This is a genomic window from Pseudomonas corrugata (genome assembly GCF_050920615.1).
Taxonomy (GTDB): domain Bacteria; phylum Pseudomonadota; class Gammaproteobacteria; order Pseudomonadales; family Pseudomonadaceae; genus Aquipseudomonas; species Aquipseudomonas corrugata.
Window position 1 is genome coordinate 6,120,282 of the sequence record NZ_CP130434.1, and the last position, 115,343, is coordinate 6,235,624.

The following is a 115,343-nucleotide window of genomic DNA, read 5'->3' on the forward strand; positions in this document are numbered from 1 at the left end:
ATTTTCGGTCACTGGGCAGCCCTGCTGGGCCAATGCGACGAGCCAGGACTCTTTGCCCTCGATACCGGTTGCGTGTGGGGCGAAGCACTGACACTGATGAACATTGATACCGGCGAACGACTGCGTTGCGACTGCGACGAACAAGGTCACGTCAATCCCCATCAACACCCGACCATTGCGTCATCGCCGACCGGCACCGCCGTCTGATCGGCGCCTGGCCTGCTACAGGAGCCCTCCCATGACTGAATTCAAACGTATTCCCCCGGCCCAAGCCCAGGCCCTGCGGGAGCAAGGCGCGGTCGTCGTCGACATCCGCGATCCCGCCACTTTTTCCGCCCTTCATATCAGTGGCTCCAAGCACCTGGATAACCACTCCCTGCATGATTTCATTACCAAGGCCGATCTTGACGCCCCGGTCGTGGTCGTTTGCTACCACGGTAATTCCAGTCAGAGCGCAGCCGCCTATCTGGTCGGCCAAGGCTTCACCGACGTCTATAGCCTGGATGGCGGGTTTGAGCTCTGGCGCACGACTTATCCGTCAGAAACGGCGCAAGGCTCTCACGAATAATTTTTTATCCCGCCCCAAACCCGCGTGAACCGCGGGCTTGAGCTATAGCAGACGAACGGTCTGCCATAACTTATTACGCATTCCACCTGTGCCTCTCCGATTCCGAACTATTCTTAGCCTCAGGCCATCCAAAACAGGGGAGAGCCGGTACACCGGCGCGCGGATCATCGGGAGTCAGCTTTCCAGGGACCTTCATCCTGGAAGCATTCTGGGGGGATAAACGGCAGCTGGATTCCCAGCGGCTGACCAGCAACGACTGATTGATCCGACACCGGCTCCACGTATCGAGCGAGGTGACGTCATGAGCATTTTTAGCCACTTCCAGCAACGTTTCGAGTCCACGCGGCAGGAGGAATACTCGCTGCAGGAATACCTCGAACTCTGCAAGCAGGACCGTAGTGCCTACGCATCGGCTGCAGAACGCCTGTTGCTGGCAATCGGAGAACCCGAACTGCTGGATACCTCGACCAACTCGAGGCTTTCGCGGATTTTTTCCAACAAGGTGATTCGCCGCTATCCGGCTTTTGAAGACTTCCACGGAATGGAAGAATGCATCGACCAGATCGTGTCCTATTTCCGTCACGCAGCCCAAGGCCTGGAAGAGAAAAAGCAAATCCTTTATCTGCTTGGCCCGGTGGGTGGCGGTAAATCGTCCCTGGCCGAAAAACTCAAGCAGTTGATCGAGAAGGTGCCCTTCTACGCGATCAAGGGCTCGCCGGTGTTCGAATCGCCCCTGGGGCTGTTCAACGCCACCGAGGATGGCGCGATCCTCGAGGAAGACTTCGGCATTCCACGCCGCTACCTCAATACCATCATGTCGCCATGGGCCACCAAGCGCCTGGCCGAGTTCGGCGGCGACATCAGCCAGTTCAAGGTGGTCAAGCTCTACCCTTCGATCCTGAATCAGATCGGGGTGGCCAAGACCGAACCCGGTGACGAGAACAACCAGGACATTTCGGCCCTGGTGGGCAAGGTCGATATCCGCAAGCTGGAAGAATTCCCACAGAACGATGCCGATGCCTACAGCTACTCCGGCGCACTGTGCAGGGCCAACCAGGGCCTGATGGAATTCGTCGAGATGTTCAAGGCGCCCATCAAAGTGTTGCACCCCTTGCTGACCGCTACCCAGGAAGGCAACTACAACAGCACCGAGGGCCTGGGGGCGATTCCGTTCAACGGCATCCTGCTGGCTCACTCCAACGAGTCGGAATGGCACACCTTCCGCAACAACAAGAACAACGAAGCGTTCATCGACCGGATCTACATCGTCAAGGTGCCTTACTGCCTGCGAGTCACCGATGAGGTGAAAATCTACGACAAGCTGCTGTTCAATAGCTCACTGGCCAAGGCTCATTGCGCCCCCGACACCCTGAAGATGCTGGCACAGTTCACCGTGCTGTCGCGCCTCAAGGAGCCGGAGAACTCCAACATCTATTCGAAGATGCGGGTGTACGACGGTGAAAACCTCAAGGACACCGATCCGAAGGCCAAGTCGATCCAGGAATACCGCGACAACGCGGGGGTCGATGAGGGCATGAACGGCCTGTCCACACGTTTCGCGTTCAAGATCCTGTCCAAGGTCTTCAACTTCGACCCCCACGAAATCGCCGCCAACCCCGTTCACCTGCTGTACGTGCTGGAACAGCAGATCGAGCAGGAACAGTTCCAGGCGGAAACCCGCGAGCGGTACCTGCGCTTCCTCAAGGAATACCTGGCCCCGCGCTATATCGAGTTCATTGGCAAGGAGATCCAGACTGCGTATCTGGAGTCCTACAGCGAATATGGCCAGAACATCTTCGACCGCTACGTGCTGTATGCGGATTTCTGGATTCAGGATCAGGAATACCGTGATCCGGAAACCGGGGAAATTCTCAACCGCGTAGCGCTCAACGAGGAGCTGGAAAAAATCGAAAAACCCGCAGGCATCAGCAATCCGAAGGATTTCCGCAACGAAATCGTCAACTTCGTGTTGCGGGCGCGGGCCAACAATAATGGCAAGAACCCCACTTGGCTCAGCTACGAAAAGCTGCGGGTGGTCATCGAGAAGAAAATGTTCTCCAACACCGAAGACCTGTTGCCGGTCATCAGCTTCAATGCCAAGGCCAGCAAGGAGGACCAGCAAAAACACAACGACTTCGTTACACGCATGGTCGAACGTGGCTACACCGACAAACAGGTACGACTGCTTTCCGAGTGGTATCTGCGGGTCCGGAAATCGCAATAAAACAGCTTCAAGCTGCAAGCTGCAAGGAACAAGCGCGTTAGCCCTGGCAACCGGGTAACTGCTTCTACTTGAAGCTTGTGGCTCATCACTTGAAGCTGCCCGGAGGGCCCTATGAGCTATGTGATCGACCGACGCCTCAATGGCAAGAACAAGAGCACGGTGAACCGTCAGCGATTCCTGCGGCGTTATCGTGACCACATAAAGAAGGCCGTGGAAGAAGCGGTCAGCCGCCGTTCCATCACCGACATGGAACATGGCGAACAGATCAGTATTCCCGGCCGCGACATCGACGAACCGGTGCTTCACCATGGTCGCGGTGGCAAACAGACCGTCGTGCACCCCGGCAACAAGGAATTCACCAGCGGCGAGCACATCCCCCGACCGCCGGGTGGCGGCGGCGGGAGAGGGCCCGGCAAAGCCGGCAACTCCGGCGAAGGCATGGACGAGTTCGTGTTCCAGATCACCCAGGAGGAATTCCTGGAGTTCATGTTCGAGGACCTGGAACTGCCAAACCTGGTCAAACGCAACCTGACCGGCACCGACACCTTCAAGACCGTGCGCGCCGGCATCAGCAATGAAGGCAACCCGTCCCGCATCAACATCATCCGCACGCTTCGCTCGGCACATGCCCGGCGCATCGCCCTGTCGGGCAGCAGTCGGGCGAAACTGCGCGAAGCCAAGGAAGAGCTGACCCGCCTGAAATGCGAAGAACCCGACAACTTCGGAGACATTCAAGACCTGGAAGCGGAAATAGAGAAACTCAGCGCCCGGATCCACCGGGTGCCGTTCCTCGATACCTTCGATCTTAAATACAACCTGTTGGTCAAACAGCCAAACCCCAGCTCCAAGGCAGTGATGTTCTGCCTGATGGACGTGTCAGGCTCCATGACCCAGGCCACCAAGGATATCGCCAAGCGATTCTTCATCCTGCTGTATCTGTTCCTCAAGCGGAATTACGACAAGATCGACGTGGTGTTCATCCGCCACCACACCAGTGCCAGGGAAGTGGATGAAGAGGAGTTCTTCTACTCCAGGGAAACCGGCGGCACCATCGTCTCCAGCGCCCTGAAACTGATGCAGGAAATCATGGCCGAACGTTATCCGGCCAACGAGTGGAATATCTACGCAGCCCAGGCTTCCGACGGAGACAACTGGAACGACGACTCACCGATCTGCCGTGACATCCTCATCAATCAAATCATGCCGTTCGTGCAGTACTACACCTATGTAGAGATCACGCCCCGGGAACACCAAGCCCTTTGGTATGAATATGAACGCATCGCCGAAGCTTTTTCCGACACGTTTGCGCAACAGCAACTGGTCTCGGCCGGGGATATCTACCCGGTCTTCCGTGAACTCTTCCAGCGCAGGTTAGTGACATGACCGCCAAAAAAGAGCAGAAGCGCCAACCTATCTCCACCGGCTCCGAGTGGACGTTCGAGCTGATCCAGGCCTACGACCGCGAGATCAGCCGCATCGCGGACCGTTATGCCCTCGATACCTACCCCAACCAGATCGAGGTGATCACTGCAGAGCAGATGATGGATGCCTACGCGTCGGTCGGCATGCCGCTGGGTTATCACCACTGGTCCTATGGCAAGCACTTCCTCAGCACCGAAAAATCCTATACCCGCGGCCAGATGGGGCTGGCGTATGAGATCGTGATCAACTCCGACCCCTGCATCGCCTATCTGATGGAAGAAAACACCATTTGCATGCAGGCACTGGTGGTAGCGCATGCGTGCTATGGCCACAACAGTTTCTTCAAGGGCAATTACCTGTTCCGCACCTGGACCGATGCCAGTTCGATCATCGATTACCTGGTGTTCGCCAAGCAGTACATCATGCAATGTGAGGAGCGCCACGGCATTGATGCCGTGGAGGACCTTCTGGACTCCTGCCATGCCCTGATGAACTATGGAGTGGACCGCTACAAAAGGCCGTATCCGATTTCCGCCGAAGAAGAACGCCGGCGCCAGAAGGACCGTGAAGAACACCTGCAAAAGCAGATCAATGATTTGTGGCGCACCATTCCAAAAGGCGCCGACAAGTACAGCGAGAAAGATAACGCGCGGTTCCCCGCCGAACCCCAGGAAAACATTCTCTATTTCATCGAAAAGCACGCCCCGTTGCTGGAGCCATGGCAGCGGGAAATTGTGCGCATCGTGCGCAAGATTGCCCAGTATTTCTATCCACAACGCCAGACCCAGGTCATGAACGAGGGGTGGGCCACGTTCTGGCATTACACCTTGATGAACGACCTGTATGACGAAGGCCTGGTCACTGACGGCTTCATGATGGAGTTCCTGACATCCCACACGAGCGTGGTGTTCCAACCCGGATTCGACAGTCCCTATTACAGCGGCATCAACCCTTATGCACTGGGTTTCGCCATGTACCGCGACATACGACGCATGTGCGAAAACCCTACCGAAGAAGACCGTCGCTGGTTTCCGGAAATTGCCGGCTCGGATTGGTTATCCACGATCAAATTCGCCATGAGCAGCTTCAAAGATGAGAGTTTCATCCTGCAGTACCTCTCACCCAAGGTGATCCGTGACCTGAAACTGTTCAGCATTCTCGATGACGATCAGAAGGACGACCTGCTGGTGCCCGCCATCCACGATGAAAGCGGTTACCGCATCATCCGCGAAACCCTGGCAGCGCAGTACAACCTGGGCAATCGCGAGCCTAACGTACAGATCTACAGCATCGACCGCCGGGGAGATCGTTCGCTGACCTTGCGTCATCAGGCGCATGACCGCAAACCGCTGGGCGACTCTACGGATGAAGTGCTCAAACATCTGCATCGACTGTGGGGCTTCGATATTCATCTGGAAACCCTGCAGGGTGACCAAGTCATGAAAACCCACCATGTCCCCCCCAGAAACGAACAAACCGAAGGCGATTACGGCCGTCTGGACCTGGCCGTCATCCATCTTTGATCCCGTTTTCGCCTCCGTTGACCCGACGCAAAGGTTATCCTGTCGGATCAACGGAGGTTTTTTATGCAGATCTATAAAGTCGGCGGTGCCGTGCGCGATCGCCTGCTGGGCATTCCCGTCGTCGACGTCGACCGGGTCGTGGTCGGCGCCACGGCCGAGGAAATGATCGCCAAGGGGTTTCGCCCCGTGGGAGCCGATTTTCCGGTGTTTCTCGCCCCTGACACGGGCGAGGAGTACGCCCTCGCCCGCACGGAACGCAAAAGCGGCCGGGGCTACGGCGGCTTCGTGTTTCATGCCAGCCCTGAAGTGACTCTCGAGGAAGACCTGGTTCGCAGGGACCTGACGATCAACGCCATGGCGGAGGACGATCAGGGCAACCTCACCGATCCCTACCACGGCCAGCGTGACCTCGAAGCTCGCGTACTCCGCCATGTTTCTCCGGCGTTTGCCGAAGATCCGCTCCGGGTCCTGCGGGTTGCCCGCTTTGCCGCGCGCTATGCCTCACTGGGTTTCAAGGTGGCGGACGAAACCCTTGAGCTGATGCGCCAACTCAGCGATTCTGGCGAACTGGAAGCCTTGACCGCCGAGCGCAGTTGGAAGGAAATTTCCCGCGCCCTCATGGAAAACCAGCCACAGGTGTTTATCCAGGTCTTGCGCGACTGTGATGCCCTCAAAGCCCTCATGCCCGAGGTCGATGCACTATTCGGCGTACCACAGCCCGAAGCCCATCATCCGGAAATCGATACCGGCGCACATACCCTGAGCGTGCTGGAACAAGCCGCCCTGCACCAACAACCGCTAACGGTCCGCTGGGCCTGCCTGCTACATGATCTGGGCAAGGCCCTGACACCCGAACATGAATGGCCGCGACACATCGCCCATGAGCACAAAGGATTAAAACCGATCAGGGCAGTCAGCGAGCGCTTCAAAGTGCCACGCGACTGCCAGGAATTGGCGCTATTGGTTGGCCAATATCACACCCATGGCCATCGTGCGCTTGAATTGAAAGCGTCCACCTTGCTCGAATTACTACAGAGCTTTGATGTGTACCGCCGCCCCCATCGCTTCGAAGAGTTTATCGCGGCCTGCGAAATGGATGCCCGAGGCCGCAAGGGCTTGGAAAATCGAAGTTATCCACAGGCGGACTATCTGCGCGGCGCGGTAGCGGCGGCGCGGGGGGTGGCAGTGCAACCATTGCTGGAGAAAGGCTTTAAGGGGCCTGAACTGGGAGAGGCGATCAAACGCGAACGACTCAGGGCCCTGAAAACTTACAAGGAGGGGGCGAACTGACAGGGGTTGCGTGTCCGCTTGCACTTTCAGCGGACGGGGGACCGCCATCGCGAGCAGGCTCGCTCCCACACTAGTGTCCGTGCCGGATACCTATACCTGTGGGAGCGAGCCTGCTCGCGATGGCGTCAGGAAATTCGCAACAGGTCCGAAGACGTCAGCTGCTCGCCCCGCCATTCAAAAGCCACCGGCGCCAGGACCTGATCAATCTGCGATTCGTCCCACAACGTGGCAAAACTTTTGCCTTCGCCTGGGTGAACGCGATCCGGTGCAATCAACGACAATGGCCACAAGACAAAGGCATTTTTCAGGATTTCCGCCCGCGGTAGAACCAAGCCTTCGAAATTGCCGACCTGCTCGCCGTACAACAACACGTCGATGTCCAGCGGCAGCCCCTTGCGATCCGGCGCATAACGACCATTGTCCGCCTCGATGCACTTGAGACGGCGGTCCAGCTCCATCAGCGGCAGGTCTGTGAAGGCCGACACGACGAAATTGAAGAAAGGCCCGCTTTTGATGCCCACCGGCTGGCTCTCGAATACCGCCGAGCAGCGTATGTCCACCAGAAAGCCCGCAAGGGCTTCAAGCCCCGCGCGCAAGTGGGTTTCGCGCTCGATATTGCTGCCGAGCCCGAGAAAAACCTGTGTCAGCGACATCCGCGCTCGATCTCCACACCCACTCCGCTGGCCGCCGGAACCGCGCCAGGCTTGGTCACTTTCAGACGCAGCCAGGTAATCTTGAACTCGTCCATCAACTCTTGAGCCAGTCGCTCGGCGAAAGTCTCGACCAACTGGAACCGGGCCTGATCGGCGAACGCCTGGATGCGCGATGAGACACTGGCATAATCGAGCGCCAGATTCAGGTCATCGCCCGCGGCGGCCGGGCGGTTATCCCAAGCGAAACTCAGATCAAGCCGCAGACACTGTCGGATGTCTCGCTCCCAGTCGTAGGCACCGATTACCGTGTCGACTTCCAGGCCCTCGATAAACACTCTGTCCAAGCACTCTTCTCCGCAGCACGACAAGGGCGCAATGCGCCGTTAGAATCAGGGCATCCTCGCCCGGAATAGTTAGCATGTTTTGGTTACTGGCGATCCTCGCCTACCTGCTCGGCTCGCTGTCCTTTGCCATCGTGCTCAGCCGTCTGACGGGTCACCCCGATCCGCGCATGAGCGGCTCAGGCAATGCCGGTGCCACCAACATGTTGCGCCTGGCCGGACGCAAACTCGCCGTCCTGACCCTGCTCGGCGACCTTTGCAAAGGTCTTGTGCCGGTACTGATCGCCAGCCTCGCGGGGCTTTCCTTGCAGCAACAGGCCTGGATCGGCGTCTGTGCGGTCATTGGTCATCTTTTCCCGCTGTACTTCCGCTTTCGGGGCGGAAAAGGTGTCGCCACCGCCGCCGGAATGCTGCTGGGCCTGTATCCGCCCGCGGCACTGCTGGCCGTCTCGGCCTGGCTGCTGATGTTCTACCTGACCCGCACCAGCTCATTGGCCGCACTGATCGCCACCCCGCTGACCCTGCCGCTGCTGGCCTGGCAGGAACCCGAGGCCCTGCTGCCGATGACCGCCCTGGTCGCGCTGATCGTCTGGCGTCACCGGGGCAATCTACGCGACCTGTTCGCCGGGCGCGAACGGCATTTTTAAATACTTCACAACGGCGACAGCTGCTCCATGGGCCAGCGCGCCTGCACACTGATCGACAGGCTTTCGCGCTGGCCGGCCTGCAGCCGCTGACAGCCGGCAAAAGCGATCATCGCGCCGTTATCGGTGCAGAATTGCGGCCGGGCGTAGTAAACGTCGCCTTTCATGTCGCCAAGCATTTTTTCCAGCGACACCCGCAGGGCCTTGTTTGCACTCACTCCGCCGGCGATGACCAGCCGCTTGAGCCCGGCCTGTTTCAGAGCGCGCTTGCATTTGATGGTCAAAGTCTCCACCACGGCCTGCTGGAACGCCAGCGAGATGTCGCAACGGGCTTGCTCATGGTCGCCCCCGGCGCTGACGCACTGCTGCCAGGTGTTCAGGGCGAAGGTCTTCAAGCCACTGAAACTGAAATCCAGTCCCGGCCGGTCACACATTGGCCGAGGAAATACGAAACGTCCTTCGACCCCTTGGGTCGCTAGCCGTGCGATTTCCGGTCCACCCGGATAATTGAGGCCCATCATCTTTGCGGTTTTGTCGAAAGCTTCACCAGCCGCATCGTCCAGGCTTTCACCCATCAACTCGTATTGACCGATGCCGTCGACCCGGACCAGTTGTGTATGGCCTCCTGAAACCAACAAGGCGACGAACGGAAACTCCGGTGGCTGCGGCTCCAGCATGGGCGCCAGCAGGTGGCCTTCCATGTGATGCACACCCAGGGCCGGTATGCCCCAGGCAAAGGCCAGCGCCTGGGCACAAGAAGCCCCGACCAGCAACGCGCCCACCAGGCCCGGTCCGGCGGTATAGGCGACGGCATCGATTTCAGTCGGCACACAGCCGGCTTCGGCCAGAACCTGGCGGATCAGGGGCAGCATGCGCTTGACGTGATCGCGGGACGCAAGCTCGGGCACCACGCCGCCGTAGGCGCGGTGCAGGTCGATCTGACTGAACAGCGCATCGGCCAGCAGGCCGCGCTCACTGTCGTAGAGCGCGACGCCGGTTTCGTCGCAGGAAGTTTCTAATCCCAGTACTAGCATGGGTTTGCGCCTTGTGGAGGCTGAATTCGAAGGCGCGCATGATAGTCGCCACGTTGTGCCCCGACCAGCGGTTTTCGATCAGAGGCTTTGCATTCCTGGCGTTGAGGGGTTAACATCCGCAACCCTTAAAAACCGACGTCTTCAAGTGCTCTTTTGCCGCGAGGATGTTGACCCCGGTAATGAATGAAGGTAGCTCTGGATGCCAGCCGTCAAAGTAAAAGAGAACGAACCCTTCGACGTAGCTCTGCGTCGTTTCAAGCGCTCCTGCGAAAAAGCCGGTGTTCTGGCTGAAGTTCGTAGCCGCGAATTCTACGAGAAGCCGACTTCCGAGCGTAAGCGCAAAGCAGCAGCCGCTGTTAAGCGTCACGCCAAGAAAGTTCAGCGCGAACAGCGCCGCGCCGTACGCCTGTACTAATACACAGACGTTCGTAGCAAGCTTCTGCCAAGCCCGGCCTTCAAGCCGGGCTTATGGCATTTGCGGAATAACGCTTGATGCTTCACAGTCAAAGCCGCAGATGCGACTGAGACAACTGCTTTACCACGTCAGACCTGGCTCTTCTGCCAGCGGTGCACGTCTCTTCTGACGAGCCTTCCAAGGCTACTGACGAGCACACCCTGATTCCTCTAACGACGATCAGCCCATGGCACCTGCTTGCGTGCCCGCTCGATGAGCTATCCGAGGCCTGACCGGCCGTGACCGGATTCAGCGCAACATATTCAAACAGTCGAATACTGATGGTAATTAACGTCAGTGGATTATCGGCAGATACACTTCCCGACAGCAATGATGCAGACAACCCCGGTCGAGCCACCGCTTACAGTGTCTCATGACCAGGACCCGGTTACGCCTGCTGATTCCGGGCCCCTATTTCGCGCAGTGATGATGAGAACGCCATGGCCGGGCTGATTCCCCAGAGCTTTATTGACGACCTCCTGAACCGCACCGACATCGTCGATGTGGTCAGCTCTCGCCTGCAAATGAAAAAGGCCGGCAAGAACTACACGGCCTGCTGCCCATTCCACAAGGAAAAAACGCCATCCTTCAGCGTCAGCCCCGACAAGCAGTTCTATTACTGCTTTGGCTGTGGCGCTGGCGGCAATGCCCTCGGCTTCATCATGGACCACGACAACCTGGACTTCCCCCAGGCTGTCGAAGAACTGGCCAAAGCCGCCGGCATGGAAATTCCTCGTGAGGAAAGCGGTCGGGCACACAAGCCGCGCCAACCCACCGACTCGCCGCTCTATCCGCTGCTGACCGCGGCGGCTGATTTCTATCGCCAGGCTCTCAAAAGCCATCCGGCCCGCAAGGCCGCGGTGGATTATCTCAAGGGTCGCGGCCTGACCGGCGAAATTGCCCGGGACTTCGGTCTCGGCTTTGCCCCGCCCGGCTGGGACAATCTGTACAAGCACTTGAGCAGCGACACGCTGCAGCAGCGCGCCATGATCGATGCCGGCTTACTGATCGAAAATGCCGAAACCGGCAAGCGTTACGACCGCTTCCGCGACCGGGTAATGTTCCCGATCCGCGACACCCGCGGGCGTATCATTGCCTTCGGTGGCCGCGTATTGGGCGACGACAAGCCCAAGTACCTGAACTCGCCGGAAACACCGGTGTTCCATAAGGGCCAAGAGCTGTACGGCTTGTATGAGGCCCGCAAGAACAACCGCAACCTCGACGAGATCATCGTCGTCGAAGGTTACATGGACGTCATTGCCCTCGCCCAGCAAGGCCTGCGCAATGCCGTTGCGACGCTGGGCACCGCCACCAGCGAAGAGCACATGAAGCGACTTTTCCGTGTCGTGCCCAGCGTACTGTTCTGCTTCGACGGCGACCAGGCCGGCCGCAATGCCGCCTGGCGTGCGCTGGAAGCCACGCTGCCCTGCCTGCAGGATGGCCGACGGGCGCGCTTTCTGTTCCTGCCGGAAGGTGAGGACCCCGATACCCTGGTGCGCTCCGAAGGCACCGACGCGTTCCGCGCGCGGATCAATCAACATGCACAACCATTGGCCGATTATTTTTTCCAGCAGTTGACCGAAGAGGCCGATCCACGCTCGCTCGAAGGCAAGGCCCACATGGTCACCCTCGCGGCACCGCTGATCGACAAGGTACCCGGCGCCAACCTGCGCGCACTGATGCGCCAGCGCCTGACCGAAATCACCGGCCTCAACAGCGAAGCGGTCAACCAACTGGCTCACAGCGCTCCAGCGGAGGCGCCGCCGGCGTACGACCCGGGCATCGACTACGACGCAATGCCGGATTTCGCGGACTATCATCACCCTCAGCAGGACTATGCGCCGCAGCAAGAGTGGACACCGAAAAAAACCGGTAGCGGCGGCAAGAAATGGGACAGGAAACCCTGGGACAAGAACGGCAAGCGCGGCGATCGCGACCAACCACGTGCCCCACGCGTGCCGGTAGGCGTCGAAGCACCAACTCTGATTGCTCTTCGCACGCTCATTCATCACCCGCAGATGGCTAGCAAGGTCGAAACTGCTGATCATTTCGCAAATGAGAGCAATACCTATGCCCAGCTACTGGTGGCACTGGTCGAGGCCGTGCAGAAAAATCCTAAGCTAAGCTCCATTCAGCTCATGGCTCGCTGGCACGGAACCGATCAGGGGCGCCTGCTTAAGGCGTTAGCAGAAAAAGAGTGGTTGATTGCAAACGACAATCTTGAACAACAGTTTTTAGACACCATTACTAGGTTATCCGCGGGTCAACACGCACAGAACCTGGAAGACCTCATCAGGAAAGCAAGACAGCCGGGGCTGACCGCGGAGGACGCCAGCCAGATAGCGAATGAAATGCGTGAACTATTAAAACGCAATGTCTCCACATCAAACCCGACCTCAACTGGCGCGTGAGGTCACAGCTCAGGTATAATCCTCGGCTTGTTTTTTGCCCGCCAAGACCTTCAGTGGATAGGGTGTTATGTCCGGAAAAGCGCAACAGCAGTCTCGTATCAAAGAGTTGATCCTATTGGGTCGTGAGCAGGGCTACCTGACTTACGCGGAGGTCAACGACCACCTGCCGGAGGATATTTCAGATCCGGAACAGGTGGAAGACATCATCCGCATGATCAACGACATGGGGATCAACGTATTCGAGGTTGCGCCAGATAAGGATGCCCTTATGCTGGCCGACGCCGATACCGACGAGGCGGCCGCTGAAGAAGCAGCCGCAGCGCTGGCGGCTGTCGAGACCGACATTGGTCGCACCACCGACCCTGTGCGCATGTATATGCGTGAAATGGGTACGGTAGAGCTCCTCACGCGTGAAGGCGAAATCGAAATCGCCAAGCGTATTGAAGAAGGCATCCGTGAAGTGATGGGCGCAATCGCGCACTTCCCTGGCACGGTCGACCATATTCTCTCCGAATACACTCGCGTCACCACCGAAGGTGGCCGCCTGTCCGACGTCCTGAGTGGCTACATCGACCCGGACGACGGCACCACGCCGCCTGCCGCCGAAGTCCCGCCACCGATCGACGCCAAGGCCGAGAAGGCCGATGACGACAGCGATGACGACGACGCCGAAGCCAGCGATGACGAAGAAGAAGCCGAAAGCGGTCCTGATCCGGTCGTCGCCGCACAGCGTTTCGGCGCCGTGGCCGAGCAGATGGAAATCACCCGCAAGGCGCTGAAAAAGCACGGTCGCGACAACAAGCAAGCCATCGCCGAGCTGTTGGCCCTGGCCGAACTGTTCATGCCGATCAAGCTGGTGCCCAAGCAGTTCGAAGGCCTGGTCGAGCGTGTTCGCAGCGCCCTGGATCGTCTGCGTCAGCAAGAGCGCGCGATCATGCAACTGTGCGTTCGTGATGCCCGCATGCCACGTGCCGACTTCCTGCGTCAGTTCCCTGGTAACGAAGTCGACGAAAGCTGGACCGATGCACTGGCCAAAGGCAAGTCCAAATACGCGGAGGCCATCGCCCGCCTGCAACCGGATATCGTTCGTTGCCAGCAGAAGCTGAGCGCGCTGGAGACCGAAACCGGCCTGAGCATCGCCGAGATCAAGGACATCAACCGTCGCATGTCGATCGGTGAGGCCAAGGCCCGCCGCGCGAAGAAAGAGATGGTCGAAGCGAACTTGCGTCTGGTGATCTCCATTGCCAAGAAGTACACCAACCGCGGCCTGCAGTTCCTCGATCTGATCCAGGAAGGCAACATCGGCCTGATGAAAGCGGTGGACAAGTTCGAATACCGTCGCGGCTACAAGTTCTCGACCTATGCTACCTGGTGGATCCGCCAGGCGATCACCCGTTCGATCGCCGACCAGGCCCGCACCATCCGTATTCCGGTGCACATGATCGAGACCATCAACAAGCTCAACCGTATTTCCCGGCAGATGCTGCAGGAAATGGGTCGCGAACCGACTCCGGAAGAGCTGGGCGAACGCATGGAAATGCCTGAGGACAAGATCCGCAAGGTATTGAAGATCGCCAAAGAGCCGATTTCCATGGAAACACCTATCGGTGATGATGAAGATTCCCATCTGGGTGACTTCATCGAAGACTCCACCATGCAGTCGCCGATCGATGTCGCCACTGTCGAGAGTCTCAAGGAAGCGACTCGCGAAGTACTCTCCGGCCTCACAGCCCGTGAAGCCAAGGTACTGCGCATGCGTTTCGGCATCGATATGAATACCGACCATACCCTCGAGGAGGTCGGTAAGCAGTTTGACGTGACGCGCGAGCGGATTCGTCAGATCGAAGCCAAGGCGTTACGCAAACTGCGCCACCCGACACGAAGCGAGCATCTGCGCTCCTTCCTCGACGAGTGACCTTCAGAACCCCCGGCCCTGCCGGGGGTTCTTTCATATGCAGAAAAATCCCCTTCGCTACGCCCCCCGCCCCATTGCACGTCTACACTCGAAACATCCTTCCTATGCCATGACGAGACCGTGATGCCCAGACTGACGGCCCTGCTCTTGCTGTCACTGATGACCTGGACCGCAACGGCTGGCGCGTTGATGCTCACTGACGAAGAGCGCCGCTGGCTCAAGGACCACCCCGACCTGCGCCTGGGCGTCGATGCCTCATGGCCGCCGTTCGAATTTCGCGACGATCAAGGTCGTTATCAAGGCCTGGCCGCCGATTACGTTGAAATCATCCGCGAGCGACTGGCAGTCACGCTTACCCCCATTGAGCCCGCCAGCTGGACCGCCGTGCTGGAATCGGTCGCACAAGGCAAGATCGATCTGCTGCCGGGCATCATGTCCACCCCCGAACGGCAGAATTTCCTGGCCTTTACGCGCCCTTACCTCGACTTTCCGATCGTTATCCTGGCCCATCGAGGCGGAGCCCAGCCTCACAATCTCAAGGATCTGTACGGGTTGAAGATTGCGGTGGTGGAAAACTATGCCCCCCATGAGCTGCTACGCAGTCATCACCCCGACCTGAACCTGGTGGCGCTGCCCAACGTCAGTTCAACCCTGCAGGCCCTGGCAACCGATAAAGTGGATGCCGTGGTAGGCGACCTTGCTTCCAGCGTCTGGAGCCTTCGCCAGCTCAAGCTCGAAGGCCTTTACGTCAGCGGCGAGACGCCCTATCGCTATCAGTTGGCAATGGCCGTTCCCCGCGACAATCAAATACTGGTGAACATTCTGGACAAGGTCATCGCCGACATGAGCCCGGCCGAGATCGCTGAAATCCAGGAGAAATGGGTCGGCAATGTGCGCGACTACCGGCAGTTCTGGTCGGACGTGCTGCTTTATGGCCTGCCCGGACTGCTGCTCTTGATGGGCATCCTGGCAGCGGTGATTCGCATCAACCGCCGCCTAAGCTCGGAGATCGCCCGTCGAATCGACCTGGAACAGGAGCTACGCAGCAGTGAATATCACTATCGCGGACTGGTGGAGAGCCTCTCGGCGATTGCCTGGGAAGCCAAGGTCAGCGACTTCACCTACACCTATGTCTCGCCCCACGCCGAAGACTTGCTTGGCTATCCCCTCGCCCATTGGCTGATCCCGGGCTTCTGGCGCAACATCATTCATCCGGCGGACCTTATCCGTGCCCAAACCTATTGCGATCATGAAGTGCTCGCCGGACGCGATCATTGCATCGATTACCGAGTCATCACCGCCGATGGCCGCTGCCTGTGGGTTCGCGACATTGTCAGCCTGATCGAACACGGTCATGAGCCGGTAATGCGCGGGCTGATGATCGACATCAGTGAAGCCAAGCGCACCGAGGAAGCGCTGCGTCTTTCGGAGCAGAAATTCGCCTCGGTGTTCCGCCAGTGCCCGGACATTCTGGTGATCGCGCGTCTGTTGGACGGATGCTTGCTGGAAGTCAACAAAACCTTCGAAGAACAGATCGGCCTGAGCGCCGAGGAGGTGGTGGGCCAGACCGCGACCGAGCTGAATATCTGGGGCATCCAGGGCGTTGGCCCAAGCCTGCTGCAGCGTCTGCAGGCCGGGAGTATCCGCAACCTGGAGATGCCCTTTCGCCGCAGCAACGGCCAGGTGTTCACCGGGCTGATCTCCGCCGAGCCCTTCGACCTCGACACGACACCTGCGCTGGTCGTAGTGGTGCGCGACATCAGTCAACTCAAGGAAACCCAACAACAACTGCAAACCTCCGAAGAGAAGTTCGCCAAGGCGTTCCACGCTTCACCCGATGGTCTGCTGCTGTCCCGACAAAGCGACGGCCTGCTGATTGAAGTCAACGAGGGTTTCAGCCGCATCACTGGCTTCAACAGCGCCCTGTCGGTGGACCGCTCCACCCTGGACCTGGGGATCTGGGTCAACCTCAACGAGCGCAAGCAGATGCTCGATCTGCTGCAGCGTGACGGCTACGTCAAGGACTTCAGCTGCCATATCCGGCGCAACGACGGGCAGATACGGCTCTGCGAAGTATCCAGCCGTCCGCTGCCCATCGGCAATGAAGACTGCATGTTGACCATCGCCCGAGACATCACCGAACGCCATCTGATGCAGGAAAAACTGCAACAGGCCGCCACCGTGTTCGAAAGCACGGCCGAAGGCGTGCTGATCACCGATACGCAACAGCACATCAGCGCTGTGAACCGCGCCTTCAGCGAAATTACCGGCTATAGCGAAACCGAAGCCTTGGGCCATACGCCACGACTGCTGGCCTCCGGCTTGCACGACAGCGCGTTCTACGCCGCGATGTGGCACCAGTTGACGGCAGAGGGGCATTGGCAGGGGGAGATCTCCAATCGCCGCAAGAACGGCGAGCTATACCCCAGTTGGCTGACCATCAGCGCGGTACGCAATCGTGATCAGCAGGTCACCCATTTCGTCGCCGTCTTCGCCGATATCTCCAGCCTCAAACACGCCCAGGCCAAGCTCGACTACCAGGCTCACCACGACCCGCTCACTGGTCTGCCCAACCGCACGCTGTTCGAAAGCCGCTTGCTGACGGCCCTCAACAACCAGCAGGAAAACGGTGGGCAGGGCGCGGTGCTGTTCCTGGACCTTGACCGCTTCAAGCATATCAACGACAGCCTGGGACATCCGGTCGGCGACCTGCTGCTCAAGGGCATCGCCTTGCGCCTGCGGGAGCAACTGCGTGATATCGATACCGTGGCGCGGCTGGGAGGTGACGAGTTCATCATCCTGCTGCCGGGCCTGCAGCAGCCCAGCGATGCCGAGCACATAGCCCTGAAGCTGTTGAACTGTTTCGCCGCACCGTTCCAGGCCGGCGAACACGAGTTCTTCATCAGCGCCAGCATCGGCACCAGCCTCTACCCCCAGGATGGCTGCGACGTCGCCACACTGGTCAAGAACGCCGATGCGGCGATGTACCGCTCCAAGGCCAAGGGCCGCAACCGGGTGGAAAGCTACACCCGCGACCTCACCGCCCAGGCCAGTGAGCGCGTAGCCATGGAATACGAATTGCGCAGAGCGATTGAACGTAACGAGTTGTCCCTGTCTTTCCAACCGAAAATCAGCCTCGCCGATAACCGTCTGGTAGGCGCCGAAGCCTTGATTCGCTGGACCCACCCGACGTTTGGCGAGGTGCCACCGGAGCACTTCATTCCCCTGGCGGAAGAAAACGGCATGATCTTGCAGATCGGCGATTGGGTCCTGGAGCGCGCCTGCCGACAGCTGTACGAATGGAACAGCGCCTACGACAGCCTCGGTCCGCTGTCGGTCAACCTGGCCGGAGCGCAACTGCGTCAACCGAACCTGCTGGTACGCATCGAACAACTCCTGCGGGAGAACCACCTCAAGCCTGGATTACTGCAACTGGAAATTACCGAAAATTTCATCATGAGCCAGGCCGAAGAGGCCCTGACGGTGCTGCACCAACTCAAGAAACTGGGCGTGCAATTGGCCATCGACGACTTTGGCACGGGCTACTCCTCCCTGAGCTACCTCAAGCGCCTGCCGTTGGACATCCTCAAGATTGACCAATCCTTCGTCCGCGGCCTGCCCGACGATCCCCACGATGCAGCCATCGTACGCGCAATCATTGCCCTGGGTAGCAGCATGCAATTCACCATCATCGCCGAGGGCGTCGAAACCCTGGCCCAGCAGCAATTCCTGGCCGAAGAAGGCTGCGAACAGATCCAGGGCTACATCGTCAGCCTGCCCCTGAGCGCCGACGAATTCGCCGCGACGTTTCTGCGTATGACCGTATCGGATTTTTCGGATAGCACAGCTGAGAAACCGTCGTTATAATCCGCGGCCTACTGAGGGCCTATAGCTCAGTCGGTTAGAGCAGAGGACTCATAATCCTTTGGTCCACGGTTCGAGTCCGTGTGGGCCCACCAACTTGAAAGCCGCGCATTGCGCGGCTTTTCTGTTTCTGGATTTCAAGTTCCTCTTCGATAAGGACAGCATCGCTGCTCAAATGTAACCCGGCACAAGAGCATGCGCAGGAAACCCAACAACTATGGTTGATGGGAGAAGTTTTCGATCCTGACCTGACCATCCGGAAACGTGGCGATAATCTCCAATTCGCCGCCCATGGCACGGATGTAGTTACGCAACGTGCTGATGTACATGTCCGTGCGACGCTCCATTTTCGAGACTGCCGCCTGGTTGATATGCAGCGCCTTGGCCAAGGCTTCCTGGCTCAGTTCCTGCGCCTGACGTAACTCGTGCAGTGGCATTTCCGCCCGTAACTTCTGATACAGCGCTTGCGTGCGGACCTGAGAATCTGGCGAACGACGTGCCACCAGATCGGCAAATTTCTTAGCCATTGTCAAACTCCTCTTTCTTCAATACTTCCAAATGCTCGTCATAAAGACGCTCGGCCAAAGGCACGTACTCGTGATACCAGCGATCCTGGCCGGTCTTGCCTCCGCCGATCAGAAGAATGGCGCAGCGACGCGGGTCGAAGGCATAGAGCACACGATAAGGTCTTCCTCCATGCTGCACCCGTAGCTCCCGAAGGTTGCCATGACGCGAACCTTTAATATCGCTGGTATGAGGAAAGCCCAAGAAAGGCCCGGCATCACCCAGCAACATTACCGAGGCCTGCACAGAATCCTGCTCACTCTCACCGAGACGGTTCCACCAAATCTCAAACTCATCTGTGTATTCAACATCCCATTTCATTCAAATATGCCACCCAGGATATATAACCTCAAGGGAATAATCCTAGACACTCCAACCGCCGTCCTGCCATCTGGGTCGCATCGCGAATTGTTAACGAGGATTTCGCAGCGGTCCTCTCTTGCTCCCCTGGCGCAGCAGAAGTAATACTCCGCGAGCTGGGAATGATGAAAACCATCCGCGCCAAGTCCGTCACCCAAAAAACCATCACGAGACGCCAATCATCGCCACCCCCACCCTCCCCCGACTGTTCCTAGAGCTGTTCTGGCAACTCGGCATCCTGCTGGTGCCGGCCTTTTTCGTCACGGTGCTGCCACCCCCGCTGGCCTTGCTGACGGTGCTGTTCTTCGGCCTGTTGATGGGCATCGCGGCGCGCCTGGGCTTTTTATCGGTGGGACGGGGTTGTGCCCGGTTGATGATCGGCGCCGTATTTGGCCTGGGTTTCAGCCTGGGCAGGGCGCTGCCCGAGTGGTGGGGGATTCTGGTGGCAATCGTCGCCATCATCGGCGGGCTCGCCTGTGTCAGCAAATGGGAGCGACGTCTCGGCCTGGTGTCGCCCCCTGTCAAAGGACCCAGTGCCTGGGGCGGATCCGAGCCACAACTGACCCCTGAAGGTGAGCCGATCCGGACGTTCAACCACGGCGAAATCGCCATGGGCGGGCCGACCTATTGCGACTATCTGTTTCCCGATGGGGTGCTCCTGCAAGGCCTTGGTTCCTCAGCGGTGTTTTCCAGCGATGGGCGTTATTTCGCCGCGCCGGTGCCGTCCCGGCAGAGCTGGGGGCTGCTCGTTCTCGACCGTCATCAACGCCGGGTCTACCGCTGCGACAACAGTGAGTTCTGGGAGCTGGACACGCTGGACCTCAACAGCCTGAGCGGTCGCTACAGTCCATTAGTGGACAACAGTGTTCGCCAGACTCGGATCGATGAACTGCTGCAAACCGCCGACGCCGCCGATCTGGTGCCCGTTGCCGACCTTTGGCTGGAACCTGACGGGTATCCGGACAATGTCGCGCACACCTTCGAGCGGCGCTCCGCTGACGGACAACAATGCCTGGTAGGTGACATTGTCTTGCCTCCGGCTTTTCGCGATCTGCCCCAGCCTGTGCAACCATTGCGTTCACCGCGCTATGCCGTCAGCGTCAATGGACAACCGTCCGGCCTGCTGATGGCCGCCGATACCGCGCTGGTATGGAGCACCGATCAGCGCGCACTGGTGTGTCTGGCCCAGGAAGAAGCCGGACATCCGAGCGGTGACCGCTACTGGTTGTGGCAGGTTGACCAGGGCTGGCGTGCCCTGCCTTCGCCGTGGGTGAAGCGTGATGCCGAGCCCTCTTTCTACTGGCATGACGTGTCGAACCTCGACGAGCACCATGTGTATATCGAGTCGTACCTCGACTACCCGCGCCCGTCCCTTGGCCGGTATGGTTACCGCCTCGACAGCATCCACAGCGACACCGACATACAGGTGGGCCATGACGCCCAGGGTCGGGTGCAGGTCGCCGAGTTTCAATTGACCCGGATGAGCATTGCCATGCCGCTGGACAGCCAGGGCCGGCGAGGTGAGTCGTTTATAGCGACACAGCCGATGCTGGGCGGTATCTGTGCTCGCTTGATCTGGCTTTGCGACAACACTGAGGGTCTGGGGGCTTACCGCTGTCAAATCGGTGACTGGCAGTTGCCGGGACGTTGGCTGCTGGATCATCGGGTTTCCGACTGCGGTCGTTATCTGGCCCTGTTGCCTTTTGCAGACTCGATGACTGTCGCGACTCATGCCGCCGTTGTCGATGTGGAGGCGCGGTGCGTGCTGGAGGGGCCCTTCATGTGGGTGGCCCGCTTGCTCGATTTCCGTGATGGCTTGCTGAGCCTGGCGGCGATCGCCGGTCGGCTGGACCAGGACCTGAACAGCAGCGCGCTGCAACGCTTCAATATGCCTGCGCCGACGATCGGCAGCGATCCTTCGTTCTTTCATCCCGACGAGCAATCCCGGCTGTTCTACACCACCGTGGCGTTGCAGGTGAGCGATTCGCAGTTACGCAGCGTTGCTCCTTGGCGCCTGGTGGATCGACCGCAAGCGGCCATCGCCGAGGGCGATTTCATCCAGCCCTCGCCCACTCATGGAGATGCCGCGTGGCTGTTTGGCAGCGAGACGGAATATGCCGACAGCTGGGTCCGTGCGAATACGCCGCGGCTCGGTGTCCATCTGCTGACCGCATCCGGTTGCGCATTGAGTGACCTTGCGCCCTCGATGATCTGGTCACCAGACGGTCGCTATCTCGCGCTGACCCGCATGGCCACCGATGTGACAGAGCTTTGTGGAAGCTATCGCGGCTGGCAATTGCTGCTACTCGATGTTCAAGCGCACACGTTACGGGTGCATTCGCAATGGTTGGGCAACCGTCCGCTGTTTGAAGGTTTCGACGACCAGCAGGTGCTCATACGCTGTTTTGAACGGGATTGGGAAGCGGAGGACGATGAGGACCCTGGTTCTATCCAGTCATTGCCATTGGCGCTGTTGCTGCGACTGCCCGTTGAACAGCTGGTCTGCCAGGACGGTTTCTGGCTCGGGGCCTCGCAGTTACATCTGGCGCCGTACTGGCAAGCGTTGGCGTTACCTGCCATCCACTATTTCGAACACAAGAGCCTGTAACATGCCCCATCATCGATGCCCGCGCCGGAGCCCAACTTGTCTGACACACGCCCTCCCGTCCTTGACGAAATCGATCGCCAGCTGATCGCCGCCTTGCAAATCAATGCCCGGGAAAGCGTCGCCATGCTCGCCCGGCAACTGGGCATCGCCCGGACTACCGTAACCTCCCGGCTGGCCAGGCTGGAAAAGACCAAGGTGATTACCGGCTATGGCGTGCGCCTTGGACAGCGGGTGATCGATGGCGGCCTGCAGGCTTACGTCGGCATCAAGGTCCAACCGCGCTCCGGCAAGGATGTGCTACGGCGCTTGAGCGCCATGGCCCAGGTCCAGCAGTTATGCGCGGTCAGTGGCGAGTTCGATTATGTGGCCTGGCTGCGCACGGATTCGCCGGAACAGCTGGATCAGTTGCTGGACCAGATCGGCAGCGTGGACGGCGTGGAAAAGACCACCACCTCCATCATCCTCAGCAGCAAGATTGATCGGGGGCAGCCGGTCTAGGGCTGTGCCACCCGAATCAATGTGGGAGCGAGCCTGCTCGCGATATCTTCAGTCCAGCCACCATCTACCTGGGCTGACAAACCGCTATCGCGAGCAGGCTCGCTCCCACAAGGAAGTGCGCTTCGTCATTACGACTTTTAAACGCATCAAAATGACGTTTAATAATTCATAACGACGACACATTGCGTCTTATTAACGTGTTTAACCCGCTCTAGAATGGCCGGCATCTTTCCTATACTCAGACGCGAGCAAGCGTCGAGTCGCCCCTCAAGGTCAGCCATGAACAAGCACAATCGCCACCCAGCAGACGGTAAGAAGCCCATCACCATTTTCGGGCCGGACTTTCCTTTCGCCTTTGACGACTGGATCGAGCATCCGGCCGGCTTGGGCAGTATTCCGGCTGACAACCTCGGAGCCGAGGTGGCAATCGTCGGGGCCGGGATCTCTGGCCTGGTGGCGGCGTACGAACTGATGAAGCTGGGCCTCAAGCCGGTGGTCTACGAGGCTTCGAAAATGGGCGGGCGGCTGCGTTCGCAGGCGTTCAATGGTACCGAAGGGATTGTCGCCGAGTTGGGGGGGATGCGCTTTCCGGTGTCGTCCACGGCGTTCTACCACTATGTCGACAAGCTGGGGCTGGAAACCAAGCCGTTTCCCAACCCGTTGACCCCGGCTTCCGGCAGCACCGTCATCGACCTCGAGGGCCAGACTTACTACGCGCAGAAATTGGCGGACCTTCCCGCGTTGTTCCAGGAAGTGGCCGACGCCTGGGCCGATGCGCTGGAGGACGGCTCGCGCTTCAGCGAGATCCAGCAAGCGATTCGCGCCCGTGACGTGTCGCGCCTCAAGGAGTTGTGGAACACTTTGGTGCCGCTGTGGGACGACCGCACCTTCTATGATTTCGTCGCCACCTCCAAGGCATTCGCCAAGCTCTCGTTCCAGCATCGTGAAGTATTCGGCCAGGTCGGTTTCGGCACCGGCGGCTGGGATTCGGACTTCCCCAACTCGATGCTGGAAATCTTCCGCGTGGTGATGACCAACTGCGATGATCACCAGCACCTGGTGGTGGGCGGCGTGGAACAGGTGCCCCACGGTATCTGGAAACACGTGCCGGAGCGCTGTGCGCATTGGCCAAAGGGCACCAGCCTGAGTTCGCTGCACCTGGGCGCGCCCCGCAGCGGTGTGAAGCGCATCGCTCGCGCAGAAGATGGCCGGTTCAGCGTGACGGACGTCTGGGGCGACACCCGGGAATATGCCGCGGTACTGGTCACTTGCCAGAGCTGGCTGCTGACCACCCAGATCGAATGTGAAGAGGCGCTGTTTTCGCAGAAGATGTGGATGGCCCTGGACCGCACCCGCTACATGCAATCATCGAAGACCTTTGTCATGGTCGACCGCCCGTTCTGGAAGGACAAGGACCCGGAAACCGGCCGCGACCTGATGAGCATGACCCTCACCGACCGCCTCACGCGCGGCACCTACCTGTTCGACAACGGCGATGACAAGCCAGGCGTCATCTGCCTGTCTTACTCCTGGATGAGTGATGCGCTGAAAATGCTGCCTCATCCCGTGGAAAAGCGCGTGAAGCTGGCTCTCGATGCCCTGAAGAAAATCTACCCCAAGGTGGACATCGCCGCCCGGATCATCGGCGATCCGATCACCGTTTCCTGGGAAGCCGACCCGCACTTCCTCGGCGCCTTCAAGGGCGCCTTGCCGGGTCACTATCGTTACAACCAGCGTATGTACGCGCATTTCATGCAAGACGACATGCCGGCTGAACAACGCGGGATCTTTATTGCTGGCGATGACGTCTCATGGACACCCGCCTGGGTTGAAGGCGCGGTACAGACCTCACTCAATGCCGTGTGGGGAATCATGAAGCACTTCGGCGGTGAAACTCACGCCGAGAACCCGGGTCCAGGTGATGTATTCAACGAGATCGGTCCGATCGCACTGCCTGAATGAAACGGCCCGAATAAAAGGAGTTGTCGATGCGCGTAGCCCTTTATCAATGCCCACCGCTGCCACTGGATCCGGTCGCCAACCTGCAGCGCCTGCATCAGGTGGCGCTGGAGGCCAGGGGCGCCGATGTGCTGGTGCTGCCGGAGATGTTCATGACCGGCTACAACATCGGCGTCGACGCGGTGAATGTATTGGCCGAGGTCTACAATGGCGAATGGGCGCAGCAGATCGGTCGCATTGCCAAGGCCTCCGGCCTGGCGATTCTCTATGGCTACCCTGAGCGCAGCGAGAACGGGCAGATCTACAACTCGGTCCAACTGATCGACGCCCAGGGCGAGCGCCTGGCCAACTATCGCAAGAGCCACCTGTTCGGTGACCTCGATCATGCGATGTTCAGCGCGGGCGATGATTCACTGCCGATCGTTAGCCTCAACGGCTGGAAGCTCGGTTTCCTGATCTGCTACGACCTGGAGTTCCCGGAGAACGCTCGACGCCTGGCCCTGGCCGGCGCCGAATTGATCCTGGTACCGACCGCCAACATGCTGCCCTACGAGTTCATCGCCGACATTACGGTGCGCGCCCGGGCTATCGAGAACCAGTGTTTCGTGGCCTACGCCAATTACTGCGGCCATGAAGGTGAATTGCAGTATTGCGGCCAAAGCAGCATTGCCGCACCGGATGGCAGCCGTCCCGCCCTTGCGGGGCTGGATGAAGCCTTGATCGTGGGGGAGCTGGACCGTCAATTGATGGAAAACTCCCGCGCAGCCTACAACTACTTGCATGACCGCCGTCCTGAGCTTTACGGCGACCTGCACAAGCACTGATTGAGAACATCCTGCAATCCGCTAGCATGAGCGCATCTCTGCCTTGGAAGCGCTCATGCCGGCCCCCGACTCCCTCCGCCCCTCCACTGAAACCCTGGTCAATGGCCTGAAGGTGACATTGCGTCATGCAGCCGGTCTCAAACGCAGCGCGGCCGTGCTGCGGGTAGCCGCCGGCAGCCATGATGCGCCATTGGCCTGGCCGGGCATGGCGCACTTCCTTGAGCACCTTTTCTTCCTCGGTACTGAGCGTTTTCCTGCGGGAGAACATTTGATGGCCTACGTGCAACGGCATGGCGGCCAGGTCAACGCACGCACCAGCGAACGCACCACGGACTTTTTCATCGAGCTGCCGCCTGCCGCCTTCGCCGGCGGACTGGACCGGTTGCAGGACATGCTTGTCCATCCGCGCCTGGACGAAGCCGACCAGTTGCGGGAACGAGAAGTGTTGCAGGCGGAGTTCATCGCCTGGTCCCAGGACCCGGCGGCCCAGCGCCAGATTTCCCTGCTGGAAGGCCTCTCGATGGTCCACCCGCTGCGGGGTTTTCACGCCGGCAACCGTGACAGCCTGGCCGTGTCGCAGCCTGAATTCCAGACGGCACTGCAGGACTTTTATCGACGGTTCTACCACAACGGCCAAATGACCCTGAGCCTGGTTGGCCCGCAAAGCCTCGATGAGTTGAGCGCTCTGGCAGAATCATTCGGCAACGACCTGCCCGCCGGCGACGTAGCTGCCCGGCAGTCACCACCGAAACTGATGGAATCGGCCGATACCGGTTATCAACAGCTCAGCGACCGTCGCCTCGATCTGCTATTCGCCTTCGAAGACCTGCCCAGCGCTTCACCCCAAGCTTTGGATTTTCTTTGCACCTGGCTGAACACCGGCAAACCGGGCGGCTTGCTGGCCACGTTGCGCCAACGTGGTCTGGCTGACAGCCTCAACGCCACGCCGTTGTATGAATTTGACGGACAGGCGCTGCTGCACATCGAACTCAAGCTCGACGAGCCTCAACGGCACGACGAAATACAGCCGTTGCTGCGCGACTGGTTGGGATTTTTTGCCGCCCAGGATGACTGGGCATCCTTGCGCAAGGCGTTGACTGCCCTGCTCCATTGCCGGCAGGAGACCGCATCGGCGCTGCAATTGGCGCGCTCGGACAGTGAAAGACGGGGACTCCCCCTGTCGGAGAACGATCTTGTGAGGCTCAGAGAAATCCTCAGGCAGTTGCACCCTGCGACTCACATCACTGAAGAATGGCAACTACCCGCGCCCAACCCGTTCCTGCAAACGGCCATCGAGCCACCCCGCGCCGGTCTGATACGCGGTCAGACAAGCGCCCACCGCGGTTTACGGACCTTCGCCCAGGACCGCTCCCGGGGGCGACGCGACCGCTCACCCATGCAATTCAGACAGGGACTGACGGATCACTTCCGTGAAGGCGTGGTGTACCTGCGCTGGCGACTGGCAGCTCAAGCGCCCCACGATCTTCAATCCAGGCTGGAACAGCACCTGCAGGAATTGCGAGAGGAGGCCCGGCAGGCCGGTGTTGAAGTCACCATGGAGATCTCCGGAAACCAAAGCCTGCTGAAGCTGATCGGTTTGCAGGCACCGATACCGCTGGTGCTCGAACAGGTCCTGACAAAGTTGGGGGAGCCGCTGCCCAACGCTGTAGACGAAACCCCGCTGATGCCGATTCGACATTTGTTGCAGGCGCTGGCGGATCACTGTCGACCGTCGTCTCCACCAGAAACCAGGCCACGGCCCGACAGCGACCAAAGCCTGTGGGCGACCGCCGAATGGGACGGCTTGGCCATCGGCCTTTCTGAAACAGCCCAGGGCGCCATGGGGCCTGCCCTGGCCAGGGTCCCCGGCATTGCCGCCCAGCCAGTCGAGCCGGCGCCGCTCTTGGCGCAGCGTATCTGGCACAGGTTGCCGACCCAGGGCGACGAGCAGGCCGTGTTGCTGTTTTGCCCGACACCCACCCTGGCGTTGCCCAACGAAGCCGCCTGGCGGTTACTGGCACAGCTGTGTCAGACGCCGTTCTACCAACGCCTGCGGGTCGAGTTGCAGCTGGGCTACGCGGTGTTCAGCGGATTGAGGCAGATCGATGGGCAAACCGGTCTGCTGTTCGGTGTCCAGTCGCCCAGCGCCTCGGCGACTGAATTGATCACGCACATGGAACAGTTCCTGGAAGCGCTACCGCAACTGATCCGGCAGATCGACGATTCGACCTTGTTCGGCCAACAACGGGCACTCGCCTCCCAGTTCCACAGCGACACCCTGCCCTGCGCCCAAGCGGCCGAACTGCTTTGGCAGGGTAAACTGGCCGGCCGCCCGTCGGATTACCTTGAGCAACTTTACGATGCGGTCGCCGGACTGAATCGCGAGCAATTGCTCGATGCCGCCCAACGCCTGATCGACGCCGAAGGTGGCCGGTATTGCCTGAGCAACGGTGTCTGCCCGGATGAACATTGGCACATAGCGGAATGATCATTACAGCGTCTGCAATGAGCTTTCTCGGAGAATCGAGGCGTGGAATTTTGTTTAATTTAGTAACATAGCAGCCTAAGCATCTGAACATCTCCGAACGGAGGTGGACTATATGTATAGATCTGAACCGTCCCACCCCAACCAAAGGAGTATTTCCATGTCCTGGTCCAAACCCGCATATATCGACCTGCGTATCGGTTTCGAAGTCACCATGTACTTCGCCAGCCGTTAATTGCTGCGGTCGGTTGAACGCGCAGCAAACGCCTCGGTCATCCGGGGCGTTTTTTATTTCGGTTATCAGATGGAGCGGCCATGTTCGTCCAGATTCTAGGTTCCGCCGCTGGCGGCGGTTTTCCTCAATGGAACTGCAATTGCGCCAATTGCGCAGGTTTTCGCAACGGCAGCCTGCGGGCCCTGGCGCGCACCCAGTCGTCCATCGCGATTTCCGATGACGGAGTGAGCTGGGTGTTGTGCAACGCCTCTCCGGACATCCGCGCCCAACTCCAGGGCTTCGCGCCGATGCAGCCTGGTCGGGCCCTGCGGGACACCGGCATCGGCGCGATCATCCTGATGGACAGCCAGATCGACCACACCACAGGCCTGCTCAGCCTGCGGGAAGGCTGCCCGCATCAAGTCTGGTGCACCGACATGGTCCATGAAGACCTGAGCAGCGGTTTTCCCCTGTTCAACATGCTGACCCACTGGAACGGTGGGCTGAGCTGGAACCGCATCGAGCTCGACCAAAGCTTCACCGTGCCGGCCTGTCCGAACCTGCGCTTCACCCCGCTGCCCCTGCGCAGCGCCGCACCGCCCTATTCGCCACACCGCTTCGACCCGCACCCAGGGGACAACATCGGCTTGATCGTCGAAGACCTGTGTACCGGGGGCAAGCTGTTCTACGCGCCAGGCCTGGGCAAGTTGGACGAAGCACTGTTGGAGATCATGGCTGGCAGCGATTGCCTGTTGGTGGATGGCACGATGTGGGACGACGATGAGATGCAGCGTCGCGGCGTCGGCACCCGTACCGGGCGGGAAATGGGCCACCTGGCGCAGAACGGTCCCGGCGGCATGCTCGAAGTGCTGGAGCAACTGCCCGGACCGCGTAAGGTCCTTATCCACATCAACAATACCAATCCGATTCTTGATGAAGATTCACCAGAGCGGGCCGAACTTGTACGCCGAAAGATTGAAGTGGCCTACGACGGAATGAGTATTGAGTTGTAGCAAGGGCGGGACGATTGTGGGAGTGAGCGTGCGCTGTGTCAGCCTGGTTGTGCTGGCCGGGCTGGCCCCATCGCGAGCAGGCTCGCTCCCACAGTAGTCCGAGTGCGCCACAGAACCCATGTGGGAGCGAGCCTGCTCGCGATGAGGCCAGCCCAGACGCCACAGAACCCACGGTTATTCCCCGGAGAACCGCAATGACTGATACCCCCCTTTCCCCCGCCGAGTTCGAAGCGGCCCTGCGTGCCAAAGGCGCGTATTACCACATACATCACCCCTATCATGTGGCGATGTATGAGGGCCGTGCCACTCGCGAGCAAATCCAGGGCTGGGTCGCGAACCGCTTTTACTATCAGGTGAACATTCCGCTGAAGGATGCCGCGATCCTGGCCAACTGCCCGGATCGAGAGGTTCGCCGCGAGTGGATACAGCGCCTGCTCGACCACGACGGCGCCCCCGGTGAAGACGGTGGTATCGAGGCCTGGCTGCGGCTGGGCCAGGCCGTGGGACTGGACCCCGATCAATTGCGCTCCCAGGAACTGGTGCTGCCAGGGGTGCGATTCGCTGTGGATGCTTACGTCAACTTCGCCCGCCGGGCCAGTTGGCAGGAGGCCGCCAGTAGCTCGCTGACCGAGCTGTTCGCCCCGCAGATCCACCAGTCCCGCCTGGACAGCTGGCCGCAGCATTATCCGTGGATCGACCCGGCCGGCTATGAGTACTTCCGTACGCGCCTGGGCCAAGCCCGCCGTGACGTGGAGCATGGCCTGGCGATTACCTTGCAGCACTACACCACCCGCGCAGGCCAGGAGCGCATGCTGGAGATCCTCCAGTTCAAACTGGACATCCTCTGGAGCATGCTCGACGCGATGAGCATGGCCTACGAATTGAACCGCCCGCCCTATCACAGCGTGACCGGCCAACGGGTGTGGCACAAAGGAATCCCCTTATGAGTTTCGACCGCAGCAGAACCCCTCGCTGGCGCCCCGGCTATCGCTTCCAGTATGAACCGGCGCAGAAAGGTCATGTGTTGCTCTATCCTGAAGGCATGATCAAGCTCAACGACAGCGCTGCGCTGATCGGTGGACTGATCGACGGTGAACGGGATGTCACGACCATCATCGACGAGCTGGCCAAGCAGTTTCCCGACGTGCCCGAACTCGGTGACGACATCGAGCAGTTCATGGAGGTCGCCCGTGCAGAGCATTGGATCGAACTTGCCTGACAAGCCCGCGATCGGCTTGCCGCTGTGGTTACTGGCGGAGCTGACCTATCGTTGCCCGCTGCAATGCCCCTACTGTTCCAACCCGCTGGACTTCGCCGAGCAGGGCAAGGAACTGAGCACCGAGCAATGGTTCAAGGTATTTCGTGAAGCCAGGGAAATGGGTGCCGCGCAGCTGGGTTTTTCCGGTGGCGAACCGCTGGTGCGCCAGGACCTCGCCGAGCTGATCGGCGAGGCGCGCAAGCTGGGTTTCTACACCAACCTGATCACCTCCGGCATCGGTTTGACCGAACAGAAAATCAGCGACTTCAAAAAGGCCGGCCTCGATCACATCCAGATCAGCTTCCAGGCCAGCGACGAGCAGGTGAACAACCTGCTGGCCGGCTCGAAGAAAGCCTTCGCACAGAAACTGGAAATGGCCCGGGCGGTGAAGGCCCACGGCTACCCGATGGTCCTCAACTTCGTCACCCATCGGCACAACATCGACAAGATCGACCGCATCATCGAGTTGTGCATTGCCCTTGAAGCCGACTTCGTCGAACTCGCCACCTGTCAATTCTATGGCTGGGCGCAGCTCAACCGGGTGGGCCTGTTGCCTACCCGGGAACAACTGGTGCGCGCCGAGCGCATCACCAATGAATATCGCGCCAGGCTCGAAGCCCAGGGCCATCCGTGCAAGCTGATCTTCGTCACCCCGGACTACTATGAGGAACGCCCCAAGGCTTGCATGAACGGCTGGGGCAGCCTTTTCCTGACGGTGACACCGGACGGTACCGCACTGCCATGTCACGGCGCCCGACAGCTACCGGTGCAATTTCCCAACGTGCGCGACCACAGCATGCAGCACATCTGGTACGACTCCTTCGGTTTCAACCGTTTCCGCGGCTACGACTGGATGCCCGAGCCATGTCGCTCCTGCGACGAAAAGGAGCAGGACTTCGGCGGTTGCCGCTGCCAGGCGTTCATGCTCACGGGCGACGCCAGCAATGCCGACCCGGTGTGCAGCAAATCCGCACATCACGGGGTGATTCTCAAGGCCCGGGAAGAAGCCGAGCACGCCACCCAGACCATCGAACAATTGGCCTTCCGCAATGAACGAAACTCGCACCTCATCGCCAAAAGCTGAGCCGTTCAGCGCCGCCCAGGCCGTTGCGGCGGGGATCGACTTCGCTGAATTGCAGGTCGGCCCACTGGGCCTGTTCTGGAACGAATATCGCCCGGAAGACGGGGCCTGCCGGATCTGGCAATGGCAAGACACCCAGGCCCGTTGCCTGACCCCGGACGGTTTCAGCGCACGCAGCCGGGTCTATGAATATGGCGGTGGATCGTTCTGCCTGGGCGACGATGGCGTGCTGTTCGTCAACGACGCGGACCAGCAGCTGTACCGCCAGTCCCTGAGCGGCGAGATGCCCGTGGCGTTGACGTCGGGCGACTGTCGATATGGCGATCTCAGTTTCGCCGCAGGCCAGGTATTGGCAGTGGAGGAACAGGCCAATCAACATCGCCTGGTAGCGATTGGCCTGGCAGATCGACAGCGGCGTCTACTGGTCGAAGGCGCTGACTTCTATGCCGCGCCAACCTTGAGTCCGAACGGCCAGCGACTGGCCTGGATCGAGTGGAGCCGTCCGCATCAACCGTGGACGGCCACGCGCCTGATGCTGGCCGAACGCACCGCTACCGGTTGGGGTGAACCCCGTTGCGTGGCGGGCAGCGCTGAAGAAGAATCCATCCAGCAACCGCGTTTCGATAATGCCAACCGCTTGTACTGCCTGAGCGATCGCGGCGGCTACTGGCAGCCGTGGGTCGAGACGACCGACGGCCTGCAACCGCTGCCCTGCGCTGAAGCCGATCACGCTCCCGCGCCGTGGCAACTCGGCGGCTGCACTTGGTTGCCGTTAGACAGCAGCACGTACCTGGCGAGCTGGACCGAAGCGGGTTTCGGGCGGCTTGGCCTGTGCCGCAGTGACGCGGGGGAGGAAGATTACACCGGCGCCTACACCCGCTTTCGCAGCCTGGCGCTGGACGAGCGGTTCATTTACGCCATTGTCGCATCTCCGGTCAGTCCTTGCGCAGTCATCGCGATTGAACGCCACAGTCACGACACGCAGGTCCTGGCCGGAGGCGTCGCGCCTCTGCCCGTCGAACAGATCAGCCGCCCGCAGACCCTGCACTATCCGTCGACCTCGGGCATGGCCCATGGGTTCTTTTACCCAGCCATGGGGGCAGACACCAAGCCGCCATTGGTGGTCTTCATCCATGGCGGCCCCACCTCGGCCTGCTATCCCTTGTTCGATCCGCGCATCCAGTACTGGACCCAGCGCGGCTTCGCCGTCGCGGACCTCAATTACCGTGGCAGCAGCGGCTACGGCCGGATCTACCGGCAAGCGCTGCATTTGAACTGGGGCGTGGTGGACGTCGAGGATGCCTGTGCGGTGGTTGGCTATCTGGACGAGCAGGGTCTGATCGATGGCCGCCGTGCGTTCATCCGCGGCGGCAGTGCCGGTGGCTATACGACGCTCTGCGCCCTGGCGTTTCATGACGTATTTCGTGCCGGCGCCAGCCTTTATGGAGTCAGCGATCCGGTCGCCCTGGGTCGAGCCACGCACAAATTCGAAAGTGATTACCTGGACTGGCTGATCGGCGACCCGCAACGGGACGTCGAGCGTTACCGTGCCCGTACCCCGCTGCTGCACGCAGATCAGATCCACGCACCGGTTATCTTCTTTCAGGGCGAACTGGACGCCGTGGTCGTGCCGCAGCAGACCCGCGATATGGTCAGGGCGCTGAAAGACAACGGCGTGACGGTCGAAGCGCATTACTATCCGGATGAGCGTCACGGCTTTCGCAAGGCGGCGAACCAGGCCCACGCCCTCGAGCATGAGTGGTTGTTCTATCGGAAGGTGATGGCGTTGTAAGGAGATGAAGAACCTGTGGGAGCGAGCCTGCTCGCGATAGCGGTGGATCAGTCGACATCCATGTTGGATGACAGACAGCTATCGCGAGCAAGCTCGCTCCCACATGGGTTTTGCTGCAATGTTCAGCGCTTGGCGATGATATAGACCGCATGGACGATGCCGGGGATGTAACCCAACAGTGTCAGCAGAATATTCAGCCAGAAAGCCCCGCCGAAGCCGACTTGCAGGAACACGCCCAATGGCGGCAACAGAATGGCGATGATGATGCGAATGAAATCCATGGTGGGCTCCTGATGGGCGATGGCTACATTGCCATATAGCACATTGACCCATGACCGCTCGTCAGGGTTCAAACCATCAGTGAGTAGGGCGAAGCCAGGCAGGAACAAAAAACGCAGGCAAAAGAAAACCCCGCCGAAGCGGGGCTTTGCAGACTGTTTCCCTGATATCCCTTTCACTCCACCTTCCTGGCGGAATCCTACGTGTCCGTGTTGTTTCTCTGCGCATCCTGCGCGACGTCCATGTGAAGTAGATTAGCCTTGGATCCAATCAGCCGATAGAGGGAAATCGACGTCACGTAATGTAAGCATTTGCTTACATTGCCTCATATTCAGAATTGCCCTGCTTCCAGCAGGAACAGCGATTCACTGCCTGCTTTCACCGAAGCGCTCAAGGAATGGATCCGTGGCAGCAGGCGAGCGAAGTAAAAGCGCGCAGTTCCCAGTTTGCTGGCGTAGAAGTCATCCTGGCTTTCCTTACCCAACGCCGCCTTGGCCATCAGCGCCCACATGTAAGCGTAGGCGGTGTAGCCGAATGCCTGCAGATACTCCACCGAAGCCGCGCCGATTTCGTTCGGGTTGCTTTTCGCCCGGTCCAGCAGCCAGTCGGTCAGCTCGTCCAGGGTAGCGACAGCATTATTCAACGGCTTGGTGAACTCGGCCAGATCGCTGCTCGCAGTGGCGGTGAAGTGGCGAATCTCGTCGGCGAACAGCTTGTAGAACGCGCCGCCGCTGCCGACGATCTTGCGCCCCACCAAGTCCAGCGCCTGGATACCGTTGGTGCCTTCGTAGATCTGGGTGATGCGAACATCACGCACCAACTGCTCCTGGCCCCACTCGCGAATATAACCGTGGCCGCCGAAAATCTGCTGGCCATGCACAGTGGTTTCCAGGCCCAGATCCGTCAGGAACGCCTTTGCCACCGGCGTCAGCAACGCAACCAGATCTTCGGCGCGCTTGCGGGTGGCTGGGTCTTCGCTGAACTTGGCGGTGTCCAGTTGCATCGCCACGTAGGTGGAGAATGCCCGACCGCCTTCATTCGAGGCCTTCATGGTCAGCAACATCCGGCGCACATCGGGGTGGACGATGATCGGGTCGGCGACTTTGTCCTTGTTCTGCGCACCGGTGGGCGAACGGCTCTGCAAGCGATCACGGGCGTATTCGATAGCGTTCTGGTAGGAGCGCTCTCCGGACGCCAGGCCCTGGATACCGACCCCCAGACGTTCGTAGTTCATCATGGTGAACATCGCCGCCAGGCCTTTGTTCGGCTCGCCGACCAGATAACCCACGGCTTCATCGAAGTTCATCACGCAGGTGGCAGACGCCTGAATACCCATCTTGTGTTCGATCGACCCGCAGTTGGCCGCGTTGCGCGCGCCCAGGCTGCCGTCGGCATTGACCATGAACTTGGGCACCAGGAACAACGAAATGCCTTTCGGGCCAGCCGGCGCATCCGGCAGTTTTGCCAGCACCAGGTGAATGATGTTCTCGGTGAGGTCGTGCTCGCCGCCGGTGATGAAGATCTTGGTGCCGCTGACCTTGTAGGAGCCGTCGGCCTGGGGTTCGGCCTTGGTGCGAATGATCCCCAGGTCCGTCCCGGCATGGGGCTCGGTCAGGCACATGGAGCCCGCCCAGATGCCGGCGTACATGTTCGGTAGATACGCCGCTTTCAACTCTTCGCTGGCGTGGGCGTTGATCGACAGGCAAGCCCCGGCGGTCAGCATTGGGTACAGACCGAAGGACAGGCTTGCGGAGTTGACCATTTCTTCGACCTGGGCCGAAACGGCCTTGGGCATGCCCATGCCACCGTAGGCAGGATCGCCGCCGACACCGACCCAGCCGCCCTCAGCGTAAGTCTGGTAGGCCTGTGGGAAACCTGCCGGCGTGGTGACGGCACCGTTCGCCCAATGGCAGCCTTCTTCATCAGCGGCACGGCTGAGGGGCGCAATGCTTTTGCTGGTGACTTTGCCGGCTTCTTCGAGAATCGCTTCGACGGTTTCAGCGTCGACGGTCTCGGCCAGTGCCGGCAGCTCGGCCCAGAGTTTCGCGACCTCGAACACTTCATTGAGGACGAAGCGCATATCGCGCAGGGGCGCTTTGTAGTCAGCCATGGCAAACCTCGCAGGATCTAAACAGTTGGTCCGTGGGAAAACGGTTTTAGCAATGGTCGGAGTGTACCTCAACAACTTTTGCGACACATAGGGTCAACACATGACTGTTTTGTTATTTTTAGTCAAAACAAAAAGATCGCAGGCTTCGCTAGCTTCTACATGAAAATGCGTATTCCCTGTAAGAGCTGGCGAAGCCTGCGATCTCTGTTGGCATTCCCTCTAAATCAAAGCGCAAACAGCGCGGCCGGCAGCTTCATCAGACAGTCGCTTCCCGACTCGATGGCGGCCCGATGGGCAGCCGTGCGCGGCAACAGTCGCTTGAAGTAGAACTCGCAGGTCGCCAGTTTGCCTCGGCAGAAATCGGCATCGCCGGTACCACCGTTGAGTTGTGCCTGGGCCACCAGCGCCATGCGCAACCACAGGTAGGCCAGGATGATATAGCCGCTGTACATCAGGTAATCCACGGAGGCGGCGCCCACTTCGTCCGGGTTCTTCATGGCGGCCATGCCGACCCCGGTCGTCAGTTCGCCCCACTGCCGGTTGAGTCCGTCGAGTTGTGCGATGAAATCCTTTAGCTGCGGGTGTCCGGTATTCGCGGCGCAGAATGTGTGAACGATCTTGGTGAACCCGCGCAGCAGCTTGCCCTGGCTGCCCAAAACCTTGCGCCCCAACAGATCCAGGGCCTGGATTCCGTTGGTGCCTTCGTAGATCGGCGCGATGCGGCAGTCCCGCACCAATTGCTCCATACCCCACTCGCGAATGAAACCGTGGCCGCCAAACACCTGCATGCCATGGTTCGTCACTTCCAGTCCGGTTTCGGTCATGAAGGCCTTGCAGATCGGAGTGAGGAACGCCAGCAGATCCTCTGCCTCCTGACGGGCGCTTTCGTCGGCGCCCAGGTGCGCCGTATCCAGCAGTTGCGCGGTGAAATACGTCAGTGCCCGATTGCCTTCATTGAAGGCTTTCATGGTCAGCAGCATCCTGCGCACATCGGGATGGACAATGATCGGATCCGCGACTTTCTCCGGTGCCTTGGGGCCGGTGAGCGAGCGCATCTGCAAGCGGTCGTTGGCGTATCTGATCGCGCCCTGGAAGCTCGTTTCTCCCAGGCACAAGCCCTGCATGCCGGTGCCGAGCCGCGCATGATTCATCATGGTGAACATGCAGTTCAGGCCCTTGTTGGGCTCGCCGATCAGGAATCCCTTGGCGTCGTCGAAATTCAACACGCAGGTGGCAGAGGCCTTGATGCCCATCTTGTGTTCGATCGAACCGCAGGTCACGCCATTACGTTCCCCCGCCTCGCCCATGGCATCGGGCAGGAACTTGGGCACAATGAACAGCGATATGCCCTTGGTACCGGCGGGAGCATCCGGCAGTTTGGCCAGCACCAAGTGAATGATGTTTTCACTCATGTCGTGTTCGCCGGCGGAAATGAAGATCTTGCTGCCGGAGATCCTGTAGCTGCCGTCGGCCTGAGGCGCGGCGCGGGTCTTGATGATGCCCAGGTCCGTGCCGCAATGGGCTTCGGTCAGGCACATGGTGCCGGTCCATTGACCGGCGGTGAGCTTGCTCAGGTAGGTTTGCTTCTGCTCTTCGGTGCCATGGGCATGAATGGCCGACATGGCACCGTGGGTCAGGCCCGGGTACATGCCCCAGGACGTGTTGCTGGACGCGATCATTTCGCTGATGACCAGGCCCAGGGAACCGGGCAGACCCTGGCCACCATAGCTCGGATCGGCGGCCAAGCCGTGCCAGCCGCCCTCCACGTACTGTGCGAAAGCTTCTTTGAAACCGATAGGCGTGGTCACCACACCGTTGTCGAAATGACAGCCCTCTTCGTCACCGGAACGATTGAGCGGCGCCAGTACGTTCTCACAGAAGCGCGCACCTTCTTCGAGGATCGCGTTGACCATGTCCGGGCTGGCATCGCTGGCCCCCAGTTCGGCATAACGGCCATGGAAATCGAAAACGTGGTCGATCAGGAAGCGCATGTCGCGCAGGGGAGCTTTGTACTCGGGCATGGTGATTTTCTCCGGTAGCAGATCGTTCAAACCTACTGCCGGCCACCGAGTCTCACAATCACAGTACAGACGCTGAATGCGCCGTCATCACTCAACCCGCGGCGGCTTCCATGCGTACCGCGCCACGGCGGCTCTGGCCGAAAGCAACCACACAGTTGCGTCCGGCGCCCTTGGCGTTATAGAGAGCCTGGTCGGCGGACTTGAGGACTTCTTCAGGCGTACGCTGCTCGAGACGTTCCGCGACACCGATGCTGACCGTTACCGACACGCTGGATGCCCCCGCCCCGGAGCGGCGCTGGCGACCTTGTTGGTCATCCTGGGGTCGACTGTCCGGATTGCGCAGTTGAATGGCGTACGTCTCGATGGACTGGCGGATGACCTCAAGATGAGGCATGCACTCGTCGATGGTTTTGCCTGCAAACACCAACGCAAACTCCTCGCCACCGTAGCGATAAGCCCGACCGCCGCCACCGATTTTCGACAGTTTGCTGGCCACCAGGCGCAACACTTGGTCGCCCACGTCGTGGCCATGGGTGTCGTTGAATTTCTTGAAGTGGTCCACATCGCTCATCGCCAGCACATAGTTGCGACCCAACCGCTGCATGCGCTCATTCAGCGCACGCCGTCCCGGCAAGCCGGTCAGCTCATCACGAAACGCCATCTGATAGGCCTCATGGGCGACCGCCGCAGCGATCATCAGCATCACCTGGCTGCACATGATGTTCAGGGTGAATGGCAGGATGAAGGTCTTCGGCAACATCCAGAAAAGCCCCAACACGCCTACCAGCTGTGCGGCATGCAAGGGCCGGGGATTGCGCCAGTATTGCCATGACAGCAACAGGAATACGCCGAGGAACACCGGGTAGGACAATTGGATCAGGCTCATCCAGGCGCCATGCAACGCCGGCCAGCGGATCTCCGAAAGCCAAAGCAACAAGGCTTGGGGAAAGCTCTGCTCCAAGGCCAATGCCACGCTGCCAAAGGCCAGCAGAACCGCGAAACGCGCGACCATGTCCTGGAACAAGTGGGTGCGCTCCTGCCACGCCGCGAACAGGCCAAACAACAACGGCAGCAACAGGCAGACGAGGTGGAACACCACGGCGGCGTCTTCACGCACCTTGCCGTTGTCACGGTAGAAATCGGTCTGGGTGTCCAGCAGGAAGTAGCCGATGTACACCGTGACCATCAGAAACAGCTCACGTTGACGTCGGTAAACAGCGCAGTACGCACCGCCCAACAGCAACACCAACGTAGGAAGAACATTGAACAACGAGGTGAAGAAGACGTTGAGATCCTTGACGTAGGCAGCCGCAAGCCCCGCCAGCAAAAGCAACAGCGAAGGTAGGAAATGACTGAAACGTACAGCGGAAGAACGCGGCAAGGGTAAAACTCCAACCCGGCTGATCAAAGATGGCATTGTGCCTGCTATTGGAACAATAAGGCACGAGAGATGTGACCGATATCACACTGCCATCGCTGTAACGGCAGGAAGGGATGTTTTCTTAAAGGACAATTGGATGAATATTGTTTCAGGATCAGCGCATACCCCTGTGGGAGCGAGCCTGCTCGCGAAGCGGTGTATCAGATATTTTTTTGTCGACTGACACACCGCATCGCGAGCAGGCTCGCTCCCACAGTTTTTTCCTGCGGGCATGAAAAAGCCGCTGCGTCCCGAAGGAGGCAGCGGCTTTCAGAAGATACCGCCTGAGGCTTAGTAACCCAGTGCGAAGTCTTCTTCTTTCATGTCCATCAGATTATTGGCACCGGACAACATGGCAGCCACGTGAGTACGGGTACGCGGCAGGATGCGCTGGAAGTAGAAGCGCGCCGTCTGCAGCTTGGCGGTGTAGAAAGCCTCTTCGGTGGTGCCGGCAGCCAGTTTTTCCGCCGCCAGACGCGCCATGTCGGCCCAGAAGTAGGCCAGGCAGGCGTAACCGGAGTACATCAGGTAGTCCACCGAGGCCGCGCCGACTTCTTCGCGATCCTTCATGGCCGCCATGCCAACCTTCATGGTCAACTCGCCCCACTCCTTGTTCAGCGCGGCCAACGGTCCGACGAACTCTTTGACCGCTTCGTTGCCTTCGTTGCCCTGGCAGAACTTGTGGACGATCTTGGTGAAGCCCTTGAGCGCTTCGCCCTGGGTCATCAGCACTTTACGGCCCAGCAGGTCGAGGGCCTGGATGCCGGTGGTGCCTTCGTACAGCATCGAAATGCGACTGTCGCGAACGTTCTGCTCCATGCCCCACTCGGCGATGAAGCCGTGGCCGCCGTAGATCTGCACGCCGTGGTTGGCCGATTCGAAGCCGACTTCGGTCATGAATGCTTTGGCGATCGGCGTCATGAACGCCAACAGCGCATCGGCCTTTTTCTTCTCTTCCTCATCGACGCCGTACTTGACGATGTCGACCTGCTTGGCGGTGAAGTAGACCATCGCCCGGTTACCTTCGGCGAAGGCCTTCATGGTCAGCAGCATGCGACGCACGTCAGGGTGCACGATGATCGGGTCAGCGGGCTTGTCCGGCGCTTTCGGGCCCGTCAGGGAGCGCATTTGCAAGCGGTCACGGGCGTATTTCAGGCCGCCCTGAAAGCCGATTTCAGCGTGGGCCAGGCCTTGCAAAGCGGTGCCCAGGCGTGCGGTGTTCATGAAGGTGAACATGCAGTTCAGGCCTTTGTTCGCCGGGCCGATCAGGAAACCGGTGGCCGCGTCGAAGTTCATCACGCAGGTAGCGTTGCCGTGGATGCCCATCTTGTGTTCGATCGAACCACAGCTAACCGCGTTGCGCTGGCCGATGGTGCCGTCGGCGTTAGGCAGGAACTTGGGCACGATGAACAGCGAAATGCCCTTGGTACCGGCCGGAGCGTCCGGCAGACGCGCCAGAACGATGTGGACGATGTTGTCGGCCATGTCGTGTTCGCCGGCCGAAATGAAGATCTTGGTACCGGTTACCTTGTAGGAGCCATCGGCCTGTGGCTCGGCCTTGGTACGCAGCATGCCCAGGTCGGTGCCGCAGTGGGGTTCGGTCAGGCACATGGTGCCGGTCCATTCACCGGACACCAGTTTGGTCAGGTAGGCGTCCTGCTGCTCGGGCGTACCGTGCTCGGAAATCGTGTTCATCGCGCCGTGGGACAGGCCCGGGTACATGCCCCACGACCAGTTGGCTTCGCCGACCATTTCGCTGACGGCCAGGCCCAGCGACTCCGGCAGGCCCTGACCACCATGCTCGACGTCATGGGCCAGGCTTGGCCAGCCACCTTCGACGAATTGCTTGTAGGCTTCCTTGAAACCGGTCGGGGTTTTCACGCCGGACTCGCTCCAGGTGCAGCCTTCGGTGTCACCCACGCGGTTCAGCGGAGCCAGCACCTGCTCACAAAACTTGGCGCCTTCTTCGAGAATGGCGTCAACCATGTCCGGAGTTGCGTCCTGGCAAGCCGGAAGGCTCTGATAATGCGCTTCATAGCCAAGCAGTTCATCACGAACGAAGCGAATATCACGCAAGGGGGCCTTGTAGTCAGGCATAGCGATAACCTCTGCTGATGTAACCGGGGATGAACGACCGCATGGATTTGTTGTGGCGGTCAAACAGTTGTTTGAAACATACGTTTACGCCTAAATCTTGTCAAGCGTCTATCCATTACCGCTGGTCCCACCATTCACATCGTCTCGACATTGTCGTTGGCACCTGGCTCGTCAATCCGGCACAACTGTCAGCTTCTACAGGTTCGGCGTTTCAAAAAAGGCGATTTACTAAGCCCATGAACGAACTGGGCGCCCCCAGTCCAGATTAGTTGCGATTGGAGGAAAACGATATGGACACTCAACCAGCAGGCACTCCCCAACCTCGTCAACCCGGTCAGTTGGATCCGGCTTTTGGAACCGAAGGGTTCATTGGCGTGAACGCAGAAGGCGTAGCCAGCTCGCTCGTCTGCGACAGCGAAGGCAAGCTGATCCTTGCCTTGCAACTCAAGGGTTATTTTGCACTGACGCGCTACTTGCCCGATGGCGTCAAGGACACTTCGTTCCATGACACAACCGGATGGTTGGAGGACGGCTCCAAAAACAGCACGCCGACGCGCGTGTTACTTCAGGAGGACGGAAAAATACTGCTCATTGGCGGCTCCACCAAAGACAGCGAATGGCGACCTGCACTCATGCGTTTCTATGCCACGGGCAGCCACGATCTCGTATTCGGGCGCAAAATAATCACCATGAGCCCCGAGCATGCACGCACTACGGACAGCAACTACAAATCGGTTGATGGTTGCCTGCAGAAAGATCAGAAAATTCTCGTCTGCGCCTACTACCTTACCTATGAAAATGCCCAATCGGGGGTCGAGGGCCGCCTGTTCAGACTGCATACCAACGGGGAACCCGATACAGGCTTTGGAGCCGGTCGCGGATTCATCGACATCAGGTTCCATGGCCATCCCAGCTACGCCTGCAATGTGCAGACTCAGAGCGACGGCAAGATCATCGTCGCAGGATCCTGGCGGTATCAGGGTGAGCAACCGAGGACACGAACAGTGGCCCGCTACACCATCGCGGGAGAACTGGACATCACCTTTGGCAATCAGGGTTTCGTTGATATCGAGATGGACGAGGGTTCCTCCGACCAGTCGCGTGCTCAAATCAACTCACCGGATATCGTCAGCCATATTGCAATTCAGGAGGACGATAGAATCCTGATCGCAGGCCAGATGACAGGTCTCGATAACCTGAGAAGGGGCTTACTTATCCGGCTGGAGGCCAATGGTGAAATCGATGGAAGTTTCAACAACGGCGAGCCGCTTCTGATTGCCCGCCCGGGCTACCATGTGGCCCTGAACGCCCTGACCATCCAAGCCGATGGCAGAATCGTCACGGTGGGTCATGCCTTCGTCCCCGGGCAGCCAAACAAGCCTATCCAGGCGTACGAGCGGGTGAGCCAGAGCGGAGTCATTGAAGGCTTCTGGCAAACCGACGAAAGCGGCAACTTATATGATGTACAGGTGCAGCCTAATCACCGCGTGGTGGTTTCGGGTGGTTTTTTCAATGCTGCAATCAGCTCTTTTACGCCCCGGATATGGGGGTATCAGGGCGCTTGAGTCGATTGATGCTCAACGAAGGGTTCAGGCGAGCGGGCTCAGGCGAAGGTATCGATCAACGTACCCAGCATCTCGTCGGATGCTTTAGCCACGTTCACGCCCGCTTGCACCTGGAACTTGCCCTGGGCCATTTCAACCATGTTGCTGGCCAGGTCCGATTGCTGGCTGCGATCCACCGACCGCAGGCGATCGACCTGGACTTCGGACGACTGACTGGTAACCGCCCGCTCGATGGTGTTGTTGGCGATTTGAGATGAAGCCTGATCGACACGGTTCTGCCCTGTCTGAATAGTACTCAGACCAGCATAGAATGCGGTACTTCCTGAGATTTCCATGGCAAGGCTCGTATCTTGAAGGGTCGACAAGGCCATTGAATCAGAAGCACTGGGAAAAGGCCCGACAAAAACACTAATGGCACAGTGCCTTGTTATAGGCAAACCCTAATCCAGCAGGTCCAGATGCAGGTACCCGGCCACTGCTTCCGCCGTCACGCCCTTGATTCGTGGCACCCGGCCCAGGCACGGTGCCGGAAGGCGTTCGGCGAGCGTGGCCAGATTTTCCTCCAGCCGCGATGTCTTGGGGTCGACGATATTCGCAACCCAACCAGCCAATTGCAGGCCGTCCCGGGCAATGGCTTCGGCGGTGAGCAACGCGTGACTGATGCAGCCCAGCCGTACCCCCACCACCAGGATCACCGGCAGGCCCAGGGCCATTGCCAGGTCAGAGAGATTGTCCTGATCGGCCAACGGAACGCGCCAGCCGCCCGCGCCTTCAATCAAGGTGAAATCGGCTTGCAGGGCCAGCACGTCACGCATCGGCCCCAACAACGACTGCACCGTCAATGCCACGCCGGCTTCCCGGGCCGCCAGATGCGGCGCGATGGCCGGCTCGAACGCCATCGGGTTGACCTGGGCATACGTCAGCGGCATCGAGCATTCGGCGAGCAGGGCCAGGGCGTCGGCATTGCGCAGGCCTTTGGGGGTGACCTCGCAACCGGAGGCCACGGGCTTTCCGGCGGCGGTGCTCATGCCGGCCTGTCGCGCTGCGTGCAGCAGGCCGGCCGCAACAGTGGTCTTGCCCACATCGGTGTCGGTACCGGCGATGAAGTAAGCCTGGCTCATAGGGGTTTCTCCAGCACGGCGTAGACCACCTGATAGGTCGCGGGCAACCCTTCTACCCGACGAAATTGCTCGTAGGCTTCAATCATCCCCAGGATCCTCGCTCTGCCGGTCAACCCACCCGGGCGGCCTGGATTCAGATTATGGGCACCAAGGGACTTCAATTCATGGGTCAGGCTGCGTACGTCCGGGTAATACAACACATGGGGACGGTTCTCGAGGCTGATGACCTTCAACCCGCTTTCCATGCACAGTTGTCGATAGGTTTCGAACTCCCGGAAACGGTTGACGTGCACCAGGCCGTCCACCTGGCGCCAACTGTCGCGCAATTCGTACAACGTACCGACGCAGAGACTGGTGAAGGCAAAGGCTCCGCCCGGTTTCAATACACGATGCGCCTCCCTCAGCACCGAGGCAAAGTCCGCGCACCACTGCACCGCAAGGCTGGAGAACACCAGGTCGCAACTCGTCGTTTGCAGAGGCAGGCGCTCCGCGTCACCGGCGACGAAATGCGCAGCCCCACCCTGGGGCCGGGCATGGTTGAGCATTCCTTCGGCGATATCCAGCGCAACGCCGCTCGCCACGCCGAAGCGCGCGCCCAGCGCCCGAGTGAAGTGACCGGTGCCGCAACCCACGTCCATCCAGCGTCCCGGCACGAGCGAGGCAGGTAACTGCTCCAGCAACTGTTGCCCCACGTCGCGCTGCAATTCCGCCACGCTGTCGTAGCTGGCCGCCGCCCGGGAGAACGAGGCTGCCACCTGGCGCTTGTCAGGCAAGGTCCCGGGCAATTTGGGAAGGGACAGGTCAGTCATCACCGGCCTCATGTAAAAAGGCCTGGATCGCCCCCGCGACACCGTGCGGGTCTTCCAGAAGAAATCCATGACCGGCCTGTTCGATCAGGCCGATCTCGACGTCCGGCAACAATGCCAGCAATTCACTCGCGGCTTCGGCCGGCACCAGGGCGTCGAGCCCGGCAAACAGATGCAATTGCGGGCCACGGAAGCGTTGCAAAGCGGCACGGGTATCCAGCTGCGCCAGCACTTGCAGACCGGCCATCGACACCTCCGGCGCGGTGTTCGGTGCGCCGGCCAGCAGCAGCCTCGCCAACCCGCGGGGGTCGCTGCAACCCTGGGCGCATAACAAACTGAAACGCTTGAGGGTCAGGCGTGGATCGGCGGCACACCCGGCGAGGAAACCGTCGAAGGTGTCACTGGCCATCGCGCTCGGCCATTGCTCATGGGCCACAAACGAAGCATTGCTTGCCAGGGTCAACAGCCCGCAGCAGCGCTCGCCCCGGCGCGCGGCCAACTCGGAGGCCAGCATGCCGCCCAGGGACCAGCCACCCAACCAGGCATCCTGGGGCACGCAGGCGTCCAACTCATCGAGCCACTCCTCGGGATTACTCGTTACCAGGGCCGGCAACGGCTCGATTTCCACCCGCAGATGTTCGTCGAGCCCGTGCAGCGCAGCGGCCAGCGGTTCCAGCGGGGAAACGCCCAGCCCCCAACCAGGCAGCAATATCAATCGATCACGCATGGCTTGCCTCCGGCCCCAGCAGGGCAAAACACTCGGCCAGTGCATTCAACAATAGTTGCACCTGGGCCTCGCTGTGGGCGGCCGTCAGGGTCACACGCAAACGGGCGCTGCCGGCCGGGACGGTGGGGGGCCGTATCGCGGTGACCATCAGACCCCGTTCGCGCAGCATTTGCGACAGGCGCATCGCTCGCCCGGCATCGCCGATCAGAATCGGCTGGATTGGCGTGAAGCTGTCCATCAGTTGCAGGCCAATCTGCTCCGCGCCATGGCGAAACTGACGGATCAACACTTGCAAATGCTCGCGCCGCCAATGCTCGCTGCGCAACAACTCAAGGCTTTTGAGCGTGGCGCAGGCCAGGGCCGGCGGTTGGCTGGTGGTGTAGATGTAGGGGCGGGCAAACTGGATCAGGCTCTCGATCAGTTCTTCACTGCCCGCCACAAAAGCGCCAGCGGTGCCGAAGGCCTTGCCGAGGGTGCCGACCAGCACCGGCACGTCGTCCTGGCTGAGGCCGAAGTGCTCGACGATACCGCCTCCGTTCGCGCCCAACGGACCGAAACCGTGAGCATCGTCGACCATCAGCCAGGCGCCCCTGGCCTTGGCTTCACGGGCCAGGGCCGGCAGATCGGCAATGTCGCCGTCCATGCTGAAGACACCGTCGGTGACCACCAGGGTATTGCCGGTGGCTTTCTCCAGACGGCTGGCCAGGCTCCGGGCGTCGTTGTGCAGATAACGGCTGAAACGCGCGCCGGACAGTATCCCGGCGTCGAGCAACGACGCGTGATTGAGCCGGTCCTCCAGCACCGTATCGCCCTGCCCGACCAGTGCGGTCACGGCGCCGAGGTTGGCCATGTAGCCGGTGGTGAACAGCAGCGCCCGCGGACGACCGGTGAGATCGGCAAGAGCTTCCTCCAAGGCGTGATGGGGACCGCTATGGCCGATCACCAGATGGGAAGCGCCGCCACCCACCCCCCAACGAGCCGCCCCGGCACGCCAGGCTTCGATCACCTGCGGGTGATTGGCCAGGCCCAGGTAGTCATTGTTGCAGAACGCCAGCAACGGCTGCCCGTCCACAACCACCTCCGGCCCCTGGGGGCTTTCGAGCAGCGGGCGCTGGCGATAGAGGTTTTCGGCACGACGGGCAGCCAGGCGTGCGGCGAGATCGAAGGGCATGCAGGCCTCGGGGTGACCACTATTCAAAGATTGAAGGGTTCCCCTGTGGGAGCGAGCCTGCTCGCGATGGCGGTGTGTCATTCGACGTAAATGTTGAATGCTCTATTGCTATCGCGAGCAGGCTCACTCCCACAGGTCCCCCATTCCAAACAGAAAAATCGGGGTTGATCACACAGCCGCGTTATAGAACTGCTCGCTGCTCTTCTGCTCCACCAGCGCCTGTTCAATCGCGGCCTGGTGCACTTCGTCGGCATGTTCTTCGCGGGCTTCAGGCTGGATGCCCAGGCGAGCGAACAATTGCATGTCTTTGTCAGCCTGCGGGTTGGCGGTGGTCAGCAGTTTGTCGCCGTAGAAAATCGAGTTGGCGCCGGCCAGGAACGCGAGGGCCTGCATCTGTTCGTTCATCGCCTCGCGACCGGCGGACAGGCGGACATGGGATTTGGGCATCAGGATCCGCGCCACGGCGAGCATGCGGATGAAATCGAACGGGTCGACATCCTCGGCATTTTCCAACGGCGTGCCGGCGACCTTGACCAGCATGTTGATCGGTACCGACTCCGGATGCTCCGGCAGGTTCGCCAATTGGATCAGCAGGTTGGCGCGGTCATCGAGGGACTCGCCCATGCCGAGGATGCCGCCGGAGCAGATCTTCATCCCCGAATCACGCACGTAGGCCAGGGTCTGCAGGCGCTCGCTGTAGGTACGGGTGGTGATGATGCTGCCGTAGAACTCCGGAGAGGTATCGAGGTTATGGTTGTAGTAATCCAGGCCGGCCTGGGCCAGTGCCTCGGTCTGCTCCTGGTCGAGACGCCCCAGGGTCATGCAGGTTTCCAGGCCCATGGCCTTCACCCCTTTGACCATTTCCAACACATAGGACATGTCCTTGGCCGACGGATGCTTCCACGCCGCGCCCATGCAGAAACGGGTCGAACCGATGGCCTTGGCACGTGCGGCCTCCTCAAGGACCTTCTGCACTTCCAGCAGTTTTTCCTTGTCCAGCCCGGTGTTGTAGTGGCCGGACTGCGGACAATATTTGCAATCTTCCGGGCAGGCGCCGGTCTTGATCGACAGCAGCGTGGAAACCTGGACACGGTTGGCGTCGAAATGCGCGCGGTGCACGGTCTGCGCCTGGAACAACAGGTCATTGAACGGCTGGACAAAGAGTGCTTTGACTTCGGCCAAAGACCAGTCATGACGCAGGTTGGCAGTGGTGCTGGCGCTCATGGGTATTTCCTTGATTATGCTTGGCTGGCGACTGGGGGCACGCAATACCCACAGGCGCGACACGGATGTTCGGCATATTTAAGGAAGAGTCATGCGCTGTCAACCACGATACGATGGACCGGTTTACATCTGGTTAAAAAACAAACAGTCCTGCCTCCTGTGTGGTGAGGCCACCGACACTCAACAGCCGATCTGCACGCCTTGCGAAAGCGAACTGCCCTGGCTCGGTGATCAATGTGTCATCTGCGCCCTGCCGCTGCCCATGGCCGGCCTGCGTTGCGGGCAATGCACCGCGCAACCGCCAGCCTTCGAACGGGTCCTGGCACCCTGGGCTTATGATTTCCCGGTGGACAGCCTGATAACCCGTTTCAAGCACCAGGCAAAATGGCCTCTTGGTCGCCTCATGGGCGAACTGCTGGCGCAATCGCTGCAACATCATTTCGACGAAGGCCTGGAACCGCCCGACGCGCTGGTGCCGGTGCCGCTGGCAGGACGACGCTTGCGCCAGCGCGGGTTCAACCAGGCGACCTTGCTGGCGCGCTGGCTCGGTGCTGCGTTGCAGATTCCCTGCGAAGAACATCTGCTGCTGCGCATCCACGATACCCCGGCGCAACAGGCACTCGATGCCCGGGCCCGGCGCCGGAATCTGCGCCAGGCCTTCGCCCTGGCACCCGATGCGCCATTGCGCAATCGCCACCTGGCCCTGGTGGACGATGTGCTCACCACCGGGGCCACCGCCCAGACACTGGCCAAATTGATGCTCGACGGCGGTGCGGCCCGGGTCGATGTGTATTGCCTGGCGCGCACACCAAAACCCGGTGAACCGGCTTGACGCGCGGCGGCCCAGGCGCCAACGTCGTTCTTTCACTCTTGCGCGCAGTTTCCGCCATGTCATTACCCACGCTTCTGACCCAACACATTGTCCGGCGTCCGCAACGCATCGCCCTGTTGCAGCACATCGCCGAACAAGGCTCCATCACCCGTGCCGCCAAGAGCGCGGGTCTGAGCTACAAGGCGGCATGGGACGCCATCGATGAGTTGAACAACCTGGCGAACCAACCGTTGGTGGAGCGCAGCGTCGGCGGCAAGGGTGGCGGCGGTGCCAGGCTGTCGGAAGAAGGGCAGCGTGTGCTGCGCCTGTACCTGCGCCTGCAAGCCTTGCAGGCGCAGTTGCTGCAAGCGAGCGAAGACGCCGGCGACCTCGGCCTGCTGAGTCGCCTGATGCTGCGCACCAGCGCCCGCAATCAGTTGCACGGCAAAGTCCTCGGCATCGAAGCCCAGGGCCATAACGACCGGGTGCGCCTGGAATTGGCTCGAGGCCTGGTCATCGACGCGCAGATCACCCACGACAGCACGGTGCGCCTGGAGCTGGCCATCGGCACCGAAGTGGTGGCGTTGATAAAGGCCGGCTGGCTGGAATTGTTTCCCAGCGGCCCCTTGGAGAAATCGGGCATCAATGTTCTACAAGGCGTCATCGAACACATCGCCACGGCTGCCGATGGTCCCAGCGAGGTGCGTATCGGCTTGCCCAATGGCCAGACCCTGTGTGCCTTGGCCGATCCGCTCCAATTGCAAGCGCGCAACCTCGACATCGGCTCACCGGTGCAAGTGGTGTTTTCGGCGACGAATGTGTTGCTCGGGACCCCGCTATAAACGCACTGAAACAAAAGCTTCATCGACCCGCTTTAAGGTGACTGCCAAAACCAGCAGGGAGCCTGAGATGAGCCTATTAGAAGAAAACCAATCCACCGACCTGGAAAAAATCGTCAGCCTGAGCCGCCGTAGTTTCATCGGCGCCGGCGCCCTGTGTGGCGCGGCAATGTTCCTGGGCGGCAACCTGCTGAGCCGCAGCGCCCTGGCCGCAGCTGTCAGCGAAGGCAATAGCAAGTTGCTGGGCTTCGACAGCATCGCCGCGGCTACGACCGACACCCTCACCCTGCCACCTGGCTACAAATCCTCGGTCTTGATCAGTTGGGGCCAGCCTTTGCAGAAGAACGCACCCGCGTTCGACCCGAGTGGCAATGGCACTGCGCGCGACCAGGAAATGCAGTTCGGCGACAACAACGACGGCATGAGCCTGTTCCCGTTCCCCGGTGACGAGAACAGGGCGCTCATGGCGATCAACAACGAATACACCAACTACCGCTACCTCTTCGCTCATGGTGGCCAGCCGCAGTCGGCCGAAGACGTGCACAAGGCCCAGGCCAGCGAAGGCGTATCGGTGATCGAAGTGAAGCGCCAAGGCGGCCAATGGCAGTTCGTCCAGGCATCGCGCTACAACCGCAGGATCCATGGCAATACGCCGATTGAACTGAGCGGGCCGGCGGCCGGACATGATCTGCTGAAAACAAGCGCCGACAAGAGCGGCAAGAAGGTCCTCGGCACCTTTCAGAACTGCGCCAATGGCATGACGCCGTGGGGGACTTACCTGACCTGCGAAGAAAACTTCACCGACTGTTTTGGCAGCAGCAAGTCCGACTTGCAGTTCGATGAAGCGCAAAAGCGCTACGGCGCCACCGTTACCAGTCGCGAGATCAATTGGCACGTGTACGATCCACGCTTCGACCTGGCGAAGAACCCCAACGAACTCAATCGTCATGGCTGGGTGGTGGAAATCGACCCGTTCGATCCCGAGTCCACACCCGTGAAGCGCACAGCCCTGGGGCGCTTCAAACACGAAAACGCCGCCCTGGCACAAACCAACGATGGTCACGCCGTGGTCTACATGGGCGACGACGAGCGTGGCGAATTCATCTACAAATTCGTCAGCCGCGAGCGCATCAATCACAAGAACGCCAAGGCCAACCGCAACCTGCTGGACCATGGCACCTTGTACGTGGCGCGCTTCGACGCCGGTGACGGTAATCCGGACCACCCGAAAGGCAAGGGCCAGTGGATCGAGCTGACCCATGGCAAGAACGGCCTCGACGCCAACAGCGGCTTCGCCGATCAGGCCGAGGTGTTGATCCGTGCGCGTCTGGCCGCCAGTGCCGTGGGCGCCACACGGATGGACCGTCCGGAGTGGATCGTGGTCAGCCCGAAAGATGGCCAGGTCTATTGCACCCTGACCAACAACGCCAAGCGCGGCGAGGATGGCCAACCGGTGGGCGGTCCCAACCCTCGGGCGAAGAATGTCTATGGACAGATCCTGCGCTGGCGCACCGACCGCGACGATCATGCGTCCATGACCTTCAACTGGGACCTGTTCATGGTGGCCGGCAACCCGACCGTACATGCCGGCACGCCGAAAGCCGGTTCGTCCAACGTCAACGCGCAGAACATGTTCAACAGCCCCGACGGCCTGGGATTCGACAAGGCTGGCCGACTGTGGATCCTGACCGACGGCGACGTCAGCAACACCGGTGATTTCGCCGGCATGGGCAACAACCAGATGCTCTGCGCCGACCCCAACAGCGGCGAAATCCGTCGCTTCATGGTCGGGCCGGTGGGCTGCGAAGTGACCGGCATCAGCTTCGCACCGGACCAGAAGGCCTTGTTCGTCGGAATCCAGCATCCGGGTGAAAACGGCGGCTCGACATTCCCCGAGCACCTGCCGAACGGCAAGCCGCGCTCGTCGGTGATGGTCATCACCCGCGAGGACGGCGGAATCATCGGCGCCTGATAAGGCCCTTGTGGGAGCGGGCTTGCTCGCGAAAGCGGATCTTCAGTCAACGTTGATGTCGACTGTTATTGCCCGTTCGCGAGCAAGCCTGCTCCCACAAGATACTGCGAGCACCCGAAATTGGTGCGACGGCCTCAGTCCACCTATCTGCCTGCGTCTGCGCTACCATGCAGGGCCGGACGCGGCAGCCCTGCCGCTGCGCAGGAGTCAGCATGTCCCATCCGTTCGAAACCCTCACGCCCGACCTGGTGCTCGATGCCGTAGAAAGTATCGGCTTCCTCAGCGACGCCCGTGTGCTGGCCCTCAACAGCTATGAGAACCGCGTCTACCAAGTCGGCATCGAAGACGCCGAACCGCTGATCGCCAAGTTCTATCGCCCCCAGCGCTGGACCAACGAAGCGATCCTGGAAGAACACAGCTTCACCTTCGAGCTGGCCGACTGCGAAGTGCCAGTGGTGGCGCCGTTGATTCACAACGGCGTCAGCCTGCATGAACACGCCGGGTTTCGCTTCACCCTGTTTCCCCGTCGTGGCGGCCGAGCACCGGAGCCAGGCAATCTGGACCAACTCTATCGCTTGGGGCAACTGCTTGGACGCCTGCATGCGGTAGGCGCCAGCCGTCCGTTCGAACACCGCGAGGCCCTGACCGTAAAAAACTTTGGCCACGATTCACTGGCTACCGTGCTGGAAAGCGGTTTCGTACCCCGTAGTCTGCTTCCGGCCTACGAGTCGGTGGCAAGGGATCTGCTCAAGCGTGTCGAAGAAATCTATGCTGTCACGCCCCATCAGAACATCCGCATGCACGGTGACTGCCACCCGGGCAACATGATGTGTCGCGACGAGGTCTACCACATCGTCGACCTGGACGACTGTCGCATGGGTCCGGCGGTGCAGGATCTGTGGATGATGCTGGCCGGTGACCGCCAGGCATGCCTGGGCCAGTTGTCGGAATTGATGGATGGCTACCAGGAGTTCCATGACTTCGATCCCCGGGAACTGGCACTGATCGAACCCCTGCGTGCCCTGCGCCTGATGCACTACAGCGCCTGGCTGGCTCGTCGCTGGGATGACCCGGCATTCCCCCGCAGCTTCCCGTGGTTTGGCAGCGAGCGCTATTGGGGCGACCAGGTATTGGCGTTGCGCGAACAGCTGGCGGCGCTCAATGAAGAGCCGTTGAAGTTGTTTTGAAGAGCGCACTTCAACCATCACCACAATCTCCTGTGGGAGCGAGCGTGCTCGCGATCGCGGTGTGTCAGACAACATATTCGTAAGCTGATACACCGCGATCGCGAGCAGGCTCGCTCCCACAGGAGGTACTTGCGTTGTTGCTCAAAGGTTCGCCCAAAACCTGACAAATCTACTTACAATCACTCCTTTGTTAGCTGCCTAAGCAAGGATTCTGCATGCAAGCCGCCAACCCGCGTCGTGGGTATATCCTGGGCCTGAGTGCCTACGTCATCTGGGGGTTGTTCCCCATCTATTTCAAAGCCATCGCTGCCGTCCCTTCAGTGGAAATCATCGTCCATCGGGTACTGTGGTCGGCGCTGTTCGGCTCGGCATTGCTGCTGGTCTGGAAACATCCGGGCTGGTGGCGCGAACTGCGCGACAACCCGCGTCGCCTGGCGATCCTGGCCCTGAGCGGCACCTTGATCGCGGCCAACTGGCTGACTTACGTCTGGGCGGTGAACAACGGTCGCATGCTCGAAGCCAGCCTGGGTTATTACATCAACCCGCTGGTAAACGTGTTGCTGGGGATGCTGATCCTGGGGGAGCGGCTGCGGCGCATGCAATGGCTGGCGGTGGGGTTGGCAGCGGTTGGTGTGGCGCAGCAGGTCTGGCAGGTCGGCAGCCTGCCATGGGTGTCGCTGGCCCTGGCGCTGACCTTCGGCTTCTACGGGTTGATCCGTAAACAGGCTCCGGTCCAGGCATTGCCGGGGCTGGTGGTGGAAACCTGGATGCTGGTGCCGATTGCCCTGGCCTGGTTGCTATTCAATCCAACGGCCATCAGTGCCCAAGCCACCTTCTGGACCACCTCCGAAGCCTGGTGGCTGGTAGCGGCCGGCCCGGTGACGCTGGTTCCGCTGGTGTGCTTCAACGCCGCTGCCCGGCATTTGCCCTACACGACGTTGGGATTTCTCCAGTACATCGCCCCGACATTGGTGCTACTGCTGGCGGTGCTGCTGTTCGGCGAGCATTTGTCGTCCAGCACCTTGATGGCATTCCTGTTCATCTGGGCCGGGCTCGCGGTGTACAGCCTCGATGCCGTAATCAGCATGCGCCGTCGCACCTGATCAAAAATCGTACAGCTCCCTGCAGGCCACGTTCGACGTGGCCTGCGCCGATCGACCCCAAGGTTATCCACAGCATCATCCCCGCCGTTTGTGCACAAGCCCTTGAAAATTGGCGATTTTTTGATCATCACCGGCAAAGGCACGCCAGGCTTGGGCTGGCGCCGTATCTCTACAGGTTATCCACAGGCAGGTGCAGTTTTTCCTTGGATAACCGGGCTCACGCTTCGTCGCTCAATTTGAGCTCCACCATTAATTCGTCGGCCAAGGTTTCCAGGCGTTCCTGCAAGGTGTCCAACGACAGCGTCAGCGGCACGCCCAGGATCGCTTCGGCGTGAAACAACAATTCGCTGCTCATCGGTGCCGGCCCGACATGGGTCACCAACCGCTCGACATTGACGCCCTGCTCGCTCAACAAACGGGTGATGTCCCGCACGATACCGGGACGGTCGTTACCCACCAGTTCCATGGCAATGGGTTTCCAACTGCAGGACTCCTCGATTGTGCTCTCCGCGATGAGCACGCGAATGCCGTGGCTCGACAACCCCTGCAAGGCTTCGATCAGTTCCTGTTGGGATTCGGCAGGAGCGCTGAGGCGCAATATTCCGGCAAATTGCCCCGCCAGATGCGACATGCGGCTTTCCAGCCAGTTACCGCCGTGCTCGGCGATGCATTGGGCGATGCGCTCGACCTGCCCAGGTTTGTCCGGGGCGAAAACGGTAATGACGAGATGGTCCATGGCGCAGCCCTCTTGTGATGAGAAGAAGGAGTATAGGCAGGGCACACAAACCCTGCGGAAGGAGTTATGCAGGATCTGCCGAGTGCAACGAGGCTGCGATCTTTCCCATGCCAACTGAGTCGAGAGCGAAAGATCAAAGCAAAGATCGCAGGCTCCTGCGCTTGGCGGTTGCTTCTGTCCATTTCTGAACGTACCGGTAAATCGTGTACAAGTTTCGAGATTTTTATGGAACAATTAATAAGTTTTTTGAGAACATCCCATGCTTCGTCGTGACTGTACTGCTTTAGTCGGTCGCGGAACGACGCAATTAGTCTAATTTTCACAACCGCAACTGTTCATGTAGTATGCCGCAGCACACACTACATAATGTTGGACCGATGTCTGCTTAAGGCACAGTCGCATCCCTGAAAGCCCCGTCAGCAAGGCTTAATGCCCATGATAGGACCCACCCAGCCGCCAGCGATGGCATGTACTGGTTTCGGGGTTTGTGGTTTAAATGTCCCGAGGCTTCATTGTCAAAATCGAAGAGCTGAAAAGCGAAATAGCTGAGCAGAGTGAGAGGCAAGCAATGACTGAACACGTTCAAGTCGGTGGCCTTCGGGTCGCCAGAGTCCTGTTCGACTTCGTGAACAACGAAGCCATCCCCGGTACCGGTCTGACCGCCGACCAATTCTGGGCCGGTGCCGACAAGGTCATCCACGACCTGGCGCCGAAGAACAAAGCCCTACTCGCCAAACGCGATGATTTCCAGGCTCGGATCGATGCCTGGCACCAGTCGAAGGCCGGCCAGGCCTTTGATGCCGTGGCTTACAAAGCCTTCCTGCAAGACATTGGATACCTGCTGCCAGAAGTGGCGGATTTCCAGGCTACGACCCAAAACGTCGATGACGAAATCGCCCGCATGGCCGGCCCGCAGCTGGTGGTGCCGGTGATGAATGCCCGTTTCGCCCTCAACGCTTCGAACGCCCGCTGGGGTTCGTTGTACGACGCGTTGTACGGCACTGATGCCATCAGCGAAGCCGATGGCGCGGAAAAAGGCAAAGGCTACAACAAGGTTCGTGGCGACAAGGTCATTGCCTTCGCCCGCGCTTTCCTCGACGAAGCGGCGCCCCTGGCGGCCGGTTCCCACGTCGACTCCACCGCCTACAAGATCGTCGACGGCAAACTGGTGGTCGCTCTCAAGGGTGGCAGCAACAGTGGCCTGCGTGACGATGCCCAACTGATCGGCTTCCAGGGCGACGCTTCGGCCCCCACTGCAGTGCTGTTGAAGCACAACGGCCTGCACTTCGAAATCCAGGTCGATGCCAGCACCCCAGTCGGCCAGACCGACGCCGCTGGCGTCAAAGACATCCTGATGGAAGCAGCCCTGACCACCATCATGGATTGCGAAGACTCGGTCGCCGCGGTCGATGCCGATGACAAGGTGGTGATCTACCGCAACTGGCTTGGCCTGATGAAAGGCGACCTGTCGGAAGAGGTCGCCAAGGGCGGTCAGACGTTTACCCGCACCATGAACCCCGACCGCGTGTACACCGCCGTCGACGGTTCGAGTCTGACGCTGCACGGGCGGTCGCTGTTGTTCGTGCGCAACGTCGGTCACCTGATGACTATCGACGCGATCTTCGACAAACACGGCAACGAAGTGCCTGAAGGCATTCTCGATGGCCTGGTGACAAGCCTGGCGGCGATCCACAGCCTCAACGGCAACACCTCGCGCCGCAACAGCCGCACCGGCTCGGTGTACATCGTCAAGCCGAAGATGCACGGCCCGGAAGAAGCCGCGTTCACCAACGAGCTGTTCGGCCGCGTCGAAGACGTGCTGAACCTGCCGCGCAACACCCTCAAGGTCGGGATCATGGACGAGGAGCGCCGTACCACGGTCAACCTCAAGGCCTGCATCAAGGCTGCCAGCGAACGCGTAGTGTTCATCAACACCGGTTTCCTGGACCGCACCGGCGATGAAATCCATACCTCGATGGAAGCCGGCCCGATGGTGCGCAAGGCCGACATGAAAGCCGAGAAATGGATTGCCGCCTACGAAAACTGGAACGTCGACATCGGCCTGAGCACCGGCCTGCAAGGTCGTGCACAGATTGGCAAGGGCATGTGGGCCATGCCGGACCTGATGGCGGCGATGCTCGAACAGAAAATCGCCCATCCGATGGCGGGCGCCAACACCGCCTGGGTACCATCGCCGACCGCCGCCGCACTGCATGCGCTGCATTACCACAAGGTCGACGTGTTCGCCCGCCAGGCAGAACTGGCCAAGCGAACTCGGGCCTCGGTGGACGATATCCTGACCATCCCGCTGGCGGTCAACCCGAACTGGACGCCGGAGCAGATCAAAAACGAGTTGGACAACAATGCCCAGGGCATCCTCGGCTACGTGGTGCGTTGGATCGATCAGGGCGTCGGCTGCTCCAAGGTGCCGGACATCAACGACATCGGCCTTATGGAAGACCGAGCGACGCTGCGCATTTCCAGCCAGCACATCGCCAACTGGCTGCGCCATGGCATCGTCACGCAGGACCAGGTGATGGAAAGCCTCAAGCGCATGGCGCCAGTGGTGGACCGCCAGAACGCCAGCGATCCGCTGTACCGTCCGCTGGCACCGGACTTCGACAGCAACATCGCTTTCCAGGCGGCGGTCGAGCTGGTGATCGAAGGCACCCGGCAGCCTAACGGCTACACCGAGCCGGTGCTGCACCGTCGTCGCCGCGAGTTCAAGGCGGCCAACGGGCTGTGATTAAGCGGTAACGATAAATGAGGAAGGCCCTGATCTTGCGATCAGGGCCTTTTTTGTTTGCCGTGCAGACCGATCATCCCCACGCTCTGCGTGGGGATGCCGCAGGCTAGAGATCCATCCCCAGCTCTCGCTTGACCAACCCTAGCAATTTCTCCGTATCGATGGGCTTGAGCAGAAAATCCACTACGCTCAAATGCATCGCCTCAATGGCGTCCTTCACGTCGGCATCGCCGGACACGATGATGATCGGCAACGCGGCCCGCTCCGACTCGCGGACCAGGCGGATCAGTTCCAGGCCATCGACATTGCCCATGCGCAGATCGGTGATCAGCAGACCGATCGACGGCTTGGTTTCCAGCATCTTGAGTGCCGTTTCGCCACTGGCGGCGGTCATGCAGTGGATTCCGTCCAGCGCCAGGATCTCCGACAACAGCTCGCGAGCGTCCTTGTCGTCATCGGCGATCAAGACCCGCTGCGGTGGCAGATCAGGTTCCAGCATGACGGCGCTCAATGCTTCGCGCTCGGCGTCACTCAAAATATCGTGGTCGGACATGATGCTCTCTACATTCCTTGAATCGATCCCCTGGCACAGTGGTCAGACATCGTTCGGCAGCACTTCAATGTGCACTTCGTCGGATTTTTTTCCAAGAGAATTCACTGAAGATTTTTCGAGGCTTCGTGCGGGACTTTTCTGTAGTTCTGCCTGCGTCGCAGGAACCTAGACTTACGTCCAATGGGCACTCCCCCTGCAGAGGTCGACCATGGGGAACAGATCCGACCACAACAATTCAAAAAAGATTGCGCAATGGTTATGAAAAAAGCGGACGCCTTCATCCAGGCAGGAAAGACCGCGGTGTTGCAGAACATCCAGGGCACGTTGCAATTCCTGCAGCGCTTCCCCCCGTTCAACCAGATGGAAAATGCTCACCTGGCCTACTTGGTGGAACAATGCCTGCTGCGCTTCTACGCATCGGGTGAAACCATCATCAAGCCGGCCGACGGTCCGGTGGAGCACTTCTACATCGTCAAGCAGGGCCGGGTGGTGGGGGAGCGTCCGCATTCGGCCAAAGGTGGCACCGAGACCACTTTCGAAATCACCACCGGCGAATGCTTTCCCCTCGCCGCCCTGCTGGGGGAGCGGGCCACGCGCACCGAGCACCGGGCCGGCGAGGACACGTTTTGCCTGCAACTGAACAAGCAGGCCTTTATCAAACTGTTTGCTTTGTCCAGCCCGTTTCGAGATTTCGCCCTGCGCGGAGTCAGCAGCCTGCTCGACCAGGTCAACCAGCAGGTCCAGCAAAAATCCGCGCAGACCCTGGGCACCCAATATTCCCTGAATACACGGCTGGGTGAGCTGGCGATGCGTCATCCGGTGAGCTGCAGCCCGGACACCCCCCTGCGCGAAGCTGTGAAGCTGATGCATGAACAACAGGTCGGCAGCATCGTGGTGGTGGATGAACGCAAGGCGCCGGTGGGGATCTTTACCCTGCGCGACCTGCGACAGGTCGTGGCCGATGGCGCCGGGGACTTCTCCCAGGCCATCGCGGCGCACATGACCCAGGCACCGTTTTTTCTCTCGCCGGATCACAGCGCTTTCGATGCGGCCATCGCCATGACCGAGCGCCACATTGCCCATGTCTGCCTGGTCAAGGAACAGCGCCTGTGCGGCGTGGTGTCGGAACGGGATCTGTTTTCCCTGCAGCGAGTCGATCTGGTGCACCTGGCCCGGACCATTCGCAGCGCCCCCCGGGTGGAAAACCTGGTAGCCCTGCGGGGCGAGATCGGCCAACTGGTGGAACGCATGCTGGCCCACGGCGCGTCGTCGACCCAGATCACCCACATCATCACCTTGCTCAACGACCACACCGTGAGCCGGGTCATCGAACTGACTCTCGCGGAGAAAGGCGATCCGGGGGTGCCGTTCAGTTGGCTGTGCTTCGGCAGTGAGGGACGGCGCGAGCAAACCCTGCATACCGATCAGGACAACGGCATTCTGTTCGAGGCCCGGGACGCGGCCCATGCGGCGCAGATCCGCGGCCTGCTGCTGCCCATCGCCCAACAGATCAACCAGAGCCTGGCGCTGTGCGGCTTCACGCTGTGCAAAGGCAACATCATGGCCGGCAATCCCGAACTGTGTCTGTCCCGCGCCGAATGGTCCCGACGCTTTGCCGCCTTCATTCGCGAAGCGACGCCGGAAAACCTGCTGGGCTCCAGTATCTATTTCGACCTGCGGGTGGTCTGGGGCGACGAACAAGGCTGCGCGCAGTTACGCCGACAGATCCTCGACCAGGTGGGCGACAACCGGCTGTTCCAGCGCATGATGGCCCAGAACGCCTTGCGTCATCGCCCACCGGTCGGGCGTTTCAGGGATTTCGTGCTGAGCCGCAAAAACGGTGAGAAGGCTACCCTGGATTTGAAAGTGCAGGGCCTGACGCCCTTCGTCGACGGTGCCCGCCTGCTGGCGCTGGCCAATGGCATAGAGGCCAACAACACCCTGGAACGCCTGCGGCAACTGGTCGCCCGGGAAGTAATCGACCCCCTTGATGGCGCAGCCTATGAAGAGGCCTACCACTTCATCCAGCAAACCCGCATGCAGCAACATCAGTTGCAGACCCGCGAGAACCTGCCCTACTCCAACCGCGTCGACCCCGACAGCCTCAATCACCTGGATCGGCGGATCCTGCGTGAATCATTGCGCCAGGCCCAACGCCTGCAAAGCAGCCTGACGTTGAGGTATCAACTGTGAACCTGTTTTCCTGGTTGCGCCCGGCTCCGCCGATGTTGCCGGACGCGTTGCAGCGACGCCTGGCAAATCTCTCGCCGCCATCACCCCTGGATGAGCGCAGCCTGCGGGAACAGCGCTGGGTAGTGGTGGACCTGGAAACCACCGGCCTGAACCTGAACAAGGATCAGGTGCTGTCCATCGGCGCGGTGGTGATCGAAGACGGCGCTATCGATTTCAGCCAACAGTTCGAGCGCACCTTGCAATGCGAGAAGCAGAAGCTCGGGCCGAGCGTGTTGATCCATGGCCTGGCACCCAGCGCAATCGCCGCCGGCAGCGACCCGGCCGAAGCACTGCTGGCGTTCATGGAGTTCGTCGGCGACAGTCCGCTGCTTGCCTTCCATGCGCCCTTCGACGCTCACATGCTCGGACGCGCACTGAAAGACCACCTGGGCTATCGCTTGCAGCATACGTTCCTCGACGTAGCGGACCTGGCGCCGATGCTCTGCCCCCAGGCAGCGCTACGCAAGGCGAGCCTGGACGACTGGATCGATGCCTTCAAGCTGCAAGTGGTCGATCGCCACAACGCCAGCGCCGACGCCCTGGCCACGGCCGAGCTGGCGCTGATCCTGTTCAGTCGTGCCCGCCAGCAACAGATCCACAGCCCGCTCAACCTGCAACAGTGCCTGGGCCAGTGGAAGCGCCGGCAGCAGGCGCCTTCCATCTAACACTGCCCCAGCATGGCTGACCTGTAGGAGCATGGCTGATCTGTAGGAGCATGGCTTGCCCGCGATGCAGACAACTCGGTCAGGCTGTTAATCCCGGATGATGCTATCGCGGGCAAGCCTTGCTCCCACAGAGTCAGCTAAATCCACAGACAGTATCCCGATCAGCTCCAATTGCATTCCCGCCCCCGCCTCTGCCACAATCGCGAACAATTCTCGTTACTTAAAACATCGGTGAAGCTCCGTGTCGTCAGTCCCTAGTCCTCACAATGATCTGGTTGGTGCGTTGTACCGTGATCATCGCGGCTGGCTACTGGCATGGTTGCGCCGCAACGTGGCCTGTCCACAGCGGGCCGAGGACTTGAGCCAGGACACGTTCGTGCGTCTGCTCGGTCGCGATGAACTGACGACACCCCGTGAACCCCGAGCATTGCTGGTAGCCATCGCCAAAGGTCTGCTGTTCGATTATTTCCGTCGGGCGGCCCTGGAGCAGGCTTACCTCACCGAACTGATGTTGATTCCCGAAGGTGAACAGCCATCGCTGGAAGAACAGCAATTGATCCTCGAGGACCTCAGGCAGATCGATTACCTGCTCGGCAAGCTGTCAAGCAAGGCTCGCGCCGCGTTCCTGTATAACCGGCTCGACGGCCTCGGCCACGCCGAAATCGCCAGGCGCCTGGGGGTTTCGGTGCCGCGGGTACGCCAGTATCTGGCCCAGGGCATCCGACAGTGCTACATCGCACTCTATGGAGAGCCGACATGAACCCGGCCCATTCCAAACCGGTTTCGGCCGGCGTATTGGATGCCGCTATTGCCTGGCAGTTGTCGCTGGATTCGGGCTGCGGCAGCGCCCAGGAGCGCGAAGCGTTCGCCCACTGGCACGCCGCCGATGAAGAACATGCCCGGGCCTGGCGGCAGTTGGGCATGCTCGAGCAGCGTTTCAGCGTTGCCAATGGACCGGCACGGGCCGCGCTACTGCAGTCGCGAGTGAGTATCCGTCGCCGGATACGCAAGGTGGGCGGCGGCCTGGCCAGTATTGTCGCAGTCATCGGCCTGGCATTGTTTGCCGGTGAACGTTACCTGCCGCTGGACTACTGGCTGGCAGACCAACGCACCGCGACGGGTGAACAGCGCACCCTGCGCCTGGCCGACGGCACGCTGATCAACCTCAACACCCACAGTGCGCTCGACGTGCGTTTCGACGATAAACAGCGGCGCATTGTGCTCCAGGAAGGCGAGATCCAGGTCGAGACCGGCCACAACGACCCACGTCCATTCATCGTCGAAACCCGCGAAGGCAGCCTGCGTGCCTTAGGCACAAGGTTCCTGGTCAAGCGCGAGGACGACGGCACTCGCCTCAGCGTATTGAAATCCGCCGTGGCCGCCCATCCGCAGGCCATGGAGCAAGAACAGATCCTGCGCGAAGGCCAGCAGATGCTGATGCGCCGTGACAGCCTTGGCCCCGCCCTGGCCCTGAGCCCCGACGCCGATGCCTGGACCCGGGGCATGCTGGTGGTAGACAACGCTCGCCTCGAGGATCTGGTGCATGAACTGGGGCGCTATCGACGTGGCTACCTGGGCGTCGAGCCACAAGTGGCGGATTTGCGCATCACCGGCAGCTTCCCGCTGCATGACACCGACCTGGCCCTGAGCGCGCTGCTGCCGACCTTGCCGGTGCAGATTGAACATCACACGCGGTGGTGGGTGGTGGTGCAACCCAGCACCGGGGCCAAGGCCCGATAAAAGGTGATCCATGGGATCGCCTTCGCAAGCAGGCTCGCTTCCACAATGCATTGGCGCGCATCCATCCCTGTGGGAGCGAGCCTGCTCGCGAAGGGGCCGTCAGCCCTGCACAAAACAGGTCTGGTCCCACCATTTAAATCCTGAATCTAAATTATTTTCATCTACCCCTATCACTTTTGCATTTTCATTCGGCATCCAGGCAATTGAGAAATATTTCCATTCAGGAGCCGCCGTATGTCCCGCCCGCTAGACACCCTGTTGCGCCCCAGCCTGTTGGCCGTTGCCATCGTCCTTGCCGTCCCGTTGGCCAGCGGCCCACTCCTGGCGGCCGAACAGCCGTCCAGCGTGCGCACTTACAACCTGCCCGCCGCGTCACTGGCCAGCACCCTGAACCAGATCGCCAGTCAGGCCGGTCTCGCTCTGAGCCTGAGCCCGACATTGGCCGCAGGCAAAACCTCGGCCCCGGTCCAGGGCCAGTTCGATGCCGCGGGCGCATTGCGTGAAGCCTTGCGCGGCACCGGCTTGCAACTGCAACAGAGCAGCACCGGCACCTACAGCCTGGTGGCCGTGCCCGAAGGCGTCATGGCCCTGCCGGAAACCAGCGTGATCGGCGCCGGCCTGAGCGAAAGCGCCTGGGGCCCGAGCGAGAGCTATGCAGCCACTCGCACCGCCGCCGGCACCAAGACCGATACGCCGATCGTCGAACTGCCGCGCTCGGTCTCGGTGGTGACACGCCAGCAGATGGAGGATCGCTCGGTCCTCAACCTCAACGATGCCCTGCGCTACACCGCCGGTGTGCAGAGCAGCGGCTACGGCTCGGATTCGCGTAACGACTGGCTGCTGGTGCGCGGCTTCATACCGACTCAGTTCCTCGATGGCCTGCCGCTGCCCAAAGGCAACTACGTCACGCCAAAAATCGAACCCTGGAACCTGGAGCGCATCGCCGTGCTGCGTGGTCCGGCATCGTCGGTCTACGGCCAGACGCCACCCGGCGGCATGCTCGATATGGTCAGCCGTCGCCCACAAGCCGAGAGCAGCCATGAAGTCGAGTTGCAGGCCGGCAGCTATGAACACAAGCAGATCAACTTCGACAGCACCGGCCAGATCGATGACGAAGGCCAATTCCTCTATCGGCTCAGCGGCACCCTGCGCGACAGCAATGCCCAGGTCGATCACATCCCGGACAAGCGCTACAACATCGCCCCGAGCCTGACCTGGAACATCAACGACGACACTCGCCTGACCTTCCTGTCCCAGTACACCCGCGACGACACTGGCATCACCGGGCAATTCCTGCCCTTGCAAGGCACCAAGCTGTCCTCGCCGGCCGGCAGGATTTCCCACCACAAGAACCTGGGCGATCCGGACTGGGAATTCTACGACCGCACCTACTACGCCCTCGGTTATGCCTTCGAACATCGCTTCAACGACACCTGGCAGTTCCGCCAGAACCTGCGCTACACCAAGAGCGACCTGGAGTTCCAGGGCCTCACCGCCGGCGGGTCGTTCTTCCCGGCGGGCCCCGATCAAGCCGTGAGCGCCGACGGCACGGTCAAACGCAGCGCCGGTATCGTTAACGAAGACATCAGTCAGTTCGCCGTCGATAACAATTTCCAGGCCGACGTCCAGACCGGTGCCCTGAGCCATACGCTATTGCTTGGCCTGGACCATCAGCGTTCCAACAGCAATTCGCGCTGGAAATGGGGATCCACCGGCGTCCCGACCACCAATATCAACAACCCGATCTATGGGCAGGATTTTTCCAACGTCCAGTACTTCGATATGTACGACTACAACCAGAAGACGCAGCAGACCGGTGTCTACGTGCAGGACCAGATGGCCTTGGACAACTGGCGTCTGACCCTCGGTGGTCGTGAAGACTGGATTCACACTGGCACCGTCTTCCACAACCAGAACGATGCCACCAACACCCAGCGCGACAAGAAATTCAGTGGCAACGCAGCATTGAGTTATGTCTTCGACAACGGCGTGACACCCTACATTTCCTTTGCCCAATCCTTCCAGGCGGCGGCCGGTACCAACGTCAACAGCACCGACGCGTTCAAACCGACCGAAGGCGAACAATACGAAGCCGGCATCAAGTACCAACCGCCCGGTACAAAAACCCTGTTGACGGCGGCGGTGTTCGATCTGACCCAGAAAAATAACGCCGTCACTGAAAACAGCATCACCCGCCAGGTCGGCGAGGTGCAGGTACGCGGCCTGGAGCTGGAAGCCTCCGGCGACGTCACCGACAACTTGAAACTGATCGGTTCCTACACCTACAACGACAGCGAAATCACCAAGGGCACCGCAGCCGAGGAAGGCAAGCGCATGGCCCAGGTGCCGCGTAGCCAGGCCACCGCGTGGGCGGACTACACCTGGCACAGCGGGTCGCTCGACGGCTTCGGTGTCGGCGCTGGAGTGCGTTATGTCGGTGACACCTACGGCAATACCACCAACACCGATTGGGGTCATGTCGGCTCCTACACCGTTTACGACGCATCGGCCCATTACGATCTGGGGCGTGTGAGCGGTTCCCTCAAAGGAGTGTCGGTGGCGGTGGATGCGAAGAACATCTTCAACAAGGACTACCTCTCCACCTGCGACGGCTTCTATTGCTACTACGGCGATCAACGCAACGTGGTCGCCAGTGTGAATTACAAGTGGTAACTGGCCGCCTTCATTTGAAGAGTCCGTGGCGAGGAAGCTTGCTCCCTCGCCACGATGAATCACACAGCTCTTGAGTGAAGCGCTTTCGCAATCGGACCCCCTCATGAAAAGTAAAACCATCCGTCGCTGGTCCTTCGTCCATACGTGGTCCAGCCTGATCTGCACAGTGTTCCTGCTGATGCTGGCAGTCACCGGGTTGCCGCTGATTTTCCATCACGAGATCGAACACCTGCTGGGCGACGCTCCGGAGTTTCGGGACATGCCCGCCGATACGCCGCGGCTTGACCTGCAGCAACTGGTGGAAAAGGCCAAGGCCCATCGCCCGGGTGAAGTGGTGCAGTATTTTGGCTGGGACGAGGACGAGCCCAACGGCGTCGTCACCATCATGGCCCCGACACCGGGTACCGAACCCAATGCCTCCCATACTTTCATGCTCGACGCCCGTACCGGCGAGGCCCTGGAGACACCTGCGGCCAATGGCGGCTTCATGATGGTCATGCGGCGCCTGCACGTGGACATGTATGCCGGACTGCCTGGCAAATTATTGCTGGCATCGATGGGACTGCTGTTCGTGGTCGCCATCGTTTCCGGCGTGGTCCTGTACTTGCCGTTCATGCGGCGCCTGAAGTTCGCCACGGTGCGCCAGGACAAGTCCCCGCGTCTGCGCTGGCTCGACCTGCATAACCTGATCGGCGTGGTCACGTTGGTCTGGGCATTGACGGTTGGAGTCACCGGCGTAATCGCCGCCTGCGCCGACCTGATCATCGCGGCGTGGCGCAACGACAGTCTCAGTGCCATGGTCGAGCCCTACCGCAACGCGGCGCCACTGGAGCAACTGGCGCCGGCCACCCGCCTGCTGGACATCGCCAGGAACGTCGCACCCGGCATGGAGCCGAGCTTCATTGCTTTCCCCGGCACCTTGTTTTCCAGTGCACACCACTATGGCGTGTTCATGAAGGGCAGTACCCACCTGACCGCCCATCTACTGACACCGGTACTCATCGACGCCAGCACTCTGGACGTCACCGCCGTGGCCGAACGACCGTGGTACATGGACCTGATGAGCCTGTCCCTGCCGCTGCACTTCGGCGACTATGGCGGCAGGCCGATGCAGATCTTCTGGGCGGCCCTGGACGTGCTGACGATCATCGTCCTCGGCAGCGGCGTTTACCTCTGGGTGGTTCGGCGTAGAACGAACCTGCGCGTGGCTGCCGATAGGGAGGCCGTCTCGTGAAGCCCCGGCAGTCAAGTGTCTGGAAAGTGTTCGGCATGCCCGCAACCATTGGCGCCCTTTGCGCAGCTGGGCTATTCAGCGCCTTGCTCGGCGATGGTCTGTGGGATGCGGTGAGCTGGCTGGGGCTGGGTATCCCTTCTGTCGTGGCGGTGTGGGGACTGGTCCCGCGCCGCTGAGTCACCAGGGCGCTCTAACCGATTGAGCCCCCTCCACAGACCAGTCATACGATGACGCCATCCTCGGGCGCCCTGAAACTCGCCCAATCGCTGACATATTTGTTGACAAATTATTCCTTGCACTCCTATAAAGGCTAATGTTGTACGACAACCTACAACAGCGACACCAACTCCAAAAATAATCGATGGTGAAGTGATGAAGATCAAAGGCATCCGCTGGTGGATGGTCGGCCTGGTCACGGCCGGCCTGATGGTCAACTACCTGGCGCGCAATACCCTCTCGGTGGCCGCTCCGACCCTGATGAGCGAGATGAATATCTCCACCGAGCAGTACTCCCATATCGTCGTCGCCTGGCAAATCTGCTATGCGCTGATGCAGCCGGTGGCCGGTTACATCATCGATGCCATTGGCACCAAGATGGGCTTCGCCATTTTCGCCTTCGCCTGGTCTATCGCCTGCGCCGCCGCAGCAATGGCCTCGGGCTGGCAAGGCCTGGCATTTTTCCGTGGCTTGCTTGGCCTGACAGAAGCCGCCGGGCTGCCCGCCGCCGTCAAGGCATCGACCGAATGGTTCCCCGCCAAGGAGCGCTCGGTCGCCATCGGCTGGTTCAACATCGGCTCGTCGGTCGGTGCCGTCCTGGCGCCACCGCTGGTGGTCTGGGCAATCTTGAACAGTGGCTGGGAACTGGCGTTCCTGATCGTCGGTGGCCTGGGCATCGCCTGGACTTTTCTCTGGCTGGTCCTCTATAAGCACCCCCGTGACCAGAAGCGCCTGAGCGACACCGAACGCGATTACATCATCAGCGGCCAGGAAGCTCACTTCCAGGAGCAGAACCCGAAAAAAGGCAGCTGGAAAAAGATCATCGCCAGCCGCAATTTCTACGCCATCGCCAGCGCCCGGATCCTCTCCGAGCCGGCCTGGCAGACCTTCAACGCCTGGATTCCGCTATACCTGATGACCGAGCGGCACATGAACATCAAGGAGATCGCGATGTTCGCCTGGCTGCCGTTCCTGGCCGCCGACCTGGGCTGCGTGTTGGGCGGTTACCTGAGCCCGTTCTTCCACAAATACTGCAAAGTGTCGTTGTTCACCTCTCGCAAGATGGTCTTGCTGTTCGGCGCATCCTGCATGGTTGGTCCGGCCTGCATCGGCCTGGTGGACAGTCCGTATACGGCAATCGCTCTGCTGTGCATTGGCGGCTTTGCCCACCAGACCTTGTCGGGTGCGTTGTATGCCATCACTTCCGACTCGTTCGGCAAGAATGAAGTCGCCACCGCCACCGGCATGGGCGGCATGTTCGGTTACCTGGGTGCCGCGGCCTTCACGCTGTTGTTTGGCGTGATGGTGACAAAAATCGGCTATAGCCCGCTGTTCGTGCTGCTGGCGATTTTTGACGTGATTGCTGCGTTCATCGTCTGGACCGTCGCCCGGGAACTCAAGCGAGAACCGGCAGCGCCAGTACCGATGGAGCCGCAGGCCCTTCAGCCGGCCGTGTGATTCAGGATACAGACCGGGCGACTGCGGCCCGGTCACGCCTGCCTTGCGCCTGGATGAACGCGCTATGCTGCACGACATCCTCCTCTGTTCGAGACGTTGCCATGTCCGCTCCCAGCATGACGCTGTTCCACAACCCCGCCTCGCCCTTCGTTCGCAAAGTCCTGGTGCTGCTGCATGAAACCGGCCAGCAGGACCGCGTCGCGTTGCAACTCAGCCAGCTCACGCCCGTCAAACCGGACCAGCAACTCATCGATGACAACCCGCTGAGCAAGATTCCGGCCCTGCGCCTGGCCAATGGCAGCGTGATCCACGACAGCCGTGTCATTCTTGATTACCTCGACCACCAGCACGTCGGCAATCCGTTGATCCCCCGTGACGGCGCGGCCCGCTGGCGGCGCCTGACCCTGGCCTCCCTGGCTGACGGGATCATGGACGCAGCGGTAATGGTCCGCTATGAAACGGCCCTGCGCCCGCCGGAAAAGCATTGGGACGAATGGCTCGATGCCCAACGGGACAAAATTCGCCGTGCTCTGGACATGCTCGAAGCCGAGGCGATTGCCGAACTGGCCTGCCATTTTGACGTGGCGTCCATCAGCGTAGCTTGCGCCTTGGGGTACCTGGACCTGCGCCATCCCGACCTGGAATGGCGCAAGACCCATCCGCAGCTGGCGGCGTGGTTTGCCGAGGTGAGCTTGCGGCCTTCAATGGTCGCTACCGTGCCCAGGATCTAGATCTTTCTCCAGATGTGACGACCTCATCGCGAGCAGGCTCGCTCCCACAAAGGACAGCCCCGGACCTGTGGGAGCGAGCCTGCTCGCGATAGAGGCCCACCGGATCCAACGGAAACAACTCAGATACAAGCGCCACGAGCACTTCCCTCACCCGCCGATCTTCGCGCAATCCCAGCGACCGGCTCATTTCACCTCTCCCAGATCGAAGGTCATGGCAGGCGCCGGTTTCGATCCGACCCCGTACCAATCCAGTTTACGGGTCAGCACCATGAACACACCCAACAGGCCGAACAGCAACAGCGAGCCCATCAACAGTGCGTAGTCCTCGGCGCTCAACAGGCCGTAAAGCAAGGCATACAGCGCCGCCAACCCCGCCGAGAAGCCCAGGCCATGGTTCACGCTGCGCAGCACATGGCAGACGTAGAACCCGATCAACAGTACACAGGCACTGGCCGACACCAGGTACGCCGGGGCAAAGCCGATGTGTTCCGATAGAGACAACAGCAACAGGTAGAAAAATGCCAGCGCCACGCCCACCAGGGCATATTGGACCGGGTGCACCGCCAGGCTCTTGAGCACTTCGAAAAGAAAGAAGCCGGCGAAGGTCAGGGCGATGAACAGCAATGCATATTTGATTGCCCGGTCGCTCTTGAGGTACTGGTCCACCGGGTCGATGAAGCTCACGCCGAAGGTACGGCTGCGAAACATTTCACAGCTCTCGCCCGACACGCAGTTCTGCAGCGCTTCTTCAAGGTTGGTCGAGAAGAACGAGGTCTGCCAGTCGGCGCTGAAGCCCTTCTCGTTGATGTCGCGGCTGACGGGCAAGTAGTTGCCGATGAAGCTCGGGTGCGGCCAGTCGGCGGTCAAGTGCACTTTGCTGGTCTTGCCCACCGGCAGAATCTGCAACTCGCCGGTGCCTTGCAGGCTCAGGTCGAAACCGAAAGTCAACTCGGCGCTGTTCTGGGCGTTGACCATCGGCAGCGGCACATGCACCCCCTGCCCCAGCCAGCTGACCCGCGAGCCGGGCAGGAAGTCGACGGTCTGCTGGTTGAGTTGCAGGGTCAATGCATTCTCGATACCACGGATGTCGCTGATGCCCACGGTCAGGTACGGTTCGTCGAAGCGGTAATCGGCCATATCCTTGGCGGCCAGGCCATAGCGCTCAGGCACCTTGAAGCGTCCATCGATCCGGTTGTCGGCGTGGAACAACCGCGCCTCGTAGATCCCCCGGGCACGGGTTTCGGTCCGGACCTGGCCGTCGAGTTCGAATTGCTCCGGCAGGAAATATAACTCACCGCTCTGCTCGACGGTTTCCAGGAAGCGGACACCGGTTTTCTCGTTGGTATTCCAGACCCGCACATCCTTGCGAAACGGCACCACAATCATCGGTCCGATGAGCTGCTGACTGTGGCTGGAGCTGCTGGCGATCTCCTGCAGCACGCCGTCGCGCAGGGACTGGCGTTCGTCGATGAGGCCGTTGATCATCAACAGCGGAATCATCAGCAAGAGAATCAATAGGGCGATCATGCCCAGTTTCATGGCGAGGCTGCGGTTCATGTGGGGCTCTCCCTGTTCGAATGGGGAGAGTCTGGCGGCGCTGTGTGGGCTGTTTATGTAGGCAATGTGGAGATTGTGTGGAGACTAGAGAACCTGTGGGAGCGAGCCTGCTCGCGAAAGCGGTGTGTCATTGAGGATGATGTCGACGGGTTCACCGCATTCGCGAGCAGGCTCGCTCCCACAAAGGCTATGCGCCGAATCTCAGGGCAGCCGCAGCACCACTTCCACCCCGCCCTCGACATTGCCGATACCGAACTCGCCCCCATGCAACTGCACCACTTCCTCCACGAAATTGAGTCCCAGGCCGGTGCTCTTGCGACCGCTGTCCGGCCGCGGCAGAGAATAGAAGCGTTCGCTCAGGCGCGGCAGGGCGTAGTCGGGGATCGGGGCGGCCTGGTTGAACAACCGGATCTCGACACGGTTGCCGCTGCGCCCGGCACTGACGCGCAGTACCCCGTTGACGGGGGTGAAATCCAGGGCATTGTCCAGCAGGTTGCCCAACGCCTGGCGCAACAGAAACGCCTCGCCAGTCAGTGCCATGTCGGCGGCGATGTGTCGCTCGACCCGTAACTGCCGGCGCTCGATCCAGCCGCTACGGGCCTCGATAAGCTCATCCAGCAACGCCGCCAGCGGCACCGCGACCTGTTCTTCCAGCCCCTGACGCTGTTCGATCTGGGCCAGGTTGAGCAAACGTTCGATCAGCTGTTGCATACGCACGCTTTCACTGTCGATGTTGCTGACAAAACGCTGGTGCTGCGCGGCGGGCATGTCACTTTGCAACAGCTCGGCGGCGCCGCGAATCGCCGCCAGCGGGCTCTTGAGTTCGTGCGTCAGGGTATGCACGTAACGTTCGACGTAAGCCTTGCCTTCGAGCTGCGTGCGCATGTGCTCCAGGGCGTGCGCCAGTTGCTCGAACTCACCACCGCGATAATGCGGCACTTCCACCCGCTGCCCCTGGCTGACGGCCTGGGCATAGGCGGTCAAGCGGCGTAGCGCCGAGCTGAGCCACCACGACAGCAGCGCCCCCAGCAGCAGGCCCAGGCCGATCAACCCGACACCATAGAGCAGCAGCCGTCGTTCCGTGCGGTCGATATAAGGCTGCAGCGAACTGTTGGGCTTGGCCACGGTAACCACGCCGATGATCCGGCCGTTATCGCGGATCGGCGCACCGACATGCATCACCGAAGAGTTTGGGTCATCCGCGATGCTGCGACTCGAGCGAGCTCCGTACTGGCCGCGCAAGGTCAGGTAGACATCGTTCCAGCGCGAATAGTCCTGGCCCACCGCCGCGCCGCTGGAGTCGAGCACTACGATGCCCTTGGCATCCGTGACGTAGATGCGATGGCTGACCTGGTTCTTCGGCAAGCCCCAGATCGTCGCCGCCGGCTGCCGCTCGCCATAGGCCTTGAGTAGTTGTGGCCAGCGATTCTGGTTGAGGGTCCCGGCCTTGAAATCGTCCCGCAGAATCTCAGCCATCAGGTTGGCCGTATCCACCAAAGTTTCCTCGGTGGACTGGCGCACGCCGGGACGGATCTGCTCGATCACCGTGCCAAGCACGAAATACCCGGTCAAGCCGATGAACAGCACATAGACCAGAAAGATGCGGATCCCCAACGGCATCAGCTGTGCCCCGGGCTGTAGCTGTAGCCAAGGCCACGATGGGTCTGGATCGGTTCGGCCTCGGCCCTGACCAGGCGCAACTTGGCGCGCACGCTCTTGATGTGACTGTCGATGCTGCGCTCGTAGCCGGCATCGCTGGCCACGCCCAAGGCGTCGAGCAGTTGTTCGCGGCTGAATACCCGTTCGGGTTGCTCCAACAGACAGTTCAGCAGGCGGAACTCGTGGCGCGTGAGATTCAACGGCTTACCGCGGTAATTGATCTGCACGCGCTCGCTGTCCACCTGGAACAACGCCGTACCCAGCTCCACGGGCGGGCGTGGCGCTGGCGCTACCCGCTTGAGGATGGCCCGGACCCTGGCCACCACCTCGCGGGGGCTGAAGGGTTTGACCACGTAATCGTCGGCACCGATTTCCAAGCCCACGACCCGATCGATCTCGCCATCCCGAGCTGTAAGAAAAATGACCGGAACGTCACTGAAACGTCTGAGATTCTTGCAAGTCTCAAAACCACTGATATCTGGCAGGCCCACGTCGAGGATGATCAGGTCTGCGGGAGTGTTTTTCTGGTGTTCAAGCGCGGCGACGCCAAGGCTCAGCCAAGTGGTCTGGAAGCCCTCCCCTTGCAGGGCGAACACCAGCGTATCGGCGATGGCGGCTTCGTCTTCGACAATCAGAATATGAGGCATGTCTTGCGAGCCCGACAGTAAAGTTGCCGGAACGGTGCCCCAAGCCTCGGGGCACGTCAATCGGGGAAATCAGCAGTCTGGCTTGTCCGCCGTGAAACGTCGGGCCGGGTTCACCGCTGCACCGAATTCGCGCAGGGCCTTGGCGCCGATCAACAGCGGATAATTGAAGCTGCTGCGGTCGGTCAGGTTGACCTCAACGGTACGCTTGACGTTACCCAGACACAGCTCCAGGTCTACGACCGGGCGTTTGCTGGGAGCAATCTTTTCGTCCTCGTCCTCATCCTCCTCGGAACGGGTCTTGATCTTGCTGATACGCGCGATCTTGTGCTCGTAGACCTTGTTGCTCGCGTCCTTGGTTGCCAGGCGGAACCGCACCCAGTCGTCACCGTCGCGGGTAAAGGTTTCAATGTCCTTGGCCGACAGCGAGGCGGTCAGGGCCCCGGTGTCCATCTTGGCCTTGAGCACTTCACCGCCGATTTCCGGCAGCGCGATGTATTCGTAGCGCCCATAAAGAGTCGGTTCGGCGGCCAGCACGGGGAGGGCCACCAGGGAAAACAAGGCGAGAATGGATTTCATGCAATAGGGCTCCTGTGTGGGTGGCTTTTTAGACCGTGAGCAGTGGATTCGTTCGGTTGCTCTCGATCGCCATGTGCGGCACCCAGCATATCGGTCAAAAGGTGAAACATTCGTCCACCACAATTTGGCCTGCCGCCCGAAGCTGCTTATCATGGCCCGCCCACCCGCTTGCAAGAGTCATTTATGCGCCGCCTGCTCACCGGCTGTTTCGTCACCCTGCTGCTGTTGCTCAATACCCTGGTGCTGTTCGGGCCGTTGATGGTGTTCGCGCTGCTCAAGCTGATCCTGCCCGGACGCCTTCGCGACTATGCCTCGTGGGGGGTGATGTGGATCGCTGAAACCTGGGCCGAGATCGACAAACTGATCTTCGCCCTGTGCATCCCCACCCGTTGGGACATTCGCGGCGGCGAAGGCTTGCGTGGCGATACGTCTTACCTGGTCATCAGCAATCACCAATCCTGGGTGGACATTCCCGCCCTCGTCCAGACCCTCAACCGGCGCACGCCGTTCTTCAAGTTTTTCCTCAAGAAGGAGCTGATCTGGGTGCCGTTCCTGGGATTGGCCTGGTGGGCGCTGGATTATCCGTTCATGAAGCGCTACACCAAGGCTTTCCTGGCAAAGAACCCGGAACTGGCCGGCAAGGACCTGGAAATCACTCGGGCGGCCTGCGAGCTGTTCAAGCGCCAGCCCGTCACCGTGGTGAACTACCTCGAAGGGACACGCTTTACCGCCGCAAAAAGCCAGCAGCAACAATCCCCCTTTACCCACTTGCTCAAGCCCAAGGCCGGTGGCGTGGCGTTCGTGCTGGCGGCCATGGGCGAACAACTGGACGCGATACTGGATGTCACCGTGGTGTACCCGCAGGAGCGGATTCCGGGGTTCTGGGATTTGATCAGCGGTTCCGTGCCGAGGGTCATCATCGACATCCAGACTCGCCCGCTGGATCCTGCACTGTGGCAAGGCGATTACGAAAACGATCCGGTGTTTCGCCAGTACGTCCAGAACTGGGTCAACCAGCTCTGGACCGAAAAGGACCGGCGCATCGTCGCCTTGCTTGACGAACGCCGCTGATCAGAGACCGGCGCCGGAGCCCCAGATGCCGCCGAGGTTCTGCAGCAAGGAGCTGGCCACGCCCTGCTGGCCGAGGTACTGGAGGATCACCGGGGCAAACTGGCCGATCATGCCGCTGTCCATGCCCAACGCACTGAAGGCGTTGTTCAAGTCATTGGTGTCCTTGACGTTGCCCAGCAGGCCATCGAGCAGGGCATTCTTCTGCGAACCGCCACCGAGCAGGCCGCCCAGGCCATTGAGCCCGCCGATGGCGCTGTTGCCGGCGATCTGGTCCAGGCCCGGCACACTTTGGCTCAACTCGGAAAACTGCGGTTCGCTGAGACGATTCTTCGCCAGCCCCAACATCGCACCGGCACCACCGATGGCCTGTTCCGGCGTGATGTTCAGCTCCGAGCCCAACGTGTTGAGCAGCCCGGCGGCTTCGGGCGCAGCGGCCACGGCCCCCTTCCCTTGCTCACCCTGCCCCCCCTGAATGGCCGCCATCACACTGGCCGCATCACTGAGGCTGAACTGCGCGAAGGCCGGACTGGCCGCCAGCGACAGCAGGCAAGACAGTGCGAAGCTGCGTGAAACCTTCATTGCGAACGTCCTCTTGAGCCATAAAAAGCCGCCCTTACGAGGGTCGGTACAAAATCGTGGGTTGGACTGAGGACAGCAAGGATTGTTCCCCCGCCCCACATTCCGAAGACCTTCGAACCGAATTACAAACGTCCGGATTTTCCTCTGCATTCATCGACAAAAGCGCTATGAACGTTGCGCGATAATTCTAAACAGGCATAAAAACTGTCAGGGTTGACAGTAGTTTGATCGGCTCCAATGGCGACCATGTTCTATTTGAACCAATGGAGCCTGGATATGAAAAACACTCTGACGGGATGCATGTGGTTGCTTCTGCTGTTTATCAACCATGTCAAGGCCGGGGAAACAACCTGTTCCGACATTGCGGATATTCGGGAACACACCCTCACTCCAAATGTTAAGTCCATAGAAGTACAGGATGATCGAGAGTGGGCAGGCCAGAGCGCTATTAAAATGGTCGATCCGGCGTCCATGAAACTCAACGGTGCCGAGTTTGCGCTCCATGACGATGACGACTCGCAGACCCCGGGAAGAGCTACCTTCACTTGCGCATACGTGTCCGTAAATCTCGCTCTCCAGTATCTTCAGGTACAACCGCCTTTTTCAGAGTGGACGAACCGACGCTGCGAAAGTCTTGCCCTTCAGGTGTGCAAGCTCATCAATGCCGACGACTTCAGCCTGAGTTTCTGATTGATTTATCGTTCACCTGCCGCTGGCAGATGATCCGGAGTCAATAGATACCGTACAGTGCGCCTCCCCCTGAAGAGTTTGCCCATGGACGTAAAAATTGGTGGCGCCACCCTCGCGGTCATCCTGGCGGGCATGCTGATTGCGCTGGGTGTCAACGAATGCCAGCGAGGACCGCTGAATCCGGAAGTTGCCGATGGCGTCAGCGAAGAGCAGAAGACCTGGCTGACCATCGAGCACCGCATCAAGCGCTCCGACCCGTCTCTGACCGCGGTCACCCGCGACCAGCAAACGCTCACCGTGACCTATCGCCCGGACGCCGACGGGACCGACGAGGGTTGGGTGCCGCGCCTGCTACGCGTTGTTGGCCATGGCCTCGCCGCGCTCAATAACGCCCCAGGAGGGACGCAGTACCCTCAGGTAACGGTCAAGGCCCGGCTCCTTGCCGACGACGACGTTGAACTGGTCTACGACATGCGGGGGTTCGACGCGATCAAGACCCAAAGGGACGGCTACACCACCTTCGCCAGCCTGCCCCGCAGCCTCACATTCGACAGGAATGCGCTGGCCCAGGCCCAGAATGAATGTCGGGACACGAATGTCTGGGGTTTCTACCCTGACTTCTGCGAGCGGGTCAAAACAGCAACGGTAACCCAGCCCTGAGTGGGGTTATCCTTGCCCGACGGGGAATGGAACGGACAACTTCTGGGTATATACACAAGCGAGACTATTTCTTATCGGCCTTGAGTGCTGTCAGCTCTGACAGTAGTCGAGGACCTGCCTGTCGATGAACATCCAGACTGTCATCAAGTCACGGAGTACATCGAATGTGCAAAATAATGTTCGCCGGTATGTTTTCGCTCGTGGCTTTGCCTGGCCTTGTCCACGCTGCGAATATCGCATCATGTCCTCAGCCGAACACCATAGAGTGCAACGCCTGTGGGAGTAAAGCTTGCTCGCGATAGCGATGGCCCCGTCAACATTGTTGCTGACTGACTTACCGCAATCGTCGGATCGCCGCCCGGAGCAAGCTTTGCTCCCACGGGTTTGTGGCTTAACTGACTGGCATTAGCCGCTGGGCCCCAATAAAAAGGGCGACATCACTGTCGCCCTTTTTCCGTCTTGCTTCCAACCTTACGCCGCGCTGAACAGCTTGTGCGGGTCGATCACGAATTTCTTCGGCACGCCAGCGTCGAACTCGCCGTAGCCTTTCGGCGCGTCGTCCAGGCTGATGACCTGTACGCCGACGATTTCCGCGATGTTGATGCGGTCCCACATGATCGCCTGCATCAGCGCACGGTTGTACTTCATCACTGGGGTCTGGCCAGTGTGGAAGCTGTGGGACTTGGCCCAGCCGAGGCCGAAACGGATGCTCAGGGCACCGATCTTGGCGGCGGCATCGACCGCGCCCGGATCTTCGGTGACGTACAGGCCAGGGATACCGATCTTGCCGGCGACACGGGTCACTTGCATCAAAGAGTTGAGCACGGTGGCCGGGGCTTCGTGCTTGACGCCGTCATGACCATGACCACGGGCTTCGAAGCCTACGCAGTCAACGGCGCAATCGACTTCAGGTTCGCCCAACAACGCGGCGATTTGCTCGTGCAATGGTGTGTCGGTGGACAGGTCGACAACTTCAAAACCCTGCGCCTTGGCGTGAGCCAGACGGATGGAGTTGACGTCACCGACGATCACCACCGCTGCACCGAGCAGACGAGCAGAAGCCGCAGCAGCCAGGCCGACTGGGCCAGCGCCAGCAATGTATACGGTGCTGCCAGGACCAACGCCGGCAGTCACTGCACCGTGGTAACCGGTAGGCAGGATGTCGGACAGGCAGGTCAGGTCACGGATCTTCTCCATGGCCTTGTCGCGGTCCGGCAGTTTCAGCAGGTTGAAGTCAGCGTACGGCACCAGCACGTACTCGGCCTGGCCGCCGGTCCAGTCGCCCATGTCGACATAACCGTAGGCGCCACCGGCACGAGCCGGGTTGACGGTCAAGCAGACGCCGGTGTGCTGTTCCTTGCAGGAACGGCAACGACCGCACGCGACGTTGAACGGTACCGACACCAGGTCACCGATCTTCAGGTTCTCGACGTCGCTGCCCTTCTCGATCACTTCACCGGTGATCTCATGACCCAGGACCAGGCCGGTCTGGGCGGTGGTACGGCCGCGCACCATGTGCTGGTCGGAGCCGCAGATGTTGGTGGATACCACGCGCAGGATGACGCCGTGCTCGATCTTCCTGCCACGCGGGTCCTGCATTTTTGGATAGTCGATCTTCTGGACTTCGACCTTGCCGTTGCCGAGATACACGACACCACGATTACCGGACATGCTTTCACCTCGCTGTTGTTTTTATGAAACCGCGTCGCCCAGGCAGGCAGCGCGTTGATTGCTCGGGTAGTGCTTGTGTCTCTGTTTCTGTGCTGTATGGGAGCGCCTCACCGCGAGCAGGCTCGCTCCCACAATGGGGTTACACAATCTCCTGCTCGCGATGGCGTCACCGTCAGAGCACCACCGTACGATTGGCGTTCAGGAAGACCCGTCGTTCAATGTGATAGCCCACGGCCCTGGCCAATGTGAGCCCTTCGATATCCCGCCCCTTGGCGATCAGATCTTCGGGGTAATGACTGTGGTCCACCACTTCCACGCCCTGGGCGATGATCGGACCTTCGTCCAGGTCGTTGTTGATGTAGTGCGCCGTGGCACCGACCAGCTTCACGCCTTTGTTGTAGGCCTGGTGATACGGCTTGGCACCTTTGAAGCCAGGCAGCAGGGAGTGGTGGATGTTGATCGCCTTGCCGTCGAGCTTGCGACACAGTTCCGGCGACAGCACCTGCATGTAGCGGGCTAGAATCACCAGTTCGGCGCCGGTGTCTTCGATCACCTGCCACACCTGCCGCTCCTGGGCCGGCTTGTCGTTCGGATCCAGAGGGAAATGGTAGTAGGGAATCTGATGCCAGTCGGCCAACGGCTTGAGGTCCGGGTGATTGGACACCACTGCAACGACGTCCATGGACAACTGGCCGATGCGCTGGCGATAGAGCAAGTCGTTGAGGCAGTGATCGGCCTTGGAGACCATGATCACCACTTTCGGCCGGTAGTTTGGCGGCGTCAGTTCGAAGACCATGTCAAAGGCTTCGGCGCGCCCGGCCAGGCCGGCACGGAAAGCCTGCTCGTCAAAGCCCTCGGGCTGGCGAAACTCCACGCGAATGAAGAAACGCCCGGAGAGCCGATCATCGAAGGAATGGTGCTCGGTGACGTAGCAACCCTGCTCGAACAGAAAGCGAGTCACCGCGTCCACCGTGCCGAGCACGCTGGGGCAGTCGGCAGTCAAAATCCATGTGTCTGGGGCACGGCTCATTGCGGTGACTCCTGTTGATTGTGAACAACTGCTGCTATGGCAGGGAGGCCTCTGTGGGAGCAAAGCTTGCTCGCGATGAAGCAATGCGGTCTCGTTGAAACCGAGGTAGCCCGATCGCGAGCAAGCTTTGCTCCCACAGATTGACCGCCAAGGCCAAAAATCAGGCCTGCACGCTCAAACCATACTCAGCCGAAGCGTCCTGCAACCACAGCCACCAGTAATCGGAGAAGCTGCGGCGGATCAGCAGCTCCCAGGTGTCTTCGGCGGTGTGGCGGATCACCAATTGCGACTTGGCGAACACCGTGCCCACGGCCTTACCTACCGGGAAGCTGCTTGGGTGTACGTCGTAGCTGGTGGATTTCATCAGTACGTCGCGCACGTTTGGGCCGGACAGTTCAAGAATCTGCTGGCCGCCGCTGACATTGACGATCTGAATGTGCAGGTCGCCCAAGGCTTCCCGCAGCTTTTTCTCGGCGGCGAACTCTTCACCGGTCGGCACGACCAGCAGCCATTCATCCGGCCCCATCCATTGCAGGCTGGTCTCACCCTTGACGATAACGCTCAATGCGCCCGGCAATTCGATACCCAGTGCCTTGTGCACGCCCGCGGCGAATGCCGCATCGTGACCGTCGCCACGAATGGTCAGGTGGCCCAGGAGCTTTTTCTCGCGCACGGTCACACCGGCGTTCTTGCGGCCCTTGCCCACCAGGCTGGCGAGGTCGGCATGATGCAGCGACGACTCGGCTTTGGCCCCGGTGGTTGGGCGTTGTTGGTAAACATTGGCTGCTGTCATATAGCACCTGTCTTGAGTCTTGCTTGGCCTGCCGTTGCGTAGGGCTGTGGGAGCAAGGCTTGCCCGCGATGAACGATAATTCGGTCTGACGGCTACCGTGTCGCCTGCATCGCGAGCAAGCTTTGCTCCCACACGCCCCCTACCCACGGGGCTTGAATGTTAAATATTCTGCCGATCGCCCTTCGGATCGAAGAACACCGAAGAAACGATCTCTGCCTCGATCACGCTGCCATCAGCCTGCGGCGAGAAGACCCTCTCACCGATACGCTTCAAGCCCCCCTTGACCACACCCATGGCGAACGAATAGCCCAGGGAGTTGTGCGCATAGCTGGAGGTCACGTGACCTACCATGGTCATCGGAATCGACTGCTTGGGGTTGAAGACCAACTGCGCGCCTTCCGGCAGCCATACATTCGGGTCGATTGGCTTGAGGCCCACCAGTTGCTTACGGTTCTCACGCACGCAATCTTCGCGGTTCATGCCACGCCAGCCGATCCACGAGAACGGTTTGGTACGGCCCACGCACCAGCCCATGTTCAGGTCATCCGGGGTCATCGAGCCGTCGGTGTCCTGGCCGACGATGATGAAGCCCTTCTCGGCCCGCAGTACGTGCATGGTTTCAGTGCCGTACGGGGTCAGGTTGTACTTCTTGCCGGCCTCGACGATCTTCTCGAGCACGCCCATGGCGTAGTCGGCCTGCACGTTGACTTCGTACGACAGCTCGCCGGTGAACGAGATCCGGAACACCCGCGCCGGCACGCCACCCACCAGGCCTTCTTTCCAGGTCATGAACGGGAAGCCGTCACGATCCAGGTCGATGTCGGTGACTTCGCTCAACAGCTTGCGGCTGTTGGGACCCGACAGGGTCATGGTTGCCCAGTGGTCGGTGACCGAGGTGAAGTACACCTTCAGGTCCGGCCATTCGGTCTGCTGGTAGATCTCCAGCCATTGCAGCACACGAGCCGCACCGCCGGTGGTGGTGGTCATGATGAAATGGTTGTCAGCGACGCAGGCGGTTACGCCGTCGTCGAACACCATGCCGTCTTCCTTGCACATCAGGCCGTAGCGGGCCTTGCCCACGTCGAGCTTGGTCCAGGCGTTGGTGTAGATGCGGTTGAGGAACTCACGGGCATCCGGACCTTGGATGTCGATTTTGCCCAGGGTCGATGCGTCCAGCAGGCCGACACTGTCGCGCACAGCCTTGCATTCGCGCTTGACCGCGGCATGCAAATCTTCGCCATTCCTCGGGAAGTACCAAGGGCGCTTCCACTGACCCACGTCTTCGAACTCGGCGCCATTTTTCACATGCCAGGCATGCAGCGCGGTGAAGCGAACCGGTTCGAAGATGTGCCCGCAGTGCCGGCCGGCCACCGCGCCGAATGTCACCGGCGTGTAGTTCGGACGGAACATCGTGGTGCCCATCTGCGGAATGCTCACGTTCAGCGAACGGGCCGCGATGGCCAGGCCGTTGACGTTGCCCAGCTTGCCCTGGTCGGTACCGAAGCCCAGTGCGGTGTAGCGCTTGACGTGTTCCACCGACTCGAAGCCTTCGCGGGTAGCGAGTTCGATGGCGGCGGCGGTGACGTCGTTCTGCAGGTCGACGAACTGCTTCGGCGCCCGTGCGGTTGCTTTCTCGTGCGGCACCTGGAACAGCGCCAGAGTTGGCTCTTCATGACGGCTCAGGGCTTTAGGCAACACCCCTTCCACGGTTTTGAAGCCCGCTTCGCTGGCTGCGCGCGCGCCGCCCTCGAAACCATCGGCCAACGTATCGCCGAGGCTGTAGACGCCATTCACGCCGCCGACGCACACGCGTTTCTGCGGTGCTTCGCCCGGTACGAAACCGAGGATGTCTTCACGCCAGATCGGCTTGCCGCCCAAGTGCGAAGCCAGGTGGACCACCGGGCTGTAGCCGCCGGAACTGGCGACCAGATCGCAGTCCAGCCATTCGCCGGGACTGGTAACTTTCTGTCCGCGAACATCGATCGCGGCGACGCGAGCAGCGGTCACGCGCTTGCTGCCACGGGCCTCGATCACGGCGCTGCCGGTGAGGATGCGGATACCTTTGGCCCGGGCTTCTTCCACCAGCGCTCCTCGCGGATTGCTGCGGGCATCGGCGACGGCAACGACTTGCAGGCCGGCGTCGAACCAGTCCAGCGCAACACGATAGGCGTGATCGTTGTTGGTGGACAACACCAGTTTCTTGCCCGGTGCCACGCCGTAGCGACGCACATAGGTAGAGACTGCACCGGCCAGCATGTTGCCCGGCACATCGTTGTTGCCGTAGACCAGCGGACGCTCGCAAGCACCGGTGGCCAGCACTACGCGCTTGGCGCGGACACGGTTGATGCGCTGACGCACCTGGCCGATTGGCGCACGGTCACCGAGGTGATCGGTGAGGCGTTCGTGGATGGTCAGGAAGTTGTGGTCGTGGTAACCGTTCACCGTGGCGCGAGGCAACAGTAATACTTCCGGCATCGAGCGCAGCTCAGCCACAACCGCCGCGACCCATTCAGTCGCCGGCTTGCCGTCCAGACTCTCGCGGGAATCGAGCAGGCTGCCGCCGAACTCTTCCTGCTCGTCAGCCACGATCACCCGCGCACCGCTGCGGCCGGCGGCCAGAGCGGCGGCCAGGCCGGCAGGGCCGGCACCGACGATCAGCACGTCGCAGTGACGGTTCATGTAGTCGTAGGTATCCGGATCGTTCTCGGTCGGCGAGCGACCCAGGCCGGCGGCCTTGCGGATGTACTTTTCGTAAGTCATCCAGAACGATTGCGGGTACATGAAGGTTTTGTAGTAGAAGCCCGGCGGCATCAGCTTGCCGCCGACCTTGCCGAGAATGCCCATCATGTCGTTGTTCACGCTCGGCCAGCCGTTGGTGCTGGTGGCGACCAGGCCCTGGTACAGCGCCTGTTGCGTGGCACGTACGTTAGGAATCTGCGTGGCTTCGGTGGCGCCGATCTGCAGCACCGCGTTCGGCTCTTCCGCACCGGCGGCAAAGATGCCCCGTGGACGGGAATACTTGAAGCTGCGGCCGATGATATCGACGCCGTTGGCCAGCAGTGCAGCGGCCAGGGAATCGCCTTCGAAGCCTTTATAGGTCTGGCCGTTGAAGGTGAAGCTCAGCACTTTGTTGCGGTCGATCCGTCCGCCGTTGGACAGGCGATTGATCTGGCTCATACCTTCTCTCCCAGAGCCTGTGCGGCCGCTTTCGGACTGTCAGCCTTGTCAGTGAATTGCGGCTTTTGGCCGATCTTGTAGGTTTCCAGGATTTCGTAGGTCACGGTATCGCGGGTCGCATTGAAGTACTGGCGGCAACCGGCAGCGTGGATCCACAACTCATGGTGCAAACCGCGAGGGTTGTCGCGGAAGAACATGTAGTCGCCCCACTCCTCGTCGGTGCAGCTGTTCGGGTCCAGTGGACGCGGGATGTGCGCCTGGCCGGACGAATGGAATTCCTCTTCGGAGCGCAGTTCGCCGCAGTGAGGACAGAAGATGTGCAACATAGGGATTTCTCCTGTTAGTGGGCGACGGCAGCAGCGCCGTGTTCGTCGATGAGCGCACCGTTGTGGAAACGGTCGATGGAAAACGGTGCGGCCAGTGGGTGCATTTCACCCTTGGCCAGGCTGGCGGCAAACACGTTGCCCGAGCCTGGGGTAGCCTTGAAGCCACCGGTACCCCAACCGCAGTTGAAGAACATGTTCGGCACTGGCGTCTTGGAGATGATCGGGCAGGCGTCCGGCGTGGTGTCGACGATGCCGCCCCACTGACGGTTCATTCGCACCCGCGAGAGCACCGGGAACATCTCGACGATGGCCTGGATGGTGTGCTCGATCACTGGGTACGAACCGCGCTGGCCGTAGCCGACCCAGCCGTCGATACCGGCACCGATCACCAGGTCGCCCTTGTCGGACTGGCTGATGTAGCCGTGCACGGCGTTGGACATGATCACGCTGTCGATGATCGGCTTGATCGGCTCGGACACCAAGGCTTGCAACGGGTGGGATTCGACCGGCAGGCGGAAGCCGGCCAGCTTGGCCATGTGCCCCGAGTTACCGGCGGTCACCACGCCGACGCGCTTGGCGCCGATGAAGCCCTTGTTGGTTTCAACACCGATGCACACGCCGTTTTCCTTGCGGAAACCGATCACTTCGGTCTGCTGGATCAGGTCCACGCCGAGGGCGTCCGCGGCACGGGCAAAGCCCCAGGCCACGGCATCGTGACGGGCCACGCCGCCGCGACGCTGGACGGTGGCGCCCAGTACCGGGTAGCGGGTGTTCTTCGAGCAATCCAGGTACGGAATCTCGTCGGCCACTTGCTTGGCGTTGAGCAGCTCGCCATCCACGCCGTTCAGGCGGTTGGCGTTGACCCGACGCTCGGAGTCACGGATGTCCTGCAGGGTGTGGCACAGGTTGTACACACCGCGCTGGGAGAACATCACGTTGTAGTTCAAGTCCTGGGACAGACCTTCCCAGAGTTTCATCGCATGTTCGTACAGGTGGGCCGATTCGTCCCACAGGTAGTTGGAGCGCACGATGGTGGTGTTGCGCGCGGTGTTACCGCCGCCCAGCCAGCCTTTCTCGACCACGGCCACGTTGGTGATGCCGTGTTCCTTGGCCAGGTAGTAGGCGGTCGCCAGACCATGCCCGCCACCGCCGACGATGACCACGTCGTAGACCTTTTTCGGCGTCGGCGTACGCCACATCCGCTGCCAGTTTTCGTGATGGCTGAGAGAGTGCTTGAAGAGGCCGAAGCCCGAATAGCGTTGCATAGTCATTACTCCAAAACCGACTCAGCGATAAACCGGGAAGTCCGCGCACAGGGCTGCCACTTGCTGGGCGACATTGGCCTCGACATCGGCGTCGCCGAGGTTGTCGAGGATGTCGCAGATCCAGCCGGCCAGCGTCACGCACTGGGAAACCTTGAAGCCGCGCGTGGTCACCGCCGGGGTACCGATGCGCAGGCCCGAAGTCACGAATGGCGACTGCGGATCGTTCGGCACGGCGTTCTTGTTGACGGTGATGTGAGCGCGACCCAGGGCGGCATCGGCGTCCTTGCCGGTCAAGCCCTGACGGATCAGGCTGACCAGGAACAGGTGGTTATCGGTGCCGCCGGACACTACATCGTAGCCGCGCTTGATGAACACGCCAGCCATGGCCTGGGCGTTTTCGATCACTTGCTGCTGGTAGGCCTTGAAGCCAGGCTCCAGCGCTTCCTTGAAGCACACCGCCTTACCGGCGATCACGTGCATCAGCGGGCCGCCCTGGGCGCCCGGGAATACCGCAGCGTTGAGCTTCTTCTCGATCTCTTCGTTGGACTTGGCCAGGATCAGGCCGCCACGGGGACCGCGCAGGGTCTTGTGGGTGGTGGTGGTGACCACGTCGGCGTAAGGCAGTGGGTTCGGGTACAGACCGGCGGCAACCAGGCCAGCGACGTGGGCCATGTCGACGAACAGCAGAGCACCGACCTTGTCGGCGATCTGGCGGAAGCGTGGGAAGTCCAACGTCTTGGAGTAGGCCGAGAAACCGGCAACAATCATTTTTGGCTTGTGCTCGACCGCCAGGCGCTCGACTTCGTCGTAATCGATCAAGCCGGTGGTGGTGTCGATGCCGTACTGCACGGCGTTGTAGAGTTTGCCCGAGGACGACACCTTGGCGCCGTGGGTCAGGTGACCGCCATGGGCCAGGCTCATGCCCAGGATGGTGTCGCCAGCCTGCAGCAGGGCCAGGTATACGGCGCTGTTGGCCGAAGAACCGGAGTGCGGCTGGACGTTGGCGTAATCGGCGCCGAACAATTGCTTGGCGCGTTCGATGGCCAGGGCTTCGACCTTGTCGACGTGCTCGCAGCCACCGTAGTAGCGCTTGCCTGGATAGCCTTCGGCGTATTTGTTGGTCAGGCCGCTGCCCTGGGCCTGCATGACACGCTTGCTGGTGTAGTTCTCTGACGCGATCAGTTCGATGTGATCTTCCTGGCGTTGCTCTTCGGCGTTCATCGCCGCCAGCAGTGCATCATCGTAACCCTGGATTTGGTCTTGCTTGCTGAACATCGCGTCTCTCCCAGCGGCGTCGGTACGCCTTTTTGTCTTGGTGAGGCACCGCCCGTTCGACAGTGCCCTTTGGATGCGATGGTATGGCTGGCGCAGGCAGGTCAAATGCCTATGGACGCCACGCAAAGGCGCGTTTACGACATGCACTTGCAGAGTTGAAGGTGTGGATGGAACAAAGCAGTGGGAGCAAGGCTTGCCCACGATGAAAACAACGCGCTCGCTCGGCTAACCAGGCGCCTGGTCGCGGGCAAGCCTTGCTCCCACAACTGTTCCACGGGCGTTACTGGATGACCTGGCGAACCGCGAGCCAGGAAGTGTCCGGGATACAAGGCATATGCCCAGCGCCGCATCGCCGGCGGATGGAAACGACCCGCCCGCCGCAAAAGCAGCAGTCCGAGCCCTGGCGCAAACAGGCAAGCCAGCATGCCCCACGCCGCCACCTCATTCCCCAACCATGCAGCGCCGTAGAGCACCCGCCACTGATTGGCCGCCAGGCACACCAGCCCCGGCAACCATGCGAAGTACCAGGGCCGGTGGAACACCAGCACCATCGCCAAGGGCAGCAGCACGCCAAAGAAACCGAACATCAGGTGTGAAGAGCACAGCGCCGCCAGCAGCAAAGCCCCCGCCGCCATACACCGAGCCTCCCATGTCGAGGCCCGCCAGAGGCGTGCCACCAGCAGCCCCAGGATCAGTGTCGGCAACACATTCAAGGTAGAGGAATCGGGAATGAACAATCGATAAGGCATTTCACTGACCGCGCCGAACAGCAACAGCCAGCCCAGATAACGCCGCGGCATGTCACCGGCCCCGTCCCGTGCCAGGTTCGCCGCCATCGCCAGACAGAACCAAGGGAAAGCCAGACGCCCAGGCACATAGAGCCAATCAGCGGAAAAGCCGACATATCGCAGATGATCGAGCACCATCGCCAACAAAGCCAGCCACTTGAGCAGATCCAAGGCCCCGTCGCGCCGGTTCATGTGCACAGCAGCTCGGCGGTTTTGTGATTTCCTGACAGAAACATCCGGTGTGTTCCCCCGCTAATCTTGGGTAAAGTGCGCACCAACATCGACGTCGTGAACCAAACACGCCGAACCAAGGGACTCCCCACTCGGGAATTCCGCCAGGGAACCCTTTACCCAGGACTCTCTACCTCAGGAGCAAGGCCATGACCGACAAGAGTCAACAGTTCGCCAGCGACAACTATTCCGGCATTTGCCCCGAAGCCTGGGCGGCCATGGAAGAAGCCAACCAGGGCCACCAACGCGCCTACGGCGACGACGAATGGACCCACCGGGCAGCCGATGATTTCCGTGCCCTGTTCGAAACCGACTGCGAAGTGTTCTTCGCGTTCAACGGCACCGCGGCCAACTCCCTGGCGTTGTCCTCGTTGTGCCAGAGTTACCACAGCGTGATCTGCTCGGAAACCGCCCACGTCGAAACCGATGAATGCGGCGCCCCGGAGTTCTTTTCCAACGGCTCCAAACTGCTGGTGGCGCGCACTGAAAACGGCAAGCTGACGCCCGACTCGATCCGCGAAGTTGCCCTCAAGCGCCAGGATATCCACTACCCCAAGCCCCGGGTCGTGACCCTGACCCAGGCGACAGAGGTCGGTAGCGTCTATACACCGGACGAAATCCTCGCCATCAGCACCACCTGCAAGGAACTGGGACTGAACCTGCACATGGACGGCGCGCGGTTTTCCAATGCCTGCGCCTTCCTCGGCTGCTCACCGGCAGACCTGACCTGGAAAGTGGGCGTGGACGTGTTGTGCTTTGGCGGCACGAAAAACGGCATGGCGGTGGGTGAAGCCATCCTGTTCTTCAACCACGACCTGGCGGTGGACTTCGACTATCGCTGCAAGCAGGCCGGGCAACTGGCATCGAAAATGCGTTTCCTCTCAGCCCCTTGGGTCGGCCTGCTGCAAAACGACGCCTGGCTCAAGCATGCCCGCCACGCCAACCACTGCGCCCAGCTGCTGGCGCAACTGGTCAGCGATATCCCTGGCGTAGAACTGATGTTCCCGGTCCAGGCCAACGGCGTGTTCCTGCAACTCTCGGAGCCGGCCATCGCCGCACTCACGGCCCGCGGCTGGCGCTTCTACACCTTCATTGGCAAGGGCGGCGCACGGTTCATGTGCTCGTGGGATACCGAAGAGGCGCGGGTACGGGAATTGGCGGCGGATATTCGGGAAGTGATGAGCGCCTGAAGCCGGCGCCTGGGCTACTGATCGTTCCCACGCAGAGCGTGGGAACGATCAGCAGGAAGACCTGAATGTGCCGGATCAGAAATCGATCCGCACATCCCCCTTCGGCACGCTGCAGCACGACAGGATGTAGCCTTCGGCTTCGTCGTCCTCGGTGATCCCGCCGTTGTGGTCCATCTCCACTTCCCCACCCAGCTTCAACACCTTGCAGGTGCCGCAGATGCCCATGCCGCAGGCCTTGGGGATCATCATGCCGAGCTTGGCGGCGGCGGCGTGGACGGTTTCGCCCGGTGCCACGCGGATGCTCTTGCCGGAGGAGGTGAATTCCACCAGGTGCAGGTCCGCCGCATCGACCTCAGGGGCGTCGGCGGCTTGCTCGGCCTGTTCCACCGCGTCGGCACGGGCTTCCGGTGGCGTGGCGCCGAAGGATTCCTCGTGGTAACGCTTCATGTCGAAGCCGGCGGCTTCCAGCAGGCGCTTGACCGCGTTCATGTACGGCGTCGGGCCGCAGCAGAACACTTCGCGCTCCATGAAGTCTGGCGCCATCAGCTCCAGCATCTTGTGGTTCAGGTAGCCGCGATAGCCGGCCCAGGGTTCGCCCAGGCCATGTTTTTCACAGATCAGGTGCAGGCTGAAGTTGTCGATCCGCGACGCCATGTGCTCCAGCTCGCGGTGATAGATGATGTCTTTGGGCGAACGGGCGCTGTGGATGAACACCATGTCGACGTTGCCGTTGGTATCGTAGTACCAGCGCGCCATGGACATGACCGGGGTGATGCCGACGCCGCCGCTGAGGTAGAGCACCTTCGGGCTGGAGAAGTCGATGGCATTGAACAGCCCTACCGGCCCGTGCACCGCCAGTTCCTGACCTTCGTGCAGGGTGTCGTGCAGCCAATTGGAGACCTTGCCCCCTGGCACACGCTTGATGGTCACCGAAAAGCTGTAGGGAACCGACGGCGAGCTGGAAATGGTGTAGGAGCGCATGATCGGCTGGCCATCGATTTCCAGCTCCAGGGTGACGAACTGCCCGGGCTTGAAAAAGAACATGATCGGCTGGTCAGCCATGAAGCAGAATGTGCGCACATCCCAGGTTTCCTGGATGACTTTGACGCAACGTACGATATGTCGGCCATTGGCCCAGGTCTGGGTGGTGACCGGGTTCAGGAAATTATTGGACATGTTGATCTCCACGGCCGACTGCCGGCCTTCATGGTGGCGATTGTGCGCAGGCGCCAGAACGGCCATTTACCTATCTGCGACATTCACATACTTATCGCGACCAGCCCCTAACTACCGGCTCTGGCGCGTCGGGAACAGATTGGGCCATGTCGCCCATGGATAAGGTTCCAGCCTGGCGCGGCCCCACACTCGCCCCAACAGACAAACAACGTTTTCTGCCTTGCGTAGCACAACCGATTAGCCATATTTCGCCGGCCACACAGATGGCCATGAGGATACAACGATGGACGTGACCACAACCCTGAGCCTGGGCGATCCACTGGAACCCGCACGCAAGGCCACCGTGCAGATGCTGCAGGAACGCGAGCGCACCTACTCGCTGCCGCAGCCATTCTATAGCGACGAGCGCCTGTTCGATATCGACATGCAGGAGATCTTCCAGAAGGAATGGCTGATCGCCGGCATGACCTGCGAGATCCCGACCAAAGGCAACTACCTGACCCTGCAAGTCGGCAAGAACCCGATCATCGTGATCCGCGGCGCCGACGGTGTGGTCCACGCTTTCCACAACGTCTGCCGCCACCGTGGTTCGCGCCTGTGCACCAGCGACAAAGGCAAGGTTGCCAAGCTGGTCTGCCATTACCACCAGTGGACCTACGAGCTCGACGGTCGCCTGCTGTTCGCCGGTACCGAAATGGGCGCCGACTTCGACATGAATCAGTATGGCCTCAAGCCGGTGAACGTGAAGACCGCCGGTGGCTACATCTTCATCAGCCTGGCAGAGAACCCGCCGGCCATCGATGATTTCCTGTCGACCCTGAGCCATTACATGGAACCCTACGACATGGAAAACACCAAGGTGGCGGTGCAAACCACCTTGATGGAGAAGGCCAACTGGAAACTGGTGCTGGAAAACAACCGCGAGTGCTACCACTGCGGCGGCTCGCACCCGGAATTGCTCAAGACCCTGCTGGAATGGGACGACGTCACCGACCCGCGCGCAGACCAGGCGTTCAAGGACCACGTGGCCGCTTCCGCTGCTGCCTGGGAAGCGGAGAAGATCCCTTACGCACACGCCAGCTTCGGCCTGCGTAACCGCATCGTGCGCATGCCGCTGCTCAAAGGCACTGTGTCGATGACCATGGATGGCAAGCAGGGCTGCGCCAAGTTGATGGGTCGCATCAAGAACCCGGACCTGGGCTCGATGCGTATCCTGCACCTGCCGCACTCATGGAACCACTGCATGGGCGACCACATCATCGTGTTCACCGTGTGGCCGATCAGCGCCCAGGAAACCATGGTCACCACCAAGTGGATCGTGCACAAGGACGCGGTCGAAGGCGTGGACTACGACGTGGCGCGCATGCGCGAAGTCTGGGACGCTACCAACGACCAGGACCGTCGCCTGGCCGAAGAAAACCAGCGCGGCATCAACTCCACCGCCTACCAGCCTGGCCCATACTCCAAGACCTATGAGTTCGGCGTGGTGAACTTCGTGGACTGGTACAGCGGTCGCATGCTGAACAACCTGGGCGCCGAGCCTGCTCCGTACCTCAAGGGCATCAAGGTCCAGGCCTAAGAGCAACGGCATCGCGAGCAGGCTCGCTTCCACATTCGATCTTCGGTCCGCCAAAGATCCCCTGTGGGAGCGAGCCTGCTCGCGATAGCGGTGGATCAACTCGCATCAATGTTGTTTGTACCACCGTCTTCGCGGGCAAGCCTGGCTCCCACAGGTCCCGCGTCATGCATAAATATCGTATACACCACAAATTCACTGTGGGGGCGAGCCTGCTCGCGATAGCGGCCTGACTATCAGCCCGTCACCGAAGACCACCGCACCGAGCCATCCTCCCCGTAGAACGTCTCTTCGATGTTCTCGCCCACCAGCCGCACCTTCACATACCCGTTCAGCACCCGCTCCGGATACACCTCGTCCCCCGCCAGTTTCGTCTCCGACCACAACACCCGCGAATGCCCGTTCAGCTCGCTGGTGGTGCCATAGGGAATCGCACCGTGCCCGGCGCAGCGTGCGTGCAACCCGCCTTGGGTGGCGTAGCAGATCCCGTTGTGCAAATGCCCCCAATACCAGTAATCCGGTTCACGCCCCAGCGCATCGCACACCGGCTGGTACAGCGCGGTCTTGTTGTGCCCGGAAATGTCGAACCCCTGGTGATGACTGAGCACCATCAGTTTCTTGCGCTTGGGCAGGCTTTTCATCCAGTCGATCTGTTGAACGTTGAGTGTGCCGTCCATGTACAGGTTCATGGCATCCGAGGCGTAGGCGCTGTCGAGGCCGACCACCAGCCAGTCGTCGTTGTACAAGGCAAAGTAACTGGTGCCCTGCTGCACCGGAAAGCGCTTGGCCAGCTCCTTGAAGTAGCCATGGGCGCCGCTGTACATCTCATGATTGGAATTGAGGGTGAACGAACCGTGCTTGCCCTGGGGCCAGCCGACCATGTCGACGTCTTCCTGGGAATGCGTGCCGGCGTAGTAGACATCCCCCAGGTGAATGGTGAAATCGGCCTCGGCCAGTTGCATCTGATTGGCCACCGCCACGGCTGGAGCGTGGCTATCGAACGGTCCGGTACCCCAGTCGCCAGCAATGGCCAGCACCACGTCGCTGTCCATTTTCACCAACGCGGGGTTGGTGGCGAACGGCGCATGATGGCGCAGGTTCTCGATCCACTTGAGCAGCGCCTCGCTCCACAACAGGTCCAGCAATTCCCATTTGCGACAGCCCAGCAAAGTGCCGTCCTTGAGCACCCGGGTCGGCAATTCGTCTTCGCTTTGCGGCAAGGGCTTGGCGTTGCCGATCTTCAGGATCGACAGGCCGTGGGCCAGCTCCCACGGCACGGCCGGCTCGTCGTCCGGCAGGTCGCCATGTTCGATCACGTGCCGGGCCTGGTCGTGGCCCCGTTGCAACAGCTTGACGATGGCCTGGAACTCCTCGGGCTCCAGATCGTTGACGAGCTTTTTCCAGGACATCTCCAGCCGCGTGACCAACCCATGCAGGCGGACCTTGACCTTGTCGAACTCATGTTCCCAATGATGCAGTAATGACATGTGGACGCTCCTTCGCAGTGCCCTGGGCTACAGGGTCTTCATGAACTCGATCAGGGCTCGCTTGTCAGTGTCCGACAGCTGCGTGCCATACAGGTGACCGCCGTTGTGGTTGCCCTCCAGCCGGGTGTCGTATTTGAAATCCGCCGACGCCTTCATCTGCCCGCCGCTGGTGATAAAGCCGACCTTCTGCGGATCGTAGATATCGGAGCCGGTGTAGAACACCTGCGGACGCTGCTCCGGCGGCAGCAACAGGTCCCACAAGGTCGGCACCGAGCCGTTGTGCAGATACGGCGCACGCAACCAGACGCCGTCGGTGGGGGTGTTGCTGTAGCTTTGGGTCTTGCGGTAAGCGTTGAAATCGAATGGCGGCTTCTTGAAGCCGTGGAACGCCGTCACCAACCCGGTGGTGAAGGAATTCAGGCGATGGGGATCGGTGCCCAACTGGTCGATGTTGGTAGTGACCTGGCCCGTGTCGGTGCGGCCGAAGTCGTGGCAACCGGCGCAGTTTTTCTCCCAGATCGGTTTGCCCTGGGCCACCTTCGCCTGATCCAGGGCGAACGGCCAGGCCGGCGCCTTGTGCCCCAGCAACCAGTTGGTCACCCTGTTGAAGCTGGGCGGCAGCACCGACTCCGGCGTCGCGCCAACAGCCATGGCGGCGGCGTAGTTGCGCTCGTGAATGTTGTTGTTATTGCCGTCCCAGTGCAGGTACATCGACTCGCGAGGCTTCTGGTTCCAGACCTGCGGCAGGTCCACAGTGCCGATGGTCGAGTCGTCCGGGAAGCCGAACACTACCATTTTGGTCGGATTGAAGGTGTCGGTCCGCCCGGGGCCCTGGGCCGGGCGCAGTTTCTGCCAGGCGTAGGCCTGCTTCTGCTTGAGCAGCGCGCTCTTGGCCATCGGGATGATCAGGTAGCGGTTGTACAGCTTCTCGAAAAAGCCCAGTTGGAACTTGCCGTTGATCGCGGCCATGATCGCATCGGGGGTGAATTTCGGGTCGCTGGCACAATCGTAGGCAAACCACTGGAAGGCTTGCAGTTGCAAGGTATTGGCCGGCGCGGTTGCGACCGGAACCGCTACGTCGGTGGCGTTGGCCCGGTATGAGCCGGTATGGCACAGGGCGCAGTTCGGCTCCACGGTGGGGTAGCCCAGTTGTCGCTTGGCCATGCCGATGGGCAGGTCCTTACCGTTTTCATAGAGGAAACCGAATACTTCGTAGCCACCCGGCTTGGGCATCTTCTCCGGGCACATCTGCGGCAACACGGCGAACAGGTAGTAAGGAATCCGTGCTTCTATGCCAAGGCCGATGGCAGCGTATTTGTAATGGTCTTCGTCGGAAGCGAAGTCCGGCTGTGGTACCTCGCGGATCATCTGGTACCAGGTCTGGTAACCGATGAAGCCCAGTACCAGCACCACGACCAGCACACCGGTCCTGAAGCGCGGACTGTGCCAGTGCCGTGTCCAGCCTTCACGCCACTCCCGGCACCCCGTACAGAGCAAGGCCAGCGGGCGATGGGCAACCGGGCTGCCCAGGTACAGCAGCACGCCCAGTATCAGGAACATGCTCAGGTCACCCATCAGCATCGGCACGAACAACGAGCCCTGGTTGTTGGTGTTGATCAGGTAGATCCAGAACACCACCGCCACCAGCCGCGAGAGCACGCACAGCCACGAATTCACCACGAAGCGTGGCGCATTGAACCCCGACGGCATATAGAACAGGCTGATCCCCACCAGCAACATGCCGGTGTTTTCCAGCCAGGGATCGGACAGCACGGGCGGCAGGCCAAGCATGGACGTCAGCAATGCCGGCGCGAACAGCGCCGGAATCGCGAAGAACATGTTCATGACAATCCCGACCCAGATGATGCGTTGGTACCAGCGGATGTAAGTGTTCATGGGCATCCTTTTTCCTTAAGCCTATCCACGAGGTGCAGCGCCCTACCGATCGATTTCGCGAGCAGGCTCGCTCCCACATGGGCATGCGGTCTCCTGTGGGAGCGAGCCTGCTCGCGAAGAAGTCGACGCGGTTCTAACCCAGCGCAGTCTTCTCCAGGTGCTGGAGGATGATCGGATACACATCCACCACCGCATCCTTGCCGAACATGCAGTCGATATGGCCGTAGCCCGGTATTTCGTGGCGGCTGAACAGTTGCGGGCCATGCATGTCGCACAGTCGCTCATAGGTCTTGAGGGTGCTCTGCGGCAAGTAGCACTGGTTGTCGGCACCGCTGATGAAGCAGATCGGCAATTTCAGCCGATCGAAATGCGGCATATAGACGTCGTTGCCCTTGAAGTCCACCAGATGCCCCTTGCGCACGATCAGCGCCAGGTGCTCGAAGGTGTGCATGTTCGACTCGCCGAACAGTTCATGTAGGTTGTCGTGCAGGGTTTCGTTGAGGGTGTCGTGGCGGTACAGCGACGCATACATGAAGGTGATGCGATGACAGACCGGGTTGGTGCAGTAGCCCTGGGCCTCGATCCGGGCATAACCATTGAGCGCTTTGTCGTAGAGCTTGTTGAACCAGTTCTCCTTGGTGTCGGCGTAGGCGGTAAGGGACTTGATGCCGATGGCGTCGAGCATGCCCGGCAGGTGCAGGCCGGCCTTCAGACCGGTGGCGGTGGCGACCACCGTATCGGCGGCAATCTGCGAGCAGACTACCGAGCGCACCCCTTGCAGCCCCGCCAGCATCGACATGAAGAAGGTCGTGGCACCGTAGCAATGCACCACACACTGCACGTCGCGGGCGAGGGTCGCCTGCTGGATCTGTTCGATGGCCGCCTTGAAGTCGTACTGGGCCACCTGGTCGCCGTTCCATTCATGCTTGCTGGCGGGCAGCAGGATGCTCACTCGCAAGTCCAGCAGCCAGACGTCGTATTCGTGCTTGCACAGGTACTCCAGCAGGTTGGTGTGAATGGTATCGGTGGAAAAGATGTTCGAGCCCACGCCCAGCCCGTGAACCAGCATCACCGGACCTTTGCTGCCCGCCTGATAACGGGTCAGGCGCAGCTGGACGTTGTCTTCGGTCTCGAAGAAATGCACGGTCGGTGCCGGCGCGTCCAGCGGCCGCTTGATCCGCGGTGGCGCATCCGGGTTGAAGTAGATATCGCCGGCGAACACCCCGCCGTAGCTCTCCCACAGGATGCCGGCAAAGAACTTGCCGAACCGCGCCAGGGCTTCGACCCGCTCGCGTTCGTTGCGGGCGTTGAGCACCTTCATGGTGGTCATCTGCTTGGCAAAGTCCGCCGGCAGGATGTGCATCACCCCCGAGCCGAGTACCGCGCCGGTCTTGTCCGGCCCGCGATAGAGGGTGACATAGAGGGTGCTGGTGTCATGCCAGATGTTCAGCACGCCATTGTCCTCGGGCACGGTCTTGAAGGCACTGAAGTAATAGTCGCTGCCGTCCTCGGCGGTCAGCTTCATGTCGTAGTTCATGTGCCGCACGCCCACCTGCTCCTGGTATTGCTCGAACAGATTGAAGACGCCGTTGCTGGCAACCAGCGGCTGCGGCGAGAGCAAGGGGGCGTCCAGAGTGCCCACCAGTGTCGCAGCGTGCTCCGGCTCCTTGATCATCCGATTGAGGTCGTCGGCGGTAATGGTCAGGGTGAACTCGATGGTCGAGTTGTCGGTTCTTCCGCGTTTCGCCGCCGCTTCGTAAAGCGTGAGATCCGTGCCTTGGGCCTGGGCGAAGGCGGTAGAGAAATAGCCCTTCATGGTTTCGGTGAACTGCACGCCGAGGGTTGGCGCCGCCACCGACTTTTTCGGGGCCGAAGGCAGCGTATAGTCGATATGCCAGCCACGATCGGCCGCCAACAGCCCCATGTTGCGTTCGCTCACCGCCGAAATCGTCAGCAGCGGGTTGACTGCCAGTGAGGTCGGAATCACTGCACCGTCGGCCACGTACAGGCCAGGGTAGACATCCGTGCCGCTGGTGCCGCTGAACACCTGGCCCTTGTGGTTGACCACGCCTTGCGTCGCGTCCTCACCCATCACGCAGCCGCCCAGCGGATGAACCGAGACGATGCTGTGCTTGAGCAACTTGGTCCAGATCGGGTTCTCGACCCAGATCCCGCCCAGCGCCTTGGTGCTCTGGTGCAGGCGTTCATTGCCGAGGGTGACGTTTTCCTGCTCACCGACACCGGGCCAGTCGATGCGCAACTGGTCCTTGCTGTCGAGCACCATACGGCCCTTGCCGTTGTCGTGGCTCATGATCAGATAAGTCTGCATGTTGTGCAGCGCGCCGTAATACGGGCCGCGCAGGAAGCTTTCGGCTTCCCGTCCCTTGTATTTCAGGCTGGCACCGAACCCCTTATCGGTGGGCACGCCAATCATCTCGGCGAACGCCGCCATGCTCGGCACCATCGGCCGACCAAGAGCGCCAGGGATCGAGCCTTCCTCGATGACCATGCGGCTGCGCCAGTCACCCTCGGTGCGCATGTCGATGATCGAGGTGATACACGGCCCCACCGGTTCCAGTTCCTTGGCCGAATGGGCGCCGAAACCGATGCCGTTGATGGTCTGGTCGCAGTTGTGGCCGAACCCGAGGATGTCGCCGTTACCGCTCATGTTCTCGCCCAGCTGACTGGACAGCGACAGCCCCTTGTCCCGGGAACGCAGCATGATCTCGGTGGAACCCAGAGTTCCGGCGGACACCACCACGATGTCGGCCCGCACGAACAGCGTCGGTGCCGAGAACAGTTCGCGGCCGCTGTCCAGGTACTGGAAGTGTACGATCCAGCCGTCACCGTCGCGCTCCAGGTGCCGGACCTCGGCCTGGCAGAAAATTTCCGCGCCGTGGTTCCAGGCATCCGGCAGGTAATTCATCAGCGTGGTGTTCTTGGCCTTGTTGTTACAACCGGAGACGCAGTCGCCACAGCCGTTGCACGGCAACTGTTCGACGCCGACGTGGTTGAGGTTGTTGGGCAACTTGTCGAACGTAACGTTGATCGGCGGCCGATAGAAATGCGCAGTTTGCTTGAGGTAGTCGGCCGACTTGCGGTGGGCTTCGAGCTTGGGCAGCTTCGGCTCCGATGACGGATAGGCATTGGGCTTGAGCATTTCCCTGGCCCGGACGTAACCGTCCTTGAGCAATGTGTCGCGGTGTTCACGCACTTCCAACGGCCAGCGTGGATCTTCGAATACACCGGACTCTGGTTCCAGGGAGACATTGGCGTTGATCAGCGAAGTACCGCCCAGGCCACAGCCCACCACCACGTTCTGCTGGGCATTGACGTGCAAGTCGAACATGCCGGTGCGCGAGCCGATGTGGCCGTCCGGGTCATGTACCTGCAACTCCTCGGTGGCCGCCAGCATGGTGTTGGGGTATTCGCCGGGTTGCATCTCTCGGCCCCGCTCCAGCAGGCACACCTTGCGTCCGGCCCGGGATAGTCTTGAAGCGGCGATGCCACCACCGTAACCGGAGCCGATGACGATAACGTCGTAGTGTTCCTTGATATCACTGATGGGGGTCGAGATCCGTGTCATGTCCAAGTCCTCTCAGGCAGAAAGGGCAACTCTTCGGTTGCCTGTAAATCGAAGGCGTACAAAAACGCCTGGCCATGGCCCCGCAAGGGTACCCGCGGCAATCAACGGTATTGCGGGTGAAACCAGGCGTGCATGAAGGCTATTGGCGCACACGCTGATTGGCGGCGTGGCGACGAATGCGTCTGGGCAACAACGTGGGCGGCGTCGGAACGCGATTCACCGAGGAGGGGAGGTACGCGTGAGGGGGTCGGCTATCCATCCTGTGCTCTCCCTGAACCGGATGTGGATAAAAACGCTGGTGTCCTTGTCGTTTGGAGTGAAGACACGCGACAGGTATGCGTCAAGGCAGTTCCTTAGAACTGTATGAAATTTGACCTATCGCGATTCGAACTATATCCGGCGGGCGTCGCAGCCTTTCGCCAACAAGTTATCCACATGACAACCCACAGCAAATGGGGACAAGTCCACCAAGGAATGAGCAATTTCTTGGAAAACCCCAGAATGAACCGGAATTTATCCCCATAGAGGGATTTTCCAGCACATCGGTCATTTTATGATCAAAGACCGCAGATGCCTGATCCATATGGCCTGCGACGGGGAGCGAACACCTTATCCACAGAAGCGCCAACAGCGTTTGGGGGTAATTTTGACGAATCTGTGGAAAAGCGCTGGCAGGCCCTGTAAATCAAGGTTCTATGGGATGTTTTCCAATTGCGCAGGTGATTTGATCATTTAATGACCAATCAAGCCAAACGCCCGTACCGCTTGGCTTGTAGAGGAGAGCGAACATCTTATCCACAAAAGCGCCAACAAGTATTGGGGGCAACTGTGGATCACACTCTGTCTTCGCCGATCAGAAAAAGCCAATAAAAACCGTGAGTTGGCTGATCATTATTTGAACGAAGCCTTGGATGGCTTGATTGGCAAGGGGTATAGCAAGGAGCGAACAGGTTATCCACAAGTAGGTATACAGTAACTGTGGGTAAGCAACTATTCCGCGGGAGGTACCTGCTCACTCCTCCACGGAATCTGGTCATGCAACAGTTCAGGGCCGATGCATGAGATACGCGTCTCCCGTTACCTTAATCATTGGATGCGGGACGATCTGACAGGTTTTAACGATGCCAAAGCCATGGCGCTCATAGAAGCGCCGGGCACCGGTGTTCGCTGCGTAGTCAATCAGGCTCAGCCCCTTGAGCTTCAATCGATCGGCCCGCTGTTGTGCCAGGTCGAGAAAACGCACGCCCAGCCCCTTGTTACGCCAACCTTCGTGCAGGGCCAGGCTCGATATATAGAGCGTATCGGGAATTTCCATATCGGCGTAAGGCGCCAGGACCGGATCCGTGACGGGCGTCGCCAGCGGGTCATGATGCATCACGTAGCAATGCATCATCCCGATAACCCGACCGTCAGCCTCTGCAATGACGCAGTTCTGGTAGGAGAAATCAACATCCTCCCGAGCGTAGCGAGCTGCGCCCACTTCTACCAGATCCTGTCCAGGCTCCGCCAGCTGGCTCCAGATGTAGTCAGAAGCACCTTCGGAGGAAATCTGGAACAAGCGAGCGATCTCGGGCGTATCCGCGGGTGAAGCGGGACGAAATACGATGTCCATGAAAGAGGGTTCCAATAGCTATCAGACGCCTTTTGGGGTTATCCACAGAGGCGCACAGGGGAGATTGTGGGTAAACCCGAATCCCTTGTGAGCGAGCCTGCTCGCGATAGCGGCGTATCAGGCGACAACCCTGTCACCTGACACCCAGCCATCGCGAGCAGGCTCGCTCGCACATAGGGTTTTGCGGGGATGTGGGGTTAACGAACTACCCCTTCCTCCACCAACAGCTTGAGAATCGCTTCGGCACCGGCCTCCGGGCTCACGCCCTTAAGCACTTGCCCGCCTCCGCCGCTGGCCTTGGCCGTGGCGGCTTTCATGCGGTCGGCGCCGCTCTTGGCCTTGATCACTTTCAGGCGTTTGGGCCGCGGTTTGGCCGGTTGCAGCGTCGCCGCTGCGAGCAAGTCGTCGTCGATCACTTCGACTTCTTCGGCATGCAAGACGCCACGTCGGGCCGGACCGTAGGCACTCTGACGAGGTTTTGGCGCCGCGTTATCCACAGTAGCGAGAAACGGCAGACGCACCTTCAGCCGGCGCCGTTGACCACGGGGCAATGCCTGCAACACCAGCGCCACGCCATTATCGATGGACTCCACCTGGGCCAGCCCCACCACCAATGGCCAGCCCAGGTTTTCTGCCAGCAGGAACGGCAGCATTCCCGAACCTTCGCCGGTTTCCGCCTGGCTACCGGTGAGCACCACCTGGGGCCCCGCGTCGCGCAGGTAGTCGGTCAGGGCCGGTAGCGCGTCGGCCCCTGCCGGGTTTTCCAGCACGCGAAGTTCGTCCAGACCCATCCCCAGGTAAGCGCGCAGGGCTGGTTCGGCCACGTCGCCGGCATGCAGTACTTGCAGGTCGCTTCCGGCCAGTTGCAAGCCCAGCTCCACGGCCCGGGCGTCCTGGTCAGCACGCCTTGGTCGACCGGAGGTAGGGTGGGCGCCGATGGAGACGAGGCTGATCACTTGAGTCGTCATGGTTGAATCCTTAACTTAAGCCGCATCACGCTTGGCCTCGTTGCGGTAAGCCTCTACCGCCGCGATCAAGGCTTGAAGAATCGCCGCGCTGTCGCCGATCACCGACAGGTCTGCCCGCTTGATCATGTCGCAGCCCGGATCGAGGTTGATCGCCACCACCTTGTCGCAGGCACCGATGCCTTGCAGGTGCTGGATCGCACCGGAAATCCCCACGGCCACATAGACCCGCGCGGTGACCCAGGTGCCACTGGCGCCGACCTGACGGTCCCGGGCCATGAAACCATCGTCCACCGCCACCCGCGAAGCGCCTTCGGTAGCACCCAGGGCCGCAGCCGTCTGATGGAACAGCGCCCAGTCCTTGACCCCGTTGCCGCCCGAGAAAATGAATTCGGCTTCGGCCATAGGGATCGCACCCGGATCCACGGCCACCGCCCCCAGATCCTCGATGCGCGACAGGCTACGAGCCACGCCTGTGGATAACTCCACCGGCAACGCCTCGTGGCGGGTTTCGCTGACCGGTTCGGCACATTCGGCGGCGGCCAGGATCAACCGGGCCAAAGGCCGGGCCAAGTCTTGCAGGCCCGCACCGGCGCGACCGATGCACTCCTCGCCCTTGACCTGCCAGACGCGGGTAGCCGGACGCTCGCCCAGGGCCGCGGCAAAGCGCCGGCCCAGTTCAGCGCCACCGCTGCGGCTGTCGGGCAGCAACCAATGTCGCGGGTTGAACTGGTTATCCACAGCCCGCAGGCCCTGCACACGTTGTTCTGGTGCGTAACCGCTGAACTCCTCGCCGTCCAGCACCAACAGACGATCCACGCCGGCTGTGGCGAACGCGCTTTCCTTGTGCTCACCAAAGACCACTGCCAGCACGGCACCCTCCGTCCCGGCCAACTGATGAGCCAGGCCCAGCAGATCGCGATCGTGACTGCTGAGGCGCCCGCCCACCATGTCCGGCACCACACAGATGTGGAACGCCGGTTGCAGCACTTGATGCAGCGGCAGTTGCACTTCGGTCGCGGCGCTGCGCTTGGCCGTGCCGCCCTGCTGGGCGCCACTGCGATCGATACGCTTGATACCGTTGGGGCCGATAAAGCCGACGCCATGGACATTCTTGCGAATGATGCCGTTAGGCCCCATCCAGCTGTGCTGTACCGGTTGCATGGCCGCGTGCAGCGGGTGCAGGCGGTTGCGGGCGATCCACTCGGCGCGAGGGTCGCGGCGGATGATGTCGCTCATTAATGCACCTCCGCAGGTTCACGTTTGGCCGAGGCCGCAGGCTTGCTCGGCGCTGCATCTTCGAGCAGGGCATCAGCCACCAGCTCGGCGATGTCCTTGATCATCGGCCGAGGCTCGACTACACCCTCGAGCATCGCAGTGCATTGTGGACAACCCACGGCCACCAGCTCGGCGCCGGTTTCGCGGATGTCTTCCATACGCATGTCAGGGATCCGCTGCTTGCCCGGGATGTCGGTGATCGGCGCACCGCCGCCACCGCCGCAGCAACGCGAACGGAAACCGGAACGCTGCATTTCCTTGACCTCTATGCCCAGGGCACGCAGCACCTGGCGCGGCGCCTCGTATTCGCCGTTGTAGCGACCCAGGTAGCACGGGTCGTGATACGTCACGCTGTCACCCTTGTGCTGGCCGAGGCTGAGGGCACCGGCGTCGATGATTTCCGCCAGGTAGGTGCTGTGGTGCTGCACCAGGTAGTTGCCATCGAAGGCGCCGTATTCATTTTTCAGCACGTGGAAACTGTGAGGATCGCAAGTCACGATGCGCTTGAAATTGTATTTGGCCAGGGTCTGGATATTGCGCTTGGCCAACAGCTGGAACGTCGCTTCGTCACCGAGGCGCCGGGCCACGTCGCCGCTGTCGCGCTCCTCAAGACCGAGCACGGCGAAATCGATGTCCGCGGCCTTCAGCACTTTGACGAAGGCGCGCAGGGTGCGCTGGTTACGCATGTCGAAGGCACCGTCACCGACCCAGAACAACACGTCGGTGGATTTCTTCTCGCTGAGCAGGTTCAGGTTGAGGTCCGCCGCCCAGTTCATCCGCCCGCCCGGGGCGAAGCCCCCAGGGTTATCAGTGGCGATGAGATTCTCCAGCACCTCGGCGCCCTTGTTCGGCGTGGCGCCTTTTTCCAGGGTCAGGTGCCGGCGCATGTCGACGATAGCGTCGACGTGCTCGATCATCATTGGGCATTCCTCGACGCAGGCACGGCAGGTGGTGCAGGACCACAGCGTCTCGGCGTCCACAAGGCCGTTGACGATCGGCTGGTGCGGATTGCCGCCGTGCTCGCCCACCGGTTTGCCCGGATACGGGCTGCCGGCGAACTTCGCATCGGTGCCGCCAGCCAGGCCGACGACCATATCCTGGATGAGCTTCTTCGGGTTCAGCGGCTGGCCGGCGGCGAACGCCGGGCAGGCTGCTTCACACTTGCCGCACTGCACGCAGGCGTCGAAACCGAGCAACTGGTTCCAGGTGAAATCCTTGGGTTTCTCCACGCCCAACGGCGCAGTGGGATCGTTCAGGTCCAATGGCTTCAGGCCGGTGGAGCGACCACCGCCAAAGCGCTCGGCACGCCGGTGCCAGGCCAGGTGCAGGGCACCGGCAAAGGCGTGCTTCATCGGCCCGCCCCAGGTCATGCCGAACAACAGTTCCGACACACCCCACAGCACGCCGACGCCCAGGATCGCCGCCAACAGCCAACCACCGAAGTTTTCCGGGAGAATACCGGCCACCGGCAGGGTCACCAGGAAGAACGATGCCGAGAACGCCAACAGGCTTTTCGGCAGGCGCATCCACGGGCCTTTCGACAGGCGCGCCGGCGGATTGCGCCGACGCAGGTAGACAAAGATCGCACCGACGAACATCACCGCCGACATCAACAGCAGTGCATAGCCAAGGATACGGTTATGCAGGCCGAAACCGTGCACCAGGATTGCCAGCACAAGCGACGCCACCGCACCACCGGCCGTGGCAACGTGGGTGTTGGCAATGTATTTGTCCCGCGCCACCACGTGGTGCAAATCCACCATGTAGCGCTTGGGCATGGCAAAGAGGCCGCCGATCAGGTTGACCTTGGACGGTCGCCCCCGGCGCCACATGTTCACCCGCCGCAAGGCGCCAAGGACCGCGAGGCCCAAAGCGGCGAACAGCAGGATGGGAAGAAGGGTGTTCAGCATGGTGAAGCTCCCAAAGACCTCAGGTCTTGCAGGCACAGAAACCTGGATGTCTTGCTCGATTCCTGTGGGAGCAAGGCTTGCCTGCGATGGGATTGACTCGGTCAGTCAGATGCTCCGTATCGCTGCTATCGCGGGCAAGCCTTGCTCCCACTGGGTTATCCACAAGCCGTTAGAAATCCTTGCACAGCCGCAGGGCGTCATAGATGGCGGCGTGGGTATTACGCTGCGCCACACAGTCACCGATGCGGAACAGCAGGTAGCCGTCGCCGCTCTGCTCCAGGCATGGTTGAGGCTTGATCGCGAACAGGGCCTCGACGTCGATCTGACCCTTGTTGCGCGAGCCTTCCTTGAGGGCGTAGTAGATCTCCTCGTCCGGCCGCACGCCGTTCTCCACCACCACCTGGTCCACCACGCGTTCTTCCTTGGCACCGGTGTATTCGTTCTCCAGCACCGCCACCAGCTTGTCGCCTTCGCGGTAGACCTTCTCCAGCATCATGTCCCCGGTCATGATCACTTCTTTGGGGTACATGCTGCGGTAGTAGGTTGGGAACGAAGTCCCGCCGATGGCCACGCCCGGTTTGATGTCGTCGGTGACGATCTCGACCTGGCTGCCCTTGTCGGCGAGGAAGTCGGCCACGGACATGCCGGTAAACTCGCAAATGGTGTCGTAGACCAGCACGTTCTTGCCCGGCGCAACCTTGCCGTCGAGCACGTCCCAGCTGCTGACCACCAGCCCTTCGGCGGCACCCCAGTGCTCGTTCTGCTCTAGGAATGGATGCCCGCCGACAGCGAGTACTACCACGTCCGGACGCAGGTCCATGATGGTTGCCGCGTCAGCCGCCACGCCCAGGCGCAGATCGACTTTCAGCCGCGCGAGCTCCAGTTGGAACCAGCGGGTGATACCGGCGATCTGGTCCCGTTGTGGGGCTTTCGAAGCGGTGGTGATCTGCCCACCGATGAATTCCTTCTTCTCGAACAGGGTCACGTCGTGGCCACGTTCAGCCGCCACACGAGCGGCTTCCATCCCGGCAGGGCCGGCACCGACCACCACCACCTTGCGTTTCGGCCCGGTGGATTTCTCGATGATGTGCGGCACTCCCATGTATTCACGGGAGGTCGCGGCGTTCTGGATGCACAGTACGTCCAGGCCTTGGTACTGACGATCGATGCAGTAGTTGGCGCCGACGCACTGCTTGATCTGGTCGACCTGGCCCATCTTGATCTTGGCGATCAGGTGCGGGTCGGCGATGTGGGCACGGGTCATGCCGACCATGTCGACATAACCGCCCTCCAGGATCCGCGTGGCCTGGTTCGGGTCCTTGATGTTCTGCGCGTGCAGCACCGGAACCTTGACCACTTCCTTGATGCCGGCGGCCAGGTGCAGGAACGGCTCCGGTGGATAACTCATGTTCGGGATGACGTTGGCCAGGGTGTTGTGAGTGTCGCAACCCGAACCCACGACACCGATGAAGTCCAGCATGCCGGTGTCGTCGTAGTACTTGGCGATCTGCTTCATGTCCTCGTGGGACAGGCCGTCCGGGTGGAACTCGTCACCGCAGATGCGCATGCCCACGCAGAAGTCGTCGCCCACTTCGGCGCGCACGGCCTTGAGCACTTCCAGGCCAAACTTCATCCGGCCTTCGAAGCTGCCGCCCCATTCGTCGGTACGCTTGTTGACCCGCGGACTCCAGAACTGGTCGATCATGTGCTGGTGCACGGCGGACAGCTCAACGCCGTCCAGGCCACCGGCCTTGGCCCGGCGCGCAGCCTGGGCGTAGTTGCCGATCACCCGCCAGATTTCTTCCGGTTCGATGGTCTTGCACGTGGCGCGGTGCACCGGCTCACGGACACCGGACGGCGACATCAGGGTCGGCCAGTTGAAGCCGTCCCAGCGCGAACGACGACCCATGTGAGTAATCTGGATCATGATCTTGGCGCCATGCTTGTGCATGGCGTCGGCCAGGTTCTGGAAGTGCGGGATGATGCGATCGGTGGACAGGTTTACCGAGCTCCACCATTCCTGCGGGCTGTCGATGGCAACCACCGACGAGCCACCACAGATTGCCAGGCCGATGCCGCCCTTGGCCTTCTCTTCGTAATACTTCACGTACCGGTCGGTGGTCATCCCGCCGTCAGTGGCATAGACCTCGGCATGCGCGGTGCTGAGCACACGGTTGCGGATGGTCAGCTTGCCGATCTGGATCGGCTGGAACATTGCTTCAAAAGCCATGGCGCAATCCTCGACTTACAACGGCTTGACGATGAACAGGCCGTCATCGTGGCCTTCTTCGGAACCACCGTAGACCTGTTCGGCCACGGTACGGATCGAACTGCCGCGAGCAGCGAGGATCTGGTCCATGGCACCGGCGAACCAGCCGGTGAACATGTAGTCGACCTTGCGCCCGACCTTGCCGTACACATAGACGAATGCCGAGTGTTCGAGCTTGACGCTGCAGGTGCCTTTGTCGAGGTCGATGTCCTGGATCTTGAACAGGCCCCAACCACGTTGCGACAGGCGCTTCATGTAGTGTTCGAACACCGCGACGCCTTCCAGGCCGTGGCATTCGGCTTCTTTTTCACACCAGTGCCAGGCGGATTTATAGCCGGCCTTGTAGAGGATCTCGGCGTAGGCGTCGGCGCCCAGCACTTCCTCGATGCCCATGTGGTTGTTGACGAAGAAGTGACGCGGTACATAGAGCATCGGCAGGGCGTCGGAGGTCCAGACACCGGTTTCGCTGTCGACTTCGATAGGCAGTTGAGGGGCGATTTTGGCCATTGAAACTTGACTCCGGAAATTCGTGATGTTGCCCGCGGCGCGGATGGCCGCAGGTAAAGGATTCAGTGCAGCAGCGGCGTTTATTCGCCCCAGACGTCTTTCAAAACGTTGACCCAGTTCTCACCCATGATCTTGCGTACCACCCGCTCGGAATGGCCGCGCTTGAGCAGCGTCTCGGTGAGGTTCGGGAACTCGCCCACGGTGCGGATGCCCAGGGGGTTGATGATCTTCCCGAAGCTGGTCAGACGACGGGCGTAGCCCTTGTCGTGAGTCAGCATCTCGAAGAACGCCTGGTCATGGCCCTGGGTGAAGTCGGTACCGATGCCGATGGCGTCTTCACCGACGATGTTCATGGTGTATTCGATGGCTTCGGCGTAGTCGTCGATGGTCGAATCGATACCCTTGGCCAGGAACGGCGCGAACATGGTCACGCCGACGAAGCCGCCGTGATCGGCGATGAACTTCAGCTCTTCATCGGACTTATTGCGCGGGTGCTCTTTCAGGCCGGACGGCAGGCAGTGGGAATAGCAGACCGGCTTCTTCGATTCGAGGATGACCTCTTCGGAAGTCTTGGAACCGACGTGGGACAGGTCGCACATGATGCCGACGCGGTTCATCTCGGCGACGATTTCACGACCGAAGCCCGACAGGCCGCCGTCGCGCTCGTAGCAACCGGTGCCGACCAGGTTCTGGGTGTTGTAGCACATCTGCACCACACCGACGCCAAGCTGCTTGAAGATCTCGACGTAACCGAGCTGGTCTTCGAAAGCGTGGGCGTTCTGGAAGCCGAAGATGATGCCGGTCTTGCCCTGCTCCTTGGCGAGGCGGATGTCGGCGGTGGTTTTCACCGGGATCACCAGGTCGCTGTTTTCGCGGATCAGTTTCTGGCTGGCGGCGATGTTGTTGATGGTGGCCTGGAAGCCTTCCCATACCGACACGGTGCAGTTGGCAGCGGTCAGGCCGCCTTTACGCATGTCTTCGAACAGGTCGCGGTTCCATTTGGCAATGATCAGCCCGTCGATAACGATGCTGTCGGCGTGCAATTCGGCTGGGCTCATCAGGCAGTCCCCTTTTATCGGATTTCATGCGCCGAATCGTCTGCCGGCGCTTTGGGGCCAGCATATGCCTGAGGGCCGTGGCGACCCGGTGCAAAAACGACAGGGGAATTGCCGAAAGCGTCAATCCGCGACAAAGGGCTGCGCGAGGCCCTCCCTCGCCGTCTGTTCTTTGCCCGGCGCTTGCGCCAGAATCCGCTGCATCACTGGTTTTCACTGGACTCGAACGGCAACGCAATGAAATCAATCCTCCTGGCTTTGGCACTGATCAGCACCGTCGCCCACGCGACCGAAGACACCGAACAGAACCCCTGCGACGCCGTCGAAAACGACGTCCAGACCCTGGCCTGCTCGGCCTATGGCAAGACGGCCGCCGAACAGCTGCTGAGCGAAAACCTGCAGAGCCTCAACGAACGTCTGCAGACCCGCTACGGCAGCGACAAGGCCCAACTCAACGACATCACCGCCAAGATCAAGGCCGCCCAGCAACTATGGCAAAAACAGCGCGACGCCGACTGCGCCATCGCCGCCTTCCCGGCCAAACCGGGCAGCGAAGCGTACAAGATCGCCGAAAACGACTGCATGGCGCAGGTGAGCGACGATAGGTCGGAGTTTTTGGAGTCAATTGGGCAGGAGTGATGACGGGGCAATATCCAGACACCGTTCATGCATTCGCGTCGGAAAAAATATAAGTCAGGATTCGCAAGCCTTATAAAAGACTTATGTTCTTTCAGGAACACAATCTACTAGACCCGAAAAGCCGTTAAGCAGCTTCTGAAATTGCATTCTCCCCATCAGGTTCAGGTCCGGGACGCCATCTCGGCTCTCGTTGAAATGCCTGATGTGGTGAATGTCAAAGCGCTTGTCGGCCATGGCTACGCTTACCGCCTTCGAGTTGGGAGCTATCGAGTCATGTTCGATTGGGACGGGGCGATCAAAGTCGTCAGCATTCAAGAGGTCAAGAAACGCGATGAACGTACCTACTGATATTCAGATCATCAACGATGCCGAGGGAAATCCGGCATTTGTGGTGATTCCGTACTCACAATACGTTGCACAAAAACTGGAGCCAGAGCTAATCCCCCATGAGGTGGTCAGCCGCATCGTCAACGGCGCAACCCCCATCCGTGCCTGGCGCGAACATCTGAATCTGACCCAGGACGACGTCGCCAAGCGTCTGGGCATTTCGCAACCGGCCTTTGCTCAGCAGGAGTCCGTTGCAAAACCCCGCCGGGCCACTCGCGAAAAAATCGCCGCGGCCTTTGGTATCCATGCCGATCAACTTGAACTCTAGTGGCCGAGTCCCCGAACCAGCTACACAGTCCACTAGCCGCCAACTGTCAACTCTGACAGTAGGCGGGCCAAACAGAGAAGCCTAGGATCAGCACGTGACAGGGTTCCCGTTACTTCGGCCTAATCGCCAGGAGCTGATCATGCTGACTCAACATACTTTGCCTCAGGCCCGGCAACCCCATCATCCGGCAGTGTTGTCGCCCAGTTGGAGGATGGTGCCCCCTTCCAATCCAACATGATCAATTTTGCCTACGACTACTACACGACGGACCGACAGCTACGCCTGACGCTTCCGCCGTCCAGGTGCCGGACACGGCCGCCGAACGGGTTATTCGCGGGGTCAAAATGGTGTTCAGCCCAGAAGTGACCAACGAGACCCTGGTGATCGGAGAGCGGAAGGTGCACGTCACTTACTGGACAATGTCGGCGGAGAATGGCCAGACACGCTTCCTGACCAACAACGCCGACAACGGCTCGGTCTCGGTGATTTTCAATCACGAGGAAGAAACCTACCTCGGTAGTTTCACTTTCGGACCCGCCGGAAGCGTTATCCACGGGCAGTTTCTCCATCCAGGGACGGGATAACTTCACCCTTTGAGGGACTCACCGGTCATCGTCCGGTATGTGATCCTGGACTTCGAGTACCCCCGCTTCGGCGTTATCCGAGTCGACTACTTCGACAAAATCATGCTGGATTTGCGCAAGTCCCTGGACTGAGGCAATAAAAATCACCACGTCCCCCGGCTCCGATATGGATAGACTTGGACCTCATACCTCCCCACTCCGAAGGCTCGAATGATTATCTGCGGCATCGAAATCAAAGGCAGCGAAGCGATCATCGCCGTCGCTTCGCTGGATCAACAGGCATTGAGCCACGTCGCGCTGAACACCCGGAAAATCGCCCTGGACGATGATGACGAAGCCGCCAACGTCAAGGCTTTCGCTGCCCGGATACAGGCGTTCGTCGCCGAGAACGCGATCGAACGCATCGCCATCAAGAAACGCAGCAAGAAAGGCGAGTTTGCTGGCGGCCCGACAACGTTCAAGATCGAAGGCGTCTTCCAACTGCTGGAAGGTTGCGACGTGACGCTGCTGTCACCGCAGACAATCAACGCGCAACACAAGAAACATGATTTCGCCTTGCCGGCAACGCTGAACAAATATCAGCATGAGGCTTACAAGACGGCGTGTGCGGCGTTGATGAAGCAATAAGCAGGTTTTCTGTGGGAGCGAGCCTGCTCGCGAAGGCGGTGGATCAGTAGGTATCCATGTTGGATTTGCCACCGTCATCGCGAGCAGGCTCGCTCCCACAGGGCCTGTGTTCGGCCCTCAGACCACCTTGCGCCGATCCTCCCGAGGGCAGCGTTCGAACCTCGCCCGATAGCTGCGGGTGAAATATGACGGTGACTCGAACCCGCAGGCGATGCTCACTTCCAATACGCTCATGTCGGTCTGGCGCAGCAGTTGCCGGGCCTTTTCCAGGCGCAAGCGCAAGTAGAAGTTGCTGGGGGTGTCGTTCAGGTGCAAGCGGAACAGACGTTCGAGCTGGCGACGGGTAACCCCGATGGATTCGGCCAGCTCAAGGGTACTCAGGGGCGGCTCGCTGTGGGTTTCCATCTCACCGATGACATGCACCAGCTTCTTGTTGCGGATGCCGTAGCGGCTGGCGATTTCCATGCGCTGGTGATCCTTGCGCGGGCGGATGCGGCCAAGCACGAACTGTTCGCTGACCTGAATCGCCAGGTCCGCGCCATGGGCCTGGCCGATCAGGTCCAGCATGAGATCGATGGAGGCCGTGCCGCCGGCACAGGTGATGCGGCGGCGGTCTATTTCGAAGAGCTCCTGGGTCACGCTGAGCTGAGGATAAGACTCCTTGAACGCCTCGATGGCTTCCCAGTGCAGGGTCACGCGGTGCCCTTCCAGCAACCCCGCGTCGGCCAGGACCACGCTGCCCGTATCGATGCCACCCAGGGTCACGCCCTCCTTGTCCAGCCGATGCAACCAGCGTTGCAACGCTTGTGTGGCGAACTTCAGCGGTTCGAACCCCGCCACCACCCACAACGTCGCGCCCTTCTTCAACGGCTCCAGCGCAGCGTCGGCGTTGACCGACATGCCATTGCTGGCCAGGACCGCGCCGCCATCGGCACTCAGCACATGCCAGCGGTACAGTTCGCCACGAAAGCGATTGGCGACCCGCAACGGTTCGATGGCCGAAATGAAACCGATGGCCGAAAAACCCGGCATCAGCAAAAAGTAGAAATCCTGGGACATGGCGCACTCGGTCGACGGGTAGCGTGGGGATCTTGATACGCCACTTGCCAGGGCCGTTCAAGAGGTCGCTGCAGTGCAAGTGCGAGTCGCCGCAGTGCGTTTTGCGAAAGGGCCGGCTGCGTAACTTGGCATCACCGGCGCGCAGACACCGGAACCCATAACAATAAGCTGCCGAGGAACCCGACATGAAACGACTGATCAGCTACTGCGTTCTTGCACTCAGCGGTACCACTTTCCTGGGCATGAGCTCGGCCACCCTGGCAGCCGAACCGGCCGCGTGCCAGAACGTGCGCCTGGGCGTCGTCAACTGGACCGACGTCATCGCCACCAGCGCCTTGACCCAGGTGATGCTCGACGGCCTCGGCTACCAGACCAAGCAGACCAGCGCCTCCCAGCAGATCATCTTCGCCGGCATCCGGGATCAGCGCCTGGACATGTTCCTGGGCTACTGGAACCCACTGATGACCCAGACCATCACGCCGTTCGTCGAGGCCAAGCAGGTGAAGGTGCTGGAGCAACCCAGCCTGAAAGATGCCCGCGCCACCCTGGCCGTGCCGACTTACCTGGCCGACAAGGGCCTGAAGACCTTCGCCGACATCGCCAAGTTCGAGAAGGAACTGGGCGGCAAGATCTATGGCATCGAACCCGGGTCCGGCGCCAATACCCAGATCAAGGCAATGATCGCCAAGAACCAGTTCGGCCTGGGCAAATTCCAACTGGTGGAGTCCAGCGAGGCCGGCATGCTCGCCGCTGTGGACCGTGCCGTGCGACGCAAGGAAGCCGTGGTGTTCTTCGGCTGGGCGCCGCATCCGATGAACGTCAACGTACAGATGACCTACCTCACCGGCAGCGATGACGCCCTCGGCCCGAATGAAGGCATGGCCACCGTTTGGACCGTCACGGCGCCGAACTACGCCGAACAATGCCCGAACGTCAACCGCTTGCTGAGCAACTTGACCTTCAGTGCCGAAGACGAGAGCCGGATGATGCAGCCGTTGCTGGATCACAAGGATCCGCTCGAATCGGCCCGGCAATGGCTCAAGGACCACCCCCAGGACAAGCAGCGCTGGCTCGAAGGCGTGACCACCTTCGACGGCAAGCCGGCCGCCGACAACCTGAAACTGACCAGTAACTGATCGAACGTTATCCCTCTGCGCGGCACCCGGCTGGCTGCGCAGTGACTCACTACGCCTGAAGGAAACCGCACCATGAACCACGACGTCATCATCACTTGCGCACTCACCGGTGCTGGCGACACAACCGCCAAGAGCCCCCACGTACCGGTCACGCCGAAACAGATCGCCGAGGCCGCCGTAGAAGCCGCCAAGGCCGGAGCCACGGTCGTCCATTGCCATGTCCGCGATCCGCAGACCGGCAGGTTCAGCCGCGACGTGGCGTTGTATCGCGAAGTGATGGAGCGCATCCGCGAGGCGGACGTGGACATCATCGTCAACCTCACCGCCGGCATGGGTGGCGACCTGGAAATCGGCAGCGGCGAGCGGCCGATGGAGTTCGGCCCCAATACTGATCTGGTGGGACCGCTGACCCGCCTGGCCCACGTCGAAGAACTGCTGCCGGAAATCTGCACCCTGGATTGCGGCACCCTTAATTTCGGTGACGGCGACACCATTTACGTATCCACCCCCGCGCAACTGCGGGCCGGGGCCAGGCGCATCACCGAGCTGGGGGTCAAGGCCGAGCTGGAAATCTTCGACACCGGCCACCTGTGGTTCGCCAAGCAGATGATCAAGGAAGGCCTGCTGGACAATCCGCTGTTTCAGCTCTGCCTGGGCATCCCATGGGGCGCACCGGCCGACACCACCACCATGAAAGCCATGGTCGACAACCTGCCGGCGGACGCGGTGTGGGCCGGCTTCGGCATCGGTCGCATGCAAATGCCGATGGCCGCCCAAGCGGTGCTGTTGGGAGGCAACGTGCGGGTCGGTCTGGAAGATAACCTGTGGCTGGACAAAGGCGTGCTCGCCACCAACGGCCAACTGGTGGATCGGGCCCGTGAAATCCTCAGCCGCCTCGGTGCCCGCGTACTCACGCCTGCTGAAGGTCGCAAGAAAATGGGCCTGACCAAACGCAGCTGACAGCCCCCTCCACTCCCCTCTCTGTGGGAGCAAGGTCTGCCCGCGATGGCGATTGAACAGTCGACATCCGCGTTGCATGTGCCGCCGTTATCGCGGGCAAGCCTTGCTCCCACAGAAGATTACCGACCCTTTTCAGGAAACCACCATGAGCTTTATCACCGACATCAAGACCTTCGCCGCCCTGGGCAGTGGCGTCATCGGCAGCGGCTGGGTCAGCCGGGCCCTGGCCCATGGGCTGGACGTTGTGGCCTGGGACCCGGCACCGGGTGCCGAAGCAGCGCTGCGCAAACGCGTCGCCAGTGCCTGGGGCGCACTGGAGAAACAGGGCCTGGCGCCTGGCGCTTCCCAGGACCGGCTGCGTTTTGTCACGACCATCGAAGAGTGCGTACGCGATGCCGACTTCATCCAAGAGAGCGCACCCGAGCGCCTGGAACTCAAACTTGAACTGCACAGCCAGATCAGCGCCGCTGCCAAGCCCATTGCACTGATTGGCTCCAGCACCTCGGGGCTGCTGCCGAGCGAGTTCTACGAAGGCTCCACCCATCCGGAACGCTGCGTGGTCGGTCACCCGTTCAACCCGGTCTACCTGCTGCCGCTGGTGGAAGTGGTCGGCGGCAAGCACACCGCGCCCGAAGCCATCCAGGCCGCCATGCAGGTCTATGAATCGCTCGGCATGCGCCCCCTGCACGTGCGCAAGGAAGTGCCCGGTTTCATCGCCGATCGGCTGCTTGAAGCGCTCTGGCGCGAAGCTCTGCATCTGGTCAACGACGGCGTGGCCACCACCGGGGAAATCGATGACGCCATCCGCTTTGGTGCCGGCTTGCGCTGGTCGTTCATGGGTACGTTCCTGACGTACACGCTGGCCGGTGGCGACGCCGGGATGCGCCATTTCATGGCTCAGTTCGGCCCGGCGTTGCAATTGCCGTGGACCTATCTGCCGGCCCCCGAACTGACCGAGAAGCTGATTGACGATGTGGTGGAAGGCACCAGCGATCAGTTGGGCAGCCACAGCATTTCGGCACTGGAGCGCTATCGTGACGACTGCCTGCTGGCGGTGCTGGAAGCGGTGAAGACCACCAAGGCCAAGCATGGAATGAGCTTTATCGAATAATTCCCTTGTGGGAGCGGGCTTGCTCGCGAAGGCGGCATTCCTTTCACAGGAAAATCCGTTGGATGCACCGGCCTCTTCGCGAGCAAGCCCGCTCCCACAGTAACCACAGTCTTCCGTTGGATCGTCATCATGCCCACCCTCACCACCTACCAAACCCACATCCGCCCCGAATGGGTCGATTACAACGGTCACCTGCGCGACGCTTACTATCTGTTGATTTTCAGCTACGCCACCGACGCGCTGATGGACATGCTCGACATGGACAGCCAGAACCGCGACGCCAGCGGCCACTCGTTGTTCACCCTCGAACTGCATCTCAATTACCTGCACGAAGTGAAGGTCGACGCCGACGTCGAAGTGCATACGCAGATCATCGGTCACGACGCCAAACGCCTGCATCTCTACCACAGCCTGCATCTGGTTGGCGGGGATAAGGCGTTGGCGGGCAACGAGCAGATGCTGTTACACGTCGACCTGGCCGGCCCGCGTTCGGCCCCCTTCACGGAGCCTACCCTGGGCAAACTCAAGGCTTTGATCACCGAACAATCCGACCTGCCACTGCCAGCCTGCATCGGTCGGGTGATCGCCCTGCCGCCCGCCCGTTAGGCCTCGAAAAGGAGCTCGCCATGAACATCGCCGCCGCTGTTGCCGACTTCCGTTGCTATCCCCGGGTTTGCGCGTTGAGCGCGGCAAGCCCCTTCGCTGACCGCATACAGATCACCTGGGCCGACGGCCGCATCAGCCCGTTTCATCATCAATGGCTGCGGGATAACTGCCCCTGCCCACACTGTGTCTATACCGTTACCCGGGAACAGGTGCTGGAAATCGTCGATGTGCCTGAAGACCTGGAGCCTGGCGCGATCCGCCTCGATGCCGAAGGCTGTCTGTGCGTGGATTGGCGGGACGGCCATCAGAGCCGTTTCGATCCGGGATGGCTGCGCGCCCACGCCTACGATGATGAATCCAGGGCCGAGCGCCTGGCGGGCAAGGGCAAGCGCCAACTTTGGAAACACGATCTGCAACTGCCGGTGTTCGATTATCCGGCGCTGATGGAGGATGACAGCGCGCTGCTGCAATGGTTGCTCGCGGTACGAGACATCGGTCTGACCCAGGTGCGCGGCGTGCCCACCGAACCCGGTTCGCTGAAACAGATTGCCCAGCGCATTTCATTCATCCGCGAAAGCAACTTTGGCGTGCTGTTCAATGTGCAATCCAAGGCCAACGCCGACAGTAACGCCTACACCGCCTTCAACCTGCCGCTGCACAGCGACTTGCCGACCCGGGAACTGCAGCCGGGATTGCAGTTCCTGCATTGTCTGGTCAATGACGCCGAGGGTGGCGAGAGCATTTTCGTCGACGGTTTTTCCATTGCCGAAGCCCTGCGCCAGGAAGACCCGGAGGCTTTTGCCGCGTTATGCGAGATCCCGGTGGAATTTCGCAACAAGGATCGCCACAGCGACTATCGCTGCCTGGCGCCCATCATCGCGCTGGATGCGCTGGGCCAGGTTTCGGAAATCCGCATGGCGAACTTCCTGCGCGGACCGTTCGACACCTCGGTCAAGCAGATGCCCAGCCTCTACCGCGCCTACCGACGCTTCATCGCCCTGACCCGCGAGCCGTCGTTTCGCCTGACA

Annotated in this window: 97 protein-coding genes and 1 tRNA gene (2 of these 98 cut by a window edge); 55 read left to right on the top strand and 43 right to left on the bottom strand. The window is 60.6% G+C overall.

The features are described from left to right. From QZH45_RS27510 to QZH45_RS27535, 6 genes are all read left to right on the top strand, one after another. Positions 1-207, top strand: partial view of a symmetrical bis(5'-nucleosyl)-tetraphosphatase gene (locus QZH45_RS27510; protein WP_024777410.1) — the 3' end only. Its footprint begins 672 nt before the window's first position; 207 of the gene's 879 nt are visible here — the last part of the coding sequence; the start codon falls outside the window, past its left edge; it ends in the stop codon at positions 205-207. 31 nt (positions 208-238) lie between these two features. Further along, positions 239-568 carry a thiosulfate sulfurtransferase GlpE gene (gene glpE / locus QZH45_RS27515; protein ID WP_024777409.1) on the top strand — a complete coding sequence of 110 codons (330 nt, stop codon included), beginning with the start codon at positions 239-241 and terminating at the stop codon, positions 566-568. 301 nt (positions 569-869) lie between these two features. Then, positions 870-2,792 carry a PrkA family serine protein kinase gene (locus QZH45_RS27520; protein WP_024777408.1) on the top strand — a complete coding sequence of 641 codons (1,923 nt, stop codon included), beginning with the start codon at positions 870-872 and terminating at the stop codon, positions 2,790-2,792. A 111-nt stretch (positions 2,793-2,903) separates the two neighbouring features. Continuing rightward, positions 2,904-4,175: a YeaH/YhbH family protein gene (locus tag QZH45_RS27525; protein WP_024777407.1), complete on the top strand. Its 1,272-nt coding sequence runs from the start codon at positions 2,904-2,906 to the stop codon at positions 4,173-4,175. Further along, positions 4,172-5,737, top strand: a complete 1,566-nt coding sequence (locus QZH45_RS27530; RefSeq protein WP_024777406.1) for a SpoVR family protein — start codon at positions 4,172-4,174, stop codon at positions 5,735-5,737. The genes QZH45_RS27525 and QZH45_RS27530 overlap by 4 nt, the downstream gene beginning before the upstream one ends. A gap of 63 nt (positions 5,738-5,800) precedes the next feature. Beyond that, positions 5,801-7,027, top strand: coding sequence for a multifunctional CCA addition/repair protein (locus tag QZH45_RS27535; RefSeq protein ID WP_024777405.1), 1,227 nt, complete (start codon positions 5,801-5,803; stop codon positions 7,025-7,027). Positions 7,028-7,152: 125 nt separating this feature from the next. On the opposite strand, the gene folK is transcribed toward QZH45_RS27535, so the two are convergent. Together folK and folB are read right to left on the bottom strand one after the other, a co-directional pair. Then, on the bottom strand, positions 7,153-7,680 hold the full coding sequence (gene folK / locus QZH45_RS27540; RefSeq protein WP_024777404.1) for a 2-amino-4-hydroxy-6-hydroxymethyldihydropteridine diphosphokinase: 528 nt from the start codon (positions 7,678-7,680) through the stop codon (positions 7,153-7,155). Then, positions 7,671-8,024, bottom strand: coding sequence for a dihydroneopterin aldolase (gene folB / locus QZH45_RS27545; protein WP_024777403.1), 354 nt, complete (start codon positions 8,022-8,024; stop codon positions 7,671-7,673). The genes folK and folB overlap by 10 nt, the downstream gene beginning before the upstream one ends. Before the next feature lie 74 nt (positions 8,025-8,098). Here folB and plsY point away from each other — a divergent pair, with 74 nt between their 5' ends. After that, the gene (gene plsY, locus QZH45_RS27550; RefSeq protein WP_024777402.1) at positions 8,099-8,668 is read left to right on the top strand and encodes a glycerol-3-phosphate 1-O-acyltransferase PlsY; all 570 of its coding nucleotides are present in this window, start codon (positions 8,099-8,101) and stop codon (positions 8,666-8,668) included. Positions 8,669-8,673: 5 nt separating this feature from the next. On the opposite strand, the gene tsaD is transcribed toward plsY, so the two are convergent. Then, complete coding sequence (tsaD, locus tag QZH45_RS27555; RefSeq protein WP_024777401.1) at positions 8,674-9,699, bottom strand: tRNA (adenosine(37)-N6)-threonylcarbamoyltransferase complex transferase subunit TsaD; 1,026 nt, start codon at positions 9,697-9,699, stop codon at positions 8,674-8,676. A gap of 199 nt (positions 9,700-9,898) precedes the next feature. Here tsaD and rpsU point away from each other — a divergent pair, with 199 nt between their 5' ends. From rpsU to QZH45_RS27580, 5 genes are all read left to right on the top strand, one after another. Further along, the gene (rpsU, locus tag QZH45_RS27560) at positions 9,899-10,114 is read left to right on the top strand and encodes a 30S ribosomal protein S21 (protein WP_002551877.1); all 216 of its coding nucleotides are present in this window, start codon (positions 9,899-9,901) and stop codon (positions 10,112-10,114) included. Between the two features lie 479 nt (positions 10,115-10,593). Further along, the gene (gene dnaG / locus QZH45_RS27565) at positions 10,594-12,564 is read left to right on the top strand and encodes a DNA primase (RefSeq protein WP_024777400.1); all 1,971 of its coding nucleotides are present in this window, start codon (positions 10,594-10,596) and stop codon (positions 12,562-12,564) included. A 67-nt stretch (positions 12,565-12,631) separates the two neighbouring features. Then, entirely contained in the window at positions 12,632-14,479 is a 1,848-nt protein-coding gene (gene rpoD / locus QZH45_RS27570) for an RNA polymerase sigma factor RpoD (protein WP_024777399.1), read from the top strand. 123 nt (positions 14,480-14,602) lie between these two features. After that, the gene (locus QZH45_RS27575) at positions 14,603-18,346 is read left to right on the top strand and encodes a bifunctional diguanylate cyclase/phosphodiesterase (protein WP_024777398.1); all 3,744 of its coding nucleotides are present in this window, start codon (positions 14,603-14,605) and stop codon (positions 18,344-18,346) included. Positions 18,347-18,361: 15 nt separating this feature from the next. Further along, a tRNA-Ile gene (locus tag QZH45_RS27580) sits at positions 18,362-18,438 on the top strand. Between the two features lie 120 nt (positions 18,439-18,558). Here QZH45_RS27580 and QZH45_RS27585 read toward each other — a convergent pair. Together QZH45_RS27585 and QZH45_RS27590 are read right to left on the bottom strand one after the other, a co-directional pair. Further along, on the bottom strand, positions 18,559-18,870 hold the full coding sequence (locus QZH45_RS27585; protein ID WP_024779393.1) for an XRE family transcriptional regulator: 312 nt from the start codon (positions 18,868-18,870) through the stop codon (positions 18,559-18,561). Then, complete coding sequence (locus tag QZH45_RS27590; RefSeq protein ID WP_024779394.1) at positions 18,863-19,228, bottom strand: type II toxin-antitoxin system RelE/ParE family toxin; 366 nt, start codon at positions 19,226-19,228, stop codon at positions 18,863-18,865. Before QZH45_RS27590 ends, QZH45_RS27585 begins: the two co-directional genes overlap by 8 nt. A gap of 217 nt (positions 19,229-19,445) precedes the next feature. Here QZH45_RS27590 and QZH45_RS27595 point away from each other — a divergent pair, with 217 nt between their 5' ends. The 11 genes from QZH45_RS27595 (at position 19,446) to QZH45_RS27645 (ending at position 32,999) form a co-directional block, all read left to right on the top strand. Continuing rightward, positions 19,446-21,875 carry a sulfite exporter TauE/SafE family protein gene (locus QZH45_RS27595; protein ID WP_055135241.1) on the top strand — a complete coding sequence of 810 codons (2,430 nt, stop codon included), beginning with the start codon at positions 19,446-19,448 and terminating at the stop codon, positions 21,873-21,875. A gap of 36 nt (positions 21,876-21,911) precedes the next feature. Further along, positions 21,912-22,373, top strand: coding sequence for an Lrp/AsnC family transcriptional regulator (locus tag QZH45_RS27600; RefSeq protein WP_024779396.1), 462 nt, complete (start codon positions 21,912-21,914; stop codon positions 22,371-22,373). A 279-nt stretch (positions 22,374-22,652) separates the two neighbouring features. Then, on the top strand, positions 22,653-24,335 hold the full coding sequence (locus tag QZH45_RS27605) for a flavin monoamine oxidase family protein (RefSeq protein WP_024779397.1): 1,683 nt from the start codon (positions 22,653-22,655) through the stop codon (positions 24,333-24,335). 26 nt (positions 24,336-24,361) lie between these two features. Further along, a complete protein-coding gene (locus QZH45_RS27610) occupies positions 24,362-25,156 on the top strand; it encodes a carbon-nitrogen hydrolase family protein (RefSeq protein ID WP_024779398.1) in 795 nt (264 codons plus the stop codon). 55 nt (positions 25,157-25,211) lie between these two features. Continuing rightward, positions 25,212-27,644 (top strand): pyrroloquinoline quinone biosynthesis protein PqqF, encoded by a 2,433-nt coding sequence (pqqF, locus tag QZH45_RS27615; protein ID WP_024779399.1) that lies wholly within the window; start codon positions 25,212-25,214, stop codon positions 27,642-27,644. A 157-nt stretch (positions 27,645-27,801) separates the two neighbouring features. Next, positions 27,802-27,876, top strand: coding sequence for a pyrroloquinoline quinone precursor peptide PqqA (gene pqqA / locus QZH45_RS27620; protein WP_003177660.1), 75 nt, complete (start codon positions 27,802-27,804; stop codon positions 27,874-27,876). A gap of 80 nt (positions 27,877-27,956) precedes the next feature. Further along, complete coding sequence (pqqB, locus tag QZH45_RS27625; RefSeq protein WP_024779400.1) at positions 27,957-28,868, top strand: pyrroloquinoline quinone biosynthesis protein PqqB; 912 nt, start codon at positions 27,957-27,959, stop codon at positions 28,866-28,868. Positions 28,869-29,062: 194 nt separating this feature from the next. Next, a complete protein-coding gene (pqqC, locus tag QZH45_RS27630; RefSeq protein ID WP_024779401.1) occupies positions 29,063-29,815 on the top strand; it encodes a pyrroloquinoline-quinone synthase PqqC in 753 nt (250 codons plus the stop codon). Further along, positions 29,812-30,087, top strand: a complete 276-nt coding sequence (gene pqqD, locus QZH45_RS27635; RefSeq protein WP_024779402.1) for a pyrroloquinoline quinone biosynthesis peptide chaperone PqqD — start codon at positions 29,812-29,814, stop codon at positions 30,085-30,087. The genes pqqC and pqqD overlap by 4 nt, the downstream gene beginning before the upstream one ends. Then, on the top strand, positions 30,059-31,210 hold the full coding sequence (pqqE, locus tag QZH45_RS27640) for a pyrroloquinoline quinone biosynthesis protein PqqE (protein ID WP_024779403.1): 1,152 nt from the start codon (positions 30,059-30,061) through the stop codon (positions 31,208-31,210). Before pqqD ends, pqqE begins: the two co-directional genes overlap by 29 nt. Beyond that, on the top strand, positions 31,176-32,999 hold the full coding sequence (locus QZH45_RS27645; RefSeq protein WP_024779404.1) for a S9 family peptidase: 1,824 nt from the start codon (positions 31,176-31,178) through the stop codon (positions 32,997-32,999). Before pqqE ends, QZH45_RS27645 begins: the two co-directional genes overlap by 35 nt. Before the next feature lie 122 nt (positions 33,000-33,121). Here QZH45_RS27645 and QZH45_RS27650 read toward each other — a convergent pair whose 3' ends face one another. The 5 genes from QZH45_RS27650 to QZH45_RS27670 all read right to left on the bottom strand — a co-directional run bounded on the left by QZH45_RS27650 (position 33,122) and on the right by QZH45_RS27670 (position 40,926). Beyond that, complete coding sequence (locus QZH45_RS27650) at positions 33,122-33,280, bottom strand: YqaE/Pmp3 family membrane protein (protein WP_003177654.1); 159 nt, start codon at positions 33,278-33,280, stop codon at positions 33,122-33,124. Between the two features lie 329 nt (positions 33,281-33,609). Then, positions 33,610-35,388: an acyl-CoA dehydrogenase C-terminal domain-containing protein gene (locus QZH45_RS27655; protein ID WP_024779405.1), complete on the bottom strand. Its 1,779-nt coding sequence runs from the start codon at positions 35,386-35,388 to the stop codon at positions 33,610-33,612. A 224-nt stretch (positions 35,389-35,612) separates the two neighbouring features. Beyond that, positions 35,613-37,409, bottom strand: coding sequence for an acyl-CoA dehydrogenase C-terminal domain-containing protein (locus QZH45_RS27660; RefSeq protein WP_053193052.1), 1,797 nt, complete (start codon positions 37,407-37,409; stop codon positions 35,613-35,615). Between the two features lie 91 nt (positions 37,410-37,500). Further along, positions 37,501-38,790, bottom strand: coding sequence for a GGDEF domain-containing protein (locus QZH45_RS27665; RefSeq protein WP_024779407.1), 1,290 nt, complete (start codon positions 38,788-38,790; stop codon positions 37,501-37,503). A 330-nt stretch (positions 38,791-39,120) separates the two neighbouring features. Then, the gene (locus QZH45_RS27670; RefSeq protein ID WP_024779408.1) at positions 39,121-40,926 is read right to left on the bottom strand and encodes a phenylacyl-CoA dehydrogenase; all 1,806 of its coding nucleotides are present in this window, start codon (positions 40,924-40,926) and stop codon (positions 39,121-39,123) included. Between the two features lie 290 nt (positions 40,927-41,216). Between QZH45_RS27670 and QZH45_RS27675 the strand changes: the two genes are divergently transcribed. After that, entirely contained in the window at positions 41,217-42,491 is a 1,275-nt protein-coding gene (locus QZH45_RS27675; protein ID WP_055136114.1) for a hypothetical protein, read from the top strand. A 38-nt stretch (positions 42,492-42,529) separates the two neighbouring features. Here QZH45_RS27675 and QZH45_RS27680 read toward each other — a convergent pair whose 3' ends face one another. The 6 genes from QZH45_RS27680 to bioB all read right to left on the bottom strand — a co-directional run bounded on the left by QZH45_RS27680 (position 42,530) and on the right by bioB (position 47,540). Further along, positions 42,530-42,826, bottom strand: coding sequence for a hypothetical protein (locus QZH45_RS27680; protein WP_041022289.1), 297 nt, complete (start codon positions 42,824-42,826; stop codon positions 42,530-42,532). A 105-nt stretch (positions 42,827-42,931) separates the two neighbouring features. Beyond that, the gene (gene bioD / locus QZH45_RS27685; protein WP_024779411.1) at positions 42,932-43,612 is read right to left on the bottom strand and encodes a dethiobiotin synthase; all 681 of its coding nucleotides are present in this window, start codon (positions 43,610-43,612) and stop codon (positions 42,932-42,934) included. Continuing rightward, on the bottom strand, positions 43,609-44,421 hold the full coding sequence (gene bioC / locus QZH45_RS27690) for a malonyl-ACP O-methyltransferase BioC (RefSeq protein WP_053193054.1): 813 nt from the start codon (positions 44,419-44,421) through the stop codon (positions 43,609-43,611). Before bioC ends, bioD begins: the two co-directional genes overlap by 4 nt. Beyond that, positions 44,414-45,145, bottom strand: a complete 732-nt coding sequence (locus QZH45_RS27695) for an alpha/beta fold hydrolase (protein WP_024779413.1) — start codon at positions 45,143-45,145, stop codon at positions 44,414-44,416. The genes bioC and QZH45_RS27695 overlap by 8 nt, the downstream gene beginning before the upstream one ends. After that, complete coding sequence (gene bioF / locus QZH45_RS27700; protein ID WP_024779414.1) at positions 45,138-46,316, bottom strand: 8-amino-7-oxononanoate synthase; 1,179 nt, start codon at positions 46,314-46,316, stop codon at positions 45,138-45,140. Before bioF ends, QZH45_RS27695 begins: the two co-directional genes overlap by 8 nt. Before the next feature lie 168 nt (positions 46,317-46,484). Then, positions 46,485-47,540, bottom strand: a complete 1,056-nt coding sequence (gene bioB, locus QZH45_RS27705; protein WP_055136111.1) for a biotin synthase BioB — start codon at positions 47,538-47,540, stop codon at positions 46,485-46,487. 91 nt (positions 47,541-47,631) lie between these two features. On the opposite strand from bioB, the gene QZH45_RS27710 reads away from it, so the two are divergent. From QZH45_RS27710 to rarD, 5 genes are all read left to right on the top strand, one after another. After that, positions 47,632-48,372 (top strand): ComF family protein, encoded by a 741-nt coding sequence (locus QZH45_RS27710; protein ID WP_053193057.1) that lies wholly within the window; start codon positions 47,632-47,634, stop codon positions 48,370-48,372. A gap of 56 nt (positions 48,373-48,428) precedes the next feature. Continuing rightward, entirely contained in the window at positions 48,429-49,193 is a 765-nt protein-coding gene (locus QZH45_RS27715) for a TOBE domain-containing protein (protein ID WP_024779417.1), read from the top strand. 67 nt (positions 49,194-49,260) lie between these two features. Beyond that, the gene (locus QZH45_RS27720; RefSeq protein ID WP_055136110.1) at positions 49,261-51,162 is read left to right on the top strand and encodes a PhoX family protein; all 1,902 of its coding nucleotides are present in this window, start codon (positions 49,261-49,263) and stop codon (positions 51,160-51,162) included. Positions 51,163-51,374: 212 nt separating this feature from the next. Beyond that, complete coding sequence (locus QZH45_RS27725; protein WP_024779419.1) at positions 51,375-52,349, top strand: serine/threonine protein kinase; 975 nt, start codon at positions 51,375-51,377, stop codon at positions 52,347-52,349. A 215-nt stretch (positions 52,350-52,564) separates the two neighbouring features. Next, complete coding sequence (gene rarD, locus QZH45_RS27730) at positions 52,565-53,452, top strand: EamA family transporter RarD (RefSeq protein ID WP_024779420.1); 888 nt, start codon at positions 52,565-52,567, stop codon at positions 53,450-53,452. 217 nt (positions 53,453-53,669) lie between these two features. On the opposite strand, the gene QZH45_RS27735 is transcribed toward rarD, so the two are convergent. Beyond that, on the bottom strand, positions 53,670-54,188 hold the full coding sequence (locus QZH45_RS27735; RefSeq protein ID WP_024779421.1) for a glycine cleavage system protein R: 519 nt from the start codon (positions 54,186-54,188) through the stop codon (positions 53,670-53,672). A 568-nt stretch (positions 54,189-54,756) separates the two neighbouring features. On the opposite strand from QZH45_RS27735, the gene QZH45_RS27740 reads away from it, so the two are divergent. Next, positions 54,757-56,934 carry a malate synthase G gene (locus QZH45_RS27740; protein ID WP_053190500.1) on the top strand — a complete coding sequence of 726 codons (2,178 nt, stop codon included), beginning with the start codon at positions 54,757-54,759 and terminating at the stop codon, positions 56,932-56,934. A gap of 106 nt (positions 56,935-57,040) precedes the next feature. On the opposite strand, the gene QZH45_RS27745 is transcribed toward QZH45_RS27740, so the two are convergent. Further along, complete coding sequence (locus QZH45_RS27745) at positions 57,041-57,487, bottom strand: response regulator (protein ID WP_024779423.1); 447 nt, start codon at positions 57,485-57,487, stop codon at positions 57,041-57,043. A gap of 252 nt (positions 57,488-57,739) precedes the next feature. Between QZH45_RS27745 and QZH45_RS27750 the strand changes: the two genes are divergently transcribed. The 9 genes from QZH45_RS27750 (at position 57,740) to QZH45_RS27790 (ending at position 68,436) form a co-directional block, all read left to right on the top strand. Further along, positions 57,740-59,680, top strand: a complete 1,941-nt coding sequence (locus QZH45_RS27750; protein WP_024779424.1) for a putative nucleotidyltransferase substrate binding domain-containing protein — start codon at positions 57,740-57,742, stop codon at positions 59,678-59,680. Next, on the top strand, positions 59,677-60,384 hold the full coding sequence (locus QZH45_RS27755) for a 3'-5' exonuclease (RefSeq protein WP_024779425.1): 708 nt from the start codon (positions 59,677-59,679) through the stop codon (positions 60,382-60,384). Before QZH45_RS27750 ends, QZH45_RS27755 begins: the two co-directional genes overlap by 4 nt. 241 nt (positions 60,385-60,625) lie before the next feature. Further along, positions 60,626-61,144: an RNA polymerase sigma factor gene (locus QZH45_RS27760; protein ID WP_053190502.1), complete on the top strand. Its 519-nt coding sequence runs from the start codon at positions 60,626-60,628 to the stop codon at positions 61,142-61,144. Further along, positions 61,141-62,124 (top strand): FecR domain-containing protein, encoded by a 984-nt coding sequence (locus tag QZH45_RS27765; protein WP_024779427.1) that lies wholly within the window; start codon positions 61,141-61,143, stop codon positions 62,122-62,124. The genes QZH45_RS27760 and QZH45_RS27765 overlap by 4 nt, the downstream gene beginning before the upstream one ends. Positions 62,125-62,358: 234 nt before the next feature. After that, positions 62,359-64,797 carry a TonB-dependent siderophore receptor gene (locus tag QZH45_RS27770; protein WP_069018346.1) on the top strand — a complete coding sequence of 813 codons (2,439 nt, stop codon included), beginning with the start codon at positions 62,359-62,361 and terminating at the stop codon, positions 64,795-64,797. Between the two features lie 103 nt (positions 64,798-64,900). Then, on the top strand, positions 64,901-66,031 hold the full coding sequence (locus QZH45_RS27775; RefSeq protein ID WP_024779429.1) for a PepSY-associated TM helix domain-containing protein: 1,131 nt from the start codon (positions 64,901-64,903) through the stop codon (positions 66,029-66,031). Further along, entirely contained in the window at positions 66,028-66,207 is a 180-nt protein-coding gene (locus QZH45_RS27780) for a hypothetical protein (protein ID WP_053190505.1), read from the top strand. The genes QZH45_RS27775 and QZH45_RS27780 overlap by 4 nt, the downstream gene beginning before the upstream one ends. Positions 66,208-66,403: 196 nt before the next feature. Further along, positions 66,404-67,705 carry an MFS transporter gene (locus QZH45_RS27785; RefSeq protein ID WP_055135805.1) on the top strand — a complete coding sequence of 434 codons (1,302 nt, stop codon included), beginning with the start codon at positions 66,404-66,406 and terminating at the stop codon, positions 67,703-67,705. 101 nt (positions 67,706-67,806) lie between these two features. Further along, complete coding sequence (locus QZH45_RS27790) at positions 67,807-68,436, top strand: glutathione S-transferase (RefSeq protein ID WP_024779432.1); 630 nt, start codon at positions 67,807-67,809, stop codon at positions 68,434-68,436. A 183-nt stretch (positions 68,437-68,619) separates the two neighbouring features. Here QZH45_RS27790 and creD read toward each other — a convergent pair whose 3' ends face one another. The 4 genes from creD to QZH45_RS27810 form a co-directional block, all read right to left on the bottom strand. Beyond that, positions 68,620-69,993: a cell envelope integrity protein CreD gene (gene creD, locus QZH45_RS27795; protein WP_053190512.1), complete on the bottom strand. Its 1,374-nt coding sequence runs from the start codon at positions 69,991-69,993 to the stop codon at positions 68,620-68,622. A gap of 201 nt (positions 69,994-70,194) precedes the next feature. Continuing rightward, positions 70,195-71,613 (bottom strand): two-component system sensor histidine kinase CreC, encoded by a 1,419-nt coding sequence (gene creC, locus QZH45_RS27800; protein ID WP_053190514.1) that lies wholly within the window; start codon positions 71,611-71,613, stop codon positions 70,195-70,197. After that, positions 71,613-72,299, bottom strand: a complete 687-nt coding sequence (creB, locus tag QZH45_RS27805; protein WP_053190517.1) for a two-component system response regulator CreB — start codon at positions 72,297-72,299, stop codon at positions 71,613-71,615. Before creB ends, creC begins: the two co-directional genes overlap by 1 nt. A 69-nt stretch (positions 72,300-72,368) precedes the next feature. Then, positions 72,369-72,875, bottom strand: coding sequence for an ATP-dependent zinc protease family protein (locus QZH45_RS27810; protein ID WP_024779436.1), 507 nt, complete (start codon positions 72,873-72,875; stop codon positions 72,369-72,371). 183 nt (positions 72,876-73,058) lie between these two features. Between QZH45_RS27810 and QZH45_RS27815 the strand changes: the two genes are divergently transcribed. Further along, complete coding sequence (locus QZH45_RS27815; RefSeq protein WP_055135806.1) at positions 73,059-73,946, top strand: acyltransferase; 888 nt, start codon at positions 73,059-73,061, stop codon at positions 73,944-73,946. Here QZH45_RS27815 and QZH45_RS27820 read toward each other — a convergent pair whose 3' ends face one another. Further along, on the bottom strand, positions 73,947-74,525 hold the full coding sequence (locus QZH45_RS27820; RefSeq protein WP_055135807.1) for a DUF2780 domain-containing protein: 579 nt from the start codon (positions 74,523-74,525) through the stop codon (positions 73,947-73,949). Between the two features lie 276 nt (positions 74,526-74,801). Here QZH45_RS27820 and QZH45_RS27825 point away from each other — a divergent pair, with 276 nt between their 5' ends. Both QZH45_RS27825 and QZH45_RS27830 read left to right on the top strand, forming a co-directional pair. Further along, positions 74,802-75,215, top strand: coding sequence for a hypothetical protein (locus QZH45_RS27825; protein WP_069018547.1), 414 nt, complete (start codon positions 74,802-74,804; stop codon positions 75,213-75,215). Between the two features lie 84 nt (positions 75,216-75,299). Further along, positions 75,300-75,875 carry a hypothetical protein gene (locus QZH45_RS27830; protein WP_024779440.1) on the top strand — a complete coding sequence of 192 codons (576 nt, stop codon included), beginning with the start codon at positions 75,300-75,302 and terminating at the stop codon, positions 75,873-75,875. A gap of 471 nt (positions 75,876-76,346) precedes the next feature. Here the strand turns inward: QZH45_RS27830 and fdhA are convergent, their stop codons facing one another. The 8 genes from fdhA to QZH45_RS27870 form a co-directional block, all read right to left on the bottom strand. Next, positions 76,347-77,546 carry a formaldehyde dehydrogenase, glutathione-independent gene (gene fdhA / locus QZH45_RS27835; protein WP_041022259.1) on the bottom strand — a complete coding sequence of 400 codons (1,200 nt, stop codon included), beginning with the start codon at positions 77,544-77,546 and terminating at the stop codon, positions 76,347-76,349. A gap of 172 nt (positions 77,547-77,718) precedes the next feature. After that, a complete protein-coding gene (purU, locus tag QZH45_RS27840; RefSeq protein WP_024779442.1) occupies positions 77,719-78,576 on the bottom strand; it encodes a formyltetrahydrofolate deformylase in 858 nt (285 codons plus the stop codon). Between the two features lie 160 nt (positions 78,577-78,736). Further along, a complete protein-coding gene (locus QZH45_RS27845) occupies positions 78,737-79,369 on the bottom strand; it encodes a sarcosine oxidase subunit gamma (protein WP_024779443.1) in 633 nt (210 codons plus the stop codon). Positions 79,370-79,528: 159 nt separating this feature from the next. Beyond that, a complete protein-coding gene (locus QZH45_RS27850) occupies positions 79,529-82,546 on the bottom strand; it encodes a sarcosine oxidase subunit alpha (RefSeq protein WP_024779444.1) in 3,018 nt (1,005 codons plus the stop codon). Further along, the gene (locus tag QZH45_RS27855; protein ID WP_024779445.1) at positions 82,543-82,872 is read right to left on the bottom strand and encodes a sarcosine oxidase subunit delta; all 330 of its coding nucleotides are present in this window, start codon (positions 82,870-82,872) and stop codon (positions 82,543-82,545) included. The genes QZH45_RS27850 and QZH45_RS27855 overlap by 4 nt, the downstream gene beginning before the upstream one ends. Positions 82,873-82,886: 14 nt before the next feature. Continuing rightward, positions 82,887-84,137: a sarcosine oxidase subunit beta family protein gene (locus QZH45_RS27860; protein ID WP_024779446.1), complete on the bottom strand. Its 1,251-nt coding sequence runs from the start codon at positions 84,135-84,137 to the stop codon at positions 82,887-82,889. 21 nt (positions 84,138-84,158) lie between these two features. Continuing rightward, complete coding sequence (gene glyA / locus QZH45_RS27865; RefSeq protein ID WP_024779447.1) at positions 84,159-85,412, bottom strand: serine hydroxymethyltransferase; 1,254 nt, start codon at positions 85,410-85,412, stop codon at positions 84,159-84,161. 134 nt (positions 85,413-85,546) lie between these two features. Continuing rightward, a complete protein-coding gene (locus tag QZH45_RS27870; RefSeq protein ID WP_081325347.1) occupies positions 85,547-86,392 on the bottom strand; it encodes a TraX family protein in 846 nt (281 codons plus the stop codon). Positions 86,393-86,580: 188 nt separating this feature from the next. Here QZH45_RS27870 and QZH45_RS27875 point away from each other — a divergent pair, with 188 nt between their 5' ends. Then, on the top strand, positions 86,581-87,621 hold the full coding sequence (locus tag QZH45_RS27875) for a low specificity L-threonine aldolase (protein WP_055136008.1): 1,041 nt from the start codon (positions 86,581-86,583) through the stop codon (positions 87,619-87,621). Positions 87,622-87,696: 75 nt separating this feature from the next. Here QZH45_RS27875 and gbcB read toward each other — a convergent pair whose 3' ends face one another. Next, positions 87,697-88,797 (bottom strand): glycine-betaine demethylase subunit GbcB, encoded by a 1,101-nt coding sequence (gene gbcB, locus QZH45_RS27880; protein ID WP_069018548.1) that lies wholly within the window; start codon positions 88,795-88,797, stop codon positions 87,697-87,699. Between the two features lie 283 nt (positions 88,798-89,080). Here gbcB and gbcA point away from each other — a divergent pair, with 283 nt between their 5' ends. Beyond that, positions 89,081-90,376, top strand: a complete 1,296-nt coding sequence (gene gbcA / locus QZH45_RS27885; RefSeq protein WP_024779451.1) for a glycine-betaine demethylase subunit GbcA — start codon at positions 89,081-89,083, stop codon at positions 90,374-90,376. 233 nt (positions 90,377-90,609) lie between these two features. On the opposite strand, the gene QZH45_RS27890 is transcribed toward gbcA, so the two are convergent. The 10 genes from QZH45_RS27890 to QZH45_RS27935 all read right to left on the bottom strand — a co-directional run bounded on the left by QZH45_RS27890 (position 90,610) and on the right by QZH45_RS27935 (position 106,941). Then, complete coding sequence (locus QZH45_RS27890) at positions 90,610-91,860, bottom strand: metallophosphoesterase family protein (protein ID WP_024779452.1); 1,251 nt, start codon at positions 91,858-91,860, stop codon at positions 90,610-90,612. Positions 91,861-91,887: 27 nt separating this feature from the next. Next, positions 91,888-93,756, bottom strand: coding sequence for a hypothetical protein (locus QZH45_RS27895; protein ID WP_024779453.1), 1,869 nt, complete (start codon positions 93,754-93,756; stop codon positions 91,888-91,890). Positions 93,757-93,889: 133 nt separating this feature from the next. Continuing rightward, positions 93,890-97,342, bottom strand: a complete 3,453-nt coding sequence (locus QZH45_RS27900; protein WP_055135619.1) for a GMC oxidoreductase — start codon at positions 97,340-97,342, stop codon at positions 93,890-93,892. A gap of 1,045 nt (positions 97,343-98,387) precedes the next feature. Continuing rightward, positions 98,388-98,954, bottom strand: a complete 567-nt coding sequence (locus tag QZH45_RS27905; protein ID WP_024776572.1) for a GNAT family N-acetyltransferase — start codon at positions 98,952-98,954, stop codon at positions 98,388-98,390. Between the two features lie 197 nt (positions 98,955-99,151). After that, positions 99,152-99,922, bottom strand: coding sequence for an electron transfer flavoprotein subunit beta (locus QZH45_RS27910; protein WP_024776571.1), 771 nt, complete (start codon positions 99,920-99,922; stop codon positions 99,152-99,154). Positions 99,923-99,937: 15 nt separating this feature from the next. Beyond that, positions 99,938-101,158: an electron transfer flavoprotein subunit alpha/FixB family protein gene (locus tag QZH45_RS27915; RefSeq protein WP_024776570.1), complete on the bottom strand. Its 1,221-nt coding sequence runs from the start codon at positions 101,156-101,158 to the stop codon at positions 99,938-99,940. Then, positions 101,158-103,107, bottom strand: a complete 1,950-nt coding sequence (gene dgcB, locus QZH45_RS27920; protein ID WP_024776569.1) for a dimethylglycine demethylation protein DgcB — start codon at positions 103,105-103,107, stop codon at positions 101,158-101,160. Before dgcB ends, QZH45_RS27915 begins: the two co-directional genes overlap by 1 nt. 169 nt (positions 103,108-103,276) lie before the next feature. Beyond that, the gene (gene dgcA / locus QZH45_RS27925) at positions 103,277-105,337 is read right to left on the bottom strand and encodes a dimethylglycine demethylation protein DgcA (protein WP_024776568.1); all 2,061 of its coding nucleotides are present in this window, start codon (positions 105,335-105,337) and stop codon (positions 103,277-103,279) included. A 15-nt stretch (positions 105,338-105,352) separates the two neighbouring features. Continuing rightward, the gene (locus tag QZH45_RS27930) at positions 105,353-105,883 is read right to left on the bottom strand and encodes a DUF5943 domain-containing protein (RefSeq protein ID WP_024776567.1); all 531 of its coding nucleotides are present in this window, start codon (positions 105,881-105,883) and stop codon (positions 105,353-105,355) included. An 80-nt stretch (positions 105,884-105,963) separates the two neighbouring features. Then, a complete protein-coding gene (locus tag QZH45_RS27935) occupies positions 105,964-106,941 on the bottom strand; it encodes a dipeptidase (RefSeq protein WP_024776566.1) in 978 nt (325 codons plus the stop codon). A gap of 234 nt (positions 106,942-107,175) precedes the next feature. On the opposite strand from QZH45_RS27935, the gene QZH45_RS27940 reads away from it, so the two are divergent. From QZH45_RS27940 to QZH45_RS27965, 6 genes are all read left to right on the top strand, one after another. After that, positions 107,176-107,577 carry a lysozyme inhibitor LprI family protein gene (locus tag QZH45_RS27940; RefSeq protein ID WP_024776565.1) on the top strand — a complete coding sequence of 134 codons (402 nt, stop codon included), beginning with the start codon at positions 107,176-107,178 and terminating at the stop codon, positions 107,575-107,577. A gap of 135 nt (positions 107,578-107,712) precedes the next feature. Next, complete coding sequence (locus QZH45_RS27945) at positions 107,713-107,925, top strand: type II toxin-antitoxin system RelE family toxin (protein WP_122319480.1); 213 nt, start codon at positions 107,713-107,715, stop codon at positions 107,923-107,925. Next, positions 107,909-108,232 (top strand): helix-turn-helix domain-containing protein, encoded by a 324-nt coding sequence (locus tag QZH45_RS27950; RefSeq protein ID WP_053190528.1) that lies wholly within the window; start codon positions 107,909-107,911, stop codon positions 108,230-108,232. Before QZH45_RS27945 ends, QZH45_RS27950 begins: the two co-directional genes overlap by 17 nt. A 362-nt stretch (positions 108,233-108,594) precedes the next feature. Further along, complete coding sequence (locus tag QZH45_RS27955; RefSeq protein ID WP_147460424.1) at positions 108,595-108,816, top strand: hypothetical protein; 222 nt, start codon at positions 108,595-108,597, stop codon at positions 108,814-108,816. 9 nt (positions 108,817-108,825) lie between these two features. After that, positions 108,826-108,948 carry a hypothetical protein gene (locus QZH45_RS27960; RefSeq protein ID WP_275077654.1) on the top strand — a complete coding sequence of 41 codons (123 nt, stop codon included), beginning with the start codon at positions 108,826-108,828 and terminating at the stop codon, positions 108,946-108,948. A 78-nt stretch (positions 108,949-109,026) separates the two neighbouring features. Further along, the gene (locus QZH45_RS27965; protein ID WP_024776562.1) at positions 109,027-109,443 is read left to right on the top strand and encodes a DUF3010 family protein; all 417 of its coding nucleotides are present in this window, start codon (positions 109,027-109,029) and stop codon (positions 109,441-109,443) included. A 117-nt stretch (positions 109,444-109,560) separates the two neighbouring features. Here the strand turns inward: QZH45_RS27965 and QZH45_RS27970 are convergent, their stop codons facing one another. Continuing rightward, positions 109,561-110,502: a GlxA family transcriptional regulator gene (locus QZH45_RS27970; protein WP_024776561.1), complete on the bottom strand. Its 942-nt coding sequence runs from the start codon at positions 110,500-110,502 to the stop codon at positions 109,561-109,563. Between the two features lie 185 nt (positions 110,503-110,687). Between QZH45_RS27970 and QZH45_RS27975 the strand changes: the two genes are divergently transcribed. From QZH45_RS27975 to QZH45_RS27995, 5 genes are all read left to right on the top strand, one after another. Then, positions 110,688-111,638: a choline ABC transporter substrate-binding protein gene (locus QZH45_RS27975; protein ID WP_024776560.1), complete on the top strand. Its 951-nt coding sequence runs from the start codon at positions 110,688-110,690 to the stop codon at positions 111,636-111,638. A 72-nt stretch (positions 111,639-111,710) separates the two neighbouring features. Continuing rightward, positions 111,711-112,598, top strand: a complete 888-nt coding sequence (locus QZH45_RS27980; protein ID WP_024776559.1) for a 3-keto-5-aminohexanoate cleavage protein — start codon at positions 111,711-111,713, stop codon at positions 112,596-112,598. Between the two features lie 145 nt (positions 112,599-112,743). Beyond that, positions 112,744-113,709, top strand: coding sequence for an L-carnitine dehydrogenase (locus tag QZH45_RS27985; RefSeq protein WP_055135750.1), 966 nt, complete (start codon positions 112,744-112,746; stop codon positions 113,707-113,709). A gap of 129 nt (positions 113,710-113,838) precedes the next feature. Then, positions 113,839-114,315, top strand: coding sequence for a thioesterase family protein (locus tag QZH45_RS27990; protein WP_024776557.1), 477 nt, complete (start codon positions 113,839-113,841; stop codon positions 114,313-114,315). A gap of 20 nt (positions 114,316-114,335) precedes the next feature. Continuing rightward, positions 114,336-115,343 carry the 5' portion of a gamma-butyrobetaine dioxygenase gene (locus QZH45_RS27995; RefSeq protein WP_024776556.1) on the top strand. It continues 156 nt past the right edge of the window, so the window shows 1,008 of its 1,164 coding nt (coding positions 1-1,008); its start codon is at positions 114,336-114,338; the stop codon falls past the right edge of the window.

Excerpts from the sequence above, each read along its gene's own strand:
- glpE (WP_024777409.1), top strand. The coding sequence starts at position 239 with ATGACTGAATTCAAACGTATTCCCCCGGCCCAAGCCCAGGCCCTGCGG.
- QZH45_RS27520 (WP_024777408.1), top strand. The coding sequence starts at position 870 with ATGAGCATTTTTAGCCACTTCCAGCAACGTTTCGAGTCCACGCGGCAG.
- QZH45_RS27525 (WP_024777407.1), top strand. The coding sequence starts at position 2,904 with ATGAGCTATGTGATCGACCGACGCCTCAATGGCAAGAACAAGAGCACG.
- QZH45_RS27530 (WP_024777406.1), top strand. The coding sequence starts at position 4,172 with ATGACCGCCAAAAAAGAGCAGAAGCGCCAACCTATCTCCACCGGCTCC.
- QZH45_RS27535 (WP_024777405.1), top strand. The coding sequence starts at position 5,801 with ATGCAGATCTATAAAGTCGGCGGTGCCGTGCGCGATCGCCTGCTGGGC.
- folK (WP_024777404.1), bottom strand. The coding sequence starts at position 7,680 with ATGTCGCTGACACAGGTTTTTCTCGGGCTCGGCAGCAATATCGAGCGC.
- plsY (WP_024777402.1), top strand. The coding sequence starts at position 8,099 with ATGTTTTGGTTACTGGCGATCCTCGCCTACCTGCTCGGCTCGCTGTCC.
- tsaD (WP_024777401.1), bottom strand. The coding sequence starts at position 9,699 with ATGCTAGTACTGGGATTAGAAACTTCCTGCGACGAAACCGGCGTCGCG.
- rpsU (WP_002551877.1), top strand. The coding sequence starts at position 9,899 with ATGCCAGCCGTCAAAGTAAAAGAGAACGAACCCTTCGACGTAGCTCTG.
- dnaG (WP_024777400.1), top strand. The coding sequence starts at position 10,594 with ATGGCCGGGCTGATTCCCCAGAGCTTTATTGACGACCTCCTGAACCGC.
- rpoD (WP_024777399.1), top strand. The coding sequence starts at position 12,632 with ATGTCCGGAAAAGCGCAACAGCAGTCTCGTATCAAAGAGTTGATCCTA.
- QZH45_RS27575 (WP_024777398.1), top strand. The coding sequence starts at position 14,603 with ATGCCCAGACTGACGGCCCTGCTCTTGCTGTCACTGATGACCTGGACC.
- QZH45_RS27585 (WP_024779393.1), bottom strand. The coding sequence starts at position 18,870 with ATGGCTAAGAAATTTGCCGATCTGGTGGCACGTCGTTCGCCAGATTCT.
- QZH45_RS27590 (WP_024779394.1), bottom strand. The coding sequence starts at position 19,228 with ATGAAATGGGATGTTGAATACACAGATGAGTTTGAGATTTGGTGGAAC.
- QZH45_RS27605 (WP_024779397.1), top strand. The coding sequence starts at position 22,653 with ATGAACAAGCACAATCGCCACCCAGCAGACGGTAAGAAGCCCATCACC.
- QZH45_RS27610 (WP_024779398.1), top strand. The coding sequence starts at position 24,362 with ATGCGCGTAGCCCTTTATCAATGCCCACCGCTGCCACTGGATCCGGTC.
- pqqF (WP_024779399.1), top strand. The coding sequence starts at position 25,212 with ATGCCGGCCCCCGACTCCCTCCGCCCCTCCACTGAAACCCTGGTCAAT.
- pqqB (WP_024779400.1), top strand. The coding sequence starts at position 27,957 with ATGTTCGTCCAGATTCTAGGTTCCGCCGCTGGCGGCGGTTTTCCTCAA.
- pqqC (WP_024779401.1), top strand. The coding sequence starts at position 29,063 with ATGACTGATACCCCCCTTTCCCCCGCCGAGTTCGAAGCGGCCCTGCGT.
- pqqD (WP_024779402.1), top strand. The coding sequence starts at position 29,812 with ATGAGTTTCGACCGCAGCAGAACCCCTCGCTGGCGCCCCGGCTATCGC.
- QZH45_RS27645 (WP_024779404.1), top strand. The coding sequence starts at position 31,176 with ATGAACGAAACTCGCACCTCATCGCCAAAAGCTGAGCCGTTCAGCGCC.
- QZH45_RS27650 (WP_003177654.1), bottom strand. The coding sequence starts at position 33,280 with ATGGATTTCATTCGCATCATCATCGCCATTCTGTTGCCGCCATTGGGC.
- QZH45_RS27655 (WP_024779405.1), bottom strand. The coding sequence starts at position 35,388 with ATGGCTGACTACAAAGCGCCCCTGCGCGATATGCGCTTCGTCCTCAAT.
- QZH45_RS27660 (WP_053193052.1), bottom strand. The coding sequence starts at position 37,409 with ATGCCCGAGTACAAAGCTCCCCTGCGCGACATGCGCTTCCTGATCGAC.
- QZH45_RS27670 (WP_024779408.1), bottom strand. The coding sequence starts at position 40,926 with ATGCCTGACTACAAGGCCCCCTTGCGTGATATTCGCTTCGTTCGTGAT.
- QZH45_RS27675 (WP_055136114.1), top strand. The coding sequence starts at position 41,217 with ATGGACACTCAACCAGCAGGCACTCCCCAACCTCGTCAACCCGGTCAG.
- QZH45_RS27680 (WP_041022289.1), bottom strand. The coding sequence starts at position 42,826 with ATGGAAATCTCAGGAAGTACCGCATTCTATGCTGGTCTGAGTACTATT.
- bioD (WP_024779411.1), bottom strand. The coding sequence starts at position 43,612 with ATGAGCCAGGCTTACTTCATCGCCGGTACCGACACCGATGTGGGCAAG.
- bioC (WP_053193054.1), bottom strand. The coding sequence starts at position 44,421 with ATGACTGACCTGTCCCTTCCCAAATTGCCCGGGACCTTGCCTGACAAG.
- QZH45_RS27695 (WP_024779413.1), bottom strand. The coding sequence starts at position 45,145 with ATGCGTGATCGATTGATATTGCTGCCTGGTTGGGGGCTGGGCGTTTCC.
- bioF (WP_024779414.1), bottom strand. The coding sequence starts at position 46,316 with ATGCCCTTCGATCTCGCCGCACGCCTGGCTGCCCGTCGTGCCGAAAAC.
- bioB (WP_055136111.1), bottom strand. The coding sequence starts at position 47,540 with ATGAGCGCCAGCACCACTGCCAACCTGCGTCATGACTGGTCTTTGGCC.
- QZH45_RS27710 (WP_053193057.1), top strand. The coding sequence starts at position 47,632 with ATGCGCTGTCAACCACGATACGATGGACCGGTTTACATCTGGTTAAAA.
- QZH45_RS27715 (WP_024779417.1), top strand. The coding sequence starts at position 48,429 with ATGTCATTACCCACGCTTCTGACCCAACACATTGTCCGGCGTCCGCAA.
- QZH45_RS27720 (WP_055136110.1), top strand. The coding sequence starts at position 49,261 with ATGAGCCTATTAGAAGAAAACCAATCCACCGACCTGGAAAAAATCGTC.
- QZH45_RS27725 (WP_024779419.1), top strand. The coding sequence starts at position 51,375 with ATGTCCCATCCGTTCGAAACCCTCACGCCCGACCTGGTGCTCGATGCC.
- rarD (WP_024779420.1), top strand. The coding sequence starts at position 52,565 with ATGCAAGCCGCCAACCCGCGTCGTGGGTATATCCTGGGCCTGAGTGCC.
- QZH45_RS27735 (WP_024779421.1), bottom strand. The coding sequence starts at position 54,188 with ATGGACCATCTCGTCATTACCGTTTTCGCCCCGGACAAACCTGGGCAG.
- QZH45_RS27740 (WP_053190500.1), top strand. The coding sequence starts at position 54,757 with ATGACTGAACACGTTCAAGTCGGTGGCCTTCGGGTCGCCAGAGTCCTG.
- QZH45_RS27745 (WP_024779423.1), bottom strand. The coding sequence starts at position 57,487 with ATGTCCGACCACGATATTTTGAGTGACGCCGAGCGCGAAGCATTGAGC.
- QZH45_RS27750 (WP_024779424.1), top strand. The coding sequence starts at position 57,740 with ATGGTTATGAAAAAAGCGGACGCCTTCATCCAGGCAGGAAAGACCGCG.
- QZH45_RS27765 (WP_024779427.1), top strand. The coding sequence starts at position 61,141 with ATGAACCCGGCCCATTCCAAACCGGTTTCGGCCGGCGTATTGGATGCC.
- QZH45_RS27770 (WP_069018346.1), top strand. The coding sequence starts at position 62,359 with ATGTCCCGCCCGCTAGACACCCTGTTGCGCCCCAGCCTGTTGGCCGTT.
- QZH45_RS27775 (WP_024779429.1), top strand. The coding sequence starts at position 64,901 with ATGAAAAGTAAAACCATCCGTCGCTGGTCCTTCGTCCATACGTGGTCC.
- QZH45_RS27785 (WP_055135805.1), top strand. The coding sequence starts at position 66,404 with ATGAAGATCAAAGGCATCCGCTGGTGGATGGTCGGCCTGGTCACGGCC.
- QZH45_RS27790 (WP_024779432.1), top strand. The coding sequence starts at position 67,807 with ATGTCCGCTCCCAGCATGACGCTGTTCCACAACCCCGCCTCGCCCTTC.
- creD (WP_053190512.1), bottom strand. The coding sequence starts at position 69,993 with ATGAACCGCAGCCTCGCCATGAAACTGGGCATGATCGCCCTATTGATT.
- creC (WP_053190514.1), bottom strand. The coding sequence starts at position 71,613 with ATGCCGTTGGGGATCCGCATCTTTCTGGTCTATGTGCTGTTCATCGGC.
- creB (WP_053190517.1), bottom strand. The coding sequence starts at position 72,299 with ATGCCTCATATTCTGATTGTCGAAGACGAAGCCGCCATCGCCGATACG.
- QZH45_RS27810 (WP_024779436.1), bottom strand. The coding sequence starts at position 72,875 with ATGAAATCCATTCTCGCCTTGTTTTCCCTGGTGGCCCTCCCCGTGCTG.
- QZH45_RS27815 (WP_055135806.1), top strand. The coding sequence starts at position 73,059 with ATGCGCCGCCTGCTCACCGGCTGTTTCGTCACCCTGCTGCTGTTGCTC.
- QZH45_RS27820 (WP_055135807.1), bottom strand. The coding sequence starts at position 74,525 with ATGAAGGTTTCACGCAGCTTCGCACTGTCTTGCCTGCTGTCGCTGGCG.
- QZH45_RS27825 (WP_069018547.1), top strand. The coding sequence starts at position 74,802 with ATGAAAAACACTCTGACGGGATGCATGTGGTTGCTTCTGCTGTTTATC.
- QZH45_RS27830 (WP_024779440.1), top strand. The coding sequence starts at position 75,300 with ATGGACGTAAAAATTGGTGGCGCCACCCTCGCGGTCATCCTGGCGGGC.
- fdhA (WP_041022259.1), bottom strand. The coding sequence starts at position 77,546 with ATGTCCGGTAATCGTGGTGTCGTGTATCTCGGCAACGGCAAGGTCGAA.
- purU (WP_024779442.1), bottom strand. The coding sequence starts at position 78,576 with ATGAGCCGTGCCCCAGACACATGGATTTTGACTGCCGACTGCCCCAGC.
- QZH45_RS27845 (WP_024779443.1), bottom strand. The coding sequence starts at position 79,369 with ATGACAGCAGCCAATGTTTACCAACAACGCCCAACCACCGGGGCCAAA.
- QZH45_RS27850 (WP_024779444.1), bottom strand. The coding sequence starts at position 82,546 with ATGAGCCAGATCAATCGCCTGTCCAACGGCGGACGGATCGACCGCAAC.
- QZH45_RS27855 (WP_024779445.1), bottom strand. The coding sequence starts at position 82,872 with ATGTTGCACATCTTCTGTCCTCACTGCGGCGAACTGCGCTCCGAAGAG.
- QZH45_RS27860 (WP_024779446.1), bottom strand. The coding sequence starts at position 84,137 with ATGCAACGCTATTCGGGCTTCGGCCTCTTCAAGCACTCTCTCAGCCAT.
- glyA (WP_024779447.1), bottom strand. The coding sequence starts at position 85,412 with ATGTTCAGCAAGCAAGACCAAATCCAGGGTTACGATGATGCACTGCTG.
- QZH45_RS27870 (WP_081325347.1), bottom strand. The coding sequence starts at position 86,392 with ATGAACCGGCGCGACGGGGCCTTGGATCTGCTCAAGTGGCTGGCTTTG.
- QZH45_RS27875 (WP_055136008.1), top strand. The coding sequence starts at position 86,581 with ATGACCGACAAGAGTCAACAGTTCGCCAGCGACAACTATTCCGGCATT.
- gbcB (WP_069018548.1), bottom strand. The coding sequence starts at position 88,797 with ATGTCCAATAATTTCCTGAACCCGGTCACCACCCAGACCTGGGCCAAT.
- gbcA (WP_024779451.1), top strand. The coding sequence starts at position 89,081 with ATGGACGTGACCACAACCCTGAGCCTGGGCGATCCACTGGAACCCGCA.
- QZH45_RS27890 (WP_024779452.1), bottom strand. The coding sequence starts at position 91,860 with ATGTCATTACTGCATCATTGGGAACATGAGTTCGACAAGGTCAAGGTC.
- QZH45_RS27895 (WP_024779453.1), bottom strand. The coding sequence starts at position 93,756 with ATGAACACTTACATCCGCTGGTACCAACGCATCATCTGGGTCGGGATT.
- QZH45_RS27900 (WP_055135619.1), bottom strand. The coding sequence starts at position 97,342 with ATGACACGGATCTCGACCCCCATCAGTGATATCAAGGAACACTACGAC.
- QZH45_RS27905 (WP_024776572.1), bottom strand. The coding sequence starts at position 98,954 with ATGGACATCGTATTTCGTCCCGCTTCACCCGCGGATACGCCCGAGATC.
- QZH45_RS27910 (WP_024776571.1), bottom strand. The coding sequence starts at position 99,922 with ATGACGACTCAAGTGATCAGCCTCGTCTCCATCGGCGCCCACCCTACC.
- QZH45_RS27915 (WP_024776570.1), bottom strand. The coding sequence starts at position 101,158 with ATGAGCGACATCATCCGCCGCGACCCTCGCGCCGAGTGGATCGCCCGC.
- dgcB (WP_024776569.1), bottom strand. The coding sequence starts at position 103,107 with ATGCTGAACACCCTTCTTCCCATCCTGCTGTTCGCCGCTTTGGGCCTC.
- dgcA (WP_024776568.1), bottom strand. The coding sequence starts at position 105,337 with ATGGCTTTTGAAGCAATGTTCCAGCCGATCCAGATCGGCAAGCTGACC.
- QZH45_RS27930 (WP_024776567.1), bottom strand. The coding sequence starts at position 105,883 with ATGGCCAAAATCGCCCCTCAACTGCCTATCGAAGTCGACAGCGAAACC.
- QZH45_RS27935 (WP_024776566.1), bottom strand. The coding sequence starts at position 106,941 with ATGAGCCCAGCCGAATTGCACGCCGACAGCATCGTTATCGACGGGCTG.
- QZH45_RS27940 (WP_024776565.1), top strand. The coding sequence starts at position 107,176 with ATGAAATCAATCCTCCTGGCTTTGGCACTGATCAGCACCGTCGCCCAC.
- QZH45_RS27950 (WP_053190528.1), top strand. The coding sequence starts at position 107,909 with ATGAACGTACCTACTGATATTCAGATCATCAACGATGCCGAGGGAAAT.
- QZH45_RS27965 (WP_024776562.1), top strand. The coding sequence starts at position 109,027 with ATGATTATCTGCGGCATCGAAATCAAAGGCAGCGAAGCGATCATCGCC.
- QZH45_RS27970 (WP_024776561.1), bottom strand. The coding sequence starts at position 110,502 with ATGTCCCAGGATTTCTACTTTTTGCTGATGCCGGGTTTTTCGGCCATC.
- QZH45_RS27975 (WP_024776560.1), top strand. The coding sequence starts at position 110,688 with ATGAAACGACTGATCAGCTACTGCGTTCTTGCACTCAGCGGTACCACT.
- QZH45_RS27980 (WP_024776559.1), top strand. The coding sequence starts at position 111,711 with ATGAACCACGACGTCATCATCACTTGCGCACTCACCGGTGCTGGCGAC.
- QZH45_RS27985 (WP_055135750.1), top strand. The coding sequence starts at position 112,744 with ATGAGCTTTATCACCGACATCAAGACCTTCGCCGCCCTGGGCAGTGGC.
- QZH45_RS27990 (WP_024776557.1), top strand. The coding sequence starts at position 113,839 with ATGCCCACCCTCACCACCTACCAAACCCACATCCGCCCCGAATGGGTC.